Below are 110,970 nucleotides of genomic sequence, written 5' to 3' on the forward strand. Positions count from 1 at the left end.
CTTCGGTTTGGCGGCGTCCCAGAGCTTTGCGTGATCGTCGAAGCTGGGCGACAGGAAGGGGATCGAGTCGAACCCGAAGATCGCGTTCTCGTTCTGGTGACCGGAGAGCAGGCGCTCGCCGATCTGGACCTGCCCGGTCTGGATCGCGCGCTTGATGTCGGCTCCGGCAAACAGAGCGCCGCCCGGGTGGGTGGTGATCTCGATCTCGCCGCCGGTGCCATCGGTCACGCACTGGGCGAACTCCGCGCCGTTCTCGGAATGGAAGTTGGTGGCCGCATAGGCCATCGGCATATCCCACTTCTCGGCGGCGACAGCGGGCAGCGCGATCGCCGCCGTGGCGACGCCTGCCATCAGGGTCTGCATGGTTTTCATTTCGGTCTCCCGGTTGGTTGGACGGTGTCAGCGTGCGCCGTCTGCGCGGCACTTCGCAAGGCGCGCGGCTATGTCGAGTGACCCGGCGCCGGGATGATTCCCGGCTTTGATCATGACGCACTTTGACATTACGTCAACAAATTGTTGACATTTCGCCGATGTGGCGCAGTCTGGAGGGTATGAGTGACAGTTATCTGGGCCCCGTCGTCTCGTCCGCGCATCTTGCCAGCGGTTCCTTCGCGGAACTGTCGGAACTGGAGTTCGGCCTGACTCTCGCCAACAACGCCTTCCACCGCTGGATGGTCCGGGCCATCGCCATGGCCGGGCACCCCGAACTCGGCGCGCTCGACGTGCTGGTGCTGCACAGCGTCTATCACCGGAGCCGTCCCAAGAAGCTGGCCGACATCTGCCTTGTGCTCAACATCGAGGACACGCACACGGTAAATTACGCGGTCAAGAAGCTGGTGAAATCCGGTCTGGTGACAGACGGCCGCCAAGGCAAGGAAAAGACCGTGACCGCGACCAAGGCGGGGGCCGAGGTCTGCGAGACCTACAAGGAAATCCGCGAAGGTCTGCTGATGCGCGCCGTGGGTGAACTGGGGCTCGAACCCGAGCAGGTCAGCCGCGCGGCCTCGCTGCTGCGGCTGATGTCGGGACAGTACGATCAGGCAGCGCGGGCGGCGACGACCTACTGAAACGGGCGGGCGACGGTTCAGCGCGGGTCGCGCAGCCAGCCATCCTCGAAGGCGGCAGTGGATACCCCGGCAAGCCGCGTCAGCCGCGCCAGTTCCGCCTCGAAGGCCGCCTGGCGTCCCTTGCCCCAGCGCACGCCACGTTCGGGCCAGAGCGCGCGTACGATCAGCGTGTCGCGTTCCCGAAATGCTTTCATGTCGACCCGTGCGACGATGTCCTCACCTTCCATCACCGGGAAGACGTAGTAGCCGTATCTGCGCCTGGCTTCCGGCACGAAGATTTCGATCCGGTAATCGAACCCGAAGAGCCGTTCGGCACGCTTGCGGTCGCGCAGGGCCGGATCGAAGGGGCTGAGCACGCGCAGGCGGTTCGAGACCGGGGCATTCAGTCCGGGGTCCTCGGCCAGACCCGGGCGCGCGTAGCTGTCGCGGACCGCGCCATCCGCGCCGGTCACGCGCACCTTCTCCAGCCGACCCGCCGCCAGTTCCCGTGCGCACCAGGCCTTTGCCTCGTCGACACTGACATGCGCCCAGAAGGCGGCGATCTCGCCATGCGTCGCGAACCCGAGCCGGTCGAGCGCCCCGTTGCAGCACCAGTCGATCGTCGCCGTCTCGTCGGGCATCCGCGCTGTGTCGCACAGCGCCTCCTCCAGCACGCGCTCAGTCAGGTCGTAGCGTTTGCGGAACCCGTCGCGCCCGGTCACGCAGAGCGCGCCGCTGCGCCAGAGATATTCCAGCGCGGTCTTGGAAGGGTGCCATTCCCACCAGCCGCCGCCCTTGCTGCGTTCCTCGCCGTCACCGAGATCGGACGTGCAGACTGGACCGTGGTCGCGGATGTGGTCGAGCACGTCCTGAAAGCGGTGCTCGAACTCGTGCTGCTGCCAGTTTCGGTACCGCTTGCGCAGGGCCTCGGCATCGCGCACCCGGCGCATCTGCCACCACGGGTAATAGCTGACCGGGATCATGGCGGCATCATGCGTCCAGTGCTCGAAGAGCGCCCGGTCGCGTTCGTAGAGCGACTTCAGCGCCTTCGGGCGATAGCTCGGGCGCCGCGAGAACAGAATCAGGTCATGGGCGCGGGCGACGGTGTTGATGCTGTCGAGCTGCACGAAGCCCAGGCGTTCGATCAGTGCCAGCAGCTCGGGTCCCTTCGCGGGGCCCTGAGGCGCTTCGGCCAGCGCGTGCCGGTCGAGAAACAGACGCCGGGCTTCGCGATTGCCGAGTGTAAAAGGAGTCATCCGCGCCGGTAGCGCCGCAGCGTGTCGCCGTAAGCGATGGTCGGCGTCAGATTTGTGAGCACCGGTGTCGGACTGTCGGTTTCCGGCGCGGCCACGCGGTCGAGGATAATCTGCGCCGCAGCCTGACCGATCTCGCGCCGGCAGGCATCCATCGTGGCCAGCTTGCGCGGCAGACCCTGCAGCAGTTCGACCCCGTTGAAACCCGCAAGCCCGATCTGGCCGGGCACATCGATGCCCTTGTCGAGCAGGTAGAGCAGACCGCCCGCGCCGATCATGTCGTTGGAGTAGTAGAGGAAGTCGAGGTCGGGGTTGCGCTCGAGCATGGCCTGCGTCATCTCGCGGCCCTTGGCCAGCGCCGAGCCGCCCGAGTAGAACGCACGCTCCTCGATCTCGATCCCCGCGGCGGCAAGGCCCTGCGTCAGACCCTCGAAGCGTTTGCGCGCACGGTGGTCGAGCGGCATCTTCGTGCCCATGAAGCCGATGCGAGAGTAGCCTTCCTTGAGGATCGCCTTGGCCATCTCTCGGCCCGCCCGGCGGTGCGAGATGCCGACCATCGAGTCCACGGGCTTGCCGTCGGTGTCCATGATCTCGACCACGGGGATGCCAGCATTCTCGAGCATCGCCCGGCTGGCGTCGGAATGCTCGATCCCGGCGATGATCACGCCCGACGGCCGCCACGAGAGCATCTCGTAAAGCACCTGCTCTTCCTTTTCCGGCAGGTAGTCCGTGACGCCCACGACAGGCTGCAGAGGCGTGTTCTCGAAGGCGGTGTTGATGCCGTTGAAGACCTCCGGGAAGACCATGTTCGACAGCGAGGGGATGATGACGGCGACCAGGTTCACCCGTTGCGAGGCGAGTGAGCCCGCGATCTGGTTCGGCACGTAGCCAAGCGTCTTGGCGGTTTGCAGAACCTTCTCTCGGGTCGCCTTCGAGACATCGCCGCTGTTGCGCAGCACGCGGCTGACGGTCATTTCCGAAACCCCGCAGGCCTCCGACACGTCGCGGAGGGTCAAGGGGCGTTGCCTGGGTCTCGTCAATGTCCGGTCCTGTCTTTGCGTGACCGAAGTGTTACCCATGCGGGCAGACGCCCGCAAGCGGCGATGGTGCCGCGCGATAAGCCGATGACAAGTCGGCCACACTCCGCTACACGAAGCCCGGAGGCCCTGTGGCTCAACAGGATAGAGCAGCCCCCTCCTAAGGGGCAGGTTGCAGGTTCGAATCCTGCCAGGGTCGCCAGACGTTTCCGCACCGGGGTCATGTTGACTTGGACCCGGCCAGCTTCGAAGCTGGTCTAAGGCGTGCGTGGGACAAGCGGCAGATCATGGCAGAAAGCAGAGCGGAGGATCGGACGCGGGACCGGGCGGTTAAGGCGCCGGAGGACGATGCGCCGCGCAGACGCCGCGCCTTTGTCACGCGTATCTCGCTGGTCGGGATCGTGCTGGGCGGCCTCTTTTGCGCGACGACCTTCACGCCATCGCTGATCCCGCGGCCCTGGGGGGCGCAGGGCGTGCTGGCCGGCTGTGCGCTGGCGACGGGCTATGGGGTCGGGACGGCGCTGGGTGGCATCTGGCGCTTTCTCGAGGCTCCGCTTCCCAATATCCGGCAGCACCGGGTCCTGGTCTGGATCCTGCTGGCCGCGATGGTCGTCCTCCTGACCGTCTCCCTGCTCTACGCCCGGGACTGGCAGAACGAGACGCTGGTGCTGATGGGATTGCCCGAGGCCGAGGACGGGTTCTTTCTGCGCATCCTCGCTCTGGGGGGCGTCGTGGCCGCGGTGCTGATCCTGCTTGGTTGGGGTTTGGTGGCGGGGCTCCGGATGGCCGCGCGCTATCCGCTTCGCTTCGCGCCGCGACGGTTCCTGTCGCTGTTCGGGGTGCTGCTGTTCCTCGTCCTGCTTCTGACGACGTTGAACGACACTGTGATCAGCGGTGCGATCTCGTTCATCGACGAGGTCCAGATGGCCGCCGACGTCAGCGACCCGCCCGGGGTACGCCCGCCGGAGGAGGCCGGACGGTCGGGCAGCCCGGAGTCTTTGATCGCGTGGGACGATCTCGGCCATGCCGGCAAGCTTTTCGTGCACGAGGGGCCGGACGCGGCAGAGATCGCGCGCCTGACCGGCCGTCCGGCGCAAGAGCCGATCCGCGTCTATGCCGGCCTGCGCTCGGCGGATGACAACCGCGCGCGGGCGGAACTGGTTCTGGAAGAGCTGAAGCGCACGGGCGCCTTCGAGCGCAGCGTGCTTGTGATCGCTACGCCGACGGGGACCGGATGGCTCGACGATGCCGGCATCGCGCCGCTGGAATACCTGCACGGTGGTGACACGGCGGTAGCGGGCGTTCAGTATTCCTATCTCGCAAGCCCGCAGTCGCTGATCCTCGAACCCGGCCGCGCGCAGGGATCGGCCTCGGAAGTCTTCGACGTGATCTACGGCTACTGGAGCGCGCTTGCACCCGACAGCCGACCGCGGCTCTATCTCTTCGGTCTCAGCCTCGGGTCCTACGGGTCGGAAAGCTCGCCGATGATGTATGCCTATGTCCGCAACCCGATCAGCGGCGCGGTCTGGGCCGGGCCGACCTTCCGCAACGCGCTCTGGCGCCGGATCATCGAGAACCGCGACGATGGCTCGCCGGCCTGGGCGCCGGTCTTCGAGACCGGGACGCTGATCCGGGTTCTGTCGCCCGGCGGGCGGATCGACCGGTCGCCGGACTCCTGGGGGCCGTTGCGCATCGCCTATGTCGCCAACCCCTCGGACGCCATTGTCTTCTTTCGCGAGGACATGTGGCTCTACCGCCCGGCCTGGATGGACGACCCGCGCGGGCCGGACGTGTCGCCGTTGCTGCGCTGGGTGCCCGTGGTGACCTTCCTGCAGGTGGCGATGGACATGCTGCTGGCGGCCAGTGTTCCGCCGGGCCACGGCCACACCTACGCGGCGCGCGACTACCTGCAGGCCTGGCGCGCGGTGACGCAGCCCGAGGACTGGACGGATCAGGACACCGACGGATTGATCCGGCACATGGCAGGTCGCTGAATCCGCGCCTATCGCAGAGACAAATGACAGGGTGGATCTGGTCGGGCAGAGAGGATTCGAACCTCCGACCCCCTGCTCCCGAAGCAGGTGCGCTACCAGGCTGCGCTACTGCCCGACCGTGACGCGCGCAATATCCCTATCGCGCGCCGATGGCAAGCGGCAGTTACTCTGAATTTCGATGCCGCGCGAGGCTGAGAATGGTCGAGACCCGCGGCACGATGCCGGTCTCTGGACGAGACCGTGTGTGCAGCACCGGCTGCTGGTTGCTGGTGCCGCTGCGGCTTTCGCGCAGGACGATGTAGAGCCCGCTGGCGATGATGATGGACGCGCCGATGGCCGTGAAGCCATCGATGGTTTCCTGGAAGAAGATGAATCCGTAGATCGCCGCCCAGAGGATCTGGGAATACTGCATCGGTGCGACGATCACCGCCTCTCCGCTGTTGTAGGCGGCGATCACGAACCGCCCGGCGGTCCAGGCGAAAAGTGCGATGAGCGCAAGGCGACCGATGTCGGCGAGCGGCATCGGGACATAGACCAGCGGCAGAAGCGACCCCATGATGAGGAAGTTCGCCATGATCGGGTAGAGCATGACCACGACGGTGCGTTCTTCGCGCCCGATCTTGCGCACGATGATCGAGGCGAAGGAACTGGAGATCGCCGCCGCCAGCGCCGCGAGATGGCCAAGCTGCAGTTCGGACTGGCCCGGGCGCAGGACGACCATGACGCCGCAGAGGCCGAAGATCACCGCGATGCCGCGCCGCAGGCGCACCGTCTCGCCGAGCATCGGAATGGCAAGGATCGTGATCAGCAGCGGTGCGGCGAAGAGAATGGCATAGGTCTGCGCAAGCGGCAGGACGGAAAAGGCGTAGAAGGCGCTGAACCCGGTCACGACGGTCGCGGCGGCCCGCGCCGCCATCCACCACGGGTGGTTCGGGATCAGCGTTCCGGGGGTGGTGTCGCGCAGCAGGTAGAGCGTGGCGAGCGGGAAGCTGAACAGAACGCTGAAAAAGACGATCTGGATCGGCGAATAGGCGCTGCCGAGGATCTTGATGATTACGTCGTGGATGGCGAAGATTCCGAAGGCCGTCAGCGCCAGCAGGGCGCCCTTCGCGTTGGAATTCATCGGTCTCTTGCCTCCGAGTCGAACCTTGCCGGCGCGCGCATCGGCCCGGACGGGACGCGCCTTGCGTGCCCGCGGGACTGCCACCGGTTGCGAAACAGACGCGCCGGCGGGCCGCATCGGCCCGCGAACCCGCCTTCAAGACCCGACCGGGTGCCGCCCGGCCGGAAAATTTCAGAGCCCGTCGTCCAGCGCCGCGAGGATCGCGTCTCCCATGCCGGACGTGCTGACGGGTGTGCCGCCCTCGGGGCCCATCAGGTCGGCGGTGCGCATGCCGTCGGCCAGCACCTTCTCGACCGCCTGTTCCAGCCGTGTCGCCTCGTCGCCCTGGTCGAACGAGTAGCGCAGAGCCATCGCGAAGCTGAGGATGCAGGCGATCGGGTTCGCCTTGCCCTGGCCCGCGATGTCGGGGGCCGAGCCGTGCACCGGTTCGTAAAGCGCCTTGGGCCGGCCGTTCGCCATCGGTGCGCCGAGGCTGGCCGAAGGCAGCATGCCGAGCGAGCCGGTCAGCATGGCCGCGAGGTCCGACAGCAGGTCGCCGAAGAGGTTGTCGGTCACGATCACGTCGAACTGCTTGGGCCAGCGCGTGAGCTGCATCGCGCCGGCGTCGGCATACATGTGGCTCAGCTCGACGTCCGGGTAATCCTCGTCGTGCACCTTCTGGACGACCTCGCGCCACAGGATGCCCGATTCCATCACGTTGGCCTTCTCCATCGAGCAGACCTTGTTCGACCGCTTTCGTGCCAGTTCGAAGGCGGACCTTGCGACCCGGTCGATCTCGCTTTCGGTGTAGCGCTGGGTATTCACGCCGACGCGTTCGTTGCCTTCCTTGAAGATGCCGCGCGGCTCGCCGAAGTAGACGCCCGAGGTCAGCTCGCGGATGATCATGATGTCGAGGCCTGCGACCACGTCCTTCTTGAGCGAGGAGAAATCGGCGAGCGCATCGAAACATTGCGCCGGGCGCAGGTTCGAGAACAGGTCCATTTCCTTGCGCAGGCGCAGCAGGCCGCGCTCGGGCTTCACCGAGAAGTCGAGGTTGTCGTATTTCGGGCCGCCCACGGCGCCCAGCAGGACCGCGTCGACCTCCTGCGCCTTCGCCATCGTGTCGTCGTGCAGTGGGGTGCCGTGCTTGTCGTAGGCGCAGCCGCCGACGAGATCCTCAGAGACGTCGAAGGCCAGCCCACGCTTGTCCCCGAACCATCCGATGATCCGCTTGACCTCGTCCATGACCTCCGGACCGATGCCGTCGCCGGGAAGGATGAGAAGGGAGGGATTGGCCATGGATCGTCTCCTGCGTATTTGTCCTCAAGCGCCCTATCGCGGGGGAGGTGCGCGGTCAAGAACGCGCCGGATGTCAGCGCGCCAGATCGACCCAGACGAGCCGGTGGCGGCTGGCCCTTGCAGCGGTTTCGGCCTCCGAGGTGTTCGGCGCCGGCCAATAGACGCCGCCGCCCGTGACCGTCCAGTCCGCCGAGGGGAGCACGTAGTCGACGCGCAGGTTTCCCGGATCGGGGTCGTCCCAATCGACGGTGTCGCGGGCATCCCCGGCGGCTTTTGCGCCGGCACTGGTCTGGCCCGGATCCTGCAGGCGCGGATCTGACAGCAGCCCGCGGATCGCCTCTTTTCGTCCCTCGCCGTCTTTCGGGTCGAGGTTGGCGTCGCCCAGCAGGACGAAGTGATCCGCTGGCGGACTGCCGATCCTGCCGTCGAGGAATTGGCCCCAGAAGGCGATCTCGTCGTGGTTGCGGCGACCATTGCGGTCCTCGGGACCGTCGAAGACCGGCGGGCTTGCGTGAAAGGTCAGAAGCGTCACCTCGCCGAGATCGGGCACGTCGACGGGGATGACCCAGTGACCGGTGGTCGACAGGCGCTGGACGGCCTGTGCCTCGGGCGAGGGAAACGGCGCGCCATCGACCTCCGGCAGCAGCGCGCCGGGCAGATCGGTCCAGAGCAGGTTGGAAAAGTCCTGTATCTCGGCCTCGACGATCTCGAACGTCGACAGGATCGCCATGCCGCCCTGTCCGGAGAAGCTTCCGAAGCCCTGGGCGTCGCGCGGACCGTCGTCGCGGCCATCGCCGTCGAGGTCGATGCCGGTGGCGACACCGGTGTTCGGGCGTGCCGCGAAGCTGTGGGCATAGTCGATCCCGGCGGCGGACAGCGTTTCGACGAAGGCGGCAAGCGCCGCGCCGGTCAGGTCATAGTCGAAGCCTTGCAGCGCGAGGATGTCCGGTCGAACAGTGGCGATGACGTCTGCCGCGGCGGCGATCTGTGGATCCTCGCCGCGTAGGATGTCGCGCAGCAGCAGGCCGGGGCCCTTGCGCTGGAACTCGGTATTGTAGGACGCGATGCGGAGCCCGTCGGCCTGCGCCGGGGCTCCGAGCATCAGCAGGGTCGCAAGGATCAGGCGGTCTGGAACTCGACGTCCTCGGCGGCGCTTGCGTAGGCCCTGCGGCGCTTTTCCTCGATCAGCTCGGCGATGCGGTTCATCGCGATGCCGCGCATGATCATGCTTGCCGGAAGAAATGCCCATGCGCTGATCGTCCAGATGAGGGTCTGCGTGTTGTCCAGCGAGATCGGGTCGATTAGCACCGCGGCCGCCTTGACCACCGCCGGGATGATGAACGGCAACAGGAAACCAAGCGCGATGTTGATGCGCGCGTCGCGCTGGAGCCGATAGAGCACGTCGCCGCCGGCCGTTGGATCGAAGAGCGGCAGGTTCACCCAGACGTTGAAGGCACCGCTGCGTGTCGGCCAGCCCAGAATCCGGACCATCGCCACGAACACGATCATCGCGACCAGCGAAATCATGTAGGCGAGGCCGGCGGCGGTGCGCACCGAATTGATCGTGTCGATCGTCGCGTCGCCGGGCAGCATCAGCACCACAAGGCGAACCGGCGAGTAGGGAAAGTCGATGGCATTGCCGATCACCGTGCCGATCGAGGTCAGGCTCGCAGTCAGCATCGTCGGCTCCGTCTTGCCCTTGGCGATCGCGGTAAGCAGGAAGACGATCAGGAACAGGGTAATGAAGCGAAGGCGGTTGAACGGAGCGGCATCGCGAAACTCAACGATGCTTGGCGCGTTCGAGTTGTATTCTATGAAGGTCATGATTGAGGCGATTACCGCGACAAGGACCACGATCTGGGTTTGATCGGCGACGATACCGGGCAGGAGCAGTGCTGGAGTCGCGATGAGCAGCGCTACCAGCAAGCCGCGCATTGCGGCTCCTGTCATTCGTGCAATCATAAATAGTTACCCCTTCAAACTGGATGGCTCCGGTACACTGCCTTTGCCTTTTCCAACCTGATGCCTCCGGCGAAGAGGGCTGCCTCCATTTTTTCTTTTATTTGCCCGTAATCGCCAAAGCGCTCAAGCTTTGGTTAACAAAGCCTTACTCCTGAGGCAGTTTAGGGGTCGAACTGGTGCGAAGCTGCATCAAATCTGTGTCAAAAAATGGGCGGATTACAATATGTTGTGGGCATGGGGAAAACGCCCACAACGCTGGGTTGGGTCAATTGATGACCGATTCAGTGAAGCTGGCCTGATTCACACCCAAGGCCGCGCCTGCGCCGATTCTGCTTCGTAATTGCTGATCGATTCGGCTTTCTCCATCGTCAGGCCGATGTCGTCCAGGCCCTCCATCAGGCAGTGCTTCTTGAACGAATCGAGTTCGAAGCGGAACACCTCGCCGTCCGAAGTTGTCACCGTCTGGGCGTCGAGGTCGACGGTCATTCGCGCGTTGGCACCCTTCTCGGCGTCCTTCATCAGCACGTCCACCTGCTCTTGCGGGAGCGCGATCGGCAGGATGCCGTTCTTGAAGCAGTTGTTGTAGAAGATATCGGCGAAACTCGGCGCGATCACGCAGCGGATGCCAAAATCCTTGATCGCCCAGGGCGCGTGCTCGCGGCTCGAGCCGCAGCCGAAATTGTCGCCGGCCACCAGGATCTCGGCGTCGCGGTACTGGGGCTTGTTCAGGACGAAGTCCGGGATCTCGTTGCCGTCGCCGTCATAGCGCATCTCGTCGAAGAGATTCACGCCGAGGCCCGACCGCTTGATCGTCTTGAGGAACTGTTTGGGGATAATCATGTCGGTGTCGACATTGATCTGTGGCATCGGCGCCGCGATCCCCGTGAGGGTTTCGAATTTTTCCATGTCTGTCTCCATCCGGGACACGCAAGGCGTCCCCGCGCGTGTCACTTGTTCAGTCGCTGCTCGAGCTTGTCCTTCACCGCGCCCTTGGCGGTGCGCAGAAACAACGCGAAGGCGATCAGCCCCGACCCGTTGAACAGAAGCTCGATGCCGAGCAGGATGCCCAGCAGCGACGGTGCGATCTGGAAGAAGTTCGCGACGATGTATGCGGCCAGCAGAACCGAGAGAGCCCCCGAGATCAGCATCGGCCAGAAAACCTTGGTCTCCTTCATGCGGAACGCCGTGACGAGCCGCAGGACGCCGTTGGCCGCGATCAGGATGGTGGCAAGCGTGGCCAGCGAGATGATCCCGCTGAGCGGTTCGAACACCAGCGACAGTCCCAGCAGCACCATCAGTGCGCCCAGACCGATCCCCAGTAGTTTCGACGTTCCACTTTCCTCGCTGAACCCGGCATAGATCTGGATGCCGCCGGTCAGCAGGAAGGTGATGCCCGCCAGCACGGTCACGGCGAAGGATGCCGCGATCGGGTTGGCCAGAACGAAGATGCCGAAGAGGATCGACAGGATGCCGGCGATCAGCCACTTGACCCAGAGTTTCATCGCGAATTTCCCTTTTGATTTGAGTACTCGGGCGCAGCTTACATCAAGTCGCGCACATCCGTCAGGTGTCCCGTGATGGCGGCTGCTGCAGCCATCGCGGGGCTCATCAGATGGGTGCGACCGCCGCGACCCTGACGACCCTCGAAATTGCGGTTCGAGGTGGCCGCGCAGCGCTCGCCCGGCGACAGCTGGTCGGGGTTCATCGCCAAACACATCGAGCAGCCCGCGAGCCGCCATTCGAAACCGGCCTCCTTGAAGACCTCGGCCAGACCCTCCTCCTCGGCCTGGGCGCGCACCAGACCGGACCCGGGCACGACCATCGCGCGCAGCCCGTCCTTGATCTTCTTGCCCTTGAGGATCTCGGCCGCGGCGCGCAGATCCTCGATCCGCCCGTTGGTGCAGGAGCCGATGAAGACGGTGTCGATGGCGACCTCCGACAGCGGCGTGCCGGGCTTCAGCCCCATGTAGTCGAGCGAGCGCTTGGCGGCGTCGACCTTACCGCCCTTGAAGTCCTCGGGCGCCGGCACGGCGGCCGTGATCGGCAGCACATCCTCGGGCGAGGTGCCCCAGGTGACCACCGGCGCGATGTCCTCGCCTTTCAGGGTCACGACCTTGTCCCACTGCGCGTCATCGTCCGAATGCAGCGTCTTCCACCAGGTCATCGCCGCTTCCCACTGCGCGCCCTTCGGCGCATGCGGACGGCCCGTGCAGTATTCGAAGGTCTTTTCGTCGGGTGCGATCAGGCCGGCGCGGGCGCCGCCCTCGATGGCCATGTTGCAGACCGTCATCCGGCCTTCCATCGACAGATCGCGGATCGCCTCGCCGCAATACTCGATCACGTAGCCGGTGCCGCCGGCGGTTCCGGTCGCGCCGATCACCGACAGGGTGATGTCCTTGGCCGTGACGCCCGGGCGCAGCTTGCCGGTGATCTCGACCTTCATGTTCTTGGATTTCTTCTGGATCAGCGTCTGCGTGGCCAGCACGTGCTCGACCTCGGACGTGCCGATGCCGTGGGCCAGCGCCCCGAAGGCGCCGTGGGTGGCGGTGTGGCTGTCGCCGCAGACCACGGTCATGCCGGGCAGGGTCCAGCCCTGCTCGGGTCCGACGATGTGCACGATGCCCTGGCGCACGTCGCTGACCGGGTAGTAGTGGATGCCGAAATCCTTAGCGTTCTTGTCGAGCGCCTCGACCTGGATGCGGCTGTCTTCGGTCATCGTCGCCGCATTGGCGCGGTCGAGCGTCGTGGGCACGTTGTGATCCGGCACCGCGATGGTCTTGTCCGGCGCGCGTACGGTGCGTCCGGACATGCGCAGCCCCTCGAAGGCCTGCGGGCTGGTCACCTCGTGAACGAGATGGCGGTCGATGTAGAGCAGGCAGGTGCCGTCGTCGGCCTCGTGGGCGACATGGGCATCCCATATCTTGTCGTAGAGCGTCTTGGGGGACATCGGTCCTCTCCGTTTTGCTGGAATGTCTTTGGTCTGGCGAGTGTGGGCGCGCGCCTACAGGCGGGCCAGCACCGTGCGGGTGGCCCCGAAGAAGCGTTCTTGCAGGCGCATGCGATCGCAGTGATCGAAGTCGAAGATCGAGTGATCCGGCATGGCGTCCAGATACTCCCCTTTGCGGATTCTATCAAGCGCGGGCGGCAGGTTGGCGGGACACGGGTGCGGGCCGGTTGTGACCGCTTGTCGGCAGGCCGGGCTTGTGCAACGCTTCCTGCCGAGGGAGGGCAGGGTGAACCCGGAAGACGGTCCATTCGCAGAAGCACTGATGTCGGTCGACGACATCTACACGATGATCGTGAGCTTCGCGCAAAGCATCCTGACGCCGGGCTGGCGCCAGAACCAGATCCTCATCGTGCTGGGCCTCGTGGTGATCTGCTGGGTGCTGCATCGCGTCTCGGGGAACATGCTCGAAAACTGGGTCCGGGCGCGCGGAGGCTGGTCGAAATGGCAGTTGCGCGTGGTCGTGCAGCTGCGCCGGCGGCTCGGACTGATCTGGTACGCGGTTCTTGCCGGGTCGGTTTACCTCGTGATGCAGCAGATCACCTGGCCCTCGCGGTCCTACCTGATCGGGGTCACGGCGACGCTGGCGCTGGTCTGGGTCTGCATCGCCTTCGCCGCGCGGCTGGTGCGCAACCGGCCGATGCGCCGGCTGGTGACCTGGGGGCTGTGGATCTATGCCACGCTCTACCTGCTGGGCGTCGCAGACGAGGTGTCGACGGCGCTCGACGATTTCTCCATCGATATCGGCGAATTCCACTTTTCGCTGCTGACGCTGATCACCGCAGTCGTCGCCATCGGGGCGTTCCTCACGCTGGCGCGCGTTGTGTCCGGCGCCACCGCGTCGAGCATCCGCCGCAACGAGGACATCAGCCCCTCGATGCAGGAGCTTGCTGTCAAGGGCATCCAGATCGTCCTTTATGGCTTTGCCTTCTTCTTCGCGGTCAAGGCGGTGGGCATCGACCTCACCGGGCTTGCCGTGTTCTCGGGCGCGATCGGCGTCGGCTTGGGCTTCGGCCTGCAGAAGGTCGTGTCGAACCTGGTGTCGGGCGTGATCATCCTGCTCGACAAGTCGATCAAGCCGGGCGACGTCATCTCGCTGGGCGAGACATTCGGCTGGATCAACTCGCTGGGTGCGCGCTACGTCTCGGTGGTCACCCGCGACGGCAAGGAATACCTGATTCCGAACGAGGACCTGATCACCGGGCAGGTGGTCAACTGGTCGCATTCGGACGACTTCGTGCGGCTCGATATCTATTTCGGAACGTCCTACGCCGACGATCCGCACCTCGTGCGCAAGCTGGCCATCGAGGCGGCCTCCGGCGTGTCGCGGGTGCTTGGTCCACCGAAAGTGCCGGTCTGCCACATCGTCGGCTTCGGAGACAGTTCGATCGACTACATCCTGCGCTTCTGGATCCGCGACCCGACCGGGGGTCTGACCAACATCCGCGGCAACGTCTACTTGGCGCTCTGGGACAAGTTCAAGGAAAACGGCTTCTCCATCCCGTTCCCGCAGCGCGAGGTCCGTATCCTCAACGAGCAGATGACCGTGCGCAGCGCGGCGGAGGCGGCCCCGGACTGACGCGTCGGGCCGGAAACCGGGCCGCGACGTGCCGTCAGGCGCCGTCCGGGACCGCCGGAGACACGGCGTTGTCATTGAAATGTCGCCTTGCCGTTGCTAATTTTAAGGCATCCCCAGCGCCGGGGGCCAGGCGGCGCGATCAAAGGAGGACGATGTCCTGTCTACACATGTTGATGCGGTCACATCCGCGCAATCCGGGTCGCCTGTGATGGGTAATGCGACCGAAACGGCCACAAGCGAAGAGCTTCTGGCGACCATTCTCTCCTCACTCCAAGACGACAAGGCCGAAGACGTCGTGCAGATCGACCTGCACGGCAAGACGGCGTTTGGCGACTACATGGTGATCTGCTCGGGCCGTTCGACCCGGCAGGTGGCGTCCATCTCCGAAAAACTGGCGCAGCGCGTCAAGGAGGCTTACGGGCGCCCGGTGCGGATAGAAGGCAAGGATGCGGGTGACTGGGTGCTGATCGACACCGGGGACGTGATCGTTCACGTGTTCCGTCCCGAGGTGCGCGACTTCTACCAGCTGGAAAAGATGTGGCAGCCGATGCAGCCTGCCAGCGCCGCAAGCAACTGACCCGCCGGGCCGGGTGACCTGACCGCATGCGTGTGCATATCTGCGCCGTCGGCAGGCTGAAGACCGGTCCGGAAAAATCCATCATCGACGATTACCTGAAGCGGTTCGACCGTTCCGGGCGCGCCCACGGACTTGGCCCGGCACGCGTGATCGAGGTCGACGACCGCAAGGGCGGGGGCATGGAGGCCGAAGCGGCGCTGCTGCGCCGCGCGGTTCCGGACCGCGCCGTGACCTGCGTGCTCGACGAACGCGGCCGGCAGGTGTCCTCGCCCGAATTCGCGGCCCGGATCGCAGGCTGGCGCGACGCAGGCCACGGCGATCTGGCTTTGCTGATCGGCGGCGCCGACGGGCTGTCGCCGGATCTGCGCGCGCAGGCCGATTTCGCGCTGTCCTTCGGGCCGATGGTCTGGCCGCACATGCTGGTGCGCGTCATGCTGGCCGAACAGCTTTACCGAGCCGCCTCGATCCTCGCGGGCGCGCCCTATCACCGGGCGTGACGGCTAAGGCAGGCGGACGATCGTGGTTTTCGGGTTCCAGCCGGTGACGGAGTCGCGGGTCTGAATCTGCACCCGTTCCGTGCCTTCCGGGATGCGCACCGAGGAGAGCGAGCGGGTGAAAGGCTGTTCCTCGACATGCGGGTGCAGGAGTTCGCGAATGCCGAGGACATTGCCGTCCATGTCGAGAACGCGCCATGCGTCGGCGTAATGGTCCCAGCCCTCATCGGCATGCGACACGGTCACGGCGAACTTCCAGGTGCTGCCCGTGCGGGTCACCTGCACGTTCTCGACGCGCGGCGGACCGGCGAGGGCCGGCAGGGCGAGCATGGCAAGGACAAGTGTGACGAATCTCATGGGACCACCGCAGAACTGCAAACAACAGATAACATCCGGAACTTAATCGCCCAGCAGGATTTTTGCGAGGGCATGGCGCGAATTCGCAGGCTCCGGTTTGGCGAGACGACGATCCGGAGCGCGCCGGAGGGTGTGGACGGAAAAGGCCATTGGTCGCATCTTGGTCCTGCCAACTTGCCACCCGGCAGGGGCAGCCATATCATCGCCCGGTGCAGGAGGACGTCTGATGGAAATGCCCAGTCCCGACCCGAGTGTGATCGAGCGCAAGGCGCGTGTCGTGGCGCGATTGCTCGAGGTCCTGCCCGGCGACGCGGTGATCCACGACGAACATGAAACCCGTGCCTACGAATGCGATGCGCTGACCGCCTACAAGTGTCCGCCGATGATCGCGGTCCTGCCCGCCACGACCGAGGAAGTGGCAGCCGTCTTGCGGATCTGTCATGCGGAAGGCGTTCCGGTGGTGCCCCGCGGCTCGGGCACTTCGCTCGCGGGCGGCGCGCTGCCGACCGCGGATTGCGTGCTTCTTGGCGTGGCGCGCATGAACGACGTTCTCGAGACCGACTACGACAACCGCTTCATCCGCGTGCAATCGGGCCGCACCAACCTCAGCGTGACCGGCGCAGTCGAGGAGGACGGCTTTTTCTACGCCCCTGACCCGTCGAGCCAGCTGGCCTGCGCCATCGCCGGGAACATCGCGATGAATTCGGGCGGCGCGCATTGCCTGAAATACGGCGTGACCACCAACAACCTGATGGGTGTTACGCTGGTCACGATGGAGGGCGAGGTGCTCGAGATCGGGGGGCCGTATCTCGACTCCGGCGGGCTCGACCTGCTTGGCCTGATCTGCGGCTCGGAAGGCCAGCTGGGTGTCGTCACCGAGGCGACGCTGCGCATCCTGCCCAAACCCGAAGGCGCGCGGCCGGTGCTGATTGGCTTCGACGACAATGCCGTCGCCGGCGCTTGCGTGAGCGACATCATCAAGGCCGGCGTTTTGCCGGTGGCGATCGAGTTCATGGACCGGATCTGCATCGAGACCACCGAAGCTTTCGCGCAGGCCGGCTATCCGATGTGCGAGGCGCTCCTGATCGTAGAGGTCGAAGGGTCGGAAGCCGAGATCGACGCGCAACTGGCCCTGATCGTCGAGATTGCGCGCCGCCACGACCCGGTGGAGGTTCGCGAAAGCCGCTCGACCGAGGAAAGCGCGCGCATCTGGCTGGGGCGCAAGTCGGCCTTCGGTGCGATGGGCCAGATCAGCGACTACATGTGTCTCGACGGCACGATCCCGGTCAGCGCGTTGCCCGAGGTCCTGCGACGGATCGGCGAGATGTCCCGCGACTTTGGGCTGCGGGTCGGCAACGTGTTTCACGCCGGGGACGGCAACATGCATCCGCTGATCCTGTTCGACGCCAACAAGCCCGGCGACCTGGAGCTTTGCGAGGCCTTCGGCGCGGAGATCCTGAAGCTCTGCGTCGAGGCGGGCGGGTGTCTGACCGGAGAACATGGCGTGGGGATCGAGAAGCGCGACCTGATGGGCGTGCAATATGGTGCCGACGATCTCGAGGTGCAGATGGCGGTCAAGGATGTTTTCGATCCGCACTGGCTGCTTAACCCTGCGAAGGTGTTCCCGCTGGCGGCGTCAGAGGATCGCCGGGCGGCGGCGCTGGCCGCTGAGTAACGAATTAGACGGGGGCTCTGCCCCCGCCGCCCTGCGGGCGGCTCCCCCGGGATATTTTTGAACCAGAGATGTGCATGACCCCCGAAACCGAAGAGGACCTCGCCGAGATGATCCGGGCGAGCAACGCCCCCCTGTCGATCCGCGGCGGGGGCACGCAGGACCTGCCGGGATCTGGGCCGTCGCTGTCGACGGAGAAGCTGTCGGGCATCCGGCTTTACGAGCCCGGGGCGCTGACCGTGGTGGCGGCGGCGGGGACGCCGCTGGCGGAACTCGAGGAGACGCTGGCGGCGGAGAACCAGCGCTTGGCCTTCGAGCCCTATGATGCGCGGGTGCTCCTGGAGACGGGCGGTGCGCCGACGATCGGCGGGGTGATGGCGGCGAACCGCAGCGGGCCGCGCCGGATCCAGGTCGGTGCGGCGCGGGATTTCGCGCTGGGCCTGCGGTTTGTCGACGGGGCCGGGCGCATCGTCAAGAACGGCGGGCGGGTGATGAAAAACGTGACCGGCTACGACCTCGTGAAGCTGATGTGCGGGGCGTTCGGGCGGCTCGGGGTGCTGACCGAGGTGGCGCTGAAGGTGTTGCCGGTGCCGGAGACGGAAGCCACGCTGATGCTGCGCGACCTGCCCGAGGACGTGTCGATCCGGGCGATGGCCTCGGCGCTGGGCTCGCCCTTCGAAGTGAGCGGCGCCGGGCATTGCGCAAAGATCATCGAGGGTGGGCCGGTGACGCTGCTGCGCGTCGAAGGCTTCGAGACATCCGTTCGCTACCGGATTGGTCAACTCAAGGAGCGCCTGGCGGACTTCGGCGCGGAAATGCAGGTGATGGAGGACGGCGCCTCGCGCTGGGTCTGGGACGGTGTGCGCGATGCGCCCCTGATGCGCGACCTGCCGGGCGATGTCTGGCGCGTGTCCTGCAAACCCTCCGAAGCCACTGACCTGATGGCGCGCAGCGGCGCGCGGGGCTGGTACTTCGACTGGGGGGGCGGGCTGATCTGGGTGCGGATGCCGGAAGGAGAGGATCTCAGGGCGCAGCTGGGACGGTTTGCCGGACATGCGACGCTGATGCGCGCAGCACCCGAGACCCGGGCGCGGCTGGGTGTGCTGCCGCCCGAGCCGCCGGGGATCGCGCGGCTGTCCGAGGGGCTGCGCGCGCGTTTCGATCCGCGTGGGATCTTTAACCCGGGCCTTGCCGCGCCGGAGGCGGGCTGAGATGCAGACAAGCTTCAGCGACGCGCAACTGCGCGACCCGGACACGCAGCGCAGCAACGAGATCCTGCGCGCCTGCGTGCATTGCGGCTTTTGCACGGCGACCTGCCCGACCTACCAGGTGCTGGGAGACGAGCTCGACAGTCCGCGCGGGCGCATCTACCTGATCAAGGACATGCTCGAGAACGCGCGCGCACCCGACGCGAAGACCGTCAAGCACATCGACCGATGCCTGAGCTGCCTTGCCTGCATGACGACCTGCCCGTCGGGCGTGCACTACATGCATCTCGTCGATCATGCCCGCGCCTACATCGAAGAGCGCTACCGCAGGCCCTTCACCGACCGGGCGCTGCGCTGGCTGCTGTCGCGCATCCTGCCTTACCCGGCCCGCTTCCGGCTGGCGCTGGCGGGCGCGAAGCTGGGCCGGCCCTTTGCCCGGCTGATGCCGGATGCGCGGCTGCGGGCGATGCTGGAGATGGCGCCGAAGACGATCCCGCCGGTCAGCCGCAACGACGATCCGCAGAGCTTTGCCCCGGCCTCGCCGCGGCGCATGCGGGTGGCGCTGATGACCGGGTGCGCGCAGCGCGCGCTCAACACCGACATCAACGACGCGACGATCCGCCTGCTGACCCGTCTCGGCTGCGAGGTGGTGGTGTCCGAGGGCGCCGGTTGCTGCGGCGCGCTGACCCATCACATGGGGCGCGCCGACGAAAGCCACGCGTCGGCCGCGCGCAACATCCGGGCGTGGGCGCGGGAGATCGACGCCGGCGGACTCGATGCGATCGTCATCAATACCAGCGGGTGCGGGACCACGGTAAAGGATTATGGCCACATGTTCCGTAACGATGCGCTGGCGCAGGATGCCGCACGCGTCTCGGCGCTGGCCGCGGATATCTCGGAGGTGGTGACACGGCTCGACCTGCCGGCGGTTTCTACGCCGCGCGAGCTGACCGTGGCCTACCACGCGGCCTGCTCGCTGCAGCACGGCCAGAAGATCAAGAGCCTGCCGAAGGATCTGCTGAAACGCGCGGGGTTCAAGGTCGTGGAGCCGGCGGACCCGCATCTGTGCTGCGGCTCGGCCGGCACCTACAACCTGATGCAGCCCGAGATCTCCGGCCAGCTGAAGGTGCGGAAGGTCCGGACGCTAGAGGCAAGGGCACCGGACGTCATCGCTGCCGGCAACATCGGCTGCATGATGCAGATCGGCTCGGGGACAAAGGTGCCGGTGGTACATACCGTCGAGCTGCTCGACTGGGCGACCGGCGGCCCCGTGCCTCCAGCCCTGAACGGGTGAACAGGCAACTGGTTCGCGCGAACCCGCGTGGCGGGACCCACCGACAGAAACAGGCGTTTCTCACGACTGAAAGCACGTCTGGCGTGCACCCGCGCCGCAATTTCGCCGCATCCATCGTCTAGGTCATTCGGACGATGGAAGGGAGTGCGTGTTGGGTGTCGTGAAGTTTCTGATTTTGCCGCTTTTCTTGATCGCTGCGGGGGCCTCGGCGCAGGAGGACGGGCTGCGACGCCTTGCGACCGGGGACGACGCGCAGGCCTGGCAGGCCGTGGGCCGGCTCGACATCGGCGGGATGGGGTTCTGCACCGGAGCGCTGATCGCGCCGCGCATGGTCCTGACGGCGGCGCATTGTCTCTATGACAAGGCGACCGGCGAACGCATCAATCACGAGGCCGTGCAGTTCCTGGCTGGCTGGCGCGACGGGCGCGCCTCGGCCTACCGCCAGGTGCGCCGCGCGGTACTGCACCCGGCTTATGTCTACGACGCCAACGCCTCGTCCGACCGGGTGCGCAACGATCTTGCCCTGCTCGAGCTCGATCATCCGATCCGCAACACGACGATCCGGCCGTTCGACACCGCCGAGCGTCCCGACACCGGCGAACGCGTCGGTGTCGTCAGCTACGCGCGGGACCGTTCCGAAGCGCCCTCGTTGCAGGAGGTCTGCACCGTTCTGGCGCGCCAGGAAGGGATGCTGATTACCTCCTGCTCGGTCGATTTCGGATCCTCCGGCGCGCCGATCTTCACTTTCGCGGACGGGCGCGCGCATATCGTGTCGGTGGTTTCGGCCAAGGCCGAGATGGACGGGCAGCGTGTCTCGCTGGGCACGTCGCTCGGTGCGCCGCTTGCGCTTCTCAAGTCCGAACTGGCTGCCGGAAAAGGTGTCTACGAGGTGGCCGGTTCCCGGGTGAACCGGATCCGTGTCGGCAGCGATCACGTCGCCGACGGCGCCAAGTTCGTGCGGCCATGACAGGCGTCCGCATTGCAGGACGCATGGCGTCCGGGATGGCTCTGGCCGCGCTGCTGCTCGGGGCGTCCCCGGCGCTGGCGCAATCGAGTGGATTGCGCGGGCTGGGAACCGAGAACGAAGGCTTGGCCTGGCAGGCGATCGGACGCCTCGATGCCAAAGGGGCGGGGTTCTGCACCGCAACGCTGATCGACCCTGAAACGGTGATAACCGCGGCCCACTGCGTCTATTCCGCGCGGACCGGCGCCGTGATCGACCCGCAGGGCATGACCTTCCGGGCCGGGCTGCGCGATGGACAGGCCGCGGCCGAGCGCGCGGTTGCGCAGGTCGAGGCGCATCCGGGCTATCGCCCACGCGGCGGTGTCAGCGCCGAGAACGTGCGCCATGACGTGGCGCTTCTGCGGCTGGCAGAGCCGATCCCGACCCATGTGATCGACCCGTTCCTCGTCGCCGAGAGCGACCCGCGCACTGGGTCTGTCAGCGTCGTATCCTACGGCCGCGGACGCGAAACTCTGCCGTCACGCCAGGCAAGTTGCAACACGCTGGGCACGCGCGACGACATCGTGATGATGGACTGCGACGTGACCTTCGGCTCTTCGGGCGCGCCGGTCTTCAGCCACCGCAACGGCCGGGGGCGCATCGTGTCCCTGATCTCGAGCGGGGGCAACGTCGACGGGCAGTTCTACACCTACGGCATGGCGCTCCCGGCCATCGTGGCCGACCTGCGGCGGCAGATGCGCGCGAACAGCCGCGGTCCGGTGGCGACCATCCGGCGCGTGCAGGTCGGCACCGCGGGGAACAATTCTTCGGGCGGCACCGGGGCGAAGTTCGTGCGCGCCCCGGGGGGTTGAAACCGGAATCATCCCTTCCCACATGAGCGGTACCGGGACGCCAGTACGGGTTCCGGGAAGAAAACCAACGGGTTCGTCCAGACGGAGAGCCCGAATGTTTGTCGCTCAAGAAAGAGGATGAATGACAATGCGTACGTTTGATCTTGCACCGCTTTACCGTGCAACCGTCGGCTTCGACCAGATCGCCGACATGATGGACCGGGTCCTGTCGACCGAGGCAGCACAACCGTCCTACCCTCCCTACAACATCGAGAAGCTGGGTGATGACGCCTATCGCATCTCGATCGCCGTGGCCGGCTTTTCCGATGCCGACCTGTCGGTCGAAGTGCGTGAGCACGCCCTGATCGTCTCTGCCCGCAAGGCCGAGGACGATGGCGAGCGCACCTACCTGCACCGCGGCATCGCGACGCGCGCCTTCGAGCGCCGCTTCCAGCTGGCCGACCACGTGCAGGTCACCGGCGCCACCCATGTCGATGGCATGCTGAACATCGACCTGGTCCGTGAGGTGCCCGAGGCCCTCAAGCCGCGCCAGATCGAGATCAGCTCGACCAAGCAGATCGAGAAGGACGTGGTCGACGCCTCCACCGTCAACTGATCGCGCCACTCTCTGCACAAAAGGAAAGGCCCGGCAATCGCCGGGCCTTTTTTGCGGGAGGTGATTTTCCGGCTTAAAGCTTGCCGATCGGGAAGAACATCGTCTCGCCGGAGTGGTCGTCGACGCCGTCGTTGTCGGTGACGACAAAGCCCTCGCCCTCGGGCGTGATGCCGAACCCTTCGACCTTGTCGAGAACGAAGCCCCCGGTCGATGTCAGATCTTCGAGCAGGTCGCGCACCTCTTCCTTGGCGACCACCGGCAGGTCCCCACCCAACGCCGCAGGCGTCATGTCGGTCAGGGCAACCCGGTAGATCTTTTTGGTCTTCGCCGCTGCGCCATGCTGATTGTCGCGTTCGACGATGTAGAGGTGATCGCCATGATGCGTGATCTCGGACAGGCCGACCCATCCGGCACCGGGCGCGTCGAGCGGATAGCGCACCGCACCCCATTCTCCGGTTTCGGGGGTGTAGGCGACCAGCTTGACGTGGCCCGCGGGATCGTCGCGCCACTCGCGCTGGACCGCCATCCAGAGCGTGCCGTCCACCATCGCGATGCCCTCGAAGCCGAACCGCTTCTCGACGGCCATCAGTTCCTCGGGCAGCCCGACCTCTTCCTCGATTTCACCCTCGGCGTTCACATGCAGAAGCGCGTGCGGGATCAATCGGTCGGTCCGGCCTTCGCTGGCCAGCCAGAAGCCTCCCGCGCCGTCGCCGGTGATGCCCTCGAGGTCGATCTTCTGGGCCGGCATGCCGGCGCGGGTGATGTCGATGGCGGCGGTGATCCGCGCCGGGGTCGAGGTCGCGTCGATGCGGAAGATCCGCGGCTGGTAGCCGTAGAAGCTGTCGCTGATCGCGTAGATCTCTCCGGGTGAGACGGCGAAGAGACCCGAGAGCGCCCCCCAACCGGTTAGGTCCGCCATGCCCTCGCTCGTGAGGTGCGGGTAGGCGGCCGGTGCCTCGGCGTATTCGTAGATCATCACATGCGCGCGCGCGCCACCGTCCTCGACCAGATCGGCCTCGTTGGCCGAAACCAGCAGGTTGCGCTCCGGGATGGTGACGTAACCCTCCGGCCCGACGCCCGAGGGCAGAAGCTGTTTCAGAACGGGGTTGGCCGGATCGGTTGCATCGTAGACACCGACCACCGAGGCGCGCTCGGCACCGACGAAGATCATCGGGGTGCCGCCGAAGGTGGCCGCGGTCACCGACTCGGGCTCGACCCCCTTGGCGTCCGAGCGCTTGTCGGGGTAGTGGCCGATCTTCACGATCGCCTGTTCGAAGCTGGTACCGCTGTCGTAGACCACGGACCCGTCCCTGGCGAAGATCGTCCAGCCGCGGCTGCCGCCTTCGTAGTCGCCTTCGTTGGCGGTGGCGAAATGATCGCCGTCGATCCATTTCACCGCGTCGGGCTCGCGCTTGCGGCCTTGCTGGCTTTCGTCGAAGACCAGCGCGCCGCGTTCGTCCGTGGCGTCGATGCCGTCGAGATCCACGGCACCGGCGGAGAAATGCGAGACCACGACGCCGTCGCGGTCCAGCACGACGATGTGGTTGTTCTCCTGCAAGGTCACGACCGTCTCGCCGTTTGCATTGATGTCGACGAATTCGGGTTCCGGATCCCCGGGGGCGATCTCGGCCAAGCCGGTGATGTCCGCCTTGATCATCCCGTCGCAATCGAGCGCGCCGTCCTGCAACGGGATCAGCGCCACGCCGCCGGCGGGCAGTTGCGGGATCACGCCGTCGTTCAGATCCTCGTTCCGCTCGTTCTCGATGGCCACGGCGATGAAGCTGGCATCGGGCGCCTTGGCAACGCTGTCTGGCTGCCCGCCGAGGTCGCAGGCGCCCAGTTCCTCGCCGCTGGCCACGTCGAAGGCATGCAGACCGCCGGACGGCGCGGTGTAGCTTTCGGATGTGTTGATCCCGACGAAGGCGGTGCTCTCGATCACCGCGACCGCCGTCGGCTCACCGCCGAGAGATACATTGCCCAGCGGCTTCGGATTCGCCGGATCGGTGATGTCGATGCGCCCCAGAACGCCCAAGGGGCTGTCGGTGTAGACCAGCGTCATGCCGTCGGCGGTGACGTCGATGATCTCGGGGGAGGTCTCTCGGGACGTGTCCGCGCCTTCGCCCATGTTCTGCGCGACCGGGAACGAGGCGATGCGGTTGAAGTTCATCTCCGCGGCGGCGGGCACGGCCATCAGGGCCAGCGCGGAGGTCAGGGTCAGGCGGCGCAGGGGCATGGGTCACTCCATCTGGAAAATCTTCCGGCGGAGTGACCCGGTTCTGTAACGCTACGGTAAACGTCTTATGTCGGAACTGTGAAAGATCAGACCGACATACAGATGTATTTCATCTCGAGATAGTCCTCGATCCCGTGGTGCGAGCCTTCGCGGCCGAGGCCCGACTGCTTGACGCCGCCAAAGGGCCCGAGCTCGGTCGAGATGATGCCGGTGTTCACGCCGACGATGCCGTATTCCAGCGCCTCGGCGACCTTCCAGACGCGGCTGAGATCCTTGGCGTAGAAATAGGAGGCGAGGCCGAAGATCGTGTCGTTGGCCATGGCGATCACGTCGTCCTCGTTGTCGAACTTGAAGAGCGGCGCGAGCGGGCCGAAGGTTTCTTCGGTCGCCACCTTCATGTCCTGCGTCACGCCGGTCACGATGGTCGGCTGGAAGAAGGTGCCGCCCTTTTCGTGCTTGCCACCGCCGGTCAGCACCTTGCCGCCGTTGTCGGTCACGTCCTTGATGTGCTCTTCGACCTTCTCGACCGCGTCCGCATTGATCAGCGGGCCGGTGGTCACGCCGTCCTCGAGGCCGTCGCCGACCTTCAGCTTCTCGACGGCCACCTTCAGCTTCTCGGCGAAGGCGTCATAGACACCCGACTGCACGTAGATGCGGTTCGCGCAGACGCAGGTCTGGCCGTTGTTGCGGAATTTGCACATCATCGCGCCCTCGACAGCGGCATCGAGGTCGGCGTCGTCGAACACGATGAAGGGTGCATTGCCGCCGAGCTCCATCGAGCATTTCATGACCTGGTCGGCGGCCTGTTTCAGCAGGATGCGGCCCACCTCGGTCGAGCCGGTGAAGGTCAGCTTGCGCACGGCCGGGTTCTCGCAGAATTCCTTGCCGATCTCGGACGAGGACGAGGACGGCACCACGTTGAAGACGCCCGCCGGGATACCGGCGCGTTCGGCCAGGACGCCGAGCACGATGGCCGAAAGCGGGGTCTCCTTGGCCGGGCGCGCCACGAAGGAACAGCCCACCGCCAGTGCGGGAGCGGCCTTGCGGGTGATCATCGCGTTGGGGAAGTTCCACGGCGTGATCGACGCGGCGACGCCAATCGGCTGCTTGAGAACCATGATCCGCTTGTCGCGCTGGTGGCCGGGCACCGTCTCGCCGTAGACACGCTTGGCCTGCTCGCCCATGAACTCGATGAAGGACGCACCATAGGTGATCTCGCCCTTGGCCTCGGCATGGGGCTTGCCCTGCTCGGCGGTCAGGATCGTCGCGAGATCGTCGGCGTTCTCAGTCATCAGGTCGAACCACTTGCGCAGCACCGCCGCGCGTTCCTTGCCCGTCCAGGCGGCCCACTCCTTTTGCGCCTTTTCGGCCTGCGCGATCGCGCCCGCCACCTGGGCGCGCGACAGGTCGGCGACCTGGGCGATCACGTCGCCACGCGCCGGATTGGTGACATCGAATGTGCCTTTCTCGCCCTCGACCCACGCGCCGCCGACATAGGCGCGGGTTTCGAGAAGGCTGGGGTCCTTCAGAAGGCTTTTGAGATCGGTCGATGCGTCGAGCATGGGAATCCTCCGCTGAATTGTTGTGGCACCCAGATCAAGTCCGGGTATGTTTGTCCAGTTCCAGAATGCTGGTGAAAAGGAGACGGCCCGGATGACCTTGGATGACGCGTATGCCAATGCAGCGTATATACCCCGTGCGGAGGAGTTTCCACCGCGCTGGCAGGCGGCGGCGGCGTCCTTCCGCGAGGCACTGGGCCCGCGCGCCGAGACCGGGGTGCGTTACGGCGAGAGCGACCGCCAGGTCTACGATTTCTTCCATCCCGACGGGGTCGCCAAGGGCACGCTGATCTTCGTGCATGGCGGATACTGGAAGGCTTTCGACCGCAGCGACTGGTCGCATCTGGCCGAAGGCGCGCTGGCGCGCGGCTGGGCGGTGGTCATGCCGGGCTACGATCTGTGCCCCGAGGTGCGGATTTCCGACATCACGCAGCAGATCGCGGCCGCGGTGACGGCGATCGCCGAGCGCGTACAGGGTCCGCTGGTGCTCGCCGGGCATTCGGCAGGCGGGCATCTGGTGTCGCGGATGCTCGACCCGCTCGTGCTGCCGGAGACGGTGCGCGGCCGGATCGAGCGGGTGGCACCGATCTCGCCGCTGGCCGACCTCGGGCCGCTGATGCAGACTTCGATGAACGAGATCCTGCGCCTCGATACCGAGGAGGCCGGCGCCGAGAGCCCGGTCAACATGGCGGTGCCACGCGGCGCGCAGATCGCGGTCTGGGTCGGCGCCGACGAACGCCCGGCGTTTCTCGATCAGGCCGAGATCCTGGCGCGGACCTGGGGTGCGCGGCATGTCATCGACGAGGGCCGGCACCATTTCGACGTGATCGAGCCGCTTCGGGATCGCGACAGCGAGGTGGTCCGCTTCATCTGCGGGGTCTGATCGCGCTTGATCGGGGCGCGGGAATCGGCGATGGCTGACTCCGGCTTCGGGCGATGGCGTCGCCCGTCACATCGGCTTGTCCGTGGGCTTTGTCCGTCCTGAACGCCGGGACCTTTCTGCAAGGGAGGGTCTGATGACCGAACGTCCCGAATTCTACCGCTTTCACAACGGCGAGAAATCGCCCCTGCCGTTTGCCGCCGAGGAATACGCGGCGCGCCTGGCCGAGCTGCGCGACCGGATGGAGGCGTCGGGCGTCGCCGCCGCCGTCTTCACCTCGATGCACAACATCGCCTACTACTCGGGCTTTCTATACTGCGCCTTCGGGCGGCCCTACGGGCTGGTCGTGACCGAAACCGACTGTGTCACCATCTCCGCGGGGATCGACGCCGGTCAGCCGTGGCGGCGCAGCTTTGCCGACAACATCACCTACACCGACTGGCAGCGCGACAACTTCTGGCGCGCCGTGGTCTCGGTGACCGGGACGGGCACCGTGGTCGGGTACGAGGGTGATCACCTGACGCTGGTCCAGCGCGACAAGCTCGAGGATTTCCTGAAACCCGCGGCCACGCTCGATCTCGCCGAGACCACGATGCGCCAGCGCATGCACAAGTCCGACGCCGAGATCGCCCTGATCCGGCAGGGCGCGCAAGTGGCCGACGCCGGAGGCTATGCCATTCGCGATGCGGTACGCGCGGGGCTGCGAGAAATCGACGTGGCGGTGGCCGGGCGCGATGCGATGGAGATGGAGATCGCGCAGCGCTTTCCGGACGCCGAATACCGCGACACCTGGGTCTGGTTCCAGTCCGGGCTCAACACCGACGGCGCGCACAACCCGGTGACGGGCCGGGTGCTGGAGCGCGGCGACATCCTGTCGCTGAACTGCTTCCCGATGATCTCGGGCTATTACACGGCGCTCGAACGCACGATGTTCGTCGAGACCGTGGACGATGCCAGCCTGAAGATCTGGGCCGCCAACGTCGCGGCGCACGAATACGGCATGAGCCTGCTGCAACCGGGCGCGAATTGCGCCGAGATCACCGGCAAGATCAACGTCTTTCTCGAAGACCTCGATCTGCTGCAGTACCGCACATTCGGCTATGGCCATTCGTTCGGTGTGCTCAGCCACTACTACGGGCGCGAGGCCGGGCTGGAATTGCGCGAGGATATCGACACGGTGCTGGAACCCGGCATGGTGATCTCGATGGAGCCGATGCTGACCATCCCGCAGGGTCAGCCCGGCGCGGGCGGCTACCGCGAGCACGACATCCTCGTGATCACAGAGGACGGCAACGAGAACATCACCGGCTATCCCTACGGGCCGGAATTCAACGTCGTGGGTTGACCCGGGTCAGATTCGGATGACGTAGTCCTTGGTCGTGGTCTCGACCACCTCCCAGGTCCCCTTGAACCCGGGGCGCAGGATCATCCGCGCCCCGGCCTTGAGCGTCACCGGCGCGCCGTCTTCGGGCGTCAGCACCGAATGGCCTTCGAGGACGCTGAAATACTCCCATTCGTCATAGGACACGCGCCACTTGCCCGGTGTCGCCTGCCAGATCCCGCAGAACAGCCCGTCGTGTTCCTCGAGGTTCCATGTCGTGAAGGACGGATCGCCCGAGATTACCTTGTCGGCGGCGGGCTTGTCATGCTCGGGTTCGACCGAAGGGTCGACGGGCAGGTGCAGAACGGTCATGTCGCGTTTCCTTGTATCTTCGGACCGGGCCGGGCCATATGTCCCGGTTTTCGCTGTTTCGGCAAACGGTTTCATGAACGGTGCCGGCGCCTCGGGCGTGGCGCCGGCCTCGCACCGGGTGTAGAAACGCTCTTGCCAGTGCGGGCCGCGGCGCCGGGCGGGTCGCTCGGCGGGACGGTCCGGCGCAGGAAAGGGTGACACATGGCGGCTTTCGCGCGACTTCTGATCATCGGCTTCGTCGTCCTGACGATCGTCTACATCAGCCTGTCGCTCTATTCCCGGGCCGTGCGTCGCAGCAAGCTCGAGGCCGAATGGGAAGAAAACCGCGGCCCCGGAACGCGCGAGGATTTCGTCGACCGCGGGCTTGCCGCATACGAGGGATCGCTACGACGCAAGTTGATCCTTGGCGTCTACATCATACCTGTCATCGTGGTGGCAACGATCATCTACCTGACCAACTTCCAGTAGGGATGCGACATGGTTTACGTGAAATGGACACTCATCTTGATGTTCTGGGCGCTGATCGGCGCCTTCTTCCATTACACCCTGCCGCACGTCGATATCGTCCGCGTCACCGATACCTACGAAAGGCGCATCGATTTCGGCGAGAACTCGCTGTTCTGGGGAAGCGGTGATGTCGGATCGGCGTCGGGCGCCACCAGCCGCGATGTGTTCTTCATCCAGACACGGCTGGCCGGTGGCGACGTGATGGTCTACCGCAACGAAGACACCGGCTGGGGCTGGCCGCCCTACTTCAAGTTCGACACTTCGAACCTGCAGGCCGAGGCGGCCGACGTGCGCTCGACCTCGGCCAACCCGCGCTACGTGGCGCTCAAACACTACGGCTGGCGCAACGAGTTCTTTTCGATCTTCCCGAACGCGGTCTCGATCCGTCCCGTCGATGGACCCGATGCGTCGAAGGGCATTCCCTGGGTCAACATCCTGGTTCTGACGGTCTTCTTCGCGATCGTCTGGGCGATCTGGGCGCGCTGGCGCCGGTTCCGCCAGAACCGCATCGACCCGACGCTGGAGGATTGGCAGGACAGCTGGGAAGCCGCCGGTGACCGGATGGATGAACGCCGGGGCCGCCTGCGGCGCTGGTGGGACGAACGCCGCGCGCGCTGATATCGGGACAAACGCGCCGTCACGATCCCGCTTTGCCTTGACTTCCCGTGCCTCGGGCGGTGTATCTGCGCCGCGACTTCCGCCCAGCACGAGGGATCAATCCAATGCACGCCTACCGCAGCCACACCTGCGCCGAACTGACCGCCGCCGATGTCGGCGAAACCGTCCGCCTGTCGGGATGGGTGCATCGGGTGCGCGACCACGGCGGCATCCTGTTCATTGACCTGCGCGATCACTACGGGGTGACGCAGGTGCTCTGCGATCCCGATAGCCCGGTGTTCTCCGAGGTCGAGAAGGTCCGCGCGGAATGGTGCATCCGCATCGACGGCACCGTGAAGGCGCGGGACCCGGAGCTGGTAAATCCCAAGATCCCGACCGGCGAGGTCGAGGTCTTCGTGCGCGACATCGAGGTTCTGGGTGCCGCGAAGGAACTGCCGCTGCAGGTTTTCGGCGACCAGGAATACCCAGAGGAGACGCGCCTGCGTTATCGCTACCTCGACCTGCGCCGCGATAAGATGCAGGACAACATGAAACTGCGCTCGGACGTCGTCGCGTCGCTCCGCCGGCGGATGTGGGACGGCGGGTTCCGCGAGTTCCAGACGCCGATCATAACCGCGTCGAGCCCCGAGGGCGCGCGCGACTTTCTCGTGCCCTCGCGCCTGCATCCCGGCAAGTTCTACGCCCTGCCGCAGGCCCCGCAGCAGTTCAAGCAGCTGCTGATGGTCTCGGGCTTCGACAAGTATTTCCAGATCGCGCCTTGCTTCCGCGACGAGGATCCGCGCGCCGACCGTTCGCCCACCGATTTCTACCAGCTCGACATGGAGATGAGCTTTGTCTCCCAGCAGGACGTGTTCGACGCGATCCAGCCGGTTCTGACGGGCATCTTCGAGGAGTTCGGCGGCGATCGGCCCGTCGACAAGGTCTGGCCGCAGATCTCCTACCGCGACGCGGCGCTCTGGTACGGCACCGACAAGCCCGACCTGCGCAACCCGATCAAGATGCAGGTCGTAAGCAAGCATTTCGCGGGTTCTGGTTTCGCCATTTTCGCCAAGCTGCTGGAACAGGACGGCACCGAGATCCGCGCGATCCCGGCCCCCGGCGGCGGCTCGCGCAAGTTCTGCGACCGGATGAACGCCTACGCCCAGAAGGAAGGTCTGCCGGGCATGGGCTACATCTTCTGGCGCGACGGCGCCGAGGGCATGGAAGCGGCGGGACCGCTCGCCAAGAACATCGGCCCCGAACGCACCGAGGCGATCCGACAGCAGCTGGGACTGGGTGTCGGCGACGCCGCCTTCTTCCTCGGCGGCAAGCCCAAGAGCTTCGAGGCCGTGGCGGGGCGTGCGCGCACGGTGATCGGCGAAGAGCTGGGCCTGACCGATGAAAATCGCTTTGCCTTCGCCTGGATCGTCGATTTCCCGATCTACGAGAAGGATGCCGAGACCGGAAAGGTCGACTTCGAGCACAACCCGTTCTCGATGCCGCAAGGCGGGCTCGAGGCGCTCGAGGGTGACCCGCTCGAGGTGCTGGGCTACCAGTACGACCTTGCCTGCAACGGTTATGAACTTGTCTCGGGCGCGATCCGAAACCACAAGCCCGAGATCATGTTCAAGGCCTTCGAGATCGCGGGCTACGGCGCCGACGAGGTGCGCAAGCGCTTCGGCGGGATGGTCAATGCCTTCCAGTACGGCGCGCCCCCGCACGGCGGCTGCGCCGCGGGCATTGACCGCATCGTCATGCTGCTGGCGGACGAGCAGAACATCCGCGAGGTCATCCTCTTCCCGATGAACCAGCGCGCCGAGGACCTGATGATGGCCGCGCCTTCCGAGCCGACGAGCGAACAACTCATGGAGCTTGGCCTGCGGGTGCTGCCGCGCGAATAGGCGGGGTCGCGCCGCGCCGCGAAATTTGATGGGTCGGGGCGATGCAATGCGCCCCGGCCTTTGCTATCTCTGCACCGACGCTTCAGCCGGAGACACGCATGGCCCGATACGATCCCGAATTCGCAGAGATGCGGTTCGGCCTTGGCCTGTCGCCGCTGTTCGCGCCGGCGGTATCGCCCGAGGCGATGCTGGCGGGTCTGTCGCTTCCGGACCGGATGGCCGAACGCTATCCCATCGACGGGTTCGAACCCTTCCGCAAGCGCGTGCTGCACACCATCGAATTGCAGAAGTCGGCCCGGGCGCTCGATCCCGGTCGCAAGCGCAGCCGGCTCGAGGCGCAGCGTGCCGAGATGCTGGGGCAGATGCGCGGTGACCAGCTGCGTTGGTTCGGGCAGACCATGCTGCGGCGCATCCATACCGACAGCGGCCTTCGTGAACGGCTGGTGTTTTTTTGGTCCGACCATTTCACCGCGCGCGGCAAGATCGGCGGCATGCGCTATGGCAGCGCAACCTTTGTCGAGGACGCAATCCGGCCGAACGTCACGGGGCGCTTCGCCGACCTGCTGATCGCCGCCGTGACCCACCCGGTGATGCTGCAGTATCTCGACCAGACCCGCTCGGTCGGGCCGAACAGCCGGTTCGCCCGCGACTCCGAGGTCGCGCGGGGGCTGAACGAGAACCTCGCACGCGAGGTGCTCGAACTGCATACGCTTGGCGTCGATGGTCCCTATGGGCAGGCCGACGTGCGCCAGCTTGCCGAACTTTTCACCGGGCTGTCCTACCGCGCGCAGTCCGGATTCAGGTTCCGTCCGCGACTGGTCGAGCCGGGCGAGGAAACCGTGCTGGGCGTCACCTACCCGGACGTCAAGGATCTCGAAGCCGTGCGCCGTGTGCTCGAGGATCTCGCAAGGCACCCGGCCACGGCGGTCCATGTCGCGCGCCAACTTGCCGTGCATTTCGTCTCGGACGCGCCGGACCCTGCGCTGGTCGATCATGCCGCCGCACGGTTCAGGGACACCGACGGCGATCTCATGTCGGTCTATGCCGCGCTGCTGGAGCATCCGGCCGCCTGGGCGCAACCGTTCGTGAATGTGAAGTTCCCGCTCGATTTCATCAGCTCGGCGCTGCGGGCGCTTGCCTTGCCGCCCGAGGCGATTTCGGGGCTGCTCGATGCGCAGATGCGCGGCTGGTTCCTGCGCAGCCTCGGTCGCATGGGCCAGCCCTGGGAAACCGTGATCGAGCCCGACGGCTGGACGGAAGAGGATAACGAATGGCTGACCCCGCAGGGCCTTGCCGCGCGGGTCGAATGGGCGATGGCGGTGCCGCGCAAGCTGATGGATGTCATGCCCGACCCGCGCCGCTTCGTGGTTCAGGCCCTGGGACGCCACGCGCCGCCCGAGGTCGTCTTTGCCGCCAGTGCCGCCGAAAGCCAGTCCGAGGCGATCGGCCTGGTGTTGTGCTGCCCGCATTTCCAGCGTCGTTGAGGAGCGCCGCCATGACCCGCACCCTGTCCCGCCGCGCCTTCATCGCCCGCACCGGCCTGATCGGCTGTTCGCTTGCCGCCAGCCCGCTGCTGACCCCGGTGAGCGTCGCCGCCGCGCCGTGGGACGCGCGGCTCGTGGTCATCATCCTGCGCGGTGCGATGGACGGGCTCGACGTCTTGCAGCCCCAGGGAGATTCGCGGTTTCGCAAGCTGCGCCCGACGCTCGGCGCAGATTCGCGCGCGCGCGCCACCGACCTCGACGGGTTCTATGCGCTGCACCCTGCTCTCGAGCCGCTTCTGCCGCTCTGGCAGGCGGGCGAGCTTAGCTTCGTCAACGCCGTCTCGACGCCCTATCGCGACAAGCGCAGCCATTTCGACGGGCAGGACATTCTCGAGGCGGGCACCGCCGAGTTGGCCGGCGGCGTTCGCGACGGCTGGCTCAACCGCATGCTGCAGGTGGTGCCCGGGGTCGAGGCGGAGACCGCCTATGCGGTGGGCCAGAATGACATGCGCCTGCTCAAGGGGGCGGCGCCGGTGTCGAACTGGACACCCGAGTCCGAGCTGCAACTGAGCCCGCAGGCGATGCGGCTGATGAGCCTCGTCACCGAATCGGACCCGGTGATGCACGCCGCCCTCGCGCAGGCCGATGCGCTGTCGCAGACCGCCGGAATGCCCAAGGGCGGCGATCGCACCAAGGGCGCGCACCGCCGCGTCGCCGAGTTCGTCGGGCACCGCCTGCGCGGCGATGGCCGTGTCGCGGCCTTCTCGCTCAACGGCTGGGACACGCACAACAAGCAGGAGCGGTCGATCAACGCGGCCCTCGGGCGGCTATCGGACGCCGTGCTGACCCTGCGTGACACCCTCGGCCCCCCGGTCTGGGGCAAGACGGCGGTTCTCGCCATGACCGAATTCGGGCGCACGGTGCGCGAAAACGGATCGGGCGGGACCGATCACGGCACCGGCGGGTTGATGGTGATGGCGGGCGGCGCGATCCGGGGCGGACGTGTCTACGGCCAATGGCCGGGGCTTGCCGAGGCGGATCTCTACCAGCGCCGCGACCTGATGCCGACCTCGGACGTGCGCGCGCACGCGGCCTGGGTGATGCGCGGGGTGACGGGGCTTGATCGCGCGACGCTCGAGAGGGCGGTGTTCCCGGGGGTCGAGATGGGCATCAATGTCGGCCTGCTGCGCTGACCCTTGCGCGCGGTCTCTTGGCGCGGCGGATTGCGCACCGTAGTCTCGCGCCATGACACGACCCGCATCTTCCGCACCGCCGCTCGGCACGCCCGTTGCCGACTGGACACCGCCGCCCGCGCCGGAAGGTGTGATCCTTGCAGGACAGTTCGCCCGGCTCGAGCCGCTCGACGCAAAGCGGCATTCGCCCGACCTCTTCCGCGCCTTCGACGGCCACGACCGGGTCTGGGATTACCTGCCATACGGCCCGTTCATGACCGAAGCGGATTATGCCGGTTGGGTGCGCGAGATCACGGGCAATCCGGCCTTGCGTTTCTACTGCATCCGGAACCTCGAGACCGGCCTGCCGGAAGGCGTCGCGAGCTACCTGCGCATCGACCCGCCCGCAGGGTCGATCGAGGTCGGCCACATCAACCTGAGCCCGGCGCTGCAGCGCACCCGGGCGGCCACCGAGGCGATGCTGTTGATGATGCGCTGGGCCTTCGATGCGGGCTACCGACGCTATGAATGGAAGTGCAACGCGCTCAACGCCGCGTCGCGCAGGGCCGCGCAGCGTCTGGGGTTCAGCTACGAGGGCGTGTTCCGCAACCACATGGTCGTCAAGGCGCGCAACCGCGACACGGCCTGGTTCGCGATCACCTGCGAGGACTGGCCGGCTCTCCGACAGGCTTTCGAGACCTGGCTGGCGCCGGAGAACTTCGATGGCGATGGACGTCAGCGCGTCAGCCTAGCCACGCTCACCGCGCCCCTGCGCGTGTCGAGCGATCCGACGCTCTGATCGCGCGCCCGGTTCAGATCGCCATTTTCTGGGTCAGCCGCTGCTGGATCAGCCCGGCCAGAGCCGCCTGTTCCGGGATGCCGCGTTCGCCTTTCGCACGCTTGTCCGCGAGCGCGCGCGCAGCGGTCTCGAGGCTCGGGTCGCGAGCGGACCGGGCGAGGCCGCTCAGGAACTGCGCGACATAGTCCAGAGCACCGTCGTCGGGAGGATCTTCGAGCACGTCGGCGACATGCGCCATATCGTCGTGAAACGCCATCCGGTCGGGCAGGATGATCTCGTCGTCGACCGGTCGCGGGCCGGTGGGCTGACGCTCGGCCGGCAGCCTTTCCAGCAGCGCCTGCTGGAATGCGACCAGCGACTGAATCGGCTTGGGCAGGAAGCCGTCCGCGCCGGCCTCCATCGCCACGGCCTCGGCGTCCGGATCGCCGGAGGTTCCGAGGATGACCGCGACACGAGGCTCGGATCGGCCGAGTTCGCGGATCAGGTCTGCGCCATCGCCGTCCGGCAGGCCGAGATCGACGATGACCACCGAAGGACGGTAGACTTGCAGATGCCGCCGGGCCGACCGGATGCAATCCGCACGCCGGATGCGCGCCCCGCTGCGCAGGCACAGCAGCCGGATCGCCTCACAGGCGTAACGGCTGTCTTCGACCGCGAGGACGGTCAGCCCCAGCAGCGGACGGTTCGCGGTGGGCGCGGGTAGCGTGGCTATCGTGAACGGGTCGGTCTTGTCCATCGTCCCCTCCTGGGTGACTCGCAACTGCCGGGCAGGATGGACCTGCGAAGGCTAATAGCCCGTTAATCGGCGCGCGGAGGGGTCCAGGGCGCCTGCGGCGGTGCGTCGCTTGCACCGCTCCTAGCGCGCGCATAAACCCAAGGCAGGATCAAACCACGGAGTTGCGCCATGATCGGCCGCCTGAACCACGTCGCCATCGCCGTCCCCGATCTCGAGGCAGCGGCCGAGCAATACCGGTCCGCCCTCGGGGCCAATGTCGGCGCGCCGCAGGATGAACCCGATCACGGCGTCACGGTGGTCTTCATCGAGCTGCCGAATACCAAGATCGAGCTGCTCTACCCGCTCGGCGCGGACAGCCCGATCGCCGGATTTCTCGCCAAGAACCCCGCGGGCGGCATCCATCACGTCTGCTACGAGGTCGAGGACATCATCGCTGCGCGCGACCACCTGAAATCGACCGGGGCGCGGGTCCTCGGCTCGGGCGAGCCGAAGATCGGGGCACATGGCAAGCCGGTGCTGTTCCTGCATCCGAAGGATTTCAACGGCTGCCTTGTCGAGCTGGAACAGGTCTGAGGCGCGCGCCATGGGTATCGTCTCGGGCCTCGTTCTTTACGCCGTGATCTGGTTCATGACCTTTCTCGTCGCTCTGCCGATCCGCGTGAAGACGCAAGGCGACGTCGGAAAGATCGTGCCCGGCACCCATGCCGGGGCGCCGGAAGTTCACAACCTGAAGAAAAAGGCCTGGATCACCACTGGCGTCGCGGCAGTGATCTGGGCGATCTGCGCGGCCGTCATCCTATCGGGCACGATTACCGTGCGCGATCTCGACTGGTGGGACCGGATGACGCCTGTTCCGTCAGCAGATGGAACAGGTGGGTGAAGGTCGCGGCCCCGATGATCGGCACGACGAGGTTCAGGAGCGGGATCGACAGCGGCATCGCCATCAGCACACCCGCCGCCCAGATCGTCACGAGATAGCGACGCCGCAGAACCTTGGCCTCCGCGCGTCCGACTCGGCGGATCGCGGCGAGGGTGAAATATTCCCGTCCCAGAAGGAAACCGTTGAGGCCCCAGAAGATCAGCGGAGCGAACGGCGCGAAGATCAGATAGAGCACGAGGGCGAAGAGGTTGGCCGCGATCAGAACACCGAGAAAGTTCACCGTGTCGCGCACCGCGTCGCCGAACGGCACGTCATTTGCCGGCGGCAGCGCGGGATAGTGCTTTTCCTCGACGGCATCAGCGACCGTGTCTAGGAACATCGAGGTGATGGCCGAGGCGACGGGCACCATCAGAAAGACCGACAGCACCATCATCAGCAGCACCGAACCCCAGCTGACGACGTTGTCGACCCACTGCACCTCGCCGAAGTAGGGCAGCCAGACGTCGTTGCCGACAAGATAGCCGAACAGCCATGCGAACCCTGCCGTGGCGGCGATGAGCAGAAGCAGGGTCAGGCCGACGCCGGTCAGCAGTACACGGCGGAAGCGCGGATCGCCAATCTGTCCGAGCGCGGTGAGGATTGCCTTTGCGATCATGCCTCGACCCAGGTGGTGATCGCGGCGATGTCCGGGCGCGGCCGGTCGGGCGGGACGCTGCCCGCGGTCGCGATATGCACGAAGCCCGCGACGCGCTCATGGTCTTCGAGCCCCAGCGCCTCGCGCATCCACTCGCGGTCATGGCTCGGCCAGCCCGACAGCCAGTTCGCGCCCCAGCCGGCGGCCAGTGCGGCGTTCAGCAGCGACAGGCAGACCGCACCGGCCGAATAGGTCTGCTCTAGCGCCGGCACCTTCTCGGAGGGCTTTTGCACCTCGATCACCGCGACGGCGAGATGGCCCTGGTCGAACTGGCTCCGGCCCTTGCCGATCTGTTCGGCGTCCAACCCTAGGGCCTTGCCGCGCGCTTCGGCCATGTCGGCCAGGCGGCCCATCGCGGCCTTGCGGATGACCACAAAGCGCCAGGGTTCAAGCTTGCCGTGGTCCGGGCAGCGCGCCGCGGCGGTCAGCAGACGCCGCAACTCGGCGTCGTCCGGCACCGGCGCCACCAGCGTTTTGGCGGGCCGGGATCGGCGGGTCAGAAGGAAATCGAGGGCGGCGGGGGTCGGGGTCTGGTCGGTCATGCGTGACATGTCAGCCGCGCGGCATGGATTTTCAAGCGCGAATCGTCCGTGCCCGTCCGCCCTCACGCATCGAGCAGGGCTGCAAGCGCGTCGATCTCGGCTGCCACGAACGCGTCGAAGCGCGGTCCCGGCTGGCGCTGGGCCAGCGTCTCGCCCAACGGATCGGCCACGGTGGTCTTCGAGCCCGACAGCGCCTCGATGGTGGCATGGCCGCAGAACGGCACGTAGACCTCGGAATAGCCGCCCTCGTGCACGAGCACGAGCCTGCCGTCGCAGAGCGTCTGCGACGCCTCTTTCGCGCGCAGGGTCATCTGCCGGAAGGTGTCGGCCGTGGCGAGCATGCGACCCAGCGGATCGACCGCGGAGGCATCGAAGCCGCAGGCGACGATGATCACGTCGGGGCGAAACGCGTGCACCTGCGGAAGCACGATCCGGTCGAAGGCCTCCAGATAGGCGGCATGTCCGCTGCCGGCGGGGAGCGGGACGTTGACGTTGAAGCCCCTGCCGGATCCGGTGCCGCGGTCTTCGGCATCGCCGGTGTCGAGCGGGTAGTTGCGCGGCTGGTGCAGCGAAATCGTGAGTACGTCGTCGCGGTCATAGTAGATCGCCTCGGTGCCGTTGCCGTGGTGCACGTCCCAGTCGATCACCGCGACGCGCCTCGCCTGCCCGCGTGCGCGGGCCGCCTCGATGGCGATAGCGATGTTGTTAAGCAGGCAGAACCCGTTCGGGAAGTCCGGCAGGCAATGGTGCCCGGGCGGGCGCGACAGGGCGTAGGCGTTCTCGAGTTCGCCGTCGAGGACCGCCGCAAGCGCAGCGCAGGCGAGTCCGGCGGACAGCGCCGCGATCTCGTAGCCCCCGGCGGCAAAGGGCGTGCGGCGCCCGAGTTCGCCGCCGCCGGCATCCGACATTTCCTTGAACGTGTCGAGGTAGTTTGCGGGATGAACGCGCAGCAGGGCCGCGCGGCTGGCCGGGTCCGCCGAGCGCTGGTCGAGGTCGCGGATCAGCCCGGTCACTTCGAGCAGGTTCTTCAGGCGCCGCTTGGTCTCGGGGTTTTCCGGCAGCCCGCCGGCCGCGAGAGGCTGCACCGCGCCACCGACGGGCAGGGTAAAGGCGTAGTTGCCGCCCGCGTGCCAGAAACAGCGCTCGTCGCTGAAAAAGCCAGTTGCCATGGTCCGTACCCGTGTTTCGTCCTTTGCCCGGCACGGTGGCGCAGAGGCTCGCGATTGTCCACGCGCGCGCCGAAGCAAGCGATGGGTCCACGTTCTTCGCGCGCACGTTCCGCAGCGTTTGCGCCGCGGAATTCATCAGTTTTCAACCAATTCGAGCAAAATTTCGCCGTATTGACCGGGAAAGATAGCCGTGGTCCGGCGCCGTGCTAGATCAGGATTGTTAAGAGTTGCGACTGATGATGAGCGAGAAATTGGACATGGGTTCGCGCAACCAGTTACGTGATGTCGGCGCGCTTTTCGACCGGTGGTGGATCGCCTTCGCGGCGCTTCTCGTAGCGTGCATCCTGATCGCCGTGGCTCGGTTCGAAGCCCTGTCGGGCGTAATGATCGTGCTGTCCGGGATCGCCGGGGCCGTTGCAGGCATCGGTCTGCAGGCACCGCATGTCGAGCGAAACCCATTCTGGGTCCGACGGCGGATTTTCGGGTTGCCGCGCGGGTCGTCGATCCATGTGACCGGAATTGCGGCCATGCTCGGGGCACTGGGCCTTTTCGTCGCGGGCCTGTCCGAAGCGGCGGCGGGTCCATGGACCGTGATGTGTTTCCTCGCCGGAGCGAACGGGCTTTTCTATTTCGGGATCGGCTACTGGATCAGCGGCAAGATCGCGCTGGGCCGGGCGCGGGACCGCCTTCGTCGGGCCGACACGCTGCAACAGCACGTTTGGCGCGAAGCCTACGAAGCCGACGGTCCGGCCTTTTCCCGGCCAGATTCGCGTCCCGTCACACGGCGGGTCGACCCGGTTCCGGATGCCGAGACCGACCGCGACGCGCGGTCCAAACCGCCGAACGGGTCGAGCCCGCACACGGCCAAGCGTTTGGGGCGAAGCCGCGCTGCCTGATCCGGCTCAGCGCACCATCCCGACGATTTCATAGGCTTGCTCCAAGATCGGCACCGTGATCTCGCGCGCCTGCGCGGCGCCGCGGGCGAGGATCCGGTCGATCTCCTCCGGCTCCTGCATCAGCCGGGCCATCTCGGTCGAGATCGGGGAGAGTTTCGCCACCGCGAGATCCGCAAGCATCGGCTTGAATTCTCCGAACTGCCGGCCGCCAACGTCGCGCAGCGCCTCTTCGACGCTCTGGTCGTTCAGCGCGGCGTAGATATTCACGAGGTTTCGCGCCTCGGGCCGCCCGTCGAGACCGGCGGCCTCGGACGGCAGCGCGTCGGGGTCCGTCTTGGCCTTGCGGATCTTCTTCGCGATCGTGTCGGCGTCGTCGGTCATGTTGATCCGGCTGGCGTCGGAGGGGTCGGACTTCGACATCTTCTTGGAGCCATCGCGCAGCGACATGACGCGTGTCGCCGCACCCTCGATCACCGGTTCGGTCACGGGAAAGAAGTCCACCTTGTAGTCATGATTGAACTTCATCGCGATGTCGCGGGTCAATTCCAGATGCTGTTTCTGGTCCTCGCCGACGGGTACGTGCGTGGCGTGATAAATCAGGATGTCGGCGGCCATAAGGGCAGGATAGGCGAAAAGCCCCAGCGAGGCAGCCTCGGCGTTCTTGCCGGCCTTGTCCTTCCACTGGGTCATCCGGCCCATCCAGCCCATACGCGCCACGCAGTTGAAGATCCACGCGAGCTGGGCGTGTTCCGGGACCTGGCTCTGGTTGATCAGGATCGACTTCTCGGGGTCGATGCCTGAGGCGAGAAAGCCCGCGGCCAGCTCGCGGGTGTTGCGGCGCAGGTCGGCAGGGTCCTGCCAGACCGTGATCGCGTGCATGTCGACCATGCAATAGACGGTCTGGTAGTCTTCGTCCTGCATCTGCACGAAACGCCGAAGCGCGCCGAGATAGTTGCCCAAGGTCAGCCCGCCGGATGGCTGGATGCCAGAAAAGACACGCGGCGTGAAGGCGGGGGTGGTCATGGTCTGGCTCCTGCTCGGGGCTTGGAAGGCGGGTCCGGCCCGAAGTATCCAAGCGTCGGGGTATCGTCAAGAAACCCTGCCCGCGCCCGGTTCGGTCGCGGATCGGGGGCTCTGCCCCCGGCGCGCGGCGCGCGCCTCCCCCGGGATACTTCCGAACCAGAGAGACGAGAGGTCAGGCGCCCCGGCGAAGGGCGCTGCGGAACTCGGCGAGGCGGAAGGCGCCGATCAGCTGGCCGGCGCCGAAATAGGTGACGATGCCGATCACGATCAACAGGGCGAGGGCAAGGACGCGCCACCAGGCGATGCCGAGCGCCGGCCCGAGCGCCAGGTTGCCGAGCCAGAGTGCTGCGCCCATGATCGCGGAGGCTGCGACGATGCGCCAGATCCTGCGGTGAAAGCGTGCGTCGAAGCGCGCGACATCGCCGTAGCGCCGGGCTCCGACGGCGAGAAGAGCGACCATCGCCCAGCCGGCCAGCGTCGTGGCGAGCGCCGGGGCGATCCAGCCCAGCACGGGGGCGAGGCCGATGGCGATGGCGGCGTTCACCACCATCGCCACAAGCGCGTAGTGGAACGGGCGGCGAGTGTCCTCGCGGGCGAAGAAGACCGGCTGCAGGATCTTCTGGATCACGAAGGCGGGCAGGCCGAGCCCGTAGACCGCGACCGCCATGGCGATGGCGGCGGCATCGTCGGCCCCGGTGGCACCGCGCTCGTAGAGCACCGAGGCGAGCGGAAAGGGAATGACAACGAGCGCCACGGCCGACGGGATCGTCAGGGCGAGCGAGACCTCGGCGGCGCGGCTGAGCGCGTTGCGCGCACCGGTGTCGTCGCGCGCCTTGAGGCGGCGCGAGAGATCCGGCAGCAGCACGACACCGACGGCGATGCCGACCACGCCCAGCGGCAACTGGTAGAGCCGGTCGGCGTAGGCGAGCCAGGCCACGGCGCCGTCGAAAAAGCTCGCCACCTGGCGACCGACCAGCAGGTTGACCTGCACGACACCACCGGCGAGGGCCGCTGGGGCGGCGATGATCGCAAGGCGCTTGAGGTCCGGCGTGAGGCGCGGGCGCTTGCGCAGCCGCATGCGGAAGCCCGCGCGCGACGCGGCCCACCAGACCAGCGCCAGCTGAGCGGCGCCGGCGAGTGGCACAGAAAGCGCCAGCGTGTCGCCAACGCGCAGGCCGAGGGCGGCGTCGACGCCGAGGCCGAGCGCGTCGGACAACGGGCGTCCGAAGGCGGCGCTGAGCAGCATGGCGAGAACGAAGATCACGTTGAGCACGACCGGGGCGGCGGCGGCGGCCATGAAGCGCCCGGTGGCGTTCAGCACGCCCGAGAGCAGGGCCGCAAGCGAGATGAAGAGGATGTAGGGAAAGGCAATGCGGCCGTATTCGACAGCGAGATCGAAGCGTTCGTCGCCTGCGAACCCCGAGGCCATGACTATCACCAGAAGCGGCATGGCGAGGATCCCGAGCACGGTGAAGACGGTCAGGATGAAGGTCATGCCGACAAAGGCGTCCTGCGCGAACTCCTCGGCGCCCTCGCCGGCCTCGATCCGCTTGGAGAACATCGGCACGAAGGCCATGTTGAAGGCGCCTTCGGCGAAGAAGCGGCGGAACATGTTGGGCAGGGCAAAGGCGACGAGGAACGCCTGGGCGACGACCCCGGAGCCGAGGTAGCCCGCGATCATCACGTCGCGCACGAAGCCGAGGACGCGGCTGAGCAGGGTCCAGATGCCGACCGTGAAGAAGCCGGCCATGAGGCGGATGGGTTGCAAGGCAGGCCCTTTCGCTGCGCGTTCCGCGAGCGTTAGCGGAGCCTCGCGCAAGGTGCAAGAATCCTCGTGCGCCTTCGGTCATCCGTCGCGGATTTGACGGGCGGGGCGCGATCGGGCAGGAAAGGAGCGCGAGCGGGAGGGTGCAGAATGAAGACACGCAGGCTGGGGGCGGGCGGTCCCGAGGTATCGGCGATCGGGCTGGGGTGCATGAGCTTTGCCGGCGCCTTCGGAGAAACCGACGAGGCGACGAGCCTGCGCTGCCTCGATGCGGCGCTGGAGCACGGCATCACCTTTCTCGACACCGCGAACGTCTACGGCATGGGGCGGTCGGAAGAGGTACTGGCAACGTGGCTCGCGTCGCGCAAACCCCAGGTCGTGCTTGCGACGAAGGGCGGCATCACGCGCGAGCCCGGGCGGCGGGCCAACAACGATCCCGCGCATCTGCGCGAGGCGCTCGAAGGTTCGCTGTCTCGTCTCGGCGTCGAGCGGGTCGATCTCTACTACGTGCACCGGCGCGACCACGGCGTGCCGCTGGAGGACGTGGTCGGGCTGATGGCCGAGCTGGAGGCCGAGGGGAAGATCGGTGGCTACGGGCTGTCCGAGGTTTCGCCCGGCACGGTACGCACGGCCCATGCGATCCATCCCTGCCGGGCGGTGCAGAGCGAATACTCGCTCTGGACGCGGTTGCCCGAACTGGGGATGCTGCGGACCTGCGTCGAGCTGGGCATCGCCTTCGTGCCCTTCTCGCCGCTTGCGCGGGGCGTGTTCTCGGAGAGTTACCCGGACACCGCCGCGATGGTGCCGGGCGACTTCCGGCTCGAGATCCCGCGGTTTTCGGACGAGAACTATGCGCGCAACAGGGCGCTCATCGACGCATTCAAGGTCCATGCCCGCGCAGGCGGTCACACCGTTGCGGAACTGGCGCTGGCCTGGGTGCTGAACCGGGGCGATCACCTGATCCCGATCCCCGGCACCCGGACCGCAGAACATCTGGCCGAATGGGCGGGGGCGTCCGAGATCAATCTCGACGACGAAGCCATGGTCGCGATCGAGGCGATCCTGCCGGCCGGTTTCGCCTTCGGCGACCGCTATTCCGACAACCAGATGCAGGCGGTCGAACGCTACTGCTGACATCTTGTGGTGGCAGCGTTTGCAGGTAGTATCCCGCCTCACGAGGCCTGTCTTGAAGAACGGGGGTACAACCATGACCAAGGCAATTCGGGCAGCCGTGATCCTGTGCGCTGCGCTGGCGCTGACGGGATGCGGAGGGGGCGGCAAGAAGAAAACGTCGAGCCCCGGAACCTTCATCGTGTTTTTCCAGCCGGGCACGGCGACCCTGACGCCTGACAGTCTGGCGACGCTCAACACTGCGGCGCGGGCGGCGATCAAGCGCAGCGCACCGGTGGCGGTCGTGGGGCATTCAGACACGTTCCTGAGCGCCGAGCAGAGCCAGGCGCTGTCCAACGAACGCGCGCTGGCGGTCGCCGGGCGGCTTCTGGGCTATGGGATTCCCGAAGAGCGCGTCACCTATGCCGCGCGGGGCGAGCAGTTGCCCGCCGTGGCGACCGGCGATGGCGTGCGCGAGCCGCGCAACGAACGCGCCGAGGTGATCGTGGTGGTCAACATCCGCTGAGGCATTCAGCCGGCCGAAAAGCTTTCGCCGCGATGGGGTATGCCGAGATTTCCCACCGACAGCGCGGCGCTGAGGTCGCGCAGGTAGGCGCGTACCTCTGCCGCGGAGCCGAGACGCACGCGCGACTTCTCTTCCGGGGCCGAATCGTAAAGGCGTTGCAACATGGCACGGTGGGTCTGCCGCGTGCGCCAGATGTAGCGCAGGAAGGCCCGGTTGAACTGCTCGGGGCAGCCATCCGGCAGATCAGGTCGCGTGCGGCCGTAGTGGCGGATCGTGCGACGCAGGACCCGCACCATGCGCAAGGTCGGCGGAAAATCGAGCCAGATCAGCGTGTCCGCGCGCGCGAGGCGCTGCGGAAACGTGGCCGAGCGCCCGCCTTCGAAGATCCATTCCGGACGGGCGTGCACCTCGGCACAGAGCGCGTCCTTCTGACGCGGGGCGCGCTCGATCCAGCCGGAGGTCCAGTGGATATGATCCATGTGGTAGACGGGCAGAAAGGTCAGCGCGCCAAGCTTGCGCGCGAGTGTCGACTTTCCCGACCCGGGCTGTCCGACGATCATGACACGTTTCATGGCATTGGCTCCGCCGTGTCTCGGGCGCGATACAAAAGCCCGCGCACTGATCGGCGGATGTTTCAACCCCATTCCCAGTATTTATTATGCGCCTGCAGCATTGCCTGTCAAAGCGCGTTCTGACGCAGGGCGATATCCTGCCCGACCTCGGCCGGGTTTCCTGACCGCCGGCATCACGATCAGCTCTCGGCACGCTCCGTGCCGGCATCGATGGCTTCGCGCAACCGCTTTTCAAGCGTGCGCTGCTTGCCGAGCGAATAGTATTTCAGCCCGAACATGTCCTTGACGTAGAAGGTGTCGACCACCTGCTCGCCATAGGTCGCGATCACCGCGTTGGCGATGTAGACGTTGCTGGCGGCAAGCGTGCGCGCGAGATCGTGCAGCAGGCCCGGCCGATCGCGGGTGTCGACCTCGATGATCGTGTAGATCTCCGAGCCTTCGTTGTCGAAGGTGATATGGGTGGGAACGCGGAAAGCCCTTTCGCGCTTGCGCACCTTGTCCTTCGTCTTGAACGCCTCGCGTGCCACCACCTCGCCGCGCAGGGTCTTCTCGATCATCTGGCGCAGGCGCGGCAGCCGCGCCGCGTCATAGGGCTGACCTTCGGAGTCCTGGATCCAGAAGGCATCGGTCACGAAGCCGTCCTTAGTCGTGTAGCTGCGCGCGTCGACGACCTGCGCGCCCACCAGTGCCAGCGCGCCTGCGAGACGGGCGAAGATGCCGGGGTGATCGGCCATCACGAAACAGGCCCGCGTCGCGTCGCGCTCCTCGTCGGGGTGCAGATCGATGCGGATCTCGTCGTCGCCGATGTCGCGCAGAAGACTGGCGAAGACTTCGTGCGCGGTGACATGCAACCCCTGCCAGTAGGGATCGTAGTGCCGTCCGGTTTCGGCCAGCAGATCCTTGCGCGGCCAGTCCTTCAGCTTCTCGCGCAGCGCCTTCTTGGCCTCGGCGCCGCGGTTCTCGCGGTTGAGATCCTCGAGCCCGGTCTCGAGCGCGCGCCTTGTCTGGCGGTAAAGCGCCCGGATCAGCACGGCCTTCCAGTTGTTCCAGGTGTTCGGCCCCACGCCGCGGATGTCGCAGACCGTGAGAACGCAGAGCAGGTCTAGCCGCTTGACCGTCTGGACCGCCTTGGCGAAGTCGCGCACCGTGCGCGGATCGGCGATGTCGCGTTTCTGCGCCATGTCCGACATCAGCAGATGATAGCGGACGAGCCATTCCACGGTTTCGCTGTCGGCCTTGTTCAGCCCCAGGCGCGGCGCCACCTTGCGCGAGATCTGCGCGCCCAGGATCGAATGATCTTCCGGCCGGCCCTTGCCGATGTCGTGCAGCAGGAGCGCGGTATAGAGAACCTTGCGGTCCACACCGCTCTTGAGGATCGAGGAGGCCACCGGCAGGTCCTCTTCCAACTCGCCGCGCTCGATCTGGCTGAGGTTGGTGATGCACTGGATGATGTGCTCATCCACCGTGTAGCTGTGATACATGTTGAACTGCATCATCGCGACGATGGGCTCAAACTCCGGGATGAAGGCCGCGAGCATGCCAAGCTCGTTCATCCGGCGCAGCGCGCGTTCGGGGTTGCCATGCTTGAGCAGCAGATCGAAGAAGATGCGCTGTGCCTCGGGGGTGTTGCGCATCTCGTCGTCGACCAGGTGGAGGTTCGACTTGATCAGGCGCATGGCGTCGGGATGGATCAGCATGCCCGTGCGCAGCGCTTCCTCGAAGATGCGCAGCAGGTTCAGAGGATCGGACAGAAACGCGCCGTCATCGGCGATCGCGATGCGGTTGTTGATGACCGTGTAGCTGTCCTTGATCTTGCGGCGCCGGCGGAAGATGCGCTCGAGCAGCGGCTCGGCCTTCACGTTCTCGGCCTCGAGCTTGGTCAGGAAGATGCGCGTCAGGTCACCCACTTCGGTGGCGTGCAGGAAATAGGCCTGCATGAAGATCTCGACGCCGCGCCGCCCGCCGGAATCCTCGTAGCCTAACGCCTCGGCCACCGCGACCTGCATGTCGAAGGTCAGCTGTTCCGTGGCGCGTCCGGAGAGCAGATGCAGATGGCCACGCACCGCCCAGAGAAAATCTTCGGCGGCCGCGAAGGTCTCGTATTCCGCCGCGGTGAAGACCCCGAGCGGCACGAGGTCGGCGGCCTTGTCGACCCCGTGGATGTACTTGGCGATCCAGTAGAGCGATTGCAGGTCGCGCAGCCCGCCCTTGCCCTCCTTGACGTTAGGCTCGACCATGTAGCGCTGGCCCTGTTTGACATGGCGCGCGTCGCGCTCGGCGAGCTTCGCCTCGATGAATTCGCGACCCGTCCCGGCGAACAGGTCTTCACGCAGGCGGGTGTCGAACTTCTCGGCAAGTGCAGCGTCACCCGCGATGCGCCGGTGTTCCAGCAGAGACGTCCGGATCGTGAAATCTTCTTGTCCCAGCCGCAGGCAGTCGCGGATCGTCCGGCTGGCGTGGCCGACCTTCAGCTTGAGGTCCCACAGCATGTAGAGCATCGACTCGATCACGCTCTCCGCCCAGGGAGTGATCTTGTACGGCGTGAGGAACAGCAGATCGACGTCCGAGTAGGGCGCCATCTCGCCGCGTCCGTAGCCGCCGACGCCGATCACCGCGAGCCGTTCCGAGGCGGTCGGGTTGGCCTTGGGATGCAGGACTTCCGTGGCGACATGCAGCACCGAGCAGACCAGCCGGTCGGTGAGATGGGCATAGGCCCGGGTCATCGGACGGGCCGCGAACGGCTCGGCGCGGAAGGCCTCGGCAATCGCCGCGCGGCCTTCGGCCTGTTCGGTCCGCAGAGCCTTCACGACCTCGGTGCGGATCGTCATGGCGTCGTTCGTGCGCGCGACGATCTCGGCCAGCCGCCCGCGGAACCGCTGCGCGTCGAAAATCTGCTCCGCAGGGCAGATCAGCCCGGAATCCTCCGGGGCCTCTATCACGGCCGTGGCCTTGCTCATCTCATCCGATCCGATGGTCGGGGCATCATATCGGGGCGCGCGGGGCGGCATGCCGCTGCCCGCGGGGTCCGATAGGCGGCGCTCAGAACAGCGCCCCGCCGAAGCCCTGCGGCGCGGGGCTGATGATCCGCACCTGGTTGTTGCTGATCGTCGCGACCGCCAGCCCACGCTCGTTCGAGCCGTCCGGGCGCAGGCGGAAGACGCCCGACGCGCCCCGGAATCCCGCGCCCTGGGTCAACGATCCGGCAGAGAGCGCATTCGACCTGCCCTGGCTCACCAGAGCGCCGATGGCGGCGATCCCGTCGAAGCCAAGACCCGCGATCGGGTGCGGCGCGGACCCGTAGGCGCCTTGATACTGCGCGCTGAAGGCACCGGCCGCGGCCGGATCGGGCACGGCGAACCAGCCGCCCTGGACGCCCGGCAGCGATACGGTTTGCGGCGGGATGTCCCAGCGGGTCAGGCCGATGTATTGCGTGACGCCGGGGCTGACGCCGGCTTCGGGCAGAAGCTGGGCGAAGAGCGGCAGCGCGCTGGCCGAGGGGCTGGTCAGGAAGATCGCGTTCGCGCCGGTCGCGTCGACCGTGGACTTCACGTTCGGCACGGCTGCGATCACATCCTCCTGCGATAGCGCGTAGCTGACCGTCCCGGCCAGCGAAGCGCCGTTCTGCGAAATCGCCGATGCGATGGCCTGGCGACCCTGTTCGCCCGCCGGGTCCTGCGAATGCACGATGACGATGTTGTTGCGCCCCTGCGTGCCGGCATAGCCGACGAGGCGGTTCGCCGTGTTCGAGAACGTCTGGCCAAGCACGAAGACGTTGCCGCCCGCGATCGCGGAGTTGTTGGAGAACGACAACACGTTGACGCCCGATCCCGCGACGGCACGCCCGGCCGCGTTGGCGGCCTCGGCATAGACCGGCCCGAGAATGATCTGGGCGCCGTCATTCACGGCTTGCGAGGCTTGCGAGGCGGCCTGCCCGGCATTGCCCGCCGTCGAATAGACGCGAAGGTCGATGGTAACGCCCGAGAGGTCGCGCATCGCCAGCCGTGCCGCGTTCTCGAGGCTCTTGGCCAGGAGTTCGTCGCCGGACGACCCCGATCCGCTCGGCACCAGAAGCGCGACCGTGACCGGTTCGGAGGTGTCGATCGACGGGCCGCCCGTGATCGGTCCGAGGGCCGTGTCGCAGGCGGCGAGAAGCACGGCGAGGACGGGCAGCAGCAACCAGCGCAAGGCCTTGCGGGCGGTGCGGAAAACAGCAAACATGGGCAGGAACTCCTGGATCGGTCATCTGCGGCGGGCGCAGCGCGCCGCTTTCCGCGTTCGGCACCGATCATAGTCGTCACGAAAGGCGGGTCCAGCCTTGAATTTCCGCAAGGCGCCGCTGGCGCCCGGTCTTCATTTCGTCGGCGTCCCGATCGGAAGTGCGCGCGACATCACCCTGCGCGCACTCGACGTTCTGGCCAGCGCCGACGTGCTGGCCGCCGAGGACACGCGCAGCCTGCGCAAGCTGCTCGACATCCACGGCGTGCCACTGGACGGACGCCCGCTGATGGCCTTGCACGATCACAGTCGCGACGCCGTTGTGGATCGGCTTGTCGCGCAGATGGCCGAAGGCCGGTCGGTCGCCTATTCCTCGGAGGCCGGGATGCCGCTGATCGCCGATCCGGGTTTCGAGCTTTCCCGCGCCGCGGTCGCCGCCGACCTCCCGGTGACCTGCGCGCCGGGTCCGTCCGCCGCGCTGACAGCCCTCGCGTTGGGCGGGCTTCCGACCGACGCGTTCTTTTTCGGCGGGTTCCTGCCGCAGGCAAAAGCGGCACGGCTGTCGGCCCTGTCGGCGCTGCGCGACGTCCCGGGAACGCTGGTGCTTTACGAATCGCCGAAGCGACTGGGGGCGATGCTGCGCGATGCTGCCGAAACGCTGGGCCGGGCGCGCAGCGCGGCGGTCTGCCGCGAGCTCACGAAGAAATTCGAGGAGGTCCGGCGCGGCACGCTGGAAAGTCTTGCCGAGGTCTACGCCGGTGCCGCGCCTAAGGGCGAAATCGTCGTGCTCGTGGACCGGCCGCGTTCGGAAACCGTTAGCGATTTCGACCTAGACTCCGAACTGCGCGCAGCGCTCGGCTCGATGTCGGTCAGGGATGCCGCGGACGTGGTCTCCAAGGCCTCGGGCCTGCCGCGCAAACAGGTCTACAAAGCCGCGCTTTCGATCGCGAAAGACGACGGCTAGCGCAGGACAACCCGATGAACGACATGCAAAGGCTGGCGTCTGGCTCCACCGCTTACCATGCCGGCGCTGCGGCAGAAGAGGCGGTCGAACGGCACTACCTGCAGCACGGCTACACGCTCGCCCACCGGCGCTGGCGCGGACGCGGCGGCGAGATCGACCTCGTCTTGCGGCGTCGGGAGGCGGTCGTCTTCGTGGAGGTCAAGAAAAGCAGCGACTTCGCGCGTGCGGCGCAGCGCCTTGCCCCGGCCCAGATCCGTCGCTTGCTTTTGTCGGCTGAGGATTTCCTCGGTCGGGAACCCAAGGGCGCGCTGACCGAATGCCGCTTCGACGTGGCGCTCGTCGATGCCTCGGGCGCCTGCAGCATCCTCAGAAACGCCCTCGGGCAGGGCTGAGCCGCGTCCGCGCGCCGCTCGGGCATTGCGCGCGCTCTGTTGCTGCGCCATGTACGACAGCAGAAGTTTCGGGGAGCGGACATGAAGATCGCCTTTCAGATGGACCCGATCGGGTCCGTGAACATCGACGCCGACAGCACCTTCCGGCTGGCCGAGGAAGCCCAGGCGCGCGGGCACGAGCTGTTCTACTACACCCCCGATCACCTCGCCTACCAGGAGGGGCGCATCACCGCGCGCGGTCAGGACATGACGGTGCAGCGCGTGCAGGGCGAGCATGCGACACTTGGCGAAATGCGCGAGGTCGATCTGGCCGATTTCGACGTGGTCTGGCTGCGCCAGGATCCACCCTTCGACATGCACTACATCACCTCGACACACCTTCTCGAACGGCTTATGCCCGACACGCTTGTGGTCAACGATCCGTTCTGGGTGCGCAACTCGCCCGAGAAGCTGCTGGTGCTGAACTTCCCCAACCTGACGCCGCCGACCACGATCGCGCGCGATCTCGCCACCATCCGCGCCTTCAAGCAGCGCCACGGCGACGTGATCCTCAAACCGCTCTACGGCAACGGCGGCGCGGGCGTGTTCCGGCTCGACGCCAACGACCGCAACCTCGGCTCGCTGCACGAGCTTTTCACCGGCTTCTCGCGCGAGCCGCTGATCGTGCAGAAATTCCTTCCAGCCGTGTCCAAGGGCGACAAGCGCGTGATCCTCGTCGACGGCGAACCCGTCGGGGCGATCAACCGGGTCCCGGCCGAGGGAGAGACGCGGTCGAACATGCATGTCGGCGGCCGGCCCGAGAAAGTCGGCCTGACCGAACGCGACCGCGAAATCTGTGCGCGGATCGGTCCGGTGCTGAAGGAAAAGGGGCAGATCTTCGTCGGCATCGACGTGATCGGCGACTGGCTGACCGAGATCAACGTGACCTCGCCCACCGGCATTCAGGAGCTCGAGCGCTTCGACGGCGTGAATATCGCCGGGAAGATTTGGCGGGCGATCGAGGCCAAGCGGGCGTGAAGCCGCACCTGCGGCTGCTCAACGCCGGCCTGCGCCGGTTCGAGCGCCCGCACCTGTTGAACGCGAGCCCTGAAAAGCTGCGCGCCTCGTTCGAGTTCAAGGCCCGGTGGCTGTTCCCGGTTCCGCGCGGGACGCGCAGGACACGTATTGACCTCGCCGGGATAGACGCCCTGCGGATCGAGGGACCTTGGGTCGACGACTCGGATTCGGTACTGCTCTACTTCCACGGCGGCGGCTACGTCTTCGGCAGCCCGAATACGCATGCGGCGCTTGTCGCACGCCTCGCGCGCGCCGCCGGCGTCGCGGCGGTGCTGCCGTGGTATCGGCTGGCCCCTGAACATCCCTTCCCGGCCGCTTGCGACGACGTGATGCTGGCGTGGCATGGCCTAGTTTCAAGCGGCGTGCCTGCCGAGCGGATCGTTCTGGGCGGCGACAGCGCGGGCGGCGGTCTGGCCCTGTCACTGCTCGGAACCCTGATCGCACGTGGTGAACCGCGTCCTCGCGGGCTTTTTGCGTTCTCGCCCCTGACCGACATGGGCTTCACAGGCGGCTCGATCATCGAAAACGCCGACCGCGATCCCGTGATGCCTGCGGATCGGATCGGAGAACTCCAGATCTTCTACCTGTCGGGCCAAGATCCGCAGGATCCGCGCGCCTCGCCCCTTCATGCGTCGTTCGAGGGTGCCTCTCCGGTCTGGCTGTGCGTCGGCGACACGGAGATCCTGCGCGACGACACGCTGCGGATCGCGGAGCGAATGCGGGTCCAGGGCGTCGACGTCACGCTCGAGACCGGGCGGGACCTGCCGCACGTCTGGCCGCTTTTCGGACCTCTTCTGCCCGAAGCCAATGCAACGATCCGGCGCCTTGCGGAGTGGATCAGGCGTCTCCGGGCACCGCAAGGCGGAAGCTGACCGCCTCGGCCACGTGCGGACGCCGGACCGCCTCCGATCCGTCGAGGTCGGCGATGGTGCGCGCCACGCGCAAAACCCGGTGATAGCCGCGGGCCGACAGGCGGAATCGGTCCGCGGTCCGGTTGAGCAGTGCGCGTCCCTCGTCGTCGGGGGTTGCGACCTCTTCGAGCACGGCGCCCTCGGCGTCTGCGTTCAGGCGCGCCGCCGCGCAGTCCGCGTAACGCCGTGCTTGGCGCGCGCGGGCTGCCGCGACCCGTTCGGCGACGCGTTCGGAGCGTTCTCCGGACGCCGGCAGGTCGAGATCTGCGTACGTGACTGGCGGCACGTCGACGCGCAGATCAAAACGGTCCATCAGCGGACCCGAGATGCGGCCCATGTAATCCTCGCCGCATGCCGGAACCCGGGCGCAGGCGCGGTTCGGATCGGACAGGTAGCCGCACTTGCAGGGGTTGGCCGCCGCCACCAGCATGAACTTGCAGGGGTATTTCACATGCGCATTGGCCCGCGCGACCATGACCTCTCCGGTCTCGATGGGCTGGCGCAGGGTCTCGAGCACGGTGCGGGGAAACTCGGGGAACTCGTCCATGAAGAGCACCCCGTTATGCGCCAGCGACACCTCGCCCGGCCGGGCGCCACGACCGCCGCCGATGATCGCGGCCATCGAGGCGGTGTGATGCGGTTCGCGGAACGGCCGGTCGCGCGAGATGCCGCCCTCGTCCAGAAGGCCGGACAGCGAGTGGATCATCGAGGTTTCCAGCGCCTCGCGCGGGCTGAGCGGGGGAAGGATACCACCCAGTCGGGCCGCCAGCATCGACTTGCCCGAGCCGGGCGTGCCGACGAACAGCAGGTGATGGCGCCCTGCCGCTGCGATCTCCAGCGCGCGCTTGGCGCGTTCCTGGCCCTTGACTTCGCTGAGATCGCGGACCGGACCCGCGGCGCGCACCTCGCCGGGCGTCGCGGGCGGCAGCGGCACCTGACCGGTGTAATGCCGCACCAGGTCGGCCAGGGTCGCCGGGGCGATCACCTTGACATCCTCGACCCAGGCCGCCTCGGCCCCGCAACCGGCGGGGCAGAGCAGGTCGCGGCCGTCCTCGGCGGCGGCCACCGCGGCCGGCAACGCCCCCGCGACCGGCATCATCGCACCGTCGAGCGACAGTTCCCCCAGCGCCACCACGGTTTCGGCGACGTCGGCCGGAATGATCTCGAGCGCGCAGAGCAGGCTGAGCGCGATCGGCAGATCGAAATGGCTGCCCTCCTTGGGCAGGTCCGCGGGGCTGAGGTTGATGGTGATGCGCTTCGAGGGCAGGGCGATGGCCATTGCCGCCATCGCTGCACGCACCCGTTCACGGGCCTCGGATACGGCCTTGTCCGGCAGCCCGACGATGCCGAAGGCGGGCAGCCCCGGCGAGACGGCGCATTGGACCTCGACCAGCCGCGCATCGACGCCCTGGAAGGCCACCGTGTAGGCGCGTGAGACCATCTCCCCCTCGCTTCCGGACCATTCATGGGTAATCGCATCATGGTTTACGAACAATTAAGCGTACCGCGGCATTGCTGCCGGCGCGCAGTGCTGGCAACATCGCGCCAGATCCGGGGGCGGAAGAGTTTGACGACGAACATTCGGAAACGCGGGGCGGTCCTCTGCCTGCCGATACTGCTGCTTTGCGCCTCATATGTCCCTGCGCGTGCCGATGACGGCTGGGCTCTGACCGGTTTCGCCGGCGTCATGACCCGCGATCCGTGGCATGACGCGGTGCAGGTGTGGGATGCCGACTACGTCAAGTCGGGCCTCGTGGGTCTGGGCCTGGAACGCCAGTTCGCACAGGCCGGTCGGTTCAGCTTTGGCCTCGAGGTTCAGGCGGTCCAGCATTTCGGTCGGCAGGGCCATTTCGAGATCAATACCCCTTTCACGGTGCGCTACGACCGGCAGGGTGCGTACCTGCCGAACCTCGACAGCCTCGCCTTCGGGCTGGGGCTTTCCTGGGCCAGTGAGCGCCCGCAGGTCGAGATCGACCGGGACGGGGATTCGACGCAGACGCTGTTCTACTGGATGATCGAATTGGCCTACGATCTCGCGCAGACCGAGGATGAATTGCTGTTCCGCATCCATCACCGCTCAGACGGCTATGGGGTGTTCCCGATCGACACCGGATCCAACGCCCTGACCATCGGACTGCGCCGCCGCTTCTGAGGCCGGGTCAGTCGGGCCAGGCCCGCGTCGCGAGGTCGAGCGCGTAGGGCACCGGGTCGTAGGTGGTTTTCAACCCTTCGGCCCGCCAGGCTCGAAACGCCGGATCGGACACTGCGGTCTCGCAATAGCTGCGGGCGTCGGACGACACCGGCAAGTCGTAGCCGATGATCCGTGCGGCGATTGGTGCGTAGAACACGTCCGCCAGGGAATAGTCGCCCAAAAGCCAGGGACCACTGAAGACCGCCATGTCGCGCGCTTCCGCCCAGATCCGCTCGATCCGGGCGAGGTCGCTGCGGACCGCGTCGGAGGCGTCAAATCCTTCGTAGACGTGGAGAAGCTGCATCGGGCAGGCGCCGCGCAGGGCAGTGAATCCGCTCGCCATCTCGGCGCAAAGCCAGCGCGCCCGAGCGCGCGCCGCGGGATCGGAGGGCCACATGGCGGCCTCGGGATGCCGTTCGGCAAGCGTTTCGGCCATTGCCAGTGTCTCGCCGACGACGAATCCCTCGGGCGTACGCAGCACCGGCACGAGCCGCGCCGGAGACAGCGCTGCGAGATCCTCGGCCATGGTTCCGGAATAGAGGCCGACCGCATGTACCCGGTGCGGCAGGCCGAACTTTTCCAGCATCAGCCAACCGCGCAGGGACCAGCTCGAAAAGCTGCGGTCGCCGATGTAAAGGTCGTAGGTTGTGTCGTCGCTCATGCGGCGCAGGGTATGCGTAGGACACCTGTGCCGGCAAACGCCGTTTCGTGCGCCGGTCGATCACGGACAGTGATTGATCCGCGTCACCTGTCCCGTCGCACCCTGCCAGCGGATCTCGGTCACCGACAGGTTGTCGATCTTTCGCGCAATGGTCTCGACATGGGTCTCGCCGAGCGCGCGGCGCACCTGTGTCAGGATGGTCCCGATATGCGCCACGGCGATGATGTGAGAGGCGGGGTAGCGCCGGTTCAGGCGGGCGACGGCCGCATCGATGCGGCGCGCGGCGGCGTTCCAGCTTTCGCCCGCCGGCGGGGCGACGTCGCCTGGCGCCTCCCAGTATGTCCGGCTCAGATCTGGATCGCGCTCGGCGACCTCGGTGAAGTGCAGCCCGTCCCAGTCTCCGAAGTCGAACTCCCGCAGGTCGGCTTCGTGCGGCAGGCGATCGTGCCCGTCTCCGGCGATTGCATCCGCCGTGGCACTGGCGCGCAACAGGTCGGAAGAGACGAGAAGTGCGCGCTCGGGCAGGTGATCGCGCAGCCGCCCGAGCGCGGCCGTATCGCTCAGGTCCGCCGGAACGTCGCGCCAGCCCACGAAGGCGCGCTCGTGCGTCGGCCCATGGCGCACCCAGTGCCAGACGGTCATGGCCGCGTGCCTTTCAGAACCTGGGGCAGACCGGCGGTGACCAGCACGACCAGATCAGCCGCCCCGGCGAGTGCGATGTTCAAACGGCCCTGCCGCTCCCGGAAGTCGCGTGCCATCGCGTTCTGCGGCACGATCCCGTGCCCGACCTCGTTGCTGACCACCACCACCGGACAGGGGCAGTCCTGCACGGTGCCCAGCAGCGCAGACTGCGCGGCGTCTAGATCATTGCCGTCGATCAGGTGGTTGGTCAGCCACATTGTCGCGCAATCCAGCAGGACGGCCTCGTCGGGCGCACGCCCGGAAAGCGGAGGGCCAAGGTCGAGATCTGCCTCAAGAGTGTGCCACGCCACACTTCTGCGTGAGCGGTGCCTTGCCACTTTTGTCTCGGTTTCGCCGTCGAGGACCCGGGCCGTAGCAAGGTAAACCGGTTTCAACCCGCTGGAAAGCAACAGGTTTTCTGCCCAGTCCGATTTTCCGGAGGCGGCTCCACCTAGAACGAGGCTGAGTTTTGGCAACATTTTCTCAGTCTTTGTCATGAACCAAACGCATGTATCCTGCGTAATTGTTGCAAAGGCGCACGACAAGAGTGCCACGATTCAACAGCGGAGACGTGTTTATGCCCCTAGATTCCCCCAGAGACATGAACCTGTCCCGACAGGCGATGAAGGCCGAATTGCTGGATGCCGAGACCGAGCTGAAACTGGCCTATGCCTGGCGCGACGAGGGGGATGAAGCCGCCTTGCACCGGCTGATTACCGCCTACATGCGACTTGCCGTTTCCATGGCCGCCAAGTTCAAGCGCTATGGCGCGCCGATGAACGATCTCGTGCAGGAAGCGGGTCTCGGCCTTATGAAAGCCGCAGACAAATTCGATCCCGATCGCGGCGTGCGGTTCTCCACTTACGCGGTTTGGTGGATCAAGGCGTCGATCCAAGACTACGTGATGCGAAACTGGTCGATGGTGCGCACCGGTTCTACCAGCAGCCAGAAATCGCTGTTTTTCAACATGCGGCGTGTCCAGGCCCGCTTGGAGCGCGAATCGGCTGCCGCGGGCGAGGTGCTGGATCGGCATCAGCTGCGTCAGATGATCTCGACCGAGATCGGCGTGCCGTTGCATGACGTCGAAATGATGGAAGGACGTCTTTCGGGATCGGACTTCTCGCTCGACGCGACGCAATCGACCGAAGACGAGGGTCGGTCGTGGGTCGATGCGCTCGAGGACGACAGTGCGCAGGCCGCCGAAACGGTCGAGCAACGGCACGACACGCTGCAACTGCGCGACTGGTTGATTCAGGCGATGAGCGATCTCAACGAGCGCGAGCGCTTCATCGTGCGCGAGCGCAAGCTGCGCGATGCGCCGCGGACCCTTGAGAGCCTCGGGCAGGAGCTTTCGCTGAGTAAAGAACGCGTGCGACAGCTCGAAGCCGCCGCTTTCGCCAAGATGCGCAAGTCGCTCGAGACACAGTCGCGCGAAGTCCACAGCCTGCTGATGTGACGTTCCGACCCGGATCCATCTGCCTTGCCGCGGCCCTCTGGGCCGCGCTTTGCGTCTCGGCTCCGGCCGACCCGCCGCCCGCGGCGCGCGAGGCGCAAATCGTCTTTCTCGGCGAGGCTCATGACAACCCCGGACATCACGCGCGGCAGGCCGAATGGGTCGCGGCACTGGAGCCTCAAGTACTCGTCTTTGAGATGCTGACCGAAGATCAGGCCCGGCAGGTGACCCCGGAGGTGCGGCGGGACGCCGAGGAGCTCGCGAAAGTGCTCGACTGGGACGCGTCCGGCTGGCCGGATTTCGCGATGTATTTTCCCATCTTCGAGGCTGCGCCAGAGGCCGAGGTGCTCGGCGCGGGCGTGCCGCGCGAAGGGCTCGACGCTCTGATGGAGGGTGGACTCGCGGCGGCGGCAGGCGTGTCCGGGGCGCGGTTCGGGCTTGCCGATCCGCTTCCCGAGGATCAGCAGGTCGCGCGGATGGACCTGCAGCGCGCCGCCCATTGCGATGCGCTGCCGGAGGACATGCTGCCGACCATGGTCGACGTGCAGCGTTTGCGCGACGCAGCGCTCGCCGAGGCCGCACTACAGGCGCTGGAGCGCACCGGCGGTCCGGTCGCGGTGATCACAGGCAACGGCCACGCGCGGACCGACTGGGGAGCGCCCGCGCTTGTGCAACGTGCAGCGCCCTCGGTCGTCGTATTCGCTCTCGGCCAGGGAGAGGCCAGCCGCGCGCCCGAGGGTTCGTTCTCTCAGGTCGCGGATGCCGAACCGGTCGACCGCGGCGATCCCTGTGACGCCTTCAAGCGCTGAGTGTCGCGGGCACCGGCGCACGGGGCTGGTGGAGGGCAGCGCCACGGCCTATGGTCTGCCGGACGAACGATGAAAGGCGCGGCGGATGCTTTCGGGCAGGCATATCCTTCTGATCATCGGCGGCGGGATCGCGGCCTACAAGTCGCTCGACCTGATCCGGCGTCTGCGCGAGCGCGGCGCGACGGTAACCCCGGTCCTGACCCGCGCCGGCGAGGAGTTCGTGACGCCGCTTTCGGTGTCGGCCCTGGCCGGACGCAAGGTGTACCGCGACCTTTTCGATCTCACGGACGAGGCCGAGATGGGCCATATCCAGCTCAGCCGCGTTGCTGACCTCGTGGTGGTGGCGCCGGCGACGGCGGACCTGATGGGGCGCATGGCGCAAGGCCTCGCCTCGGACCTCGCCAGCACCCTCCTGCTTGCCACCGACACCCCGGTCCTGATCGCCCCTGCCATGAACGTGCGGATGTGGGAGCATCCGGCCACCCGTCGTAACCTTGCCCGTCTGGAAGAGGACGGGGTGGCGCGGGTCGGACCCAATGACGGCGACATGGCCTGCGGCGAATACGGACCGGGACGGATGGCCGAACCGCTCGAGATCGTGGCGGCAATCGAGGCGCGCCTTGGCGACGGGCCGCTGAAAGGTCGCCGGATCCTGGTGACCTCGGGTCCGACGCACGAACCCATTGACCCGGTGCGCTACATCGCCAACCGCTCGTCCGGGGCCCAGGGCACAGCGCTCGCCAGCGCGCTCGCCGCTCTTGGCGCCGAAGTGGCGTTCGTGACCGGACCGGCCGAAGTACCGCCGCCCGCCGGTGTCGAAGTGGTGCGCGTCGACACGGCGCGTGAGATGCGGGAGGCGGTCATGGCCGCCCTGCCCGTGGACGCAGGGGTTTTTGCGGCGGCGGTCGCGGACTGGCGGATGAAGCAGGAAAGCCCGCGCAAGCTGAAAAAGTCGCGAGACGGGCTGCCGGTGTTGGAGTTCGCCGAGAACCCTGACATCCTGCGCGAAGTTGCACAGATGGCAGAGGGCCGGCCGCGGCTTGTGATCGGCTTTGCCGCCGAAACCGACGACGTGCAGGCCAATGCCGAGGCCAAGCGTGCGCGCAAGGGCTGCGACTGGATCGTGGCCAACGACGTGTCGCCCGCCTCCGGCGTGATGGGCGGATCGGAGAACGCGGTGACGATCATCGACGACGCCGGGGCGGAAAGCTGGCCGCGCATGGGCAAGGACATGGTGGCGCGCCGCCTCGCCGAACGCATCGCCGGGACGCTTGCCTGACTCATGACGGCAGTTGCAATCAGGGCGATCTGGGAGGATGGCGCGGACGAGACGATCGGTCTGCCCAGCTATGAAAGCGCAGGTGCCGCCGGCGCCGACGTGCGCGCGCATCTTCCCGAGGGTGACATCGTCCTGGAGCCCGGGGCGCGTGCCTTGGTGCCGACCGGGCTGCGGATCGAGATCCCCGAGGGCTTCGAGGTGCAGGTCCGGCCACGCTCGGGGCTGGCGCTGAAACACGGGATCACGCTGCCCAACGCGCCCGGCACCATCGACAGCGATTACCGCGGGCCGCTTGGAATCATCGTGTTGAACGCTGGGCAGGAGGCCTTCACGGTCGAACATGGCATGCGCATCGCGCAGCTTGTCGTCGCGCCGGTCGTCCGCGCGCAGTTCGAACCCGCCGACGCGCTGGGCGAAACGAAGCGGGGCGAAAGTGGCTTCGGCTCCACCGGGTCGGGCTGATGTTGCTGGTGTTCGGTCTCGGCGCCGCGCTCTGGGGGCTCGGCATGGTCGCGGGGGTGCCACGACAGGTGCGCCTGACCATGCTCGGGGTGCTCTACCTCGCCGTGCTCGGGCTGCAGCTCGCGTTTCCGGCCGGGCACCCGCTGCGCACGGCCACCGGTGAAACTGCTGCGCCCTGGCTTCTGCTCGGGGCCGCGCTGGCGCTGGTCTGGCTTTACCGGATCCTGTTGCAGGCGCTGCGAGCGCGGGCCGAGGGTCGAGTCGCGCCGCCGGAGGACGCGACGGCGGCGGCGCTCTTCAGCGAGACCGAGCTCGATCGCTACGCCCGTCACATCGTGCTGCGCGAGTTGGGCGGTCCCGGCCAGAAGGCGCTGAAGCAGGCGCGGGTACTGGTGGTGGGGGCCGGCGGTCTCGGCAGCCCGGCGCTGCAGTATCTCGCCGCCGCGGGGGTCGGCACCATCGGGGTGATCGATGGCGATGCCGTCGACAACGCCAACCTGCAGCGGCAGGTGATCCACCGCGACGATGCCATCGGGATGCCGAAGGTGTTTTCCGCGCGCACCGCGATGCTGGCGCAGAACCCCTTCGTGACCGTGCGTCCCTATCACCGCGAGATCACCGGTGAGATCGCCGAAGAGCTTCTGGCGGATTACGACGTGGTGCTCGACGGCACCGACAATTTCGCGACGCGCTACCTCGTCAACAAGGCGGCCGTGGCGCGCGGCATTCCGCTTGTCTCGGGCGCGCTCAGCCAGTGGGAAGGGCAGGTCTCGGTCTTCGATCCGGCCCGCGGCGCGCCCTGTTACCAATGCATCTTCCCACAGGCCCCGGCGGCGGGGCTTGCGCCCTCCTGCGCCGAGGCGGGCGTGATCGGCCCCTTGCCGGGTGTGGTCGGGGCGATGATGGCGGTGGAGGCGGTCAAGATCGTCACGGGCGCCGGAGTGCCGTTGCGCGGGACGATGACGATCTACGATGCACTTTACGGGGAGAACCGCCAGATCGCGCTGGACCGCCGGGCCGATTGTCCGGTCTGCGGCGGGGCGTGAGCGTTTTCTTGCGAAGAAAACGGGCCGGAATTTTGCAAAATTCCGGGGTGCTGCGTCACCGGCCTCGGCTTGTCCCCTGCGAAGCCGGTGCCTAGCTTGACGGCAAAGGAGAATGCGATGACAAACCCCCTCTTGCAGACCTGGACAACGCCGTTCGGGATCGCCCCGTTCGATGCCATCTCGGATGCGGATTTCGCGCCGGCGCTGGATCGTGCGCTGGCCGAACACCGGGCCGAGATCGATGCCATCGCGGAAAACGGCGCGCCGGCGGATTTCTCCAACACGATCGAGGCGCTGGAAGCCGCGGGACAAACGCTCGACAAGGTTCTGGGTGCTTTCTTCACGCTGGCCGGCGCTGACAGCAACCCCGAGCGCGAGGCGCTGCAGCGCGATTTCTCGCCCCGGCTGGCCGATCATTTTGCCGAGATTTCCGGCAACAAGGCGTTGTTTACGCGCATCGAGGCGGTCTGGCAGGCGCGCGATATCCTGGAGCTCGACGACGAGCAGGCGCGGGTGCTGATGCTGACCCGACGCAGCTTCGTGCGGGCCGGGGCCGCGCTTGACGGCGCGGAGGATGCCCGGATGCGGCAGATCAAGTCGCGGTTGGCCGTTCTCGGGACGGAGTTCACGCAGAACCTGCTGGCCGACGAGCGCGACTGGTTCATGCCGCTGGCGGAAACCGACCTCGACGGGCTGCCGGACTTCGTCGTCGCCGCGGCGCGGGCGGCGGGTCGAGAGAAGGGGGCGACGGGTCCGGTGGTGACACTGTCGCGGTCGCTCATCGTGCCGTTCCTGCAGTTCTCGACCCGGCGCGATCTGCGAGAAAAGGCTTTCCGGGCCTGGGCGGCGCGGGGCGCGAATGGCGGGGAGACCGACAACCGCGGTATCGCCGCGGAGATCCTGGGCCTGCGTGCCGAGCGCGCGACGCTCCTCGGCTACGAAAGCTTTGCCGACTACAAGCTCGAAACCGAGATGGCCGGAACGCCCGCGGCAGTGCGTGACCTTCTGATGGCAGTCTGGGTGCCGGCGCGGGCGCAGGCATTGGCCGATGCCGACGTGTTGACCGGGATGATGCATGCCGACGGCATCAACGGCGATCTCGAACCCTGGGACTGGCGTTTCTACGCCGAACGCCGGCGCGCGGCCGAACACGATCTCGACGAGGCGGCGATCAAACCCTATTTCCAGCTCGAACGGATGATCGCGGCGAGCTTTGCCTGCGCCAACCGTCTGTTCGGGCTGGAATTCACGCCGCTCGAAGTGCCGCTCTACCATCCGGACTGCCGGGCCTGGGAGGTGACCCGCGAGGGGCGTCACGTCGCGGTGTTCATCGGGGACTATTTCGCGCGAAGCTCGAAACGGTCCGGTGCGTGGTGCTCGGCGATGCGGGCGCAGGCGAAGTTCCCTCAGGAGCAGACGCCGGTGGTGATCAACGTCTGCAACTTCGCCAAGGGCGACCCGGCGCTGCTGTCCTATGATGACGCGCGCACGCTGTTTCATGAGTTCGGTCATGCGCTGCACCAGATGCTGTCGGACGTGACCTACGAAAGCGTGTCCGGTACCTCGGTGGCGCGCGATTTCGTGGAACTCCCCAGCCAGCTTTACGAACACTGGCTGGACGTGCGCCCGGTGCTGCAGGAATACGCCACCCATGTCGAAACCGGCGATCCGATGCCGGAGGCGCTGCTGGAAAAGGTTCTGGGGGCCGCGACCTACGACATGGGGTTCCAGACCGTCGAGTACATCGCCTCGGCGCTGGTCGACCTCGCCTTTCACGACGGCCCGCCGCCGGCCGATCCGATGGCGTGGCAGGCCGAGATCCTGGCGGAGATCGGGATGCCGAACGCGATCACGATGCGCCACGCGACGCCGCATTTCGCGCATGTCTTCGCCGGGGACGGCTATTCCTCGGGCTATTACAGTTACATGTGGTCCGAGGTCATGGATGCCGACGCCTTCGAAGCCTTCGAGGAGGCCGGCGGTCCGTTCGATCCTGCGCAGGCGCAAGCGCTCGAGACACACATCCTTTCGACAGGCGGCAGCCGGGACGCGGCGGAGCTTTACACCGCCTTCCGCGGACGCCTTCCGGGGGTCGAGGCGCTGCTGCGCGGGCGTGGACTCGTGGCCTCAGCGTGATGCGTGGCGGGCGCGGGGGAGGGGGCGCTGCCCCCGCCGCGGCCATGCCGCGTCTCCCCCGGGATATTTGACGAACCAGAGAGGTGGGGGAGTGTCAGTCAGCGGTGTCCGTAGTAGAGGCCGACGACATGTTCGGCCTGTGCGAAGAAGAGCCAGCGCGCGGTCAGGACCCCGGCGACATGGGAGAGCACGGCGAGCGCGGCGATGACGTGGCCGACGGGCAGGACCAGCAGGAAGACCGGAAGCAGGACGGCGAGGGTGATGGCCGCGATGCGCAGATTCTTCGCATGTCTGCGGCCAACCGTGAAGACGAACTCTCGGGTGAGGTAGTTGCTGCCGGTGTGCGGCGGCTCGAAGGCGCGGACCGCTCCGATGCCGCCGAGGCCGGTGGCGCTGGTGATGTCGGTGCCGGAGCGGGCCAGCGCACGGTCGCCGCGCAGCCAGAGCGCGATCTGTATGGCCCCGGCAGCGAGCAGCAGCAGGATCGCGGCCGTGATCTGCCCTGCGAGCAGCGCGCCTCCGGCGAGCGACCAGGCGAGGAAGCTGACGGGCGTGAGGTGCGTGTGCCAGCGCGGCACGGTCGCAAGCTGGGTGTAGATCATCGAGGTGGTAAAGACCGTTGCGAGACACAGCAGGGCGCCGAGCCAGCCGAGCGGGGCAAGCCTCTGGTCGAAGAACACGAGGCCGGCGCCGTAGAGCGCCATGGTGACGAGGCTTGCGACCGCGCACCAGGCCTCGCGCGAGAGCCAGGAGGTTCGCCACTGGGTGAAAGCCTTGAGCGCGCGGTCGGGCCGGCCGAGGTGGAAGGTCGAGGCCAAAAGTCCGCCCACGGCGAAGACATAGGCTATGGCGAAAAAGACGAAGGCGACCCAGCTGGTGACGGGCGGGACGCCGAGGCCGAGGAAGACCAGCAGGCCGAAGCCGAGCCCGGAGAAGGTCGTGAAGGCGATGACGGACGGGGCGGGATGCATCAGAGACGTTCCAGCGCCTTGTCGAGCCAGGAGAAGAAGCCCGAAGGCTCCTCGGCTACCGGGGCGAGCAACGGGGCGAGCACGTCGATCTCGCCCAACCCGTCCTTCGGGCGCGGCGGCAGGTAGCGGTTGACGGGTTTCGTGCCCTGCTCGGGCATCAGCTTGAGGCCGCCGCGCTCGGCGCTGAGGCGTGAGACCGCGCTGTCGGGATCGCCGAGATCGCCGAAGTGGCGCGCGCCGGCGGGGCAGGTGCGCACGCAGGCCGGGACGCGGTCCTCCTCGGGTAGGTTCTCGTTGTAGATGCGGTCGACGCAGAGCGTGCATTTCTTCATCACGCCTTCGGCCTGGTCGAGTTCCCGTGCGCCGTAGGGACAGGCCCAGGCGCAGAGGCCGCAGCCGATGCAGTCGCTTTCGTTGACCAGTACGATCCCGTCCTCGGTGCGTTTGTAGCTTGCGCCGGTGGGGCAGACGGTGACACAGGGCGCGTCCTCGCAATGCAGGCAGGACTTGGGGAAATGTACGAGCTGCGCAGCACCCTGCGCGGGCTGGACCTCGTAGCTGTGCACCCGGTTGAGGAAGGTGCCGGAGACGTCCACGCCGTAGGGATCCTGGTCCGACAGCGGCGCACCATAGTTTTCGGTGTTCCAGCCCTTGCAGGAGATCACGCAGGCATGGCAGCCGACGCAGGTGTCGAGATCGATGACGAGCCCGAGCTTGCGCTGGGTGGTGGCGGGCAGGTCGGTCATGCGTCGCGGTCCCGTCTTTTGGCGCCCGGGAAGCCGACGGACCAAGCCAGACTGTCCGGGCCCTTGTCGACCGGGCTTCGGATCGCGTCGAAGGCCGGGGCGGCCGCGTCGCGCGGGGCATCGACCTTCTCGATCCGGACCTTGAGGTCGAACCAGGCGGCCTGGCCGGTGACCGGGTCGGAATTGGCCCAGCGCAGCCCGTCGCCCTTGGGCGGGAGCAACTCGTGGATCAGGTGGTTGAGCAGGTAGCCGCGGGTCGCCTCGGGCACGTCTTCGTCGAGCGCCCAGGCGCCCTTGCGCTTGCCGATGGCGTTCCAGGTCCAGACCGTGTTCTCGTTGAGCGCGGCCATCTCCATCACCGGGACCGTGATCTCGCCATGCGGCGAGGATACCCTGGCCCAGTCGCCGTCGGAGAGCCCATGCGCGCGCATCAGCTTGGTCGGCACGTAGAGCGGGTTGCGCCCGTGCAGCTGACGCAGCCAGGCGTTCTGGCTGCCCCAGGAATGGTACATCGCCATCGGGCGCTGGGTCAGCGCGTGGATGGTGTAGCCGTCATTGCCGGTCTGGTCGGTCTCGTACCAGTCGGGCAGGGGCGTCATCGTACGCTTCAGCCGGTCGCGCAGATGCTCGGGCGGTTGTGCGTCGCCCTTGCCCTCGGCCGCAAGTTGGAACCGACGCAGGGGTTCGCACCAGAGCTGGAAGAGATAGGGTTGCGGTCGGTCGAAGAGACCGATGCCGACCGCCCAGTCCTGGTAGGCGGCGTTCCACGGTTTGTAGTAAAGCGCTGCGTCGGGGATATGGGCGGCAAAGAAGCCGCCGTTCTCGATGTAGCGATCTAGCTGATCGGGGTTGACCGCGCCGCGCCCGACCGCGCTGCCATCGCCGCGGAACCCGGCGAGCGGGCCGACGCCGGGCCGGCGTTCGTGGTTGACCATGTAGTCGGCATAATCGGCGTATTTCGCACTGCCGTCCTCGTCGACGAAACCGGGCAGGTCGAGCATCGCACCCAGCGTGATCAGCACCGACTGAAAACCGCGCACCTCCCGGTCGGGTTCGACCACGGGCCAGCGTATCGCGTCAGCGGCGGCATCGGCCTCGCAGATCGGACGGTCGAGCAGCGAGATGCAGTCGTGGCGCTCGAGGTAGGTCGTGTCGGGCAGCACGAGATCGGCATAGGCCACCATCTCGGAGCTGTAGGCGTCCGAGTAGATGATGCGCGGGATGACGTAGTCGCCGTTCTCGTCGGTGTCGGTCAGCATCTGCATCACGCCCGACGTGTTCATCGACGAATTCCACGACATGTTGGCCATGTACATCATCAGCGTGTCGATCCGGTAGGGATCGCCGGCATGGGCGTTCGAGATTACCATGTGCATGAGCCCGTGGCTCGACATCGGGTTTTCCCAGGTGAAGGCCTTGTCGATCCGGCAGGGCGTGCCATCCGCTTGCAAGGCCAGATCCTCGGGACCCTGCACGAAGCCGAGGTGCGGACCGTTGAGCGCGCTGTCCGGGGTCGATTTCGCGTGCGGGCGCGGGTGCGCGGTGGCGGGCTTGGGGTAGGGCGGCTTGAAGCGGAAGCCGCCGGGGACCTCGACGGTGCCGAGCAGGATCTGCAGCACGTGCAAAGCGCGGCAGGTCTGGAAGCCGTTGGCGTGGGCCGAGATGCCGCGCATCGCGTGGAACGAGACCGGGCGGCCGGTCATTTTCTCATGGGTCTCGCCGCGGAAATCGGTCCACTGATGCTTGATCTCGAAGGCTTCCTCGAAAGCCACGCGGGCTAGTTCCGCGGCGATGGCACGGATACGGCCCGCAGGGATGCCGCAGCGTTGGGCCGCGGCTTCGGGGGCGTAGCGGGCGTCGAGATACTGCGCGGCCATGTGGTGGAAGACCGTGCGATGGGTGACGCCGTCGATGTCGTGGCTGGCCGACAGGTCCGGGCGCACGCCGGCGCGGTCGAAGGGGGTCGGCTTGCCGGTGGCGCGGTCGATCACCAGTTCCTTGCCGTCGTCGTCGCGCAGAAGCAGGCCTTCCTCGTCCGATCCCGGATCAGCGTTGACGAGGCAGGGTGCATTGGTGAACCGCGCGAGGTAGTCGAGGTCGATCTTGCCGGCCTTCATCAACACGTGGATCAGCGCGAGGATGAACAGCCCGTCGGTGCCGGGTGTGATCCCGACCCAGTCATCGGCGACCGCGTTGTAACCCGTCCGGATCGGGTTCACGCCAATCACGCGCGCGCCGCGGGCCTTGATCTTGCCGATGCCCATCTTGATCGGGTTGCTGTCGTGATCCTCGGCCACGCCAAAAAGCATGAAGAGCTTGGTATGCTCCCAGTCGGGCTGGCCGAATTCCCAGAACGCTCCGCCCATCGTGTAGATGCCGGCCGCCGCCATGTTGACCGAGCAGAACCCGCCGTGCGCCGCGTAATTCGGGGTGCCAAAGGCCTGGGCCCAGAAGCTGGTGAAGCTTTGCGACTGGTCGCGGCCGGTAAAAAAGGCAAGCTTGTCGGGATTGTCGTGCCGGATCGGCTCCAGCCAGTCGCAGGCGATCTTCAGCGCCTCGTCCCAGGTGATTTCCTCGAACTCGCCCGAGCCGCGCGGACCCGTGCGCTTGAGCGGCGCGCGCAGGCGCGAGGGCGCGTTGTGCTGCATGATCCCGGCGCTGCCCTTGGCGCAGAGTACGCCCTTGTTGACCGGATGATCGCGGTTGCCCTCGATGTAGGCGACCTTGCCGCCCTTCATGTGCACGTTGATGCCGCAGCGGCAGGCGCACATGTAGCAGGTCGTCTTGCGCACCTCGTCCGAAACCGCCGGGCTGAGGTCGATCTTGGGCTCGGTAAAGCTCATCGGGTCACTGCGCATCCATGAGGGCCGCGGCCTCCGCGGCGATGTGCCGTTCTTCCGCAGCGGGTACCGTGTACGAAGGAATATCTCCCGCCCATGAAAGCTTGTCGAGAATATTGTTCCGCACTTCGGTGGCGTTCTCGCCTATTCCTCCCGTGAAGGCAATGGCGTCGATGCCTTTCATCGCGGCAATCATCGACCCGGCATGGCGCGCCGCCCAGTAGCAGAAATGCTCGACGGCGAAGGCATTCTCGGGCCGGTCGGACGCGGTCAGCGCGCGCATGTCCGCCGTCTCGCCCGACAGGCCCAGAAGGCCGCTGTGGTGGTTCAGGAGCTGGTGTGCGTCGTCGATGCCCAAGGTCCGGGCGAGGTGCAGGACCGCATTGGCGTCGATGTCGCCGGGGCGTGTGCCCATCGTGATTCCGCTCACCGGCGAATAGCCCATCGTCGTCGCCACCGAGCGTCCGTTGAGGATCGCGCAGAGCGAGGCACCGTTGCCCAGGTGCAGCGCCAGCAGGCGGCGCGGCAGGGGTTCGCCCGTCATCTGCGGCAGGGCCCGGACCAGTGCCGCATAGCTGTTGCCGTGAAACCCGTAGCGCTGGAGACCCGCGGTCTCGCGACCGTCCGGCAAGGCATAGCGCCGGGCAATGTCGGAATTCGTGGCGTGAAAAGCAGTGTCGAAGCTGGCGAACTGCGGCAGGTCGGGCGCAAGGGCGGTCATCGCGTCGATGGCGGCAAGGTGGTGCGGATTGTGCAGCGGGGCCAGCGGGATGCAGTCCTCGATAGTCTCCCGCACGTCCGGCGTCACGCGCCGGGCGCGGACCAGTTCGGTGCCGCCATGCACGACACGATGCGCCACGGCGCCGAGGTCTTTCAGCGCGACGCCCTCGGCGTCCAGCATCTCCAGCAAGGCCGACAGCGCGGCCGCGTGATCCCGCAGCTTGGCCGCGCGTCTTTCGCCCCGGTTGCTCGACACGAAGCCGTCGCCCGGGATCCCCGTCGCCTCAAGCCGCAGGACCTCATCAAGCGCGCCGTCGAAGAGCGCCGACTTGATCGAGGACGACCCCGCGTTGAGAACGAGGATCGGGCCGCGGGCCACCGCCTCAGACCCGCTCCGGCGCCATGTCGTTCTTGTCGATGCCCGCGACCTTCACCGGCTTCTTCATCGCGTCGCGCCGGAACGGCTCGCCCAGTTCCTGGTTGATCATCGCCTCGATCAGCGTGGTCTTGCCATGCTTCATCTGGTCCTCGATGGCGGTGTTCAGCGCCTCGGTCAGCTCGTCCATCGTCCGCGCCACGACGCCTTGCAGGCCGCAGGCCTTGGCGATGCCGGCATAGCTCACGCCCTCGTCGAGTTCCGTGCCGACGAAGTTGTCGTCGAACCAGAGGGTCGAGTTCCGCTTCTCCGCGCCCCACTGGTAATTGCGAAAGACCACCTGCGTGATCGCGGGCCATTCACCGCGCCCGATGGCCGTCAGTTCGTTGACGGCGATGCCGAACGCGCCGTCACCAGCGAAGCCCACCACCGGCACGTCTGGGCAGGCGATCTTGGCGCCGACGATCGAGGGCAGCCCGTAGCCACAGGGGCCGAAGAGACCGGGGGCGAGGTACTTCCGCCCTTCCTCGAAGGACGGGTAGGCGTTGCCGATAGCGCAGTTGTTGCCGATGTCCGACGAGATGATCGCCTCGCGCGGGAGTGCCTGCTGAATCGCGCGCCAGGCCATGCGCGGGCTCATCCAGTCGGGCTTGGCCGCGCGGGCGCGCTCGTTCCAGGTGGTGCCGGGGTCGTCGTCCTCGTGGTCCATCGAGGTGAGCTGCTGCGCCCACGCCGATTTCGTCTTGGCGATCGTGTCCTCGCGCGCTTTCTTCGACTCTCCGGGGATGTCGTCGATCCTGGCCAGGATGCCCTCGGCCACCTTCTTCGCGTCGCCGACGATGCCCACCGTCACCTTCTTGGTAAGGCCGATCCGATCTGGGTTGAGGTCGACCTGGATGATCCTCGCGTCCTTCGGCCAGTAATCCATGCCGTAACCCGGAAGGGTGGAGAACGGGTTGAGCCGGGTGCCGAGCGCCAGCACCACATCGGCTTGCGCGATCAGCTCCATCCCGGCCTTCGAGCCGTTGTAGCCCAAGGGGCCGGCAAACAGAGGATGCGAACCGGGGAAGGCGTCGTTGTGCTGGTAGCCCACGCAGACCGGTGCGGACAGCGCCTCGGCCAGTTTCATCGAGGCCGGGATCGCACCAGCCAGCACCACTCCGGCGCCGTTCAGGATCACCGGGAACTTCGCCGTGCTCAGCAGCTTCGCCGCCTCCGCGATGGCCTCTTCGCCACCCGAGGGGCGCTCGAAATCGACGATCTCCGGCAGTTCGATGTCGACGACCTGGGTCCACATGTCGCGCGGCACGTTGATCTGCGCCGGGGCCGAGGCGCGCTTGGCCTTCAGGATCACCCGGTTCAACACTTCCGCGATGCGGCTCGGGTCGCGCACCTCTTCCTGGTAGGCGACCATGTCTTCGAAGAGCTTCATCTGCTCGACTTCCTGGAACCCGCCCTGACCGATGGTCTTGTTGGCCGCCTGCGGCGTGACCAGCAGCAGCGGCGTGTGGTTCCAGTAGGCCGTCTTTACGGCCGTCACGAAATTGGTGATGCCGGGCCCGTTCTGCGCGATCATCATCGACATCCTGCCCGAGGCGCGGGTGAACCCGTCGGCCATCATCCCGGCCGAGCCCTCGTGCGCACAGTCCCAGAAGGTGATCCCGGCGTCGGGGAAGATGTCCGAGATCGGCATCATGGCGGACCCGATGATCCCGAAGGCATGGCGGATGCCGTGCCGCTGCAATACCTTTACGAACGCTTCTTCGGTCGTCATCTTCATGGATCGGTCCTCCTGAGGGTCTGGGGGAACTTATGGAGGTGCCGGGACCGGCTGTAGGGCCAGTTCCCGCCACGGATTATGGCCAGAGGCATCAGCCGGCCGCCGGGGCCTGCACCGCAGCGGACCCGTTGCCGAAACTCTCGATTTCGCGGGCGATCAGCCGCAGGCCGGGCTCGATCCGGTCAGTGGGGATCGAGCTGTAGGCGAGCCGGTAGTAATTGCGTGGCCGGTCCTGCCCGTTGAAGAACGCGCGGCCCGGTTCGATCAGCACGCCGTGATCCTGAAGCCGCCGCGCCAAAAGCTCGGTGTCGACCCCCTGCGGTGCGCGCATCCAGAACGAGGACCCGCCGTAGGCGCCCTGCCCGGCGATCTGCAGCCCGTGCCGGTCGAGCGCCGTCTCCATGATCGCGCGGCGCTCGTGCAGCGCCGAGGACGTGCGCCGGATCAGCGCGTCATAGTGGCCCAGCGACAGGAAATACGCCGCCGTGCGCTGGATGTGTCCGGGCGGGTGGCGCAGCACCGAGGCGCGCAGCGCCCGCGCCTCGCGGATGAAGGGTTCGGAGCCGACGAGGTAGCCCAGCCGCAGCCCCGGGAACAGCGACTTGGAGAAACTGCCGACGTAGATCACCCGCCCGTCGCGGTCCAGGCTCTTGAGCGCCGGGGACGGGCTTTTCAGGAAAGACATCTCGAATTCGTAATCGTCCTCGACGATCAGCGCGTCCATCTCGCGCGCCCGGTCGAGCAGAGCCTGCCGACGCCGAACCGGCATGGTCGCCGTCGTCGGGCACTGGTGGCTTGGCGTGGTGAAGATCACATCGGTGCCGGGCGGGATCGCCGCCGGTGGCAGGCCGTCCTGGTCGACGCGGACCGGCGTGACGTGACAGCGCGACTGGCTCAGCACGTCGCGCAGCGCGTGATAGCAGGGATCTTCCAGCGCCGCGCGCCGGCGTTGGGTCAGTACGATCTGGGCGGTCAGCCATAGCGCGTTCTGCGCGCCGAGCGTAATCAGGATCTGCTCGGGACGCGCGGTGATGCCGCGCCGGGGCAGCGTGTGGCGCGCGATGAATTCGATCAGCTGGGGATCGTCTTGGTCGAAGTAATCGGTGGTCATCGCGGTGAAGTCGCGTTGGCCTAGTGCCTGCACCGCGCAAAGCCGCCAGTTCGCGTGATCAAAAAGCGTCGGGTCGGCCTGCCCGTAGATGAACGGATAGCGGAACCGCGCCCAATCCACCGGTTTGCGCGGCGTGTCGCCGCCCGAAAACCGCTGCCCGATCGCGCGTGACCAGTCGACCGCGTCGGGGCCCGCTCTGCTGGGCGCGAAGGCCGGCGGGATCGGCGCGTTTTCGGATACGAAATACCCCGAGCGCCCGCGCGACACCAGATAGTCGTTCGCCTGCAGCTCGGTATAGGCGATGGTGACGGTGATCCGGCTGACGCCGAGATGCTGGGCCAGCTTGCGGGTCGACGGCAGCTTTTCCCCGGGCCGGAACTGCCCCGAGAGAATGCCGCGCGCGATCATCTGCTGGATCTGCGATTGCAGCGTGCCCTGGGCCTCGGGCGGCAGGAAAAAGGTTTCGACGGGAAGCGCCATGCCGCCAGAGTACGCTGGACCTAAGCGGATCGCAATCTGGACCTATAATCTCGGTTTTTCGAACAGTTCCGTCCTACTGCTCAAGACCGGGGCATGGCCGCATTCGGAATGATGGATCCCCGCCTCCGCCGACGTGAAACAGCGACCGCGTTCATCATCTGTGACGGAACAGGTGGGACCGTATCGGAACCGGCCCGGTTGAGTATTCCGGTAATTGAGCAAGCCAATCCGAACCGCAGATCCCTGTTTCCGCAACCCGGTCGGGTGGACGTCAGGCGAGGTGGCCGCGTACGAGGTCGATGTGCATCCGCATCGAATAAGCGTATTCGCGGTAGCGCGGCGGCAGGTTGAGATTGGCGATCGCCTGGTCGATATCGTCGAGATCGCGGGCCAGTTCCGCGCGCCGCGCCTGTGTCATCTCGCCCGAGGCCGCTTCCTGCTCGATCCGGACCAGTCGGTTGTAATTTCGGTAGACGCGTGACCGCAGGCGCCATTCGACCAGTCCTGGCGTGGCCCGCAGCACGGGAAGAAGCAGGATGATCAGCGGCACGAGGAAGATCGTCACCCGGGTGATCTGCGCCGCGACCCAGTAGGGCAGGACAGCCTCCAGCGGGCTTTCGCCTTTCTCCAGGACGGCCGCAGCCTGCGAGTCGAGGGGTAAGTCGAGGTGCTCGGCGGACGGGAAGTCGATCATGTCCGAAAGGATGCTGGGACGGCCGTGGACCTTCTGGGCGGCGCGCACCAGACGGTTCACGATCGCCGGATGCAGTCCGTCATGCGCCACGAGGCTCGCGACCATCGCGGTGAGCGTGATGCGCTCGGGCGGCAGGGCCCCGGCGTAGTCCAGCCCGGCGCGCGGAATATCCGCGATCCGAACGAACGGCAGGCGGCGGGCTATGGCCTCGGCGTCGCGGATCGGATGAATGGTGAAGCCCGGATCGGTCAGCAGATCCTGAAGATAGGGCGCATCGATGGAGGCGACGAACACGGCGACGTCGATTTCGCCCGATTTGAGCGCCTCGGCCGCTTCGGGCCCGCCCAGCGGTTCGATCCGGTCGAGATCGACTTCCATGCCGAGCCGCGCGACGATGGTCCGGATCGCGGCGCGGGTGCCGCTTTCCGGCTCTCCGGCGGCGATGCGCAGGCGGTCCCAGCGCGTCGGATCCGCAGAACCGTCCAGCCCGGCCCGGTGGACGATGAGAAGCGGCTCGAGAAAGACCGAGGCCAGGGCCACGACTTCTGCATCCTCGCCAAAAGATATGCCACCCTGGATGAACCCGACGTCGGCGTCGCCGTCGGTCAGAAGCCGCGCGTTCTCGACCGCACCTGCGGTCTCGACGATCTCGAGTTCGATGTCGTCGACGGCGAGGATCGCCTGGTAGCGCCGGGCGAAGGCGTAGTACCCGCCGCCCTCACGGCCGGCAGCCAGGGTCACCCGGTCGGGCGGCAGCAGCACCTTGTCGACGAAGACCCAGACCAGACCGGCAACCAGCGCCAGTAACACGACTATGGCCAGGTAGATCGGTGTCTGTTCGGGAAGTCGTCTGCTCATCTCTCCGGTCGTCGTCCCTCGCTGTGTGATCTTGCGGCCATTAATCCGCGTTTTCACCGCCTTGTGAAGCCGAAGCAGAATCGACGTTGCAAACGAAAGCCGGCCGTTGCACCCGGATCGAGCGGGCCGCTGGTCATCGGACGGCCCGCCCTGTCAATCGGTCAGCTTACCCGGGTCTTCAGGCCGGGCAGCAGGCGCAGGAGCGTGAGGTCGAAAAGCAGGACCGCCGCGATGGCGAGACCCGCCATCGGGAATGCGATCCCGAGCACCACGACCAGCGCGGCCGCCCCTTTCCAGAGCGGCAGCCCCTTCGGTCGCGGCGGAGCGGCAAGGCGGGCCGCGTCACGCGGGCGACGCTTCCACCACATCACGAGACCCGAGAGCGCCAGCGTGATGACCGAGAGGCAGAAGAGGGTGTTGAGAACGAGGTTCCACAGCCCCATGTCGCCCTCGTGAAATGCGATGCCCCAGGCCATCGCCTTGGCGTAGGGCGAATAGTCCGAGTACCGCACGTCGGCGAGGACATTGCCGGTGTAACGGTCGATATGGAGGGTGCGGTCGGCGGCCGGGTTCGGGCCGTCGTTCGACATGCTGTCATGGCTGACCGTCCAGACGCCTGTCTCGTCGGCGGGCAGGTTGATCTGGAACCGTCCCACAAAGCCCAGGCTGCGCGCGAATTCGGCCACGCTGTCGACCGTCACCTCGCCTGCGATGGCCGAGGTTCCGACCAGCGACCCCGACGAGGGCATCGGTGTCTGTTCGAGTCCCCATGGCACCTCGTGCGTGCCGGCATGATTCATCTCGGCATGGGTCGCATCCGACAGCGGCGCGCCCCATTTCTCGGCCGGGAAGCTGTTCCAGGCCTGCACCATCCGCTCGCCCCAGATGCCGGCCCAGCTCAGACCGGAGACGAGAAAGAGGACCAGAAGCACCGAGACCCAGGTACCGACCGCGCCGTGCAGCGATTTCCATGAACCACGGCCCTTGCCGGGCATCCTGGGCAGCAGCGCCACGCGCCATCCGGTGCCGTTGCGCGGCCAGTGCAGGTAGAGACCGGTGGCCACGAGCACGATGGCAAGGCTCGCCGCGATCTCGATCAGCCAGTCGCCGAAGGTGCCCAGCAGCAAGGTGCCGTGGATGTCGTTCATGGTGTCGTACCAGCCGTCGCGCCAGGCAAAGCTGTGCAGAGCCTCGCCGGTATAGGGGTCGAGCGCGACACCGAACTTTCCGTCGGCACCTTCCACCGCGACGGTCGCGACGCGGTCGATGTCCAGCGGTTCGACGTATTGCACGGCGCGCCCGCCCGGCACGGCGGCTTCGGCAGCCTTCAGCAGCGCGCCGGTCGCGACCGGGGTGCCGCCCGGCACCACCGCCATGCGCTCGGCCCCGATGCCGGCGCTCCAGGAAATCCAGAGCATGGTCAGGCCGGTCGTCGCCAGCATGCACAGGAAGGGGAGAACGTAGAGCCCGGCATAGAAGTGCCAGCGCCAGGCGATGAAATAGTAGGGGGTCGCGGCACGGTCGGCCGCCGGAGCGTCGGCTCCGCGATTGATGTCCGTCATGGGATCCTCGTCGATGTCTGAGTTTGCGAATGCGTTCCTCAGACGGAGGAGGGAGGTCCCGTGGACGGGGGCAGGCCGGTCGCGCGGCCGGCGACAAGGACAAAGGGGGTGACCGATGCGTCAGCTCTGCGCACAACGGTCGCAACGGGCGGCGGTACGGTTGCCTCGAAAATCGTCGCCGCCTGAGTGCCGCTGGCCCAGTCGCACCGGTCGGCCTCGGCCGGGGTGTCCGTCGGCGCGCTGCCGTCGGCATCAAATGTGACTTCGATCGGGCCGTCGCCGGTACAGATCACAAGGACAAGCCCGTCCGCGGTCCGGTGCGGCATGACGCCGCCCGACAGCGTCGACAGCAGCAGGAAGGGCGCCAAAAGCACCCACACCGCCACCCGGCGAAACCGCATTGTCGAACCGGATCGCATCATGCCCACAGCTATCCAGGCTTCCGGATCATCCGTCAATGCCCGCGGCCATCGGAAAAAAGACGGCCCCGACGTCATGCCGCGGCCGTCGCGGTCTTGTCGCTCGCTCAGCCGAAGACGCGGGTCAGCGCGCCGTCCACGGCGTCGGTGATCTGGTCGATGTCGTCCGGCGTCGCGATCAGCGCCGGCGAGAAGCACAGAGTGTTGTTCCTGCCGGGCAGCGAGCGGTTCGTGGCGCCGATGATGATGCCTTGGGCCATGCAGTCGGCCACGACCGCCTGCACGCGCTTTTCCTCCACCGGTTCGCGGCTGTCGCGATCCTTGACCAGTTCCGCTCCGCAGAAGAGACCCGCGCCGCGCACCTGACCGATGATCGCGTGTTTCTCGGCCAGCGCATTCAGGTTGTCGATCATGCGGGCACCCATCGCGGTGCAGTTTTCAAGCAGGTTCTCGTCCTCGATGATCGCGAGGTTCTCCAGCGCCGCCGCCGGACCCGCGGTGCAGCCGCCAAAGGTCGAGATGTCGCGGAAGTAGTTCAGCGGATCGCTGGCGTCGTCCTTGAAGAGATCGAATACCTTCTCGGTCGTCACCAGGCAGGCAATGGCGGCATACCCCGAGGCGACACCCTTGGCCATCGTCACCATGTCCGGCTCGATGCCGTAGTTCTGATAGCCGAACCAGGTGCCGGTGCGCCCGACGCCGCAGACCACCTCGTCGATGTGCAGCAGCACGTCGTACTTGCGGCAGATCTCCTGCACGCGCGGCCAGTAGTCCGCCGGCGGAACGATGACACCGCCGCCCGCCGTCACAGGTTCGAGGCAGAGCCCGCCGACCGTGTCAGGGCCTTCGGCGAGGATGACCTGCTCGATCTGGTCGGCGGCCCATAGCCCGTAGTTCTCGACCGGAGCGCCGTCCTGCTCGTGGCGGCGGTATTCGAGGCAGTGCGGCACCCGCACGAAGCCTGGTGCGAAGGGCCCGTACTGCGCGTTTCGCTCGTCCTGGCCGCCCGCCGACAGCGCGCCGATGGTCGTGCCATGGTAGTCGCGGTCACGGTAGAGGATCTTGTGCTTCTTGCCGCCAAAGCGCTTGTGCGCGATCTGGCGGATCATCTTGAACGCCTTCTCGTTCGCCTCGGAGCCCGAGTTGCAGTAGTAGACGCGGGTCATGCCCGGCATCTTCTCGATCAGGCGCTCGGCAAAGCGCGAGCCGGGAATCGAGCCCGCCGATCCGGCGAAATAGTTCAGCTTGACCAGCTGGTCGCGCACGGCGTTGGCGATGCGCTCGCGCCCGTAGCCGACGTTCACGGTCCAGACGCCGCCCGAGACGGCGTCGAGATGCTCTTTGCCCTTCTGGTCCCAGACCCGCATGCCCTTGCCTTCGACGATGATCCTCGGATCTGTCGTCTCGTAGGGCTTGTGCTGGCTCAGGTGATGCCAGATGTGCGCGCGGTCGGCCTCGACGACGCGGCTGATGTCGTTCTCGTTGAATGTACCGTCCATGGGTCAGGCCTTTCGGAAGCGGTGAAATTGGAAAGCGCGGCGCGCAAAGGGTTTGCGCCGCCGGATTGCCGGACATGACCGCTTTTTCGTGCGGTTCTCTAGGGCCAGTTTGTGCGATGTCGTGATTCCAGACAAGGCCCCCGGATAGGTATGCGTCTCCTCGCCCCCGTTGCAATGCGCTGAAAATATTGCAGAATCACTCTGCGAGCCATGTCCGCGCCGCGATCCAATCGACGGCATCGGGTTGAAAAGCCCGGATAAATTCGTTGACCGAACGTCCGCCTCAGCGGCTAGGGTGTGATTTGCGGGGCACTCCCGCGGATGCGGGCCGTGACAGGCAAGGCGGCGCGGTCGCCGGGTATGCCCGGTGCGGCCCGCGAGAACGGAACACAGAACTGATCAAGGTCCGTCGAAAAAGGGCCGGTGAACTGCAACAAGGAGAGTGAAATGACCAAACGCACGATGAGCACGGCCCTGGCCGCCGCTGTCCTGTCCCTGTCCGGGCAGGCGGCCCTGGCACTTGACGAGATCACCGTGGGCTACTTCCTCGAGTGGCCGATGCCCTTCGAATACGCCAAGCAGATGGGCACCTATGACGAGGAGATGGGCGTCAAGGTGAACTGGGTGAGCTTCGACACCGGCACCGCGATGAGCGCCGCAATGGCCTCGGGCGACGTACACATCTCGGTCAGCCAGGGTGTGCCACCCTTCGTGGTGGCGACCTCGGGCGGGCAGGACTTGCAGGTACTCGACGTGGCGGTGTCCTATTCCGACAACGACAACTGCGTGGTCTCGTCCGGGCTCGAAATAGACAAGAGCTCGGCGGGCGAACTTGCCGGCAAGAAGGTGGCTGTGCCGCTCGGCACCGCGGCGCATTACGGGTTCCTCAAGCAGATGGACCATTTCGGGGTCGATCTCGCCTCGCTCGAAGTCGTCGACATGGCGCCCGCTGAAGGTGCCGCGGCGCTGAGCCAGGGCTCGGTCGACATGGCCTGCGGGTGGGGTGGTGCGCTGCGCCGGATGATGGAAAGCGGCAACGTGCTGCTGACCGGAGCCGAGAAGGAAGAGCTTGGCATCCTGGTCTTCGACGTCACCTCCGCACCGGCGAGCTTTGTCGCCGAAGAGGGCGACCTGATCGCCAAGTTCCTCAGGGTGACGGCAGATGCCAACGCGATGTGGAACTCGGGCGAGCACACCGACGAGATGATCCCCGTCATCGCCAAGGACGCCGGCATGGACGAGGATGCGACGCGCGAGACGCTGGCGACCTTCGTGTTCCCGGATGTCGAGACGCAGCTCTCCGACAAGTGGCTCGGTGGCGGCAGCCAGGAGTTCATGAAGGGCGTGGCCCAGGTCTTCGTCGAGTCGGGCTCGATCGACTCGGCGCTTGGTGACTACAGCGGCACCGTCAACACCGGCCCGCTCTCGGCCGCGCACGGCATGTAGGCCGACCGCGAACAGTCTGGACCGGGGCGTCCGCGCCCCGGTCCGACAGGCAGCAGGGGGCGCCAGGTGACCTACGACCGGGAACTCATCTCGAACGGTAATCCGATGGAGGCCGTGGTCGGCTTCAGCAGGGCGGTTCGTGTCGGTCCCTACATCAGCGTCGGAGGCACCGCGCCGGTCGGACCCGACGGCAAGACCGTCGGTGTCGGCGATGTGGCAGCCCAGTCGCGGCAGTGTATCGAGATCATCAAGGCGGCGCTGGAACAGGCGGGGTCGGGGTTGCAGGACGTCGTGCGGACGCGCGTGCTGCTCACGAACATCGACGACTGGAAAGCCGCCATCGACGTGCGCAAGGAATACTTCCGCGATGTGCGCCCCGTCGACACCATCATGGCGGTCACGCGCTTCGTGAACCCCGAATGGCTCGTGGAATTCGAGGCGGACGCGGTGATCGCGGACTGGGGACCCTGAGGACAGGCGCAGGGCACGGGATTGGACATTTCATGACAGGACTCTCGATCGAGCATCTTTCCATGCGCTTCGACCTGCCGAACGGCGGGCATGTGCAGGCGCTCAAGGACGTGTCGCTCAACCTCAAGGCCGGCGAACTGATGAGTGTGCTCGGACCCTCGGGCTGCGGCAAGACAACGCTGCTGAACATCGTGGCGGGCTTTCTCGCCCCGACCGAAGGGCGCCTGACGCTGAACGGGCACGAGATCACCGGCCCGGACGCCGAGCGCGGAATGGTGTTCCAGCAAGGCGCGCTGTTCGAGTGGATGTCCGTGCGCGAGAACGTCGGTTTCGGGCCGTCGATGAAAGGCATGCCGAAGCCCGAGAAGACCGAGGTGGTCAACCACCTGCTCGACGTGGTCGGGCTGCGCGATTTCAAGGAAAAGGCGGTTTACGAGCTGTCGGGCGGCATGCAGCAGCGCGTCGCGCTGGCGCGCTGTCTTGCCAACGACCCGGACGTGATCCTGATGGACGAGCCGCTCGGCGCGCTCGATGCGCTGACCCGCGAGAAGATGCAGAGCTTGGTGCTCAAGCTCTGGAAGGAGACCGGCAAGACCATCATCCTGATCACCCATTCGGTCGAGGAGGCGCTGCTTCTGGGCGAGCGGCTCGTGGTCATGGCTCCGCGCCCGGGGCGCATCCACAAGGAATACCGGCTTCCCTTTGCCGAGCTTGGCGTCAACGCCGACCTGCGCGAGGTCAAGAAACACCCCGAATTCGCGCAGAGGCGCGAGGAGATCCTCGGGATGATCTGGGACATGGAGGAAGAGATCATGGGCCGCGCGGAGGAAACCGCATGATCCCGTTCCTGATCTACGTCGCGATCTTCGTGGCGGCCTACCTGATCGTGACCTTCGTCGTGCAGCGCAGTCGGATCCGCGACTACACCTCGCTCAAGACGGTCACGTTCGGGGATGAAAGTGCCGTGCGCCCGAACCGGGTCGCCGGGATCATCTCGATCCTGACGATCTTCCTGCTTTGGGGGATGTTCACGGGGTCGAGCCTGCTGCCGTCCTTCCTGCAGATGCCCGGGCCTTACGCAGGGACGACAAGCTTCACCTACACCGCCGAGGCCGATGGCCGCACCGACGACGCGACTGTGACAGTCGTCGTGCACCCGCGTGACGCCGAAGCCCCGTTGCCCGAGGCCGAGCCCGGCGAAGGGTTCGCCATGAACGACGTCGCGCGGGTCGCCCAGTGGCGCACGGTGCTGATCAACGTCTCGGCCAATGACGAGATCAAGAAGGCCGACGGCGCCCGCGTGATCGCCATCGACGGACAGCCCATCGCACCCGGCGAGACGGTGGCGGTCCACGGCGGATCGGTAACGCTGTCGGACAAGGGCACGCCGAATTTCGAGCCGACCCGGGGTTGGCAGATGGAACCGCTCTACCTTCCCTCGCCCGAGGCGGTCGTCGAACGCACGATCCTCATTGCCAACGAGGGCTTCCGCAATACCTCGCTCTTGGGGCACCTCGGCTGGTCGCTGTTCCGGGTCGTCGCCGGCTTCATCTGCGGCGCGCTCGTGGGCATCCCGCTCGGCTACGCGATGGGCTTGTCGGACTGGTTCCGGGGATGGTTCGACCCGATCGTCGAGTTCATGCGCCCGGTGCCGCCACTGGCGCTGATCCCGCTGGTGATCATCTGGGCCGGCATTGGCGAGGTCGGCAAGATCATCCTGCTATTCCTCGCGGCGCTCTGGATCATGGCCATCGCGGCGCGGTCCGGCGTGTCGGGGGTCAAGATATCGAAGGTCCACGCGGCCTATTCGCTGGGCGCGAGCAAGTGGCAGATCATGCGCCACGTCATCATTCCGAACTCGCTGCCGGAGATCTTCACCGGCGCGCGCGTGGCGATGGGCGTCTGCTGGGGCACCGTCGTGGCTGCGGAACTTGTGGCCGCGGAGAAGGGTGCGGGCATGATGATCATGGTGGCTTCGAAGTTCCAGAATACGGACATCGTCATCATGGGGATCATCCTGATCGGCGTGATCGGGTTCGGGATCGACCTGCTGATGCGCTGGGCCGAACGCCTGCTGGTTCCATGGAAAGGGAAGGGCTGAGCCCCGTTCCGCGCCGACGTTTCTGAGACCTTGAGGAAGGTTCCGCACCGTTGGGCTACGGCACCCAGGACAAGTGCCGTGCCTGGCAGGCTGACGGTTTCGTTGACGGGGATGGCTTGATCAGCGGCGCCGGAGGAGGAACACTGCGCTCGGTCGCGTTGCGCCGCTTCTTGTGCAACCGCCCTTGCAACATGAAAGGGAGGAAGAATGGATACCCTCAGAACGATGATCTGCGCCGTGCTGTTCGTGACCGTCGCGACCGTCGCCGGCGCGCAGGACACCGAGCGCTATGGCAAGCAGAAGGTGGTCTATCACATCAACTACGACGGCGGCCCAGAGTCGAAAGCCTACGTCGGCGCGATGCGCAATATCCAGAACCACATCAACGCCGTGGGCGCCGAGAACCTTGAGGTGAAGGTCGTCCTGCACGGGAACGGTCTCGGGCTTCTGATGAGCGCGAAGGAACACGAAAGGCTGCAAAGCGTAGTCGCATCGCTCAAGGGTCAGAATGTCGGCTTTCAGGTCTGCAACAATACCCTGAAAGGTCGCGAGATCAGTTACGAGGACGATCTCTACGACGTCTGGGAAGAGGACATCGTGCCGTCGGGCGTGGCCGAACTCTCACGCCTCCAGCAGATGGGTTACACCTACATCAAGCCGTGACGCGTGCGTCCGCGCGGGGCCCTGCTTACCGTGCGGACCCATCGCCGGCCTCGGGGTGCTCGACCGGCCCGCCCTGTTTCACCCAGTCCGAAAACCCGGCTTTGAGATGCGCGGCCTCGAACCCCATGTCCTGCAGGGTCGCCACCGTCAACGCCGAGCGCCAGCCCGAGGCACAGTGAAACACGAACCGGCGCTCCTGGCCGAATACATCCTTGAAATAGGGACTCTCCGGGTCGACCCAGAATTCGGCCATGCCGCGCGGGCAATGGAAACTGCCCGGAATGTAGCCCGAGCGTTGCCGCTCGCGCGGATCGCGCAGGTCGACGAAGGTCACATCGGGGTCGTCGGCCAGTGCGATCGCATCCGCGGTTTCGATTTCCTTAATCCGCGCGCGCGCCTCGGCGACCATCTCCGCTGCCGATTTTTTCAGTTTCCGAACCATTACGATTCTCCCGAGCAAATTCCTTTTTCACATTAGGCGACGCAAGCGCCTCGACGGTGCAAGTGATTCGTTTCTGTCTGTTGAACCGCCAGCAAATTCCCGGACCAGATACGCTGGGGATTGCATGCCGAATCCCATGAACCCGGCAGGGTTGCGACGACGTGTCGAAACACGTGTATCTCGCTATCTCGGGGCAGTTTGCAGTTCACAGCCTGTCCTGCGCCCATTAACTTTTCGCGAAATCAGGCAAGAACATGTTCGCGGGGGGCAGAGCAGGCATGGAAGAAACCGGACCGTACGGTTGTGTCGTCACGGTGGTGCCGTGGTCGCAATCGGATCTCGACGGGCTCGAGAACGCGCCGGTGGAAAGCCTCGCGGTCGGATGCGTGTTCTCGTGGCGCGGCGATACGATCTTCGAGCAGGATATGGTGTTTTCTCTGCCCGTTTCCGCGACCGCGCGGCAGGCGCTGGCGGAGGCCGTTGCCGCACAGGCGAGGAACATGCTCGGCGCTACCGTGGTCCCGCTGCAAGCCGAGCGGCCCGACGCGCTCTGGTTCGAGATCACGGACGGGGTGCGCAGATACACGGTTGGGCTGCTGCGCCATCGCCTCGGGCCACCGGTGCTGGTGTTCTGCGGCGACGTTCCACCGCGATGCACCGATCTCTGGGTGGCCCGGCTGCACGAAGACGCAAGCGAAATCACAAAAAGCGATCCCGCGCGGGCAAGCCGGTCCGGACGGGACGGGTGGGCGTCTGCCTAACGCCTAGCTCGATGGCCGGATCAGCTCCGAGATGATGGCCCGGGCGCTGTCGCTGGCCCAGTCCGCGTCGCCGCGCAGGCGCGCGATCTCGCGTCCCTCGGGGTCGATGATAACCGTGATCGGAAGGCCGAAAACGCCCATCTGGCTGGCCAGCTTCTGCTTGGGGTCCATGTGGCGCGGCAGGTTGTTCACACCGGTTTCCTGAAAGAACTTCGCGATCCCCTGCGGAGAATTGCGCCCGGTCGCGATGGTCACGACTTCGAAGTTGTCGCCGCCGAATTCCTTCTGAAGCGCCGAGAGCTGCGGCATTTCCTTGCGGCAGGGCGCGCACCAGGTCGCCCAGAAATTGACGAGGATGTGCTTGCCCCGGAAGGCATCGAGGGTCATCTCGCCGCCCTTGTCCTCGCGTTCGAACTCGGCGTCCGAGACCGCCTCGGGCGTGTCGTGGATGATGAGCTTGCGCATGTCGCCGTCGCGAAGCATGGCGACCGCGGCCAAGTCGGCATGGGCGGTATTTGCACCCATGAAGGCCAGGGTATAGATGAGCGCGGCAAGCAGTAATTTCATGTCCCCTCCGGAGGATGCAGCAGATGATAGACACGCGCTCGAACAAGATGTGGGGCGGACGTTTCGCCGACGGGCCGGACGCGATCATGGAGGCGATCAACGCCTCGATCTCGTTCGACCGCCGGCTGGCCTCCCAGGACATCGCGGGTTCGCGCGCACATGCCGCCATGCTGGGTGCCACCGGTATCCTCGAAGCTAGCGACGTCGAGGCCATTCGGGAAGGACTTCTCACGGTCTTGTCAGAGATCGAGGCAGGCGACTTCGCGTTCTCGGCGGCGCTCGAGGACATCCACATGAACGTAGAGGCGCGGCTCAAGGAACTGATCGGCGAACCCGCCGGTCGTCTGCACACCGGACGCAGCCGCAACGACCAGGTGGCGACCGATTTCCGGCTCTGGGTGCGCGACCAGCTCGACGCAGCCGAGGTCGGGCTGATGGCGCTGATCCGCGCGCTGCTGGCGCAGGCCGAGGCCGGCGCGTCCTGGGTGATGCCGGGCTTCACGCATCTGCAGACCGCACAGCCGGTCACCTGGGGCCACCACATGATGGCCTATGTCGAAATGTTCGGGCGCGATCTCGGACGGGTGCGCGACGCGCGGGCGCGGATGAACTACTGCCCGCTCGGGGCCGCGGCTCTGGCCGGCACCTCGTTCCCGATCGACCGGCAGATGACGTCCGAGGCGCTCGGGTTCACCGCGCCGATGGCCAATTCGCTCGATGCCGTCAGCGACCGGGACTTCGCGCTCGAATTCCTCTCGGTCGCGTCGATCTGCGCGATGCACCTCAGCCGCTTCGCCGAGGAACTGGTGGTCTGGTCCTCGGCGCAGTTCCGCTTCGTGACCCTGTCGGACCGTTTCTCGACCGGCTCTTCGATCATGCCGCAGAAGAAGAACCCCGACGCGGCCGAGCTGATCCGGGCCAAGGTCGGGCGCATCATGGGCGCGAACGTCGGCCTGATGATGGTGATGAAGGGGCTGCCGCTGGCCTATTCCAAGGACATGCAGGAGGACAAGGAACAAGTCTTCGACGCCGCCGACAACCTGATGCTGGCTCTTGCGGCGATGGCAGGCATGGTCAAGGACATGACCGCCAACCGCGAGGCGCTGGCCGCCGCCGCCGGATCGGGCTTTTCCACCGCGACTGACCTCGCTGATTGGCTCGTTCGCGTACTCGGCCTGCCGTTCCGGGACGCACACCACGTGACCGGGGCGCTCGTGGCAAAAGCCGAGGCGAAGGGCTGCGACCTACCCGAGCTCACGCTCGACGAGATGCAGGCCGAGCATTCGGGGATCACCAAGGATGTGTTGGAGGTGCTGGGGGTGGAAAATTCGGTGCGCTCGCGTACATCCTACGGAGGGACCGCGCCGGACCAGGTGGCCGCGCAGGTCGCGCGCTGGAAGGATCTCGTGGGATGAAACGCAGCCTTGTCATTCTGGTTCTGGTGTCACTCGCCGCATGCGGCGTCGACGGCGAACCCGAGCCGCCCGCGCCACGCCCCGTAGTTGCGGCGAACATCGGTGTCGGGCAGAGCGGTGTTCACGGCAATGCGGCGGTTGGCGTGTCGCGCGGGCCGGTCACGCTAATCCTCGGTATCTGATGCGCCGTCGCGCCGATCTCGCCGGCCTCATGTGAAAGGAAGACCGCGAATGACGCGCGCCCTTCTTGTTCTGTGTTGCGCTCTGCTCGCCGCGTGCGACGGCACCCCCTCGGCACCCGCTGCGCGCTCCCCGTCCACTGCCACGGCGGACTCCGACCGCAGCACCGGCGTGAACTTCTCGGGCTACACCCGCTTCGGCGTCAAGCGGACCTTCTGACCGCGATGTCGGCGCTTCGCATGATCTACCTCGCGCTGGCGATCTGGGGTGCGGTGCATCCGATGTCCTGGTTCATCACGTGGTTCGCGGAGAACGGCGTGAGCCTGTCGGGCATGGTGGACGCCTGGCACGCCAACGCGGCCACCAGCGGCCTGGTCTGGGACCTGACCATCGCCGCCGTCACACTGACCGTCTGGATCGTGGCCGAGGTCGCGGTGCGCCGCAACTGGAGCGCACTGATGGCGATCCCGGCCACCTTCATGATCGGCGTCAGCTGCGGGCTGCCGCTCTACCTTTTTCTGCGGACGCGACCGATCGACTGATCGGCGAGATCAAGGCCAGGTGTTGCCGATCTTGTTGCGATGCCGTTGCCCCCGATGCGGCGTTCCGCGCACGCAGCGCAGGCCGCTCTGACGGTGGATCGAGCCGCACTTCGGATTGCCGCACCCGGTCAGGACCACGGCGGCCGCGATGACGATGACCCAACCAATCAACCCGCCGCCGGCCTCCAAGAAGTCCTCTTCAGTCAGCCCGATCTTGCAGGCGATGTCGCGCAGACCCTCCGGATCGTCGAGATTGTCGGCCATCCTCGCGACATCGTCGGGATGGTCTTTCAGGATCGACACCAGACGCTCGAGGTCGGCTTTCAGGCTCGACGTCGAGAGGTTCGATCTGTCGAAGCAGTCGAAGTCCAGCAGGATGCGCGGGAAGTCGGTGCGGGTGAAGCGCTCCATCCGAGCGCTTTCGAAACCCGGTAGTGGGCAGGTCGGCTGAAACCGTTCCTCGATGAACAACTCGCCGAAGGATTCGATCATGTCGTCGGCCCGCGAGACCAGCGCATACCGCGCGTCGTGCATGTCGCACCAGCGGCCTTCGTCCTCCGCGCTGTCCTGCTTCGTACTCTTAACGGAACCGGTCATGGCAATTCTCCTTGAACTGAATCTGCCGCCTGACCGAAACCCGCCGTGCCCCGATAGTGGCCGCAGGATACCGCACCGAACGCGGTTTCCCAAATCGGCGACGCCGCGATGGCCGATTGCCAGCCTGGGCGGTTTTGTCTAGAGCGCGGGAATGGATCATTTTCTTTACCGCGACGGCGCGCTTTTCGCCGAGGATGTACCGGTGGCCGAGATCGCCAAGGCGGTCGGCACGCCGTTCTACGTCTACTCGACGGCGACGCTGTTGCGGCATTACCGGCTCTTCGACGAGGCGCTGGAGGGTGTCGATCACACCGTCTGCTACGCCATGAAGGCAGCGTCGAACCAGGCGATCCTGAGGACGCTGGCACAGGCGGGGGCCGGGATGGACGTGGTCTCGGGCGGCGAATACCTGCGTGCCAAGGCGGCCGGCGTGCCCGGCGACCGGATTGTCTTTTCCGGGGTCGGCAAGACCGCGGACGAGATCCGTCTTGCGCTCGAGGGCGGCGTGCGACAGTTCAACGTCGAGAGCGAGCCGGAGATGGAGGTGCTGAGCGCGGTGGCGACCGAGCTTGGGCAAACCGCCCCGATCACCGTCCGCATCAACCCGGATGTCGATGCCCGCACCCATGCCAAGATCGCCACCGGCAAGTCCGAGAACAAGTTCGGCATCCCGATTTCGCGCGCCCGCGAGGTCTATGCCCATGCCGCGCGCCTGCCCGGTCTCGAGGTCGTGGGCATCGACGTGCATATCGGCAGCCAGCTCACTGAGCTCGAACCCTTCGAGCAGGCCTATACAAAGGTCGCCGAACTGACTGAGATCCTGCGCGGCGACGGGCATGATATCCGGCGGCTGGACCTCGGCGGGGGCCTTGGCATTCCCTATGTACGCGACAATCTTGCCCCGCCCTTGCCGCTCGATTACGGCGCGATGGTCAAGCGCGTGCTGGGCCATCTCGGTTGCGAAATCGAGATCGAGCCCGGACGGCTGATCGCCGGCAACGCGGGGCTGCTGGTCAGCGAGGTGATCTACGTCAAATCCGGGGAAGGACGCGACTTCCTGATCCTCGATGCCGCCATGAACGACCTGATCCGCCCGGCGATGTACGAAGCCTGGCACGATATCGTGCCGGTGACCGAGCCCGACCCCGGCGAAGTGCGCGCGGTCTACGACATCGTCGGGCCGGTCTGCGAGACTGGCGACACCTTCGCGCGTGCCCGCGCGATGCCGCCCGTGGCCGCCGGTGATCTCGTCGCCTTCCGTTCGGCGGGCGCTTACGGCGCGGTAATGAGCAGCGAGTACAATTCGCGACCACTGATTCCGGAGGTTCTCGTCAAAGGGGATCAATTTGCGGTTATTCGCCGACGCCCGACCTTTGACGAAATGATCAATCGAGATACCATCCCTGAATGGCTCTGATGGCGTGATCCGCCGGGGCTTCTGGCGGAGAGACGCGGCATGGCGACATTCTCACGGCACGACGCGCGACGTACCCTGAGCAGGGTGCGCTGGCCTCTGCGCCTGACGTGGGCGGGCCTCTTGGCCGAGCGCATCGCGCGCAGTTTCTTCCCGCTGATGAGCCTCTGCCTCTTCGTGCTGGCGATCCTGATGATGGGCGCGCAGGACGTGGTTTCAGTCGAGGTTGTCTGGGCCGGCGCCGTTTTTGCCCTTCTGGCCTTTGTCGCCGCTCTTGGCTGGGGATTCTGGTCCTTCCGCTGGCCGCGCTGGTCCGAGGCCATTGCCCGACTTGACGCGACGCTGCCGGGCCGCCCGCTTCAGGCGTTGATGGACACGCAGGCGATCGGGTCGCAGGATGCGTCCTCCACCGCCGTCTGGCGCGCGCACCAGGCCCGCATGGCGCAACGTGCCGACGATGCCGAACGCGTGCCGGGCGATCTGCGCGTGGCCTCCCGTGACCCTTATGCGCTGCGCTACGTGGCGATGCTCGCGTTTGCCGTGGCGCTGCTCTTCGGCTCGGTCTGGCGGGTTGGGTCCGTGGCCGAGATGGCGCCGGGCGGCGGTCTTGCCGCGGGTCCGGTCTGGGAAGGCTGGGCCGAAAGCCCGCGCTACACCGGTCGCCCGACGATCTACCTCAACGACATCCCCGAAGGAGCGCTGCAGGTTCCGGTCGGCAGCCTGATCACGATGCGCCTTTACGGCGAGGTCGGTGCGCTGACGCTAAGCGAGACCGTGTCGGGCCGGACCGAGGTACCGCCGGCCTCCGAACCTGCGCAAGATTTCACCGCAATCCAGAGCGGCGAGATCAGCGTCGATGGTCCCGGTGGCCGCACCTGGCAGGTCGAGGTGATCCCGGACGCCGCGCCGCAAATCGCGATCCTCGAAGATCCCGATGCCACCGCGCTGGGCGAGATGACGCTGCCCTTCGAGGCCAGCGACGACTACGGCGTCGAGGCCGGCGAGGCGCGCATCACGCTGAACCTCGCCGCCGTGACCCGCCGCTATGGCCTTGCCATCGATCCCGACCCGCGGCCTGACATCGTTGTGCCGCTGCCAACGCCGATCGCCGGCGACCGCAGCGACTTCGAAGAGGCGCTGATCGAGGATTTCTCGGAACACCCCTGGGCCAACCTGCCGGTGACGGTCGAGCTTGCCGCGCTTGATGCCGCCGAGCAGCAGGCGCTGTCCGAACCGCGCGATATTCTCCTGCCGGGACGGCGCTTCTTCGATCCGGTCGCCGCAGCCGTCATCGACCAGCGGCGCGACCTGCTCTGGGCGCGCGCCAACGGACGGCGCATCACCCAGGTTCTGAAAGCGGTGTCGAACCGGCCCGAAGAGATCTTCCGGAAAGAGACGGACGCCCTGCGCCTGCGCAAGGTGATCCGCTCGCTCGAGATCCAGGCCCGCTACGGTCTGGGCGAAGAGCGCCGGGAAGAGCTGGCGCGCGAGATGTGGGATCTGGCGATCATTCTCGAAGAGGGCGATCTTGCCGATGCGGCCGAGCGGATGCGTCGCGCCCAGGACCGCCTGAACGAGGCGATCAAGAACGGGGCCTCGCAGGAAGAGATCGCCGAGTTGATGGAGGAGTTGCGCCGCGCCACCGAGGACTACCTGCAGCAGTTGCAGCGCCAGGCGCAGCAGCAGGCCGAGCAGAACGGCGAGCAGCCGCCGCAGCAGGGTCAGCAGGGCGAAAACTCGATGACCATGTCGCAGGACGACCTGCAGCGCATGATGGACCGCATCCAGGAGCTGATGGAACAGGGCCGCATGGCCGAGGCGCAACAGGCGCTGCAGGAACTTCAGCAGATGCTCGAGAACATGCGCATGGCGCAAGGCCAGCAGGGGCAGGGCGGCGAGAACCCCGGCCAGCAGGCGATGGAAGGGTTGGCCGAGACGCTGCGCGAGCAGCAGGGCCTGTCCGACCAGGCGTTCCGCGATCTGCAGGAGCAGTTCAACCCCGGCGCCAACCAGGGGCAGAGCCAGGGCAACGAAGGCCGCAACGGCGGCCAGGGCCGCGGGCAGAGCCACGAGGGCCAGCAGGGCGAGGGCGAGCGCGGCAATGGCCCGGGCGATCCGCAGGTTCCGCAGAACGGCCAGCAGGGCGGTGGCAACCAGCAGGCCGAGAACGGCGGGCTGGACGAAGGCTCGATCGCCGATCGCCAGCAGGCGCTGCGCGATGAGCTGGGCCGCCAGCAGCAGAACCTTCCGGGCGCCGGCACGCCCGAGGGCGACGCCGCGCGCGACGCGCTCGACCGGGCCGGGCGGGCGATGGATGACGCCGAAGACGCGCTGCGCCGCGACGATCTGGCCGGGGCGATCGACGACCAGTCGCGCGCGATGGACGCCCTGCGCGACGGCATGCAGGCGCTGGGCGAGATGATGGCCGAACAGCAGCGCCAGCAGCAGCCCGGCCAAGGCACCGAACCGTCGGACCGCGCCGCCAACTCTCGCGATCCGCTGGGCCGTGAAAGCGGCAATTCCGGCGTCAACGGAGATCAAAGCCCGCTGGCCCTGAACGACGATGCCTACGGGCGGGCGCGCGAGTTGCTCGACGAGATCCGCCGCCGCTCCGGCCAAACCGAGCGCTCCGAGCAGGAACGCGACTACCTCAAGCGGCTTCTGGATCGCTTCTGACTGAGCCGCAGTGCGCTATTGCCGTCCGGATCAGTTGACGGCGGCAGCGTCGGCTTCGCCCTTGGCGCGGGCCGTCTCCTCGAGCCACCGCAGCAGGTCGCCGACCTGCGTGTCGAGCCACATGCGCCAGCTATCGACCATGCCGACATAGGCGCTGATCCAGGGATCGAGTTGCGGAACCGCCTCGGCCAGTTGCGGCGCGAAGACGTAGACCAGCGAGAGGATCGCCGCCACGACGATGACGAAGACGAAACCGCGCGCCGAACTCTTGGCCTCGCGGGCGTTGGCGGCGGCGATCTCGGTTTCGTCTCCGCTCGCGATCCGCTCCGAACTCGACCGCAGGGTCGAATTGATCTCCTCGATATCCGGCAAAAGGTCGCGCCGCGACTGGCTTGCCGCGGCACCGGTCGCCCCGGCGGCGGTGACGAGCTCCGCCATGCGGCTGCGCGCCTCGCGCGCCCGGCGCGCGCCTTCCGAGACAGCGTCGTTCTCGCCAAGGCCGAGATCCGGCTGGCTTTCCAGCGTCGTGCGCTCCTCGCCCCGTGCGCGGGTTTCCAGTTCGGCCTCCTCGCGCAGGATGTCGGCAACCGTCGGGTCGACGGTGCGCCGTGGCGGGGCGGGCCGCGCCGGCGCCGCGACCTCGGGCTCCGCAGGGTCGTCCAACGGGTCCGGCTCGGCTTCTCGATCGGGATCCACGGACACTCCGGTCCGCGCCGCCCGGGCGCGTTCGAGCGCCGCCGCCTGGTCAGGTGTCTCGGTCGCGTCGGGCTCTGAGATCGGTTCCGCGCCTTCTGCATCTGCCTCGACCCCGGTGTTTTCGGGATGATCGGGATGTTCCTGGAACCATGTCTGCCCGCAGTTCGAGCACTGCACATCGCGGCCCTCGGGCGGCATGACGCCCTCCGGCACTTCGTATTGTGCGTCGCAATTCGGGCAGATGAGGCGCATTGATGATCCTGCAGTACCGGTCGTCCCCGACGGACCGGGGTTGTCCGGCACCATAGGCAAGCACCGCGGTTGCGAAAAGGACTATGTGCCGGCTTCGTTGCCAAGTGGTGCATTGAAACCAGATCGGTGCTGGGGCACAACACGTCCGAACCAAGACAGGGTGCCCGCGTGATCGAGCTGGAAAATGTGGCCTACAGCTATGGCGGGGGCGCCTTGCTGTCAGACATCACAGTTACCCTCTCTCCCGGCTCGTTCCACTTTCTCACCGGCCCGTCCGGGGCCGGCAAGACGACGCTGCTCAAGCTCTGCTACGGCGCGCTCGAGGCCACCGGCGGACAGGTCCGGATCTTCGGAAAGGACGTGCGCGGGCTCGAGCGCGACGCGGTGGCGATGCTGCGCCGGCGCATGGGCGTTGTGCACCAGGATTGCCAGTTTCTCGATCATCTCAGCGTGCGCGAGAATGTCGCGCTGCCGCTCGTCGCCTCGGGCCGGCAGGCCGAGGCCGAGGGCGAGGATCTTGGCGAGCTGATGTCCTGGGTCGGCCTGACCGAACGGGCCGAGGCGCGGCCGCCGGAACTGTCGGGAGGCGAACGCCAGCGTGCGGCGCTGGCCCGCGCGGTGATCATGTCGCCCGATGTCGTGCTTGCCGACGAGCCCACCGGCAACGTCGACTGGGACATGTCCCAACGTCTTCTGCACCTGCTGATCGAGCTCAACCGCATGGGCAAGACGGTGCTGATCGCGACCCACGACCTCAGCCTGATCCGCGCCGCGAAGGTGCAGGTGCAGGCGCGCGTGCTGAGGATCGCGAACCGCCAGCTGCAGCACGCCGGGGCCGATCTCTGATGGGCCGCCTGTTCCACCTGCGCGACATGATCCTCGGCGATGCCCAGGCCGAGCGCGCCGTGCCGCCGTCGGGGTTCACGGCGCACCTGACGATCTTCGCCGCCGCGGCGATGGCCTTTCTCGCAGTCTTCGCCCTGGCCCTTTCGCTGGCCTCGGGACGCCTCGCCGAACGCTGGGGCGGCGAGCTTGCCAATTCCGCCACGGTGCGCATCGTCGCCCCGCCCGAACAGCGCGCCGAGCAGACCCGCGCGGCGCTGCGGATCCTCGAGACGACCAGCGGCGTCGCCTTTGCCCGCGCGCTCGACGATGCCGAGCAACGCGCGTTGCTCGCCCCCTGGTTTGGCGAGGAGCTCGCGCTCGAGAGCCTGCCGGTCCCGCGCCTCATCGAGGTGATCGCCGAGGGCGACGGCTTCGACGCGACGGGGCTGCGCCTGCGGCTGGCGGCCGAGGTGCCGGGGGCCGTTCTCGACGATCATGGCCGCTGGCGCGCGCCGCTGGTCAAGGCCGCGGACCGGCTTCGGTTGCTGGGCTGGCTGTCCATCGCCCTGATCGCGCTGACCACGGCGGCGATGGTGACCCTGTCGGCCCGCGCGGCCTTGGCCGCCAATGCTCAGGTCATCAGCGTGCTGCGCCTGGTGGGCGCCACCGACCGTTACATCGCGCAGGCCTTCATCCGCCGCTTCACCCTGCGCGCACTGGCCGGCGCCACCGCTGGGGCGGCACTTGCCACGCTTGGCGTTCTCGCGCTGCCCCGCGCCTCGGACGTGGGCGGCTTTCTGACCGGTCTCGGGTTCGCCGGTTGGCACTGGTTCGTGCCGCTTGCGGTCCCGTTGCTCGCTGCCGTAGTCGCCTTTCTCGCCACGCGGGCGGCGGCGAAGCGCGTGTTGAAGGATCTCGCCTGATGTTCCAGACCCTGCGATCGGTGGTGTTCGTCGTGCAGATCTACGCCGTCATGGCGATCCTCGGCATCGTGTTTCTGCCTTGGGCGCTGCTCAGCCCGAAAGGCGCGCGCGCCGCCTGCAAGACCTGGTGTCACTGGACGTTCTGGAGCGCGCGCTGGATGGTCGGCCTGCGCTGCGAGGTGCGCGGCGAGATTCCGCAGGGCGAGGTTCTGATCGCTGCTAAGCACCAGTCCTTCCTCGACATCATCATGATCTTCGAGGCCCTGCCTGCCGCCAAGTTCATCATGAAGAAGGAACTGCTCTACACGCCTGTCATCGGCCAGTACGCCTATCGCATCGGCTGCGTGCCGGTCGACCGCGGCAAGCGTGGTGCCGCGATCGAGAAGATGGTGCGCGATGTCGAGGCCGGCCGCGCGAACCCGGGACAGCTGATCATCTACAGCCAGGGAACCCGGGTCCCGCCTGGGGCTAGGGTGCCGTACAAGGTCGGCACCTACGTGCTCTACGAGCAGGCCGGCCAGCCCTGCGTGCCCGCTGCGACCAACGCCGGGGTGCTCTGGCCGCGCAAGGGCCTGCGGATCCGGCCCGGGCTGGCGGTGGTGGAATTCCTGCCGGCCATCGCCCCCGGTCTCGCCCGAGAAGAATTCATGTCGCGCCTGCCGCAGGAAGTCGAAGGCCGTTCCGACGCCCTGCTGCGCGAAGCGGGCTTCGACCCGGCAGGCCCGCCGTACGCGTAGCCAACCGCCCGGCAAGCGCGCAGTCTCTCTGGTTCACAAGTATCCCGGGGGGGTCGCGGCGCAGCCGCGGCGGGGGCAGCGCCCCCTGATCGGTCCTGCCTCGCAAAACCCGGAAAACCGCCGTTGCCCTACTGCCAGGATCCTGCGGGCCAGCCGCGCCTCTGCGCGGATTGCCCTCCGCCGGTCGGTCCAGCGGAGGTGACAGAGCCGGTCACATGTGGATCGGGCCGTCCCCGCAGGCCAGCGCGGCCTCGCGCACGGCTTCGGAGTAGGTCGGATGCGCATGACAGGTCAGCGCGAGGTCCTGAGCCGCCGCGCCGAACTCCATCGCCACGCAGATCTCGTGGATCAGATCGCCGGCCGCGGGCCCGATGATATGCGCCCCCAGAATGCGGTCGGTCTCCTTGTCGGCGAGGATCTTGACGAAGCCGTCGCCCGAGAAGTTGGCCTTGGCCCGCGCGTTGCCCATGAAGGAGAACTTGCCGACCTTGTAGGCGCGCCCTTCGTCCTTGAGCACCTCCTCGGTCTTGCCGACGCTGGCGACCTCGGGGTGGGTGTAGATCACGCCCGGGATGACCTCGTAGTTGACGTGGCCATGCTTGCCGGCCAGCACCTCGGCCACCGCCATTCCCTCGTCCTCGGCCTTGTGCGCCAGCATCGGTCCCGCGATCACGTCGCCGATGGCGTAAATCCCCTTGACGCTGGTGGCCCATTGGTCGTCGACCGCGATCTGCCCCTGCTTGTTGGTCTCGATACCGAGCGCGTCAAGCCCGAGCCCTTCCGAATAGGGCCGTCGCCCGGTTGCCACCAGCACGCAGTCGGCGGCGATCTCGTGGGCGCTGTCGTCCTTGCGCAGCTTGTAGCTGACCTTGGCCTTGCCGCGCGACACATCGGTCTTTTCCACCGCGGCACCCATGACGAAGTCGAGCCCCTGTTTCTTCAGCATCCGCTGGAAGGTCTTCTGGACCTCTCCGTCCATGCCCGGCGTGATCGCCTCGAGGTATTCGACGACGGTCACCTTGGCGCCGAGCCGGGCGTAGACCGATCCGAGTTCAAGCCCGATCACGCCGGCGCCGATCACCACCATTTCTTTCGGGATCTTGCCCAGTTCCAGCGCGCCCTCGGAGGTCACCACGGTCTTTCCGTCGACCTCGACGCCCGGCAAGCTGGCGGAGTCCGAACCCGAGGCGATCACGATGTTTTTCGCCTCGTGGACCTCGTCGCCGACCTTGACCTTGCCGGCCTCGGGGATGCTGGCCCAGCCCTTGATCCAGTCGATCTTGTTCTTCTTGAACAGGAATTCGATGCCCTTGGTGTTGGTGTTCACCGTGTCCTGCTTGTAGTTAAGCATCTGCGCCCAGTCGACCGATGGCGCCTTGGCCTTCAGACCCATGGTGGCGAAATTGTGCTCTGCCTCGTGCAGCATGTGCGAGGCGTGAAGGAGCGCCTTCGAGGGGATACAGCCGACGTTGAGGCAGGTGCCGCCAAGCGTCTCGCGGCCCTCGACGCAGGCGGTCTTGAGGCCGAGCTGCGCGCAGCGGATGGCGCAGACATAGCCGCCGGGTCCGGAGCCGATTACGATGACGTCATAGCTTGCCATGGTACTGTCCTTTCTTGGCTGGGGGCAGGGGGCTCTGCCCCCGTCGCTGACGCGACTCCCCCGGGATATTTGTAAACCCGAGATGCATCAGAAGAGGCTCGCCAGCAGCATCGCCACGGTGGCGAGAAAGCCCGCGAACCAGATCAGCGACCGCCAGGGGCTGAGCCCGAAGGCATAGGCCGGAATGTAGAGGATGCGCGCGGCGAGATAGATCCAGGCGCAGGCGGCTGTGAACCCGCTCGACTGGTTTCCAATCGTCACCGCGACACAGGCGATGGTGAAGAGTATCAGCCCTTCAAAATGGTTGTTGAGCGCGCGGAACAGGCGACCGGTGCGCGGCGAGACCATCTCGTCAAGCCGTCCGCCGAGGCGCTGGGGATCGCGCGGCGACGCGGTCTTGGCGGTGCCGAGTTCGAGATTGGCAGGCACCGCCATCAGCACGTACTGCAGTACCTGCAGCAGGGCCGCGAGCACCAGGACGGTAAGTTCGGTGCTCACCGCAGCGCCATGAGATAGAGCATGGCGGTGGCTGCGAACCCCGCAAGCCAGGCCAGGGTGCGCACGCCGGTGAGCCGGAACACGTAGGCCGGCAGGTAGATCACACGGGCCAGCAGGAAGGCCTGCGCGGCCAGCAGCGACCCGGCGCTTGTCTTGTCGGTGGCCACGAGGATCAGAACGGCCGGGGCGAACAGCGCCATGCCGGTGATCGAGTTGTTCAGCGCGCGCTCGAGCCGCCCAGTCATCCCGGTGACGGTGCGATGCTCATCGCGCGACGACATCAGGTAGCCGATGCCGAGCTGGCCGGTGGCGCCGGTGACCTGCAGCAGCAGCGTCAGCAGAACGAGAAGGCCGTAGAGGGCGAGGACAGTGGTTTCGGTCATGTCGTTTCCAGGAAGTGATGCGCCTCCGGAGCGTGGCCGAGGGACGCCGACTTGTCGAGCCACGCCCGCGCCTTGCCGCGGTCGTTCACCGAGAACAGCACCCAGGCCGCGCCGCCATCCTCGGTCCAGACCTGCAACTGGCCAAGCCCGGCACGGGACCGGTTCTCGGCGTCTGCGTCGAATCCGGACCGATCGAGGCTGGCAAATCGGGTCAGGAGCTGAAGCGGCATCGGAGGCACCCTTGGAGTTTTGCAGGTTCCGGCCGGCCCGATTGGGGCCGACCATGAAGCGACGCAGCGCGCTGTCAGAGATCCATCAACAGCCGGCGCGGATCCTCGAGCGCTTCCTTTACGCGGACGAGGAAGGTCACGGCGCCCTTGCCGTCGACGATGCGGTGATCGTAGCTGAGCGCGAGGTACATCATCGGGCGGATCACGACCTGCCCCTTGATCGCCATCGGACGCTCCTGGATCTTGTGCATGCCGAGAATGCCCGACTGCGGCGGGTTCAGGATCGGCGAGGACATCAACGAGCCGTAGACACCGCCGTTTGAGATGGTGAAGGTGCCGCCCTGCATCTCGGCCATCGACAGCTTGCCGTCGCGTGCCCGCGCGCCCTTCTCGGCGATCGCCTTCTCGATATCGGCGAAGGAGAGCGAATCCGCGTCCCGGATCACCGGCACCACGAGGCCCGTGGGCGTGCCGGTCGCAATCCCCATGTGCACGAAGTTCTTGTAGACGATGTCGGTCCCGTCGATCTCGGCGTTGACCTCCGGCACTTCCTTCAGGGCATGGCAGCAGGCCTTGGTGAAGAAGGACATGAAGCCGAGCTTCACGCCGTGCTTCTTCTGGAACAGGTCCTTGTACTCGTTGCGCAACGCCATGACCTCGGTCATGTCGACCTCGTTGTAGGTCGTCAGCATCGCGGCGGTGTTCTGGCTGTCCTTGAGGCGCTTGGCGATGGTCTGGCGCAGCCGGGTCATCTTGACCCGCTCCTCGCGCGCCTCGTCATCGGCGGCGACGGGCGCGCGCGGCGCGGCCGGGGCACTCGGAGCCGCCGACGGTGCCGATCCTGCCGCCGCGACGGCCTTGGCCACGTCATCCTTCATCACGCGCCCGTCGCGGCCCGAGCCGGTGACGGCGTCGCGCGACAGGCCGGCCTCGGCCATCGCCTTCTTGGCCGAGGGCGCATCCTCGACGTCCCTGCCACCGTCCCCGCTGCGCTGGCTCGGCTTGTCCGCGTCGCCGGAGGATTTATCCGACGGGGCCGCACCTTGCCCGCCCGAGATCACCGCGAGCCGGGCATTGGCCTCGACCGTGGTGCCTTCGGGCGCGAGGATTTCCGACAGCACGCCGGCGGCGGGGCTCGGCACCTCGACCGAGACCTTGTCGGTTTCGAGTTCGCAGAGCATCTCGTCCTGCGCGACGCTGTCGCCTTCCTTCTTGAACCAGGTGGACACGGTCGCCTCTGTAACGCTTTCACCGAGCGTGGGCACCATAACGTCGATCGCGCCGCCTTCGCCGGTCTCGGTTTCGGCGGGCTTGACCTTGACCTCCGAGGCGCCGGCATCAACGGCCTTGGCCGGCTCTTCCGTCTTCTCGTCCGTCTTGTCGGAGCCGCCGCCCGAATCCCTGGCGCCCTCGCCTTCCTCGATGGTCGCGAGCAGGGCATCGACGCCGACGGTCTCGCCTTCGGCGGCGACGATCTCGCCCATGGTGCCGGCGGCGGGGCTCGGCACCTCGACGGTGACCTTGTCGGTCTCGAGTTCGCACAGCATCTCGTCGACCGCGACCGCGTCGCCGGGCTTCTTGAACCAGGTCGCGACGGTCGCCTCGGTGACGGATTCGCCCAGGGTGGGGACGCGGACTTCGGTGCTCATCATTTGCTTCCTTCGATGGTCAGGGCCTCGTTCACGAGCGCCTGCTGTTGGGCCTTGTGCTGGCTCGCAAGCCCGGTGGCGGGCGAGGCGGAGGTGGCGCGGCCGACATAGACCGGCCGTCTGTGCTTGGCCTCGATGCGGCCCAGCACCCATTCGATGTTGGGCTCGATGAAGGTCCAGCCACCCTGGTTCTTGGGCTCTTCCTGGCACCAGATCATCTCGGCCTGCTTGAAGCGCTCCAGCTCCTTCACCGCGGATTGGGCCGGGAAGGGATAGAACTGCTCGAACCGCAGCAGGTAGATGTCGTCGATGCCACGTTCATCGCGCTCTTCCAGCAGGTCGTAGTAGACCTTGCCGGAACACATCACGACGCGCTTGATCTTGTCGTCCGCCACCAGCTTGGTGTCGGAATTGCCCTTCTCGGCGTCGTCCCACAGCACGCGGTGGAAGGACGAGCCGGTGGTGAAGTCCTCGGACCGGCTGATGGCGAGCTTGTGCCGCAGAAGCGACTTCGGTGTCATCAGGATCAGCGGCTTGCGGAAGCTGCGGTGGATCTGCCGGCGCAGGATGTGGAAGTAGTTTGCCGGGGTCGTGCAGTTGGCGACGATCCAGTTGTCCTGTCCGCACATCTGCAGGAACCGTTCGAGCCGGGCGGAGCTGTGTTCCGGACCCTGTCCTTCGTATCCGTGCGGCAAGAGGCAGACGAGGCCCGACATGCGCAGCCATTTCGACTCACCGGACGAGACGAACTGGTCGAACATGATCTGCGCCCCGTTGGCGAAATCGCCGAACTGCGCCTCCCACATCACCAGCGCGTTGGGTTCGGCCAGCGAGTAGCCGTATTCGAAGCCCAGCACCGCGTATTCCGAGAGCATCGAATCGATGACCTCGTAATGCGCCTGTCCCGCGCGCACGTTGTTGAGCGGGTAATAGCGTTCCTCGGTCTCCTGGTTCACCAGTGCCGAGTGGCGCTGCGAGAAGGTGCCCCGGGTGCTGTCCTGCCCGGCCAGCCGGACCGGGTACCCTTCGGTCAGCAGCGAGCCGAAGGCCAGCGCCTCGGCGGTGGCCCAGTCGAACCCCTTGCCCGACGAGAACATCTCGCGCTTGGCGTCGAGAAGACGCTCGACCGTGCGATGCACCGGCAACCCGTCGGGCACGCTGGTCAGCGCCTTTCCGACATCGGCCAGCGTTTCCTTCTTGATCGCCGTCTTTCCGCGCTGGTACTTCTTCTCCTTCATCCGGTCGAGATGCGACCACTTGCCGTCGAGCCAGTCGGCCTTGTTCGGACGGAAGTCCTTGCCGGCCTCGAACTCTTCGTTCATCCGCGCCTGGAAAGCGGCCTTCATGTCCTCGATCTCGCCTTCCGGGATCAGGCCGTCCTTTACCAGCCGTTCGGTGTAGAGCGTGAGCGTCGTCTTGTGCTTCTTGATCGCCTTGTACATCGTCGGATTGGTGAACATCGGCTCGTCGCCTTCATTGTGACCGAACCGGCGATAGCAGAAAATGTCGATCACCACGTCCTTGCGGAACTTCTGGCGGAACTCGGTGGCGACCTTGGCGGCATGCACCACGGCCTCTGGGTCGTCGCCGTTGACGTGGAAGATCGGCGCCTCGACCACCAGGGCGTTGTCGGTGGGATAGGGCGAGGAGCGCGAGAAATGCGGCGCGGTGGTAAAACCGATCTGGTTGTTGACCACCACGTGCATCGTGCCGCCCGTCCGATGCCCGCGCAGTCCTGACAGCGCGAAACACTCGGCCACCACGCCCTGTCCGGCAAAGGCCGCGTCGCCATGCAGCAGGATCGGCATGACCGTCGTGCGCTCGGGGTCGTTGTTCTGGTCCTGCTTGGCGCGGACCTTGCCCAGCACGACCGGGTTCACGGCCTCGAGGTGGCTGGGGTTCGCGGTCAGGCTCAGGTGGACGGTGTTGCCGTCGAACTCGCGGTCCGAGGACGCGCCAAGGTGGTATTTCACGTCGCCTGACCCATCTACGTCCTCGGGCTTGAAGCTGCCGCCCTGGAATTCGTTGAAGATCGCCCGGTAGGGTTTCTGCATCACGTTGGCGAGCACCGACAAGCGCCCGCGGTGCGGCATGCCGATCACGATGTCCTCGAGACCGAGCGAGCCGCCGCGCTTGATGATCTGCTCCATCGCCGGGATCAGGCTTTCGCCGCCGTCGAGTCCGAAGCGCTTGGTGCCCATGTACTTGACGTGCAGGAATTTCTCGAAGCCCTCGGCCTCGACCAGTTTGTTCAGGATCGCCTTGCGGCCTTCACGGGTGAACGAGATTTCCTTGCCGTAGCCTTCGATCCGCTCCTTGAGCCACGACGATTCCTCGGGGTTCGAGATGTGCATGTACTGCAGCGCGAAGGTGCCGCAGTAGGTGCGTTGCACGATGTCGAGGATCTGGCGCATCGAGGCGACCTGCAGGCCCAGGACGTTGTCGATGAAGATCGGCCGGTCGAGGTCCGCATCCGAGAACCCGTAGGATCTCGGATCGAGCTCGGGATGCGGGGTGACCTCGCGCATGCCCAGCGGGTCGAGGTCGGCCACCAGATGGCCGCGGATGCGGTAGGCGCGGATAATCATCAGCGCCCGGATCGAATCCAACACGGCGCGCTTGACCTGCTCGTCGCTGACGGCGACGCCTGCGTCCTGCGCCTTGGCCCTGATCTTGTCGCCTGCCGCCTTCACCTCGGCCTCGGGCGCCCATTCGCCGGTCAGCGCCGCGGTCAGCTCGTCGCCCGGTGCGGGCGGCCAGTCTCGCCGCTGCCAGGACGGCCCGGCCGCCTCGCGCTTGACGGACATCTCGTCGTCGCCCATCGCCCGAAAGAACTCCGCCCAGGCCTCGTCGACCGCGTTCGGGTCGTTGGCATAGCGGGCGTACATCTGTTCGAGGTATTCCGCGTTGTGCCCCTGCATGAAGCTCGAGGCATGGAACTGTGCGTTCTGTGGCTGGTCGGTCATTGCGTCACCTCTTGCGGGTTGGGACCGTATTCGTTCGTGCCGGGCTGCGACGGGCGCGACAGCCACCAGAGAATGAGAATGGACAGGACGATCTGGAGTACGAGGATCAGGATCATCCCGAACGTGCCCAGGGCGATAGCAGGACCTTCGACCATCTCCGCGCCGCCCGCCTGCTCGATCATCCCAACGCCCATGATGCCGAAAAGCATCAGCAGCATCAGGCCGAGGGTTACCGCAAGCGGCAGCAGCAGCAGCTTGCCGGAGCGCCCGGTGTCGTGCATGCGCCGCCAGCCGGCGGCCAGCAGCGGCAGGAAAGTCACGAGGCTGAAGATGCCGTTGATCGGCCCGCCCGAGCTCGACGGTTCGCCCTCGACCGGTTCGGGCGCCCCGAAGAGCGCGAGGTCGATGAGGCTGGCCACGATGCCGCCCAGGATCACGAAGAGAAAGAACCACCAGTACTCGGAGCGCGGTGCGCGTCCCGAGAATGTCACGTACTTCGCAAAGCAGGTCTTTATCGCGTCGATGAAACCCATGAGCTTTCCTCCTTCTGGGCTACGATGCCGTCCTGTCCTAGCCCTTGTCGATCGCCTCCTTGACGGCCTCGCCCAGCGTCGCGGGGCTGTCCGCCACGACGATGCCGGCCGAGCGCATGGCCTCGATCTTGCTTTCCGCGTCGCCCTTGCCGCCGGCGACGATAGCACCCGCGTGGCCCATGCGCCGACCCGGAGGTGCGGTGCGTCCGGCGATGAAGCCGGCGGTGGGCTTCCAGCGGCCCTTCTTCTTCTCGTCGGCGAGGAACTGCGCGGCCTCCTCCTCTGCCGAGCCTCCGATCTCTCCGATCATGATGATGCTTTCGGTTTCCGGATCGGCAAGGAACATCTCGAGCACGTCGATGTGTTCCGTGCCCTTGATCGGGTCGCCACCGATACCCACGGCGGAGGACTGGCCGAGGCCCATGTCCGAAGTCTGCTTGACCGCCTCGTAGGTCAGCGTGCCCGAGCGCGAGACCACCCCGCACGAGCCGCGCTGGTGGATGTGTCCGGGCATGATGCCGATCTTGCAGGCGTCCGGGGTGATGACACCGGGGCAGTTCGGCCCGATGAGGCGCGATGACGATCCTTCGAGCGCGCGCTTGACGCGCATCATGTCGAGCACCGGGATGCCCTCTGTGATGCAGACGATCAGTTCCATCTCGGCGTCGATCGCCTCGAGGATCGAATCCGCGGCGAAGGGCGGCGGCACGTAGATCACCGAGGCGTTCGCCTCGGTCTTGGACTTGGCCTCGTGGACCGAGTCGAACACCGGCAGGTCCAGATGCATCTGCCCGCCTTTGCCCGGCGTCACACCGCCGACCATCTTGGTGCCGTATGCGATGGCCTGCTCGGAGTGGAACGTGCCCTGCGAGCCGGTGAAGCCCTGGCAGATCACCTTGGTGTTTTCATCGACAAGTACGGCCATGAGAAGGTCCTTCTTTGTACTGCCCCGACCGGGGCGAATTGTGGGTCTTTGGCGCGGCCGGTTCGGACCGGCCTGCGTCGAGGGTGCGTGTCGCCGGCGCCGCGCTCACCGCGACTGCACCGGGCGCGGAAAATGGTCCGCCAGAAGCGTGTATTCGTCGTCGAGCCGGGCCATCAGGTGGTCGAATGCGGGTTTCGACAGGTCGTCGATGCCGACCTTGTGTTCGTCCGGGATCGCGTTCTTCTTCTTGATCGCCACCTCGCGCCCGGCCCGGCGGCTGAGTTCGTCCCGAAGCGCGTCCATTTCGGACAGCTTGAAGAGCCGGTCGAAAAACCCGAGGTCGGTCCCGAGGTAGTACCGGGTGGGTCGCGTGTGGGTCTTGATGACGTTGACGTGCTTTCGATACTCGTCAAGCCTGTAGACAAATTCGTCCGGCGACGGGTGCGTCGGAAGCTTCGCGAGATCGTCGCCGGCCCTTCGCAGCCGCTTGCCGAGGCTCGACCAAAGACCTTTCCCGGAATTCTTCGACTGCTTTTCCCGCTCTGCCGCGACCGAGTTCTTCTTTAGAATCTTCGAGGCGTAGGCCGACATGATCCGGGACGCCGGGTCGCGCAACACAGCGAATTTCCAGTATTGCGCCGGATTGTCCATGTCGCTTGGATCGAAGCGCTTGGAGATGTGGTACTGGTGCAGCGTCCGGATGCCGCGCGCGGCCAGTTCCGGCGTCCGCTTCCACTTGTGGCCGGTCTCGAGCTCGTACATCACGCCCTTCAGTGTCGAACAGGCGACCTTGGGGATCGGGTAGTAGGCGAGCTTCAACTGTTCGTTCAGAAAAGCCATGGATCAGCTGCTCAGACGTCGTGCCAGATAGCGCTTGAAGCGCGCGATATTTGTGCTGTCATCAGCCGTTTCGGACGCCGCGGATTCGGGCTCTTCATGCAGCATTGCCAGCAACAGGCCGGTCGCCGAGCTTGCGACGTTTTCCGGCGTGACAGAGATGTAGGGTTTCGTGCCGCGGTCCGGAAACAGTTCGTCCCGACCGGGAAAAAACATCTCGCAGAGCTTTGCATTGCTCTCCGCGTTCATCTCGCGCACCCGCAGCACCTGACCGGGGGTCAGTGCAATCTTCGGAAGGTTCAGCTTCTGCTCCAGCAGGGCCGCGCGCAGCTTGGTCTTGATCGGGTTGATCTTCGTTCCGTCGTTGACGATGTGCGAGACGTTCTCGTTGATCTGCCGCAAAAGGATCGCTGCCGGTGCCGACAGGCTCTCGTTGAGCCGAGGTGCGGCGTTCATGCCGTCGGTGGACGCAAGGCCCAACTGGTGCGCAAAATCGGTGATCAGGTCGCCGCCGTCCAGCACGTCCGGTTCGAGCAGTCGCACGGTAAGCCGATCCGCGCCGACCGCGTTCTTCCATGCGCGTGCCTTCCGGAACCAGTCCTGCTTGCCATGCATCTCTACGACATCGTCGAGCGTGTAGGTCACGCCGCGCTTCAGCCGCTCGGAATACGAACTCGCGATCCAGTCCTCTTGCCGGCGGAAATAGACGACGTACCGGACCTCGGTGAAGAACTGGCGCAGCCAGGCATCCATCGCCTCGACATGGGTGCGGCGGATCCGTGCCGCGCCGATGTACTCCGACGAAATCACGAAAGTCTCCTCGTTGCGGTTCGCGAGCACCTTCTCGAACTTTTCGCGGAACCTTCCCACGAAGGCCGACTGGGCGGCCCGGTCCTTGAGCTTGTAGTGGATCCGCACGCCCTGGTTGGACATGAGCAGGCCGGCTGATTCATAGAGCGAAATAGCCACCCCCTGGTGCGCAGCGCCGACCCTGTAGCCGCTCATCTTGAAGCGGTCATAGGCAAGGTCGTGACGCGCCAGTTCCCTGGTGTTCGCGCCAAGCCAGGCCTGGATCGACGTCGAGCCGGTCTTCGGCATGCCGATATGGACGATTGCCTTCACTTCAGCCTCTTCTCACTGGTCCCGAGGCGTGCGGGCCAATTCGCCCGGACGCGCACCATTCACCCCTTGACCGCCTTGACGATCTTTTGCGCACCGTCCTTGAGGTCATCCGCAGCGATCACGTCGAGGCCGGAATTGTTGATGATGTCCTTTCCCTGCTGCACGTTGGTGCCTTCGAGCCGGACCACCAACGGCACCTGAAGACCGACTTCCTTGACCGCTGCGACAACGCCTTCGGCGATGACGTCGCAGCGCATGATGCCGCCGAAGATGTTGACGAGGATGCCCTTCACGTTCGGGTCCGAGGTGATGATCTTGAACGCCTCGGTCACCTTCTCCTTTGTGGCGCCGCCACCGACGTCGAGAAAGTTCGCGGGCTCGGCGCCGTAGAGCTTGATAATGTCCATCGTCGCCATCGCGAGGCCGGCGCCGTTGACCATGCAGCCGATCTCGCCGTCGAGCGCGATGTAGTTGAGGTCGTACTTGGAGGCCTCGAGCTCCTTGGGATCCTCCTCTGTGGTGTCGCGCAGCTCGGCGACATCGGCATGGCGGTAGACCGCGTTGCCGTCGAAGCTGACCTTTGCGTCGAGCACCTTGAGATCGCCGCTGTCGGTCACGATCAGCGGGTTGATCTCGAGCATCTCCATGTCCTTCTCGAGGAAGGCGCGGTAGAGCAGGCCCATCAGCGCCACGCATTGCTTGACCTGCTTGCCCTCGAGACCTAGCGAGAAGGCGATCCGGCGCCCGTGATAGGGCTGGTAGCCGGTGGCCGGATCGACCGAAAAGCTGAGGATCTTTTCCGGGGTCGCGGCGGCGACCTCTTCGATGTCCATGCCGCCCTCGGTCGAGCAGACGAAGGACACGCGGCTGGTCTGGCGATCGACGAGCAGCGCCAGGTACATCTCGGTTTCGATGCCCGAGCCGTCCTCGATGTAGATCCGGTTGACCTGCTTGCCCGCCGGTCCGGTCTGGTGCGTGACGAGCGTGCGCCCAAGCATACGCTTGGCTTCTTCGGCGGCTTCCTCGACCGACTTGGTCAGGCGTACGCCGCCCTTTTCGCCGGCGTCGGCTTCCTTGAACTTGCCCTTGCCGCGTCCGCCGGCGTGGATCTGGGCCTTCACCACCCACAACGGCCCGTCGAGCGCGCCCGCCGCGGTTTTGGCTTCCTCGGCCCGCAGCACGACCCGTCCGTCGGAAACCGGTGCGCCGAAGCTGCGCAGCAGGGCTTTGGCCTGGTATTCGTGGATGTTCATCGAAGACTCCGTCCCGTGTAGCTTGCGTTGATTAATCTATAGTGCCCGTGCTTTGGCAGTTACACGGGGTTTTTGGGGTTTTGCGCGATTTTGCGCCATAAAGCGCGGTTTGTGATCACACGATTTGTGGGTGTGATCACAACGCCACCGGTAGCGGCGAATCACCGGATCGACGCGGCTTAGGCGTTCCAGCGGATGGCCGAATGTTCTGTCTGAGTTCTTCAATGAAGATGCCGATCTCTGGACAAAAAAAGCGGCCGGCCCCGCCGGGACCGACCGCTGGAAATACATGACAGGAGATCGCCTCAGAGGCTGTCGTCGATCCCCTTGCAGGCCTCGACGAGACCCTTCACTGCCTTTACGGAGCTGTCGAACATCGCCTGCTCGTCCTTGTTCATCGAGATCTCGACGACGCGCTCGACGCCGCCTTTGCCGATGACGGTCGGCACACCCACGTAGAACCCGTCAAGCCCGTAGGCGCCGTCGACATAGGCCGCGCAGGGCAGGACGCGCTTCTGGTCCTTGAGATAGGCCTCGGCCATCTCGATTGCTGCCGTCGCGGGCGCGTAATAGGCCGACCCGGTCTTGAGCAGGCCGACGATCTCGGCGCCACCGTCGCGGGTGCGCTGGACGATGGCGTCGAGCTTCTCCTGCGTGGTCCAGCCCATCTTGACGAGATCCGGGAGCGGGATGCCGGCGACGGTGGAATAGCGCACCAGCGGCACCATCGTGTCGCCGTGACCCCCCAACACGAAAGCGCTGACGTCCTTCATCGACACGTCGAACTCGGTGGCGAGGAAATGCCGGAACCGCGCGCTGTCGAGCACGCCCGCCATGCCGCAGACCTTCTCGTGGGGCAGGCCGGAGAACTGGCGCAGTGCCCAGACCATCGCGTCGAGCGGGTTGGTGATGCAGATGACGAAGGCGTCGGGCGCATGCTGGGCGATACCCTCGCCGACCGACTTCATGACCTTGAGGTTGATGCCGAGAAGGTCGTCACGGCTCATGCCTGGCTTGCGCGGCACACCGGCGGTGACGATGCAGACGTCGGCGCCCGCGATGTCCTCGTAGGACTGGGTGCCCGAAAGGGCGGCATCGAAGCGTCCGGCCGGGCCGCTTTCCGCGATGTCGAGCGCCTTGCCCTCGGGAATGCCCTCGGCGATGTCGAACAGCACGACGTCTCCGAGTTCCTTGAGTGCCGCCAGGTGGGCGAGCGTGCCGCCGATCTGGCCCGCGCCGATCAGCGCGATTTTGGGTCTGGCCATGGGAATGTCTCCGCAGTGGTGGAAATCCGGTTTCAGGTTCGGCCCCGGGTTATCCAATCCCCTCGTCCTGCGCAAGTTGGAGCGATGTGCCCTGCGCCACCGGTGCGGCGATTGCGGGAAAAGACGTTTCCGGCTTAGCTGCGGCTGCGCGACGCTCTGACGTCCGCAATCCGAAATCCACCTAAGGAGGGGCGGCGGCATGCCGGTTCTGGACCTGAGCTTCCTTCTGATCGCCGGGCCCGCCGTGCTGTTCGCCGGCATTTCCAAAGGCGGGTTCGGCTCCGGCGCAGCCTTTGCCTCGTCGAGCCTGCTGGCGCTGGTCATCGAGCCCGGGCTGGCGCTTGGCGTGATGCTGCCGCTTCTGATGCTGATGGATGCCAGCACGTTGCGACCCTACTGGCGGCGCTGGAACGCCGAGGCGGCCTGGATGCTGATCCTCGGCGGGCTGCCGGGCGTGGCGCTGGGCGCGGCGTTCTACGCGGTGGCCTCGCCGGACGTGTTGCGGGTGATGATCGGGACGATCGCGCTGCTCTTCGTCGCCTGGCGTCTCGCGCTGGCAAACGGCTGGATTTCGGTCGTCAAGCGGCAGGTGTCGCGCGGGGTCGGGCTGCTGGCCGGGGTCGTGGCCGGGTTCACCAGTTACGTCAGCCATGCGGGCGGGCCGCCGGCGGCGGTCTACCTGTTGGCGAGAGGAATGTCGAAGACCGAGTACCAGGCGACGACGGTGCTGGTCTTCTGGGCGATCAACATCGCCAAGTTCCTGCCCTATGCCTGGCTCGGCCTTTTCACGGCCGGCACATTCCGGGCCGACCTCGTTCTTGCGCCGTTCGCCCTACTGGGCGCCTGGCTTGGTGTCCGGGCGCACCGGATGATCTCGGAGCGCGCCTTTTTCGCCGTGACCTACATTCTGCTCGGGGTGACGGGCGTCAAGCTGATCTGGGACGGCCTGACCTGACGGCGCTTTGCATATGCCTGTCGCAATCCGTCAGTCGGAGCATCGGCGGCAGAGTCACCTCTTTGTCCCGGTCCGCGCGCCCGTTTCGGGCGGCGGCGCGGGGCGCGAGCTGCAGGCAGCGCAGATCGTCAGGCGTCGCTGTCGATGATCGGGGCGGCTTCGGCCAGCGTCTCGAAGGATTGTCCGGAGGCGACAAGGCAGGTCAGCCCGTTGGGCGTGGTCACGGTGATGGTCCAGGTGCCGGTTTCAGCCGAGGCAAAAACCTCGACGACGGCGTTGTTGGAGCCGAGACCCATGGATTGGCGGGACTCGCCGTAGCCTTGCGCAAGACGGCTGACCACGGCATCGCGCGGGGCGCAGTTGCGGGATTGTGCAGCAGCCTGCTGGGTTGCGAAGAGGTAGAATGCGGAACCGGCAGCGAGAGCGCCGAAGCGGAAGATTTTCATGAAGCGTGTCATAGCGTGTCAGCCTTCGTTCGAGGGTGGCGACGCCCGTTGTCATCTGCCAAAGCCGGCAACCCGGCGATGACCGGGCGGTCCCGGTTCAAGATCAAATGCCGCGATATCCCCGATCCGTGTGCTTTCTCAGTGGCGTTGCCGAAACGGCCCTCCCTGAGATATCCGACGTGGCAAAATCTCTGCGAGAGCGTTGAAATAATGGTTAACAGCGCGGGCGCATAAACTTTGCATTTGACTTTTGCTGCATCGCAGCGCGAATGCCCTTGAAATTTTGTTTTATAAATGGCCTGTTTCGCGCAACTGACTGACTCGCCTGATGGGCAAGGAGACATCTCGCATGACCGATAATCAACGGCCTCTGCGGTCCGTCCTCTACATCCCGGCCTCGAAGCCGCGCGCGCTCGAGAAGGCCCGGACTCTTGCTGTCGACGCGATCATCTTCGATCTCGAGGACGCCGTGCCCCCGGATGAAAAGGTCGCGGCGCGCCGGACCCTGGCCGAGGCGCTCGACGCGGACGGCTACGGTCCGCGCCTGCGGATCGTCCGCATCAACGCGCTCGACAGCCCCTGGGGGACGGAGGATGCCGAGGCCGTGGCCGGCATGAAGGCCGACGCGGTCCTGCTGCCGAAGGTCTCCGGCCCTGCCGATCTCGACGCGCTGGCGCGGACGACCGGCGAAATGCCGATCTGGGCGATGATGGAAACGCCCGCCGGGATGCTGGCCGCCAGCGAGATCGCGGCCCATCCGCAGCTTGACGGCATGGTGATGGGCACCAACGATCTGGCCAAGGAGCTGAACGCGCGGTTCCGGGCCGACCGTATGCCGCTGATGGCCGGTCTGGGCCTGTGCCTGCTGGCCGCCAAGGCGCATGGGGTCGCCATCGTCGACGGGGTCTACAATGCCTTCAAGGACGACGAAGGGCTCCGGGCGGAATGCGCGCAGGGCCGCGACATGGGATTTGACGGCAAGACGCTGATCCATCCCGCGCAGATTGACATCGCCAATGCCGCCTTTGCACCCAGCGAGGACGAGATCGACCTCGCCCGGCGCCAGATCGCAGCCTACGAGCAGGCGATCGCCGAGGGACAGGCGGTTGCGGTGGTCGACGGGCGGATCGTGGAGAACCTGCACGTTGCAACCGCTCGCGAAACCCTGTCAAAGTCGACCGCGATAGCGGCAATGTCTGCGGAGTAGGCGATGATCCTTCTGTGCCTCGGTCTCGTGCTGTGGTGGGCCGGCCACCTCTTCAAACGTGTCATGCCCGAACGGCGCGCCGCGATGGGCAACGCGGGGCAAGGTGTCGTTGCCGTGACCTTGCTGGTCTCGGTCGGTCTGATGATCTGGGGCTACCGGACCGCCGACTTCGTGCCGCTCTGGACGTCGCCGCCGTTCATGGTCCACGTCAACAACTTCCTGATGGTGCTGGCACTCTGGACCTTCGGGTCGAGCCACGCCAAAGATGCCAAGGCATGGCCGGCGTCACGCATCCGCCACCCTCAGCTGACAGCGGTCAAAATCTGGGCGGTTGCGCACCTTCTGGTGAACGGTGACCTTGCGGCCATCGTCCTCTTCGGCGGCTTGCTTGCCTGGGCGGTGGTTGAGGTCATCGTGATCAACCGCGCCGAACCCGAATGGACCGCGCCCCCACCCGCCGGTGCAGCTACGCGCATCCGGCTGGTCGTGATAACCGTCGTGCTTTTCCTGGTCATCGCCTACGTCCATGTCTGGCTTGGCTACTGGCCGTTCCCTGCCTGACAACTCCGGAGCATTGCATGAAGCTTTATCGGTTCCTCTCCGAGGAAGACACGTCTGCGTTCTGTCACAAGGTGACCGAGGCGCTCAACAAGGGGTGGGTCCTGCATGGCTCGCCCACCCAGACCTTCGACCCGGTCAGCCACACCATGCGCTGCGGCCAGGCGGTCACCAAGGAGGTCGAGGGGACCTACAGCCCCGACATCAAGCTCGGGCAGCAATGATGGGCAAGACCAACCCGGGCCGTTTCTTCGAAGACTACAGCATCGGACAGGTGATCCGCCACGCCGTGCCGCGCACGGTCGGGCAGGGCGAGCGGGCACTCTACCACGCGCTCTACCCGGCGCGTCACGCGCTCTACTCCGCGGACACCTTCGCGCAGGCCTGCGGGCTGCCGGCGAGCCCGATCGACGACCTTGCCGCCTTTCACGTGGTGTTCGGCAAGACGGTGCCCGATATCTCGCTGAATGCCGTCGCCAATCTCGGCTATGCCGAGG

The 110,970-nt window shown here is 66.3% G+C and carries 109 protein-coding genes and 2 tRNA genes (2 of these 111 cut by a window edge); 56 read left to right on the top strand and 55 right to left on the bottom strand.

Going from position 1 to position 110,970, the window contains the following annotated elements:
* Nucleotides 1–372, bottom strand: the beginning of a protein-coding gene (locus R5H30_RS13260; RefSeq protein WP_318328903.1) for a TRAP transporter substrate-binding protein. The gene continues 603 nt to the left of window position 1, outside the view; only the first 372 of its 975 coding nucleotides appear in the window; the start codon lies at nt 370–372; the stop codon falls past the left edge of the window.
* A 179-nt stretch (nt 373–551) separates the two neighbouring features.
* Here R5H30_RS13260 and R5H30_RS13265 point away from each other — a divergent pair, with 179 nt between their 5' ends.
* On the top strand, nt 552–1,067 hold the full coding sequence (locus R5H30_RS13265) for a winged helix DNA-binding protein (RefSeq protein WP_318328904.1): 516 nt from the start codon (nt 552–554) through the stop codon (nt 1,065–1,067).
* A gap of 17 nt (nt 1,068–1,084) precedes the next feature.
* On the opposite strand, the gene R5H30_RS13270 is transcribed toward R5H30_RS13265, so the two are convergent.
* Together R5H30_RS13270 and R5H30_RS13275 are read right to left on the bottom strand one after the other, a co-directional pair.
* The gene (locus R5H30_RS13270; RefSeq protein WP_318328905.1) at nt 1,085–2,302 is read right to left on the bottom strand and encodes a winged helix-turn-helix domain-containing protein; all 1,218 of its coding nucleotides are present in this window, start codon (nt 2,300–2,302) and stop codon (nt 1,085–1,087) included.
* On the bottom strand, nt 2,299–3,315 hold the full coding sequence (locus tag R5H30_RS13275; protein WP_318328906.1) for a LacI family DNA-binding transcriptional regulator: 1,017 nt from the start codon (nt 3,313–3,315) through the stop codon (nt 2,299–2,301). The genes R5H30_RS13270 and R5H30_RS13275 overlap by 4 nt, the downstream gene beginning before the upstream one ends.
* Nucleotides 3,316–3,461: 146 nt before the next feature.
* Here R5H30_RS13275 and R5H30_RS13280 point away from each other — a divergent pair.
* Together R5H30_RS13280 and R5H30_RS13285 are read left to right on the top strand one after the other, a co-directional pair.
* Nucleotides 3,462–3,538, top strand: a tRNA-Arg gene (locus R5H30_RS13280).
* An 85-nt stretch (nt 3,539–3,623) separates the two neighbouring features.
* Nucleotides 3,624–5,330, top strand: a complete 1,707-nt coding sequence (locus tag R5H30_RS13285; protein ID WP_318328907.1) for an alpha/beta hydrolase — start codon at nt 3,624–3,626, stop codon at nt 5,328–5,330.
* Nucleotides 5,331–5,368: 38 nt separating this feature from the next.
* Here R5H30_RS13285 and R5H30_RS13290 read toward each other — a convergent pair.
* The 8 genes from R5H30_RS13290 to leuC all read right to left on the bottom strand — a co-directional run bounded on the left by R5H30_RS13290 (nt 5,369) and on the right by leuC (nt 12,640).
* Nucleotides 5,369–5,445: transfer RNA gene (locus R5H30_RS13290), tRNA-Pro, on the bottom strand.
* A 48-nt stretch (nt 5,446–5,493) separates the two neighbouring features.
* Nucleotides 5,494–6,453, bottom strand: coding sequence for a DMT family transporter (locus R5H30_RS13295; protein WP_318328908.1), 960 nt, complete (start codon nt 6,451–6,453; stop codon nt 5,494–5,496).
* Between the two features lie 171 nt (nt 6,454–6,624).
* Nucleotides 6,625–7,731: a 3-isopropylmalate dehydrogenase gene (gene leuB, locus R5H30_RS13300; RefSeq protein ID WP_318328909.1), complete on the bottom strand. Its 1,107-nt coding sequence runs from the start codon at nt 7,729–7,731 to the stop codon at nt 6,625–6,627.
* A 73-nt stretch (nt 7,732–7,804) separates the two neighbouring features.
* Nucleotides 7,805–8,833, bottom strand: coding sequence for an endonuclease/exonuclease/phosphatase family protein (locus tag R5H30_RS13305; protein ID WP_318328910.1), 1,029 nt, complete (start codon nt 8,831–8,833; stop codon nt 7,805–7,807).
* Between the two features lie 17 nt (nt 8,834–8,850).
* Complete coding sequence (locus R5H30_RS13310) at nt 8,851–9,693, bottom strand: hypothetical protein (protein WP_318328911.1); 843 nt, start codon at nt 9,691–9,693, stop codon at nt 8,851–8,853.
* Nucleotides 9,694–9,993: 300 nt separating this feature from the next.
* Complete coding sequence (leuD, locus tag R5H30_RS13315; protein WP_318328913.1) at nt 9,994–10,599, bottom strand: 3-isopropylmalate dehydratase small subunit; 606 nt, start codon at nt 10,597–10,599, stop codon at nt 9,994–9,996.
* A gap of 41 nt (nt 10,600–10,640) precedes the next feature.
* On the bottom strand, nt 10,641–11,195 hold the full coding sequence (locus tag R5H30_RS13320; protein ID WP_318328915.1) for an HdeD family acid-resistance protein: 555 nt from the start codon (nt 11,193–11,195) through the stop codon (nt 10,641–10,643).
* A gap of 38 nt (nt 11,196–11,233) precedes the next feature.
* Complete coding sequence (gene leuC / locus R5H30_RS13325; protein ID WP_318328916.1) at nt 11,234–12,640, bottom strand: 3-isopropylmalate dehydratase large subunit; 1,407 nt, start codon at nt 12,638–12,640, stop codon at nt 11,234–11,236.
* Nucleotides 12,641–12,962: 322 nt separating this feature from the next.
* Here leuC and R5H30_RS13330 point away from each other — a divergent pair, with 322 nt between their 5' ends.
* The 3 genes from R5H30_RS13330 to rlmH all read left to right on the top strand — a co-directional run bounded on the left by R5H30_RS13330 (nt 12,963) and on the right by rlmH (nt 15,350).
* Nucleotides 12,963–14,276 carry a mechanosensitive ion channel family protein gene (locus R5H30_RS13330; protein WP_412105143.1) on the top strand — a complete coding sequence of 438 codons (1,314 nt, stop codon included), beginning with the start codon at nt 12,963–12,965 and terminating at the stop codon, nt 14,274–14,276.
* Nucleotides 14,277–14,484: 208 nt separating this feature from the next.
* Entirely contained in the window at nt 14,485–14,853 is a 369-nt protein-coding gene (gene rsfS, locus R5H30_RS13335) for a ribosome silencing factor (protein ID WP_318328917.1), read from the top strand.
* A gap of 26 nt (nt 14,854–14,879) precedes the next feature.
* Nucleotides 14,880–15,350 (top strand): 23S rRNA (pseudouridine(1915)-N(3))-methyltransferase RlmH, encoded by a 471-nt coding sequence (rlmH, locus tag R5H30_RS13340; RefSeq protein ID WP_318328918.1) that lies wholly within the window; start codon nt 14,880–14,882, stop codon nt 15,348–15,350.
* Between the two features lie 3 nt (nt 15,351–15,353).
* Here rlmH and R5H30_RS13345 read toward each other — a convergent pair whose 3' ends face one another.
* On the bottom strand, nt 15,354–15,704 hold the full coding sequence (locus tag R5H30_RS13345) for a hypothetical protein (protein WP_318328920.1): 351 nt from the start codon (nt 15,702–15,704) through the stop codon (nt 15,354–15,356).
* Between the two features lie 226 nt (nt 15,705–15,930).
* Here R5H30_RS13345 and R5H30_RS13350 point away from each other — a divergent pair, with 226 nt between their 5' ends.
* From R5H30_RS13350 to R5H30_RS13375, 6 genes are all read left to right on the top strand, one after another.
* Nucleotides 15,931–17,379 (top strand): FAD-linked oxidase C-terminal domain-containing protein, encoded by a 1,449-nt coding sequence (locus R5H30_RS13350; RefSeq protein ID WP_318328921.1) that lies wholly within the window; start codon nt 15,931–15,933, stop codon nt 17,377–17,379.
* 74 nt (nt 17,380–17,453) lie between these two features.
* Nucleotides 17,454–18,587 carry an FAD-binding protein gene (locus R5H30_RS13355; RefSeq protein ID WP_318328922.1) on the top strand — a complete coding sequence of 378 codons (1,134 nt, stop codon included), beginning with the start codon at nt 17,454–17,456 and terminating at the stop codon, nt 18,585–18,587.
* A gap of 1 nt (nt 18,588) precedes the next feature.
* Entirely contained in the window at nt 18,589–19,878 is a 1,290-nt protein-coding gene (gene glcF / locus R5H30_RS13360) for a glycolate oxidase subunit GlcF (RefSeq protein ID WP_318328923.1), read from the top strand.
* Nucleotides 19,879–20,038: 160 nt separating this feature from the next.
* On the top strand, nt 20,039–20,845 hold the full coding sequence (locus R5H30_RS13365; RefSeq protein ID WP_318328924.1) for a trypsin-like serine peptidase: 807 nt from the start codon (nt 20,039–20,041) through the stop codon (nt 20,843–20,845).
* A gap of 23 nt (nt 20,846–20,868) precedes the next feature.
* On the top strand, nt 20,869–21,693 hold the full coding sequence (locus R5H30_RS13370) for a trypsin-like serine peptidase (RefSeq protein WP_318328925.1): 825 nt from the start codon (nt 20,869–20,871) through the stop codon (nt 21,691–21,693).
* A gap of 127 nt (nt 21,694–21,820) precedes the next feature.
* Nucleotides 21,821–22,288: an Hsp20 family protein gene (locus tag R5H30_RS13375; protein WP_318328926.1), complete on the top strand. Its 468-nt coding sequence runs from the start codon at nt 21,821–21,823 to the stop codon at nt 22,286–22,288.
* Nucleotides 22,289–22,361: 73 nt separating this feature from the next.
* Here the strand turns inward: R5H30_RS13375 and R5H30_RS13380 are convergent, their stop codons facing one another.
* Together R5H30_RS13380 and R5H30_RS13385 are read right to left on the bottom strand one after the other, a co-directional pair.
* Nucleotides 22,362–24,521, bottom strand: a complete 2,160-nt coding sequence (locus tag R5H30_RS13380; RefSeq protein WP_318328927.1) for an esterase-like activity of phytase family protein — start codon at nt 24,519–24,521, stop codon at nt 22,362–22,364.
* A gap of 86 nt (nt 24,522–24,607) precedes the next feature.
* A complete protein-coding gene (locus R5H30_RS13385) occupies nt 24,608–26,083 on the bottom strand; it encodes an NAD-dependent succinate-semialdehyde dehydrogenase (RefSeq protein ID WP_318328928.1) in 1,476 nt (491 codons plus the stop codon).
* 91 nt (nt 26,084–26,174) lie between these two features.
* Between R5H30_RS13385 and R5H30_RS13390 the strand changes: the two genes are divergently transcribed.
* Complete coding sequence (locus tag R5H30_RS13390) at nt 26,175–26,963, top strand: hormone-sensitive lipase (protein WP_318328930.1); 789 nt, start codon at nt 26,175–26,177, stop codon at nt 26,961–26,963.
* 133 nt (nt 26,964–27,096) lie between these two features.
* Nucleotides 27,097–28,305: a M24 family metallopeptidase gene (locus R5H30_RS13395; protein ID WP_318328931.1), complete on the top strand. Its 1,209-nt coding sequence runs from the start codon at nt 27,097–27,099 to the stop codon at nt 28,303–28,305.
* Nucleotides 28,306–28,311: 6 nt separating this feature from the next.
* Here the strand turns inward: R5H30_RS13395 and R5H30_RS13400 are convergent, their stop codons facing one another.
* Nucleotides 28,312–28,653, bottom strand: a complete 342-nt coding sequence (locus R5H30_RS13400) for a cupin domain-containing protein (RefSeq protein ID WP_318328932.1) — start codon at nt 28,651–28,653, stop codon at nt 28,312–28,314.
* A gap of 201 nt (nt 28,654–28,854) precedes the next feature.
* On the opposite strand from R5H30_RS13400, the gene R5H30_RS13405 reads away from it, so the two are divergent.
* From R5H30_RS13405 to R5H30_RS13430, 6 genes are all read left to right on the top strand, one after another.
* A complete protein-coding gene (locus tag R5H30_RS13405; protein ID WP_318328933.1) occupies nt 28,855–29,121 on the top strand; it encodes a hypothetical protein in 267 nt (88 codons plus the stop codon).
* Between the two features lie 9 nt (nt 29,122–29,130).
* A complete protein-coding gene (locus R5H30_RS13410; RefSeq protein ID WP_318328934.1) occupies nt 29,131–29,778 on the top strand; it encodes a DUF1523 family protein in 648 nt (215 codons plus the stop codon).
* Between the two features lie 104 nt (nt 29,779–29,882).
* Nucleotides 29,883–31,658: an aspartate--tRNA ligase gene (gene aspS / locus R5H30_RS13415; protein ID WP_318328935.1), complete on the top strand. Its 1,776-nt coding sequence runs from the start codon at nt 29,883–29,885 to the stop codon at nt 31,656–31,658.
* A gap of 98 nt (nt 31,659–31,756) precedes the next feature.
* Nucleotides 31,757–33,142 (top strand): DUF1800 domain-containing protein, encoded by a 1,386-nt coding sequence (locus R5H30_RS13420; RefSeq protein WP_318328936.1) that lies wholly within the window; start codon nt 31,757–31,759, stop codon nt 33,140–33,142.
* 11 nt (nt 33,143–33,153) lie between these two features.
* Complete coding sequence (locus R5H30_RS13425) at nt 33,154–34,335, top strand: DUF1501 domain-containing protein (protein ID WP_318328938.1); 1,182 nt, start codon at nt 33,154–33,156, stop codon at nt 34,333–34,335.
* Nucleotides 34,336–34,387: 52 nt separating this feature from the next.
* Nucleotides 34,388–35,113, top strand: coding sequence for a GNAT family N-acetyltransferase (locus R5H30_RS13430; protein WP_318328939.1), 726 nt, complete (start codon nt 34,388–34,390; stop codon nt 35,111–35,113).
* A gap of 13 nt (nt 35,114–35,126) precedes the next feature.
* Here R5H30_RS13430 and R5H30_RS13435 read toward each other — a convergent pair whose 3' ends face one another.
* Entirely contained in the window at nt 35,127–35,849 is a 723-nt protein-coding gene (locus tag R5H30_RS13435) for a response regulator transcription factor (protein WP_318328940.1), read from the bottom strand.
* 168 nt (nt 35,850–36,017) lie between these two features.
* On the opposite strand from R5H30_RS13435, the gene mce reads away from it, so the two are divergent.
* Together mce and R5H30_RS13445 are read left to right on the top strand one after the other, a co-directional pair.
* On the top strand, nt 36,018–36,422 hold the full coding sequence (gene mce, locus R5H30_RS13440; protein WP_318328941.1) for a methylmalonyl-CoA epimerase: 405 nt from the start codon (nt 36,018–36,020) through the stop codon (nt 36,420–36,422).
* A 10-nt stretch (nt 36,423–36,432) separates the two neighbouring features.
* On the top strand, nt 36,433–36,729 hold the full coding sequence (locus tag R5H30_RS13445; protein WP_318328942.1) for a DUF1467 family protein: 297 nt from the start codon (nt 36,433–36,435) through the stop codon (nt 36,727–36,729).
* On the opposite strand, the gene R5H30_RS13450 is transcribed toward R5H30_RS13445, so the two are convergent.
* Genes R5H30_RS13450 through R5H30_RS13460 form a run of 3 tightly spaced genes read right to left on the bottom strand, consistent with a single transcriptional unit; the run spans nt 36,659 to nt 39,134 of the window.
* Entirely contained in the window at nt 36,659–37,384 is a 726-nt protein-coding gene (locus tag R5H30_RS13450; RefSeq protein ID WP_318328943.1) for an EI24 domain-containing protein, read from the bottom strand. The two genes, R5H30_RS13445 and R5H30_RS13450, sit on opposite strands and share 71 nt — an antisense overlap.
* The gene (locus R5H30_RS13455; protein ID WP_412105140.1) at nt 37,381–37,974 is read right to left on the bottom strand and encodes a nitroreductase family protein; all 594 of its coding nucleotides are present in this window, start codon (nt 37,972–37,974) and stop codon (nt 37,381–37,383) included. Before R5H30_RS13455 ends, R5H30_RS13450 begins: the two co-directional genes overlap by 4 nt.
* 53 nt (nt 37,975–38,027) lie before the next feature.
* Nucleotides 38,028–39,134, bottom strand: a complete 1,107-nt coding sequence (locus R5H30_RS13460; protein WP_318328945.1) for a histone deacetylase-like amidohydrolase — start codon at nt 39,132–39,134, stop codon at nt 38,028–38,030.
* A gap of 239 nt (nt 39,135–39,373) precedes the next feature.
* Here R5H30_RS13460 and R5H30_RS13465 point away from each other — a divergent pair, with 239 nt between their 5' ends.
* The gene (locus tag R5H30_RS13465) at nt 39,374–40,030 is read left to right on the top strand and encodes a hypothetical protein (protein WP_318328946.1); all 657 of its coding nucleotides are present in this window, start codon (nt 39,374–39,376) and stop codon (nt 40,028–40,030) included.
* Nucleotides 40,031–40,036: 6 nt separating this feature from the next.
* Here R5H30_RS13465 and trpS read toward each other — a convergent pair whose 3' ends face one another.
* Together trpS and murJ are read right to left on the bottom strand one after the other, a co-directional pair.
* Nucleotides 40,037–41,053, bottom strand: a complete 1,017-nt coding sequence (gene trpS, locus R5H30_RS13470) for a tryptophan--tRNA ligase (RefSeq protein ID WP_318328947.1) — start codon at nt 41,051–41,053, stop codon at nt 40,037–40,039.
* Nucleotides 41,054–41,225: 172 nt separating this feature from the next.
* Nucleotides 41,226–42,821: a murein biosynthesis integral membrane protein MurJ gene (gene murJ / locus R5H30_RS13475; protein WP_318328948.1), complete on the bottom strand. Its 1,596-nt coding sequence runs from the start codon at nt 42,819–42,821 to the stop codon at nt 41,226–41,228.
* Between the two features lie 147 nt (nt 42,822–42,968).
* Here murJ and R5H30_RS13480 point away from each other — a divergent pair, with 147 nt between their 5' ends.
* Nucleotides 42,969–43,952 (top strand): aldo/keto reductase, encoded by a 984-nt coding sequence (locus R5H30_RS13480; RefSeq protein WP_318328949.1) that lies wholly within the window; start codon nt 42,969–42,971, stop codon nt 43,950–43,952.
* A gap of 73 nt (nt 43,953–44,025) precedes the next feature.
* On the top strand, nt 44,026–44,454 hold the full coding sequence (locus R5H30_RS13485; protein ID WP_318328950.1) for an OmpA family protein: 429 nt from the start codon (nt 44,026–44,028) through the stop codon (nt 44,452–44,454).
* A 5-nt stretch (nt 44,455–44,459) separates the two neighbouring features.
* On the opposite strand, the gene R5H30_RS13490 is transcribed toward R5H30_RS13485, so the two are convergent.
* From R5H30_RS13490 to R5H30_RS13500, 3 genes are all read right to left on the bottom strand, one after another.
* Nucleotides 44,460–45,026, bottom strand: coding sequence for a P-loop NTPase family protein (locus R5H30_RS13490; RefSeq protein ID WP_318328952.1), 567 nt, complete (start codon nt 45,024–45,026; stop codon nt 44,460–44,462).
* Between the two features lie 179 nt (nt 45,027–45,205).
* On the bottom strand, nt 45,206–47,983 hold the full coding sequence (locus R5H30_RS13495; RefSeq protein WP_318328954.1) for a [protein-PII] uridylyltransferase: 2,778 nt from the start codon (nt 47,981–47,983) through the stop codon (nt 45,206–45,208).
* A gap of 82 nt (nt 47,984–48,065) precedes the next feature.
* Complete coding sequence (locus tag R5H30_RS13500) at nt 48,066–49,244, bottom strand: penicillin-binding protein activator (protein WP_318328955.1); 1,179 nt, start codon at nt 49,242–49,244, stop codon at nt 48,066–48,068.
* A gap of 97 nt (nt 49,245–49,341) precedes the next feature.
* On the opposite strand from R5H30_RS13500, the gene rsmI reads away from it, so the two are divergent.
* The 4 genes from rsmI to R5H30_RS13520 all read left to right on the top strand — a co-directional run bounded on the left by rsmI (nt 49,342) and on the right by R5H30_RS13520 (nt 52,525).
* Nucleotides 49,342–50,205, top strand: a complete 864-nt coding sequence (rsmI, locus tag R5H30_RS13505) for a 16S rRNA (cytidine(1402)-2'-O)-methyltransferase (protein WP_318328956.1) — start codon at nt 49,342–49,344, stop codon at nt 50,203–50,205.
* A 14-nt stretch (nt 50,206–50,219) separates the two neighbouring features.
* On the top strand, nt 50,220–50,597 hold the full coding sequence (locus R5H30_RS13510; protein ID WP_318328958.1) for a YraN family protein: 378 nt from the start codon (nt 50,220–50,222) through the stop codon (nt 50,595–50,597).
* Between the two features lie 81 nt (nt 50,598–50,678).
* Nucleotides 50,679–51,614: a glutathione synthase gene (gene gshB / locus R5H30_RS13515; protein ID WP_318328959.1), complete on the top strand. Its 936-nt coding sequence runs from the start codon at nt 50,679–50,681 to the stop codon at nt 51,612–51,614.
* The gene (locus tag R5H30_RS13520; RefSeq protein ID WP_318328961.1) at nt 51,611–52,525 is read left to right on the top strand and encodes an alpha/beta hydrolase fold domain-containing protein; all 915 of its coding nucleotides are present in this window, start codon (nt 51,611–51,613) and stop codon (nt 52,523–52,525) included. Before gshB ends, R5H30_RS13520 begins: the two co-directional genes overlap by 4 nt.
* Here R5H30_RS13520 and R5H30_RS13525 read toward each other — a convergent pair.
* The gene (locus R5H30_RS13525; RefSeq protein WP_318328962.1) at nt 52,491–54,005 is read right to left on the bottom strand and encodes a YifB family Mg chelatase-like AAA ATPase; all 1,515 of its coding nucleotides are present in this window, start codon (nt 54,003–54,005) and stop codon (nt 52,491–52,493) included. The two genes, R5H30_RS13520 and R5H30_RS13525, sit on opposite strands and share 35 nt — an antisense overlap.
* Nucleotides 54,006–54,131: 126 nt before the next feature.
* Between R5H30_RS13525 and R5H30_RS13530 the strand changes: the two genes are divergently transcribed.
* A complete protein-coding gene (locus R5H30_RS13530; protein WP_318328963.1) occupies nt 54,132–54,716 on the top strand; it encodes a hypothetical protein in 585 nt (194 codons plus the stop codon).
* 7 nt (nt 54,717–54,723) lie between these two features.
* Here the strand turns inward: R5H30_RS13530 and R5H30_RS13535 are convergent, their stop codons facing one another.
* Genes R5H30_RS13535 through cobU form a run of 3 tightly spaced genes read right to left on the bottom strand, consistent with a single transcriptional unit; the run spans nt 54,724 to nt 56,594 of the window.
* Nucleotides 54,724–55,416: a glutathione S-transferase gene (locus R5H30_RS13535; protein ID WP_318328964.1), complete on the bottom strand. Its 693-nt coding sequence runs from the start codon at nt 55,414–55,416 to the stop codon at nt 54,724–54,726.
* Between the two features lie 60 nt (nt 55,417–55,476).
* On the bottom strand, nt 55,477–56,058 hold the full coding sequence (locus R5H30_RS13540) for a histidine phosphatase family protein (RefSeq protein WP_318328966.1): 582 nt from the start codon (nt 56,056–56,058) through the stop codon (nt 55,477–55,479).
* Nucleotides 56,055–56,594, bottom strand: a complete 540-nt coding sequence (gene cobU / locus R5H30_RS13545) for a bifunctional adenosylcobinamide kinase/adenosylcobinamide-phosphate guanylyltransferase (RefSeq protein ID WP_318328968.1) — start codon at nt 56,592–56,594, stop codon at nt 56,055–56,057. Before cobU ends, R5H30_RS13540 begins: the two co-directional genes overlap by 4 nt.
* An 80-nt stretch (nt 56,595–56,674) precedes the next feature.
* Here cobU and R5H30_RS13550 point away from each other — a divergent pair, with 80 nt between their 5' ends.
* The 6 genes from R5H30_RS13550 to R5H30_RS13575 all read left to right on the top strand — a co-directional run bounded on the left by R5H30_RS13550 (nt 56,675) and on the right by R5H30_RS13575 (nt 63,282).
* Nucleotides 56,675–57,553 (top strand): RNA polymerase factor sigma-32, encoded by an 879-nt coding sequence (locus tag R5H30_RS13550; protein WP_318329138.1) that lies wholly within the window; start codon nt 56,675–56,677, stop codon nt 57,551–57,553.
* Nucleotides 57,550–58,359 carry a ChaN family lipoprotein gene (locus tag R5H30_RS13555; RefSeq protein WP_318328969.1) on the top strand — a complete coding sequence of 270 codons (810 nt, stop codon included), beginning with the start codon at nt 57,550–57,552 and terminating at the stop codon, nt 58,357–58,359. Before R5H30_RS13550 ends, R5H30_RS13555 begins: the two co-directional genes overlap by 4 nt.
* An 85-nt stretch (nt 58,360–58,444) precedes the next feature.
* Nucleotides 58,445–59,638, top strand: coding sequence for a bifunctional phosphopantothenoylcysteine decarboxylase/phosphopantothenate--cysteine ligase CoaBC (gene coaBC, locus R5H30_RS13560; RefSeq protein WP_318328970.1), 1,194 nt, complete (start codon nt 58,445–58,447; stop codon nt 59,636–59,638).
* 3 nt (nt 59,639–59,641) lie between these two features.
* Nucleotides 59,642–60,100, top strand: a complete 459-nt coding sequence (dut, locus tag R5H30_RS13565; RefSeq protein ID WP_318328971.1) for a dUTP diphosphatase — start codon at nt 59,642–59,644, stop codon at nt 60,098–60,100.
* Complete coding sequence (locus R5H30_RS13570) at nt 60,100–61,146, top strand: HesA/MoeB/ThiF family protein (protein WP_318328972.1); 1,047 nt, start codon at nt 60,100–60,102, stop codon at nt 61,144–61,146. The genes dut and R5H30_RS13570 overlap by 1 nt, the downstream gene beginning before the upstream one ends.
* Nucleotides 61,147–61,263: 117 nt before the next feature.
* Nucleotides 61,264–63,282, top strand: coding sequence for a M3 family metallopeptidase (locus R5H30_RS13575; RefSeq protein WP_318328973.1), 2,019 nt, complete (start codon nt 61,264–61,266; stop codon nt 63,280–63,282).
* A gap of 98 nt (nt 63,283–63,380) precedes the next feature.
* On the opposite strand, the gene R5H30_RS13580 is transcribed toward R5H30_RS13575, so the two are convergent.
* The 10 genes from R5H30_RS13580 to R5H30_RS13625 form a co-directional block, all read right to left on the bottom strand.
* Nucleotides 63,381–64,253, bottom strand: coding sequence for a dimethyl sulfoxide reductase anchor subunit family protein (locus tag R5H30_RS13580; protein WP_318328974.1), 873 nt, complete (start codon nt 64,251–64,253; stop codon nt 63,381–63,383).
* On the bottom strand, nt 64,253–64,999 hold the full coding sequence (locus tag R5H30_RS13585) for a 4Fe-4S dicluster domain-containing protein (RefSeq protein WP_318328976.1): 747 nt from the start codon (nt 64,997–64,999) through the stop codon (nt 64,253–64,255). Before R5H30_RS13585 ends, R5H30_RS13580 begins: the two co-directional genes overlap by 1 nt.
* Complete coding sequence (locus tag R5H30_RS13590; RefSeq protein ID WP_318328977.1) at nt 64,996–67,842, bottom strand: molybdopterin oxidoreductase family protein; 2,847 nt, start codon at nt 67,840–67,842, stop codon at nt 64,996–64,998. Before R5H30_RS13590 ends, R5H30_RS13585 begins: the two co-directional genes overlap by 4 nt.
* Nucleotides 67,843–67,846: 4 nt before the next feature.
* On the bottom strand, nt 67,847–68,938 hold the full coding sequence (locus R5H30_RS13595) for an acetate/propionate family kinase (RefSeq protein ID WP_318328978.1): 1,092 nt from the start codon (nt 68,936–68,938) through the stop codon (nt 67,847–67,849).
* Nucleotides 68,939–68,942: 4 nt separating this feature from the next.
* A complete protein-coding gene (gene xsc, locus R5H30_RS13600; protein ID WP_318328979.1) occupies nt 68,943–70,715 on the bottom strand; it encodes a sulfoacetaldehyde acetyltransferase in 1,773 nt (590 codons plus the stop codon).
* Nucleotides 70,716–70,806: 91 nt separating this feature from the next.
* Nucleotides 70,807–72,306: a MocR-like pyridoxine biosynthesis transcription factor PdxR gene (gene pdxR / locus R5H30_RS13605; protein WP_318328980.1), complete on the bottom strand. Its 1,500-nt coding sequence runs from the start codon at nt 72,304–72,306 to the stop codon at nt 70,807–70,809.
* Between the two features lie 271 nt (nt 72,307–72,577).
* Entirely contained in the window at nt 72,578–73,858 is a 1,281-nt protein-coding gene (locus R5H30_RS13610) for a TAXI family TRAP transporter solute-binding subunit (RefSeq protein WP_318328981.1), read from the bottom strand.
* Nucleotides 73,859–74,019: 161 nt separating this feature from the next.
* Complete coding sequence (locus tag R5H30_RS13615) at nt 74,020–75,420, bottom strand: PepSY-associated TM helix domain-containing protein (protein WP_318328983.1); 1,401 nt, start codon at nt 75,418–75,420, stop codon at nt 74,020–74,022.
* Nucleotides 75,421–75,458: 38 nt separating this feature from the next.
* Nucleotides 75,459–75,878: a hypothetical protein gene (locus R5H30_RS13620; RefSeq protein ID WP_318328985.1), complete on the bottom strand. Its 420-nt coding sequence runs from the start codon at nt 75,876–75,878 to the stop codon at nt 75,459–75,461.
* 68 nt (nt 75,879–75,946) lie between these two features.
* On the bottom strand, nt 75,947–77,338 hold the full coding sequence (locus R5H30_RS13625; RefSeq protein ID WP_318328986.1) for an aminotransferase family protein: 1,392 nt from the start codon (nt 77,336–77,338) through the stop codon (nt 75,947–75,949).
* A gap of 447 nt (nt 77,339–77,785) precedes the next feature.
* On the opposite strand from R5H30_RS13625, the gene R5H30_RS13630 reads away from it, so the two are divergent.
* The 5 genes from R5H30_RS13630 to R5H30_RS13650 all read left to right on the top strand — a co-directional run bounded on the left by R5H30_RS13630 (nt 77,786) and on the right by R5H30_RS13650 (nt 82,019).
* A complete protein-coding gene (locus R5H30_RS13630) occupies nt 77,786–78,784 on the top strand; it encodes a taurine ABC transporter substrate-binding protein (protein WP_318328988.1) in 999 nt (332 codons plus the stop codon).
* A 66-nt stretch (nt 78,785–78,850) separates the two neighbouring features.
* A complete protein-coding gene (locus tag R5H30_RS13635; RefSeq protein WP_318328989.1) occupies nt 78,851–79,255 on the top strand; it encodes a RidA family protein in 405 nt (134 codons plus the stop codon).
* 32 nt (nt 79,256–79,287) lie between these two features.
* Nucleotides 79,288–80,094: a taurine ABC transporter ATP-binding protein gene (locus R5H30_RS13640; RefSeq protein ID WP_318328990.1), complete on the top strand. Its 807-nt coding sequence runs from the start codon at nt 79,288–79,290 to the stop codon at nt 80,092–80,094.
* A complete protein-coding gene (locus tag R5H30_RS13645; RefSeq protein ID WP_318328991.1) occupies nt 80,091–81,356 on the top strand; it encodes an ABC transporter permease in 1,266 nt (421 codons plus the stop codon). Before R5H30_RS13640 ends, R5H30_RS13645 begins: the two co-directional genes overlap by 4 nt.
* 207 nt (nt 81,357–81,563) lie before the next feature.
* Nucleotides 81,564–82,019 carry a DsrE family protein gene (locus R5H30_RS13650; protein WP_318328992.1) on the top strand — a complete coding sequence of 152 codons (456 nt, stop codon included), beginning with the start codon at nt 81,564–81,566 and terminating at the stop codon, nt 82,017–82,019.
* Nucleotides 82,020–82,044: 25 nt separating this feature from the next.
* Here the strand turns inward: R5H30_RS13650 and R5H30_RS13655 are convergent, their stop codons facing one another.
* Nucleotides 82,045–82,461, bottom strand: coding sequence for a rhodanese-like domain-containing protein (locus R5H30_RS13655; RefSeq protein WP_318328994.1), 417 nt, complete (start codon nt 82,459–82,461; stop codon nt 82,045–82,047).
* A gap of 278 nt (nt 82,462–82,739) precedes the next feature.
* Between R5H30_RS13655 and R5H30_RS13660 the strand changes: the two genes are divergently transcribed.
* Nucleotides 82,740–83,222, top strand: a complete 483-nt coding sequence (locus R5H30_RS13660) for a hypothetical protein (RefSeq protein WP_318328995.1) — start codon at nt 82,740–82,742, stop codon at nt 83,220–83,222.
* Between the two features lie 3 nt (nt 83,223–83,225).
* Here R5H30_RS13660 and R5H30_RS13665 read toward each other — a convergent pair whose 3' ends face one another.
* Nucleotides 83,226–83,789 (bottom strand): TlpA disulfide reductase family protein, encoded by a 564-nt coding sequence (locus tag R5H30_RS13665; RefSeq protein WP_318328996.1) that lies wholly within the window; start codon nt 83,787–83,789, stop codon nt 83,226–83,228.
* 23 nt (nt 83,790–83,812) lie between these two features.
* On the opposite strand from R5H30_RS13665, the gene argH reads away from it, so the two are divergent.
* From argH to R5H30_RS13685, 4 genes are read left to right on the top strand one after another with little or no spacing between them, the layout of a single operon-like run.
* On the top strand, nt 83,813–85,204 hold the full coding sequence (gene argH, locus R5H30_RS13670; RefSeq protein WP_318328997.1) for an argininosuccinate lyase: 1,392 nt from the start codon (nt 83,813–83,815) through the stop codon (nt 85,202–85,204).
* On the top strand, nt 85,201–85,386 hold the full coding sequence (locus tag R5H30_RS13675; RefSeq protein WP_318328998.1) for a hypothetical protein: 186 nt from the start codon (nt 85,201–85,203) through the stop codon (nt 85,384–85,386). The genes argH and R5H30_RS13675 overlap by 4 nt, the downstream gene beginning before the upstream one ends.
* A gap of 49 nt (nt 85,387–85,435) precedes the next feature.
* Entirely contained in the window at nt 85,436–85,603 is a 168-nt protein-coding gene (locus tag R5H30_RS13680; protein ID WP_318328999.1) for a hypothetical protein, read from the top strand.
* Between the two features lie 5 nt (nt 85,604–85,608).
* The gene (locus tag R5H30_RS13685; protein ID WP_318329000.1) at nt 85,609–85,926 is read left to right on the top strand and encodes a DUF2834 domain-containing protein; all 318 of its coding nucleotides are present in this window, start codon (nt 85,609–85,611) and stop codon (nt 85,924–85,926) included.
* Between the two features lie 9 nt (nt 85,927–85,935).
* Here the strand turns inward: R5H30_RS13685 and R5H30_RS13690 are convergent, their stop codons facing one another.
* Nucleotides 85,936–86,523 (bottom strand): hypothetical protein, encoded by a 588-nt coding sequence (locus R5H30_RS13690; RefSeq protein ID WP_318329001.1) that lies wholly within the window; start codon nt 86,521–86,523, stop codon nt 85,936–85,938.
* A 151-nt stretch (nt 86,524–86,674) separates the two neighbouring features.
* On the opposite strand from R5H30_RS13690, the gene lysA reads away from it, so the two are divergent.
* Nucleotides 86,675–87,940, top strand: coding sequence for a diaminopimelate decarboxylase (gene lysA / locus R5H30_RS13695; RefSeq protein WP_318329003.1), 1,266 nt, complete (start codon nt 86,675–86,677; stop codon nt 87,938–87,940).
* A 39-nt stretch (nt 87,941–87,979) separates the two neighbouring features.
* Nucleotides 87,980–90,613: a TIGR02302 family protein gene (locus R5H30_RS13700; RefSeq protein ID WP_318329004.1), complete on the top strand. Its 2,634-nt coding sequence runs from the start codon at nt 87,980–87,982 to the stop codon at nt 90,611–90,613.
* Between the two features lie 30 nt (nt 90,614–90,643).
* Here R5H30_RS13700 and R5H30_RS13705 read toward each other — a convergent pair whose 3' ends face one another.
* Nucleotides 90,644–91,561 carry a zinc-ribbon domain-containing protein gene (locus R5H30_RS13705; protein ID WP_318329006.1) on the bottom strand — a complete coding sequence of 306 codons (918 nt, stop codon included), beginning with the start codon at nt 91,559–91,561 and terminating at the stop codon, nt 90,644–90,646.
* A 168-nt stretch (nt 91,562–91,729) separates the two neighbouring features.
* On the opposite strand from R5H30_RS13705, the gene R5H30_RS13710 reads away from it, so the two are divergent.
* From R5H30_RS13710 to R5H30_RS13720, 3 genes are read left to right on the top strand one after another with little or no spacing between them, the layout of a single operon-like run.
* The gene (locus tag R5H30_RS13710; protein ID WP_318329007.1) at nt 91,730–92,407 is read left to right on the top strand and encodes a cell division ATP-binding protein FtsE; all 678 of its coding nucleotides are present in this window, start codon (nt 91,730–91,732) and stop codon (nt 92,405–92,407) included.
* Nucleotides 92,407–93,309 (top strand): cell division protein FtsX, encoded by a 903-nt coding sequence (locus R5H30_RS13715; RefSeq protein WP_318329008.1) that lies wholly within the window; start codon nt 92,407–92,409, stop codon nt 93,307–93,309. The genes R5H30_RS13710 and R5H30_RS13715 overlap by 1 nt, the downstream gene beginning before the upstream one ends.
* On the top strand, nt 93,309–94,046 hold the full coding sequence (locus R5H30_RS13720; RefSeq protein WP_318329010.1) for a lysophospholipid acyltransferase family protein: 738 nt from the start codon (nt 93,309–93,311) through the stop codon (nt 94,044–94,046). The genes R5H30_RS13715 and R5H30_RS13720 overlap by 1 nt, the downstream gene beginning before the upstream one ends.
* A 211-nt stretch (nt 94,047–94,257) precedes the next feature.
* Here R5H30_RS13720 and lpdA read toward each other — a convergent pair whose 3' ends face one another.
* The 12 genes from lpdA to mdh all read right to left on the bottom strand — a co-directional run bounded on the left by lpdA (nt 94,258) and on the right by mdh (nt 107,307).
* The gene (lpdA, locus tag R5H30_RS13725; RefSeq protein ID WP_318329011.1) at nt 94,258–95,646 is read right to left on the bottom strand and encodes a dihydrolipoyl dehydrogenase; all 1,389 of its coding nucleotides are present in this window, start codon (nt 95,644–95,646) and stop codon (nt 94,258–94,260) included.
* Between the two features lie 87 nt (nt 95,647–95,733).
* Complete coding sequence (locus R5H30_RS13730; protein WP_318329012.1) at nt 95,734–96,144, bottom strand: MAPEG family protein; 411 nt, start codon at nt 96,142–96,144, stop codon at nt 95,734–95,736.
* Nucleotides 96,141–96,527 carry an MAPEG family protein gene (locus R5H30_RS13735; protein ID WP_318329014.1) on the bottom strand — a complete coding sequence of 129 codons (387 nt, stop codon included), beginning with the start codon at nt 96,525–96,527 and terminating at the stop codon, nt 96,141–96,143. The genes R5H30_RS13730 and R5H30_RS13735 overlap by 4 nt, the downstream gene beginning before the upstream one ends.
* The gene (locus R5H30_RS13740) at nt 96,524–96,757 is read right to left on the bottom strand and encodes a hypothetical protein (RefSeq protein WP_318329015.1); all 234 of its coding nucleotides are present in this window, start codon (nt 96,755–96,757) and stop codon (nt 96,524–96,526) included. The genes R5H30_RS13735 and R5H30_RS13740 overlap by 4 nt, the downstream gene beginning before the upstream one ends.
* Nucleotides 96,758–96,831: 74 nt before the next feature.
* The gene (gene odhB, locus R5H30_RS13745; RefSeq protein WP_318329016.1) at nt 96,832–98,406 is read right to left on the bottom strand and encodes a 2-oxoglutarate dehydrogenase complex dihydrolipoyllysine-residue succinyltransferase; all 1,575 of its coding nucleotides are present in this window, start codon (nt 98,404–98,406) and stop codon (nt 96,832–96,834) included.
* On the bottom strand, nt 98,406–101,372 hold the full coding sequence (locus R5H30_RS13750) for a 2-oxoglutarate dehydrogenase E1 component (protein WP_318329017.1): 2,967 nt from the start codon (nt 101,370–101,372) through the stop codon (nt 98,406–98,408). Before R5H30_RS13750 ends, odhB begins: the two co-directional genes overlap by 1 nt.
* Entirely contained in the window at nt 101,369–101,905 is a 537-nt protein-coding gene (locus R5H30_RS13755) for a DUF805 domain-containing protein (protein ID WP_318329018.1), read from the bottom strand. The genes R5H30_RS13750 and R5H30_RS13755 overlap by 4 nt, the downstream gene beginning before the upstream one ends.
* Nucleotides 101,906–101,942: 37 nt before the next feature.
* Nucleotides 101,943–102,830: a succinate--CoA ligase subunit alpha gene (gene sucD / locus R5H30_RS13760; protein WP_318329019.1), complete on the bottom strand. Its 888-nt coding sequence runs from the start codon at nt 102,828–102,830 to the stop codon at nt 101,943–101,945.
* Between the two features lie 105 nt (nt 102,831–102,935).
* Nucleotides 102,936–103,670, bottom strand: coding sequence for a sulfotransferase family 2 domain-containing protein (locus R5H30_RS13765; RefSeq protein ID WP_318329020.1), 735 nt, complete (start codon nt 103,668–103,670; stop codon nt 102,936–102,938).
* A gap of 3 nt (nt 103,671–103,673) precedes the next feature.
* Nucleotides 103,674–104,789, bottom strand: coding sequence for a hypothetical protein (locus tag R5H30_RS13770; RefSeq protein ID WP_318329021.1), 1,116 nt, complete (start codon nt 104,787–104,789; stop codon nt 103,674–103,676).
* 59 nt (nt 104,790–104,848) lie between these two features.
* On the bottom strand, nt 104,849–106,042 hold the full coding sequence (sucC, locus tag R5H30_RS13775) for an ADP-forming succinate--CoA ligase subunit beta (protein WP_318329022.1): 1,194 nt from the start codon (nt 106,040–106,042) through the stop codon (nt 104,849–104,851).
* 305 nt (nt 106,043–106,347) lie between these two features.
* Nucleotides 106,348–107,307: a malate dehydrogenase gene (gene mdh, locus R5H30_RS13780; protein WP_318329023.1), complete on the bottom strand. Its 960-nt coding sequence runs from the start codon at nt 107,305–107,307 to the stop codon at nt 106,348–106,350.
* Nucleotides 107,308–107,506: 199 nt separating this feature from the next.
* Here mdh and R5H30_RS13785 point away from each other — a divergent pair, with 199 nt between their 5' ends.
* On the top strand, nt 107,507–108,262 hold the full coding sequence (locus R5H30_RS13785; protein WP_318329024.1) for a sulfite exporter TauE/SafE family protein: 756 nt from the start codon (nt 107,507–107,509) through the stop codon (nt 108,260–108,262).
* A 128-nt stretch (nt 108,263–108,390) separates the two neighbouring features.
* Here R5H30_RS13785 and R5H30_RS13790 read toward each other — a convergent pair whose 3' ends face one another.
* Nucleotides 108,391–108,708 carry a hypothetical protein gene (locus R5H30_RS13790; RefSeq protein WP_318329025.1) on the bottom strand — a complete coding sequence of 106 codons (318 nt, stop codon included), beginning with the start codon at nt 108,706–108,708 and terminating at the stop codon, nt 108,391–108,393.
* 349 nt (nt 108,709–109,057) lie between these two features.
* Here R5H30_RS13790 and R5H30_RS13795 point away from each other — a divergent pair, with 349 nt between their 5' ends.
* The 4 genes in view from R5H30_RS13795 to R5H30_RS13810 are tightly spaced (at most 17 nt apart) and all read left to right on the top strand, a layout consistent with a single transcriptional unit that may run on beyond the window.
* Nucleotides 109,058–109,915 (top strand): HpcH/HpaI aldolase/citrate lyase family protein, encoded by an 858-nt coding sequence (locus tag R5H30_RS13795; RefSeq protein ID WP_318329026.1) that lies wholly within the window; start codon nt 109,058–109,060, stop codon nt 109,913–109,915.
* 3 nt (nt 109,916–109,918) lie between these two features.
* Nucleotides 109,919–110,476: an NnrU family protein gene (locus R5H30_RS13800; RefSeq protein ID WP_318329027.1), complete on the top strand. Its 558-nt coding sequence runs from the start codon at nt 109,919–109,921 to the stop codon at nt 110,474–110,476.
* 17 nt (nt 110,477–110,493) lie between these two features.
* On the top strand, nt 110,494–110,697 hold the full coding sequence (locus R5H30_RS13805; RefSeq protein ID WP_318329028.1) for a DUF1737 domain-containing protein: 204 nt from the start codon (nt 110,494–110,496) through the stop codon (nt 110,695–110,697).
* Nucleotides 110,697–110,970 carry the beginning of a MaoC family dehydratase gene (locus tag R5H30_RS13810; protein ID WP_318329029.1) on the top strand. Its footprint extends 758 nt past the window's final position, so only the first 274 of its 1,032 coding nucleotides appear in the window; it begins with the start codon at nt 110,697–110,699; the stop codon falls past the right edge of the window. The genes R5H30_RS13805 and R5H30_RS13810 overlap by 1 nt, the downstream gene beginning before the upstream one ends.

The organism is Roseobacter sp. FCG-D35, from assembly GCF_033436665.1.
In the GTDB taxonomy this organism is placed as follows: domain Bacteria; phylum Pseudomonadota; class Alphaproteobacteria; order Rhodobacterales; family Rhodobacteraceae; genus JAWQFO01.

What these genes read in the sequence shown, in the direction of transcription:
- sucC (WP_318329022.1), bottom strand. Translation starts at nt 106,042, where the DNA reads ATGAACATCCACGAATACCAGGCCAAAGCCCTGCTGCGCAGCTTCGGC.
- R5H30_RS13535 (WP_318328964.1), bottom strand. Translation starts at nt 55,416, where the DNA reads ATGAGCGACGACACAACCTACGACCTTTACATCGGCGACCGCAGCTTT.
- mdh (WP_318329023.1), bottom strand. Translation starts at nt 107,307, where the DNA reads ATGGCCAGACCCAAAATCGCGCTGATCGGCGCGGGCCAGATCGGCGGC.
- R5H30_RS13320 (WP_318328915.1), bottom strand. Translation starts at nt 11,195, where the DNA reads ATGAAACTCTGGGTCAAGTGGCTGATCGCCGGCATCCTGTCGATCCTC.
- R5H30_RS13680 (WP_318328999.1), top strand. Translation starts at nt 85,436, where the DNA reads ATGACGCGCGCCCTTCTTGTTCTGTGTTGCGCTCTGCTCGCCGCGTGC.
- R5H30_RS13370 (WP_318328925.1), top strand. Translation starts at nt 20,869, where the DNA reads ATGGCGTCCGGGATGGCTCTGGCCGCGCTGCTGCTCGGGGCGTCCCCG.
- R5H30_RS13355 (WP_318328922.1), top strand. Translation starts at nt 17,454, where the DNA reads ATGACCCCCGAAACCGAAGAGGACCTCGCCGAGATGATCCGGGCGAGC.
- R5H30_RS13570 (WP_318328972.1), top strand. Translation starts at nt 60,100, where the DNA reads ATGTTGCTGGTGTTCGGTCTCGGCGCCGCGCTCTGGGGGCTCGGCATG.
- gshB (WP_318328959.1), top strand. Translation starts at nt 50,679, where the DNA reads ATGAAGATCGCCTTTCAGATGGACCCGATCGGGTCCGTGAACATCGAC.
- cobU (WP_318328968.1), bottom strand. Translation starts at nt 56,594, where the DNA reads ATGACAAAGACTGAGAAAATGTTGCCAAAACTCAGCCTCGTTCTAGGT.
- argH (WP_318328997.1), top strand. Translation starts at nt 83,813, where the DNA reads ATGATAGACACGCGCTCGAACAAGATGTGGGGCGGACGTTTCGCCGAC.
- R5H30_RS13795 (WP_318329026.1), top strand. Translation starts at nt 109,058, where the DNA reads ATGACCGATAATCAACGGCCTCTGCGGTCCGTCCTCTACATCCCGGCC.
- glcF (WP_318328923.1), top strand. Translation starts at nt 18,589, where the DNA reads ATGCAGACAAGCTTCAGCGACGCGCAACTGCGCGACCCGGACACGCAG.
- R5H30_RS13660 (WP_318328995.1), top strand. Translation starts at nt 82,740, where the DNA reads ATGGAAGAAACCGGACCGTACGGTTGTGTCGTCACGGTGGTGCCGTGG.
- R5H30_RS13425 (WP_318328938.1), top strand. Translation starts at nt 33,154, where the DNA reads ATGACCCGCACCCTGTCCCGCCGCGCCTTCATCGCCCGCACCGGCCTG.
- R5H30_RS13685 (WP_318329000.1), top strand. Translation starts at nt 85,609, where the DNA reads ATGTCGGCGCTTCGCATGATCTACCTCGCGCTGGCGATCTGGGGTGCG.
- R5H30_RS13665 (WP_318328996.1), bottom strand. Translation starts at nt 83,789, where the DNA reads ATGAAATTACTGCTTGCCGCGCTCATCTATACCCTGGCCTTCATGGGT.
- R5H30_RS13400 (WP_318328932.1), bottom strand. Translation starts at nt 28,653, where the DNA reads ATGACCGTTCTGCACCTGCCCGTCGACCCTTCGGTCGAACCCGAGCAT.
- R5H30_RS13430 (WP_318328939.1), top strand. Translation starts at nt 34,388, where the DNA reads ATGACACGACCCGCATCTTCCGCACCGCCGCTCGGCACGCCCGTTGCC.
- leuD (WP_318328913.1), bottom strand. Translation starts at nt 10,599, where the DNA reads ATGGAAAAATTCGAAACCCTCACGGGGATCGCGGCGCCGATGCCACAG.
- lysA (WP_318329003.1), top strand. Translation starts at nt 86,675, where the DNA reads ATGGATCATTTTCTTTACCGCGACGGCGCGCTTTTCGCCGAGGATGTA.
- R5H30_RS13390 (WP_318328930.1), top strand. Translation starts at nt 26,175, where the DNA reads ATGACCTTGGATGACGCGTATGCCAATGCAGCGTATATACCCCGTGCG.
- R5H30_RS13420 (WP_318328936.1), top strand. Translation starts at nt 31,757, where the DNA reads ATGGCCCGATACGATCCCGAATTCGCAGAGATGCGGTTCGGCCTTGGC.
- R5H30_RS13740 (WP_318329015.1), bottom strand. Translation starts at nt 96,757, where the DNA reads ATGCCGCTTCAGCTCCTGACCCGATTTGCCAGCCTCGATCGGTCCGGA.
- R5H30_RS13270 (WP_318328905.1), bottom strand. Translation starts at nt 2,302, where the DNA reads ATGACTCCTTTTACACTCGGCAATCGCGAAGCCCGGCGTCTGTTTCTC.
- R5H30_RS13750 (WP_318329017.1), bottom strand. Translation starts at nt 101,372, where the DNA reads ATGACCGACCAGCCACAGAACGCACAGTTCCATGCCTCGAGCTTCATG.
- R5H30_RS13550 (WP_318329138.1), top strand. Translation starts at nt 56,675, where the DNA reads ATGCCCCTAGATTCCCCCAGAGACATGAACCTGTCCCGACAGGCGATG.
- R5H30_RS13450 (WP_318328943.1), bottom strand. Translation starts at nt 37,384, where the DNA reads ATGATCGCAAAGGCAATCCTCACCGCGCTCGGACAGATTGGCGATCCG.
- sucD (WP_318329019.1), bottom strand. Translation starts at nt 102,830, where the DNA reads ATGGCCGTACTTGTCGATGAAAACACCAAGGTGATCTGCCAGGGCTTC.
- xsc (WP_318328979.1), bottom strand. Translation starts at nt 70,715, where the DNA reads ATGAAGATGACGACCGAAGAAGCGTTCGTAAAGGTATTGCAGCGGCAC.
- R5H30_RS13640 (WP_318328990.1), top strand. Translation starts at nt 79,288, where the DNA reads ATGACAGGACTCTCGATCGAGCATCTTTCCATGCGCTTCGACCTGCCG.
- R5H30_RS13480 (WP_318328949.1), top strand. Translation starts at nt 42,969, where the DNA reads ATGAAGACACGCAGGCTGGGGGCGGGCGGTCCCGAGGTATCGGCGATC.
- R5H30_RS13295 (WP_318328908.1), bottom strand. Translation starts at nt 6,453, where the DNA reads ATGAATTCCAACGCGAAGGGCGCCCTGCTGGCGCTGACGGCCTTCGGA.
- R5H30_RS13345 (WP_318328920.1), bottom strand. Translation starts at nt 15,704, where the DNA reads ATGAGATTCGTCACACTTGTCCTTGCCATGCTCGCCCTGCCGGCCCTC.
- R5H30_RS13715 (WP_318329008.1), top strand. Translation starts at nt 92,407, where the DNA reads ATGGGCCGCCTGTTCCACCTGCGCGACATGATCCTCGGCGATGCCCAG.
- R5H30_RS13705 (WP_318329006.1), bottom strand. Translation starts at nt 91,561, where the DNA reads ATGCGCCTCATCTGCCCGAATTGCGACGCACAATACGAAGTGCCGGAG.
- R5H30_RS13410 (WP_318328934.1), top strand. Translation starts at nt 29,131, where the DNA reads ATGGTTTACGTGAAATGGACACTCATCTTGATGTTCTGGGCGCTGATC.
- leuB (WP_318328909.1), bottom strand. Translation starts at nt 7,731, where the DNA reads ATGGCCAATCCCTCCCTTCTCATCCTTCCCGGCGACGGCATCGGTCCG.
- R5H30_RS13455 (WP_412105140.1), bottom strand. Translation starts at nt 37,974, where the DNA reads ATGTCACGCATGACCGACCAGACCCCGACCCCCGCCGCCCTCGATTTC.
- aspS (WP_318328935.1), top strand. Translation starts at nt 29,883, where the DNA reads ATGCACGCCTACCGCAGCCACACCTGCGCCGAACTGACCGCCGCCGAT.
- trpS (WP_318328947.1), bottom strand. Translation starts at nt 41,053, where the DNA reads ATGACCACCCCCGCCTTCACGCCGCGTGTCTTTTCTGGCATCCAGCCA.
- rlmH (WP_318328918.1), top strand. Translation starts at nt 14,880, where the DNA reads ATGCGTGTGCATATCTGCGCCGTCGGCAGGCTGAAGACCGGTCCGGAA.
- R5H30_RS13805 (WP_318329028.1), top strand. Translation starts at nt 110,494, where the DNA reads ATGAAGCTTTATCGGTTCCTCTCCGAGGAAGACACGTCTGCGTTCTGT.
- R5H30_RS13540 (WP_318328966.1), bottom strand. Translation starts at nt 56,058, where the DNA reads ATGACCGTCTGGCACTGGGTGCGCCATGGGCCGACGCACGAGCGCGCC.
- coaBC (WP_318328970.1), top strand. Translation starts at nt 58,445, where the DNA reads ATGCTTTCGGGCAGGCATATCCTTCTGATCATCGGCGGCGGGATCGCG.
- R5H30_RS13675 (WP_318328998.1), top strand. Translation starts at nt 85,201, where the DNA reads ATGAAACGCAGCCTTGTCATTCTGGTTCTGGTGTCACTCGCCGCATGC.
- R5H30_RS13615 (WP_318328983.1), bottom strand. Translation starts at nt 75,420, where the DNA reads ATGACGGACATCAATCGCGGAGCCGACGCTCCGGCGGCCGACCGTGCC.
- mce (WP_318328941.1), top strand. Translation starts at nt 36,018, where the DNA reads ATGATCGGCCGCCTGAACCACGTCGCCATCGCCGTCCCCGATCTCGAG.
- R5H30_RS13690 (WP_318329001.1), bottom strand. Translation starts at nt 86,523, where the DNA reads ATGACCGGTTCCGTTAAGAGTACGAAGCAGGACAGCGCGGAGGACGAA.
- rsfS (WP_318328917.1), top strand. Translation starts at nt 14,485, where the DNA reads ATGGGTAATGCGACCGAAACGGCCACAAGCGAAGAGCTTCTGGCGACC.
- R5H30_RS13755 (WP_318329018.1), bottom strand. Translation starts at nt 101,905, where the DNA reads ATGGGTTTCATCGACGCGATAAAGACCTGCTTTGCGAAGTACGTGACA.
- R5H30_RS13580 (WP_318328974.1), bottom strand. Translation starts at nt 64,253, where the DNA reads ATGCATCCCGCCCCGTCCGTCATCGCCTTCACGACCTTCTCCGGGCTC.
- odhB (WP_318329016.1), bottom strand. Translation starts at nt 98,406, where the DNA reads ATGAGCACCGAAGTCCGCGTCCCCACCCTGGGCGAATCCGTCACCGAG.
- R5H30_RS13485 (WP_318328950.1), top strand. Translation starts at nt 44,026, where the DNA reads ATGACCAAGGCAATTCGGGCAGCCGTGATCCTGTGCGCTGCGCTGGCG.
- pdxR (WP_318328980.1), bottom strand. Translation starts at nt 72,306, where the DNA reads ATGGCGCTTCCCGTCGAAACCTTTTTCCTGCCGCCCGAGGCCCAGGGC.
- R5H30_RS13650 (WP_318328992.1), top strand. Translation starts at nt 81,564, where the DNA reads ATGGATACCCTCAGAACGATGATCTGCGCCGTGCTGTTCGTGACCGTC.
- R5H30_RS13610 (WP_318328981.1), bottom strand. Translation starts at nt 73,858, where the DNA reads ATGAGCAGACGACTTCCCGAACAGACACCGATCTACCTGGCCATAGTC.
- R5H30_RS13700 (WP_318329004.1), top strand. Translation starts at nt 87,980, where the DNA reads ATGGCGACATTCTCACGGCACGACGCGCGACGTACCCTGAGCAGGGTG.
- R5H30_RS13585 (WP_318328976.1), bottom strand. Translation starts at nt 64,999, where the DNA reads ATGACCGACCTGCCCGCCACCACCCAGCGCAAGCTCGGGCTCGTCATC.
- R5H30_RS13575 (WP_318328973.1), top strand. Translation starts at nt 61,264, where the DNA reads ATGACAAACCCCCTCTTGCAGACCTGGACAACGCCGTTCGGGATCGCC.
- R5H30_RS13800 (WP_318329027.1), top strand. Translation starts at nt 109,919, where the DNA reads ATGATCCTTCTGTGCCTCGGTCTCGTGCTGTGGTGGGCCGGCCACCTC.
- R5H30_RS13395 (WP_318328931.1), top strand. Translation starts at nt 27,097, where the DNA reads ATGACCGAACGTCCCGAATTCTACCGCTTTCACAACGGCGAGAAATCG.
- R5H30_RS13490 (WP_318328952.1), bottom strand. Translation starts at nt 45,026, where the DNA reads ATGAAACGTGTCATGATCGTCGGACAGCCCGGGTCGGGAAAGTCGACA.
- R5H30_RS13790 (WP_318329025.1), bottom strand. Translation starts at nt 108,708, where the DNA reads ATGAAAATCTTCCGCTTCGGCGCTCTCGCTGCCGGTTCCGCATTCTAC.
- R5H30_RS13265 (WP_318328904.1), top strand. Translation starts at nt 552, where the DNA reads ATGAGTGACAGTTATCTGGGCCCCGTCGTCTCGTCCGCGCATCTTGCC.
- R5H30_RS13330 (WP_412105143.1), top strand. Translation starts at nt 12,963, where the DNA reads ATGTCGGTCGACGACATCTACACGATGATCGTGAGCTTCGCGCAAAGC.
- R5H30_RS13590 (WP_318328977.1), bottom strand. Translation starts at nt 67,842, where the DNA reads ATGAGCTTTACCGAGCCCAAGATCGACCTCAGCCCGGCGGTTTCGGAC.
- R5H30_RS13630 (WP_318328988.1), top strand. Translation starts at nt 77,786, where the DNA reads ATGACCAAACGCACGATGAGCACGGCCCTGGCCGCCGCTGTCCTGTCC.
- R5H30_RS13435 (WP_318328940.1), bottom strand. Translation starts at nt 35,849, where the DNA reads ATGGACAAGACCGACCCGTTCACGATAGCCACGCTACCCGCGCCCACC.
- R5H30_RS13405 (WP_318328933.1), top strand. Translation starts at nt 28,855, where the DNA reads ATGGCGGCTTTCGCGCGACTTCTGATCATCGGCTTCGTCGTCCTGACG.
- leuC (WP_318328916.1), bottom strand. Translation starts at nt 12,640, where the DNA reads ATGTCCCCCAAGACGCTCTACGACAAGATATGGGATGCCCATGTCGCC.
- R5H30_RS13460 (WP_318328945.1), bottom strand. Translation starts at nt 39,134, where the DNA reads ATGGCAACTGGCTTTTTCAGCGACGAGCGCTGTTTCTGGCACGCGGGC.
- R5H30_RS13285 (WP_318328907.1), top strand. Translation starts at nt 3,624, where the DNA reads ATGGCAGAAAGCAGAGCGGAGGATCGGACGCGGGACCGGGCGGTTAAG.
- R5H30_RS13495 (WP_318328954.1), bottom strand. Translation starts at nt 47,983, where the DNA reads ATGAGCAAGGCCACGGCCGTGATAGAGGCCCCGGAGGATTCCGGGCTG.
- R5H30_RS13375 (WP_318328926.1), top strand. Translation starts at nt 21,821, where the DNA reads ATGCGTACGTTTGATCTTGCACCGCTTTACCGTGCAACCGTCGGCTTC.
- lpdA (WP_318329011.1), bottom strand. Translation starts at nt 95,646, where the DNA reads ATGGCAAGCTATGACGTCATCGTAATCGGCTCCGGACCCGGCGGCTAT.
- R5H30_RS13785 (WP_318329024.1), top strand. Translation starts at nt 107,507, where the DNA reads ATGCCGGTTCTGGACCTGAGCTTCCTTCTGATCGCCGGGCCCGCCGTG.
- R5H30_RS13735 (WP_318329014.1), bottom strand. Translation starts at nt 96,527, where the DNA reads ATGACCGAAACCACTGTCCTCGCCCTCTACGGCCTTCTCGTTCTGCTG.
- R5H30_RS13525 (WP_318328962.1), bottom strand. Translation starts at nt 54,005, where the DNA reads ATGGTCTCACGCGCCTACACGGTGGCCTTCCAGGGCGTCGATGCGCGG.
- R5H30_RS13380 (WP_318328927.1), bottom strand. Translation starts at nt 24,521, where the DNA reads ATGCCCCTGCGCCGCCTGACCCTGACCTCCGCGCTGGCCCTGATGGCC.
- R5H30_RS13655 (WP_318328994.1), bottom strand. Translation starts at nt 82,461, where the DNA reads ATGGTTCGGAAACTGAAAAAATCGGCAGCGGAGATGGTCGCCGAGGCG.
- R5H30_RS13625 (WP_318328986.1), bottom strand. Translation starts at nt 77,338, where the DNA reads ATGGACGGTACATTCAACGAGAACGACATCAGCCGCGTCGTCGAGGCC.
- R5H30_RS13385 (WP_318328928.1), bottom strand. Translation starts at nt 26,083, where the DNA reads ATGCTCGACGCATCGACCGATCTCAAAAGCCTTCTGAAGGACCCCAGC.
- R5H30_RS13510 (WP_318328958.1), top strand. Translation starts at nt 50,220, where the DNA reads ATGAACGACATGCAAAGGCTGGCGTCTGGCTCCACCGCTTACCATGCC.
- R5H30_RS13465 (WP_318328946.1), top strand. Translation starts at nt 39,374, where the DNA reads ATGAGCGAGAAATTGGACATGGGTTCGCGCAACCAGTTACGTGATGTC.
- R5H30_RS13645 (WP_318328991.1), top strand. Translation starts at nt 80,091, where the DNA reads ATGATCCCGTTCCTGATCTACGTCGCGATCTTCGTGGCGGCCTACCTG.
- dut (WP_318328971.1), top strand. Translation starts at nt 59,642, where the DNA reads ATGACGGCAGTTGCAATCAGGGCGATCTGGGAGGATGGCGCGGACGAG.
- R5H30_RS13305 (WP_318328910.1), bottom strand. Translation starts at nt 8,833, where the DNA reads ATGCTCGGAGCCCCGGCGCAGGCCGACGGGCTCCGCATCGCGTCCTAC.
- R5H30_RS13350 (WP_318328921.1), top strand. Translation starts at nt 15,931, where the DNA reads ATGGAAATGCCCAGTCCCGACCCGAGTGTGATCGAGCGCAAGGCGCGT.
- R5H30_RS13500 (WP_318328955.1), bottom strand. Translation starts at nt 49,244, where the DNA reads ATGTTTGCTGTTTTCCGCACCGCCCGCAAGGCCTTGCGCTGGTTGCTG.
- R5H30_RS13310 (WP_318328911.1), bottom strand. Translation starts at nt 9,693, where the DNA reads ATGATTGCACGAATGACAGGAGCCGCAATGCGCGGCTTGCTGGTAGCG.
- R5H30_RS13720 (WP_318329010.1), top strand. Translation starts at nt 93,309, where the DNA reads ATGTTCCAGACCCTGCGATCGGTGGTGTTCGTCGTGCAGATCTACGCC.
- R5H30_RS13765 (WP_318329020.1), bottom strand. Translation starts at nt 103,670, where the DNA reads ATGGCTTTTCTGAACGAACAGTTGAAGCTCGCCTACTACCCGATCCCC.
- R5H30_RS13445 (WP_318328942.1), top strand. Translation starts at nt 36,433, where the DNA reads ATGGGTATCGTCTCGGGCCTCGTTCTTTACGCCGTGATCTGGTTCATG.